At 62.3% G+C, this 84,553-nt stretch carries 67 protein-coding genes and 1 pseudogene; 35 read left to right on the forward strand and 33 right to left on the reverse strand.

Annotated features, from left to right (window positions below; translation table 11 throughout):
• Positions 1–164: 164 nt before the first annotated feature.
• The gene (locus QQJ96_RS05175) at positions 165–1,103 is read right to left on the reverse strand and encodes a LysR substrate-binding domain-containing protein (protein ID WP_284330897.1); all 939 of its coding nucleotides are present in this window, start codon (positions 1,101–1,103) and stop codon (positions 165–167) included.
• A 115-nt stretch (positions 1,104–1,218) separates the two neighbouring features.
• Between QQJ96_RS05175 and QQJ96_RS05180 the strand changes: the two genes are divergently transcribed.
• Genes QQJ96_RS05180 through araH form a run of 6 tightly spaced genes read left to right on the forward strand, consistent with a single transcriptional unit; the run spans position 1,219 to position 9,145 of the window.
• Entirely contained in the window at positions 1,219–2,970 is a 1,752-nt protein-coding gene (locus tag QQJ96_RS05180) for an IlvD/Edd family dehydratase (protein ID WP_284330898.1), read from the forward strand.
• Positions 2,971–2,980: 10 nt separating this feature from the next.
• On the forward strand, positions 2,981–4,570 hold the full coding sequence (locus tag QQJ96_RS05185) for an aldehyde dehydrogenase (NADP(+)) (protein WP_284330899.1): 1,590 nt from the start codon (positions 2,981–2,983) through the stop codon (positions 4,568–4,570).
• Positions 4,567–5,499, forward strand: coding sequence for a dihydrodipicolinate synthase family protein (locus QQJ96_RS05190; RefSeq protein ID WP_284330900.1), 933 nt, complete (start codon positions 4,567–4,569; stop codon positions 5,497–5,499). The genes QQJ96_RS05185 and QQJ96_RS05190 overlap by 4 nt, the downstream gene beginning before the upstream one ends.
• Positions 5,500–5,503: 4 nt before the next feature.
• Positions 5,504–6,604, forward strand: coding sequence for an arabinose ABC transporter substrate-binding protein (locus QQJ96_RS05195; protein ID WP_284330901.1), 1,101 nt, complete (start codon positions 5,504–5,506; stop codon positions 6,602–6,604).
• Positions 6,601–8,124 (forward strand): L-arabinose ABC transporter ATP-binding protein AraG, encoded by a 1,524-nt coding sequence (gene araG, locus QQJ96_RS05200; RefSeq protein ID WP_284330902.1) that lies wholly within the window; start codon positions 6,601–6,603, stop codon positions 8,122–8,124. Before QQJ96_RS05195 ends, araG begins: the two co-directional genes overlap by 4 nt.
• A gap of 25 nt (positions 8,125–8,149) precedes the next feature.
• A complete protein-coding gene (araH, locus tag QQJ96_RS05205; protein WP_284330903.1) occupies positions 8,150–9,145 on the forward strand; it encodes an L-arabinose ABC transporter permease AraH in 996 nt (331 codons plus the stop codon).
• Positions 9,146–9,407: 262 nt separating this feature from the next.
• On the opposite strand, the gene QQJ96_RS05210 is transcribed toward araH, so the two are convergent.
• Both QQJ96_RS05210 and QQJ96_RS05215 read right to left on the reverse strand, forming a co-directional pair.
• Positions 9,408–10,268 (reverse strand): alpha/beta fold hydrolase, encoded by an 861-nt coding sequence (locus QQJ96_RS05210; RefSeq protein ID WP_284330904.1) that lies wholly within the window; start codon positions 10,266–10,268, stop codon positions 9,408–9,410.
• A gap of 83 nt (positions 10,269–10,351) precedes the next feature.
• Positions 10,352–12,796, reverse strand: coding sequence for a mechanosensitive ion channel family protein (locus tag QQJ96_RS05215; RefSeq protein ID WP_284330905.1), 2,445 nt, complete (start codon positions 12,794–12,796; stop codon positions 10,352–10,354).
• 568 nt (positions 12,797–13,364) lie between these two features.
• Here QQJ96_RS05215 and glgA point away from each other — a divergent pair.
• The 9 genes from glgA (at position 13,365) to QQJ96_RS05260 (ending at position 29,215) form a co-directional block, all read left to right on the forward strand.
• Positions 13,365–14,969: a glycogen synthase GlgA gene (gene glgA / locus QQJ96_RS05220; RefSeq protein ID WP_284330906.1), complete on the forward strand. Its 1,605-nt coding sequence runs from the start codon at positions 13,365–13,367 to the stop codon at positions 14,967–14,969.
• 122 nt (positions 14,970–15,091) lie between these two features.
• A complete protein-coding gene (gene glgB, locus QQJ96_RS05225) occupies positions 15,092–17,299 on the forward strand; it encodes a 1,4-alpha-glucan branching protein GlgB (protein WP_404649148.1) in 2,208 nt (735 codons plus the stop codon).
• 116 nt (positions 17,300–17,415) lie between these two features.
• On the forward strand, positions 17,416–19,227 hold the full coding sequence (gene treZ, locus QQJ96_RS05230; RefSeq protein WP_284330908.1) for a malto-oligosyltrehalose trehalohydrolase: 1,812 nt from the start codon (positions 17,416–17,418) through the stop codon (positions 19,225–19,227).
• Positions 19,208–21,253 carry a 4-alpha-glucanotransferase gene (gene malQ, locus QQJ96_RS05235; protein ID WP_284330909.1) on the forward strand — a complete coding sequence of 682 codons (2,046 nt, stop codon included), beginning with the start codon at positions 19,208–19,210 and terminating at the stop codon, positions 21,251–21,253. Before treZ ends, malQ begins: the two co-directional genes overlap by 20 nt.
• A complete protein-coding gene (gene treY, locus QQJ96_RS05240) occupies positions 21,250–23,943 on the forward strand; it encodes a malto-oligosyltrehalose synthase (protein WP_284330910.1) in 2,694 nt (897 codons plus the stop codon). Before malQ ends, treY begins: the two co-directional genes overlap by 4 nt.
• A gap of 7 nt (positions 23,944–23,950) precedes the next feature.
• Positions 23,951–24,139, forward strand: a complete 189-nt coding sequence (locus tag QQJ96_RS05245) for a DUF2934 domain-containing protein (RefSeq protein WP_284330911.1) — start codon at positions 23,951–23,953, stop codon at positions 24,137–24,139.
• Between the two features lie 92 nt (positions 24,140–24,231).
• The gene (gene glgX, locus QQJ96_RS05250) at positions 24,232–26,373 is read left to right on the forward strand and encodes a glycogen debranching protein GlgX (RefSeq protein WP_284330912.1); all 2,142 of its coding nucleotides are present in this window, start codon (positions 24,232–24,234) and stop codon (positions 26,371–26,373) included.
• Positions 26,374–26,570: 197 nt separating this feature from the next.
• Positions 26,571–27,410, forward strand: a complete 840-nt coding sequence (locus QQJ96_RS05255; protein ID WP_284330913.1) for a YihY/virulence factor BrkB family protein — start codon at positions 26,571–26,573, stop codon at positions 27,408–27,410.
• Between the two features lie 191 nt (positions 27,411–27,601).
• The gene (locus tag QQJ96_RS05260) at positions 27,602–29,215 is read left to right on the forward strand and encodes a sensor histidine kinase (protein ID WP_284330914.1); all 1,614 of its coding nucleotides are present in this window, start codon (positions 27,602–27,604) and stop codon (positions 29,213–29,215) included.
• Between the two features lie 175 nt (positions 29,216–29,390).
• Here the strand turns inward: QQJ96_RS05260 and QQJ96_RS05265 are convergent, their stop codons facing one another.
• The gene (locus tag QQJ96_RS05265) at positions 29,391–29,564 is read right to left on the reverse strand and encodes a chemotaxis protein CheB (protein WP_284330915.1); all 174 of its coding nucleotides are present in this window, start codon (positions 29,562–29,564) and stop codon (positions 29,391–29,393) included.
• Between the two features lie 29 nt (positions 29,565–29,593).
• Positions 29,594–29,758: pseudogene (locus tag QQJ96_RS23570) on the reverse strand (chemotaxis protein CheB); the annotation flags it as partial.
• Between the two features lie 127 nt (positions 29,759–29,885).
• Here QQJ96_RS23570 and QQJ96_RS05270 point away from each other — a divergent pair.
• The gene (locus QQJ96_RS05270) at positions 29,886–30,257 is read left to right on the forward strand and encodes a response regulator (protein ID WP_284330916.1); all 372 of its coding nucleotides are present in this window, start codon (positions 29,886–29,888) and stop codon (positions 30,255–30,257) included.
• A 63-nt stretch (positions 30,258–30,320) separates the two neighbouring features.
• Here QQJ96_RS05270 and QQJ96_RS05275 read toward each other — a convergent pair whose 3' ends face one another.
• The 3 genes from QQJ96_RS05275 to QQJ96_RS05285 all read right to left on the reverse strand — a co-directional run bounded on the left by QQJ96_RS05275 (position 30,321) and on the right by QQJ96_RS05285 (position 31,391).
• Entirely contained in the window at positions 30,321–30,782 is a 462-nt protein-coding gene (locus tag QQJ96_RS05275; protein WP_284330917.1) for a PA2169 family four-helix-bundle protein, read from the reverse strand.
• A 46-nt stretch (positions 30,783–30,828) separates the two neighbouring features.
• Complete coding sequence (locus QQJ96_RS05280; protein ID WP_284330918.1) at positions 30,829–31,029, reverse strand: hypothetical protein; 201 nt, start codon at positions 31,027–31,029, stop codon at positions 30,829–30,831.
• A gap of 164 nt (positions 31,030–31,193) precedes the next feature.
• Positions 31,194–31,391, reverse strand: coding sequence for a KGG domain-containing protein (locus QQJ96_RS05285; protein ID WP_284330919.1), 198 nt, complete (start codon positions 31,389–31,391; stop codon positions 31,194–31,196).
• A 269-nt stretch (positions 31,392–31,660) separates the two neighbouring features.
• On the opposite strand from QQJ96_RS05285, the gene QQJ96_RS05290 reads away from it, so the two are divergent.
• The 3 genes from QQJ96_RS05290 to QQJ96_RS05300 all read left to right on the forward strand — a co-directional run bounded on the left by QQJ96_RS05290 (position 31,661) and on the right by QQJ96_RS05300 (position 33,260).
• Positions 31,661–32,302: a hypothetical protein gene (locus QQJ96_RS05290; RefSeq protein ID WP_284330920.1), complete on the forward strand. Its 642-nt coding sequence runs from the start codon at positions 31,661–31,663 to the stop codon at positions 32,300–32,302.
• A gap of 131 nt (positions 32,303–32,433) precedes the next feature.
• Positions 32,434–32,697, forward strand: a complete 264-nt coding sequence (locus QQJ96_RS05295; protein ID WP_284330921.1) for a stress-induced protein — start codon at positions 32,434–32,436, stop codon at positions 32,695–32,697.
• The gene (locus QQJ96_RS05300) at positions 32,688–33,260 is read left to right on the forward strand and encodes a DUF4142 domain-containing protein (RefSeq protein WP_284330922.1); all 573 of its coding nucleotides are present in this window, start codon (positions 32,688–32,690) and stop codon (positions 33,258–33,260) included. The genes QQJ96_RS05295 and QQJ96_RS05300 overlap by 10 nt, the downstream gene beginning before the upstream one ends.
• A gap of 252 nt (positions 33,261–33,512) precedes the next feature.
• On the opposite strand, the gene QQJ96_RS23575 is transcribed toward QQJ96_RS05300, so the two are convergent.
• Positions 33,513–33,653, reverse strand: a complete 141-nt coding sequence (locus tag QQJ96_RS23575) for a CBS domain-containing protein (RefSeq protein ID WP_425605329.1) — start codon at positions 33,651–33,653, stop codon at positions 33,513–33,515.
• Between the two features lie 541 nt (positions 33,654–34,194).
• Here QQJ96_RS23575 and QQJ96_RS05305 point away from each other — a divergent pair.
• On the forward strand, positions 34,195–36,120 hold the full coding sequence (locus QQJ96_RS05305) for a hybrid sensor histidine kinase/response regulator (RefSeq protein WP_284330923.1): 1,926 nt from the start codon (positions 34,195–34,197) through the stop codon (positions 36,118–36,120).
• 60 nt (positions 36,121–36,180) lie between these two features.
• Here QQJ96_RS05305 and QQJ96_RS05310 read toward each other — a convergent pair whose 3' ends face one another.
• Complete coding sequence (locus QQJ96_RS05310; protein WP_284330924.1) at positions 36,181–36,870, reverse strand: UdgX family uracil-DNA binding protein; 690 nt, start codon at positions 36,868–36,870, stop codon at positions 36,181–36,183.
• Between the two features lie 135 nt (positions 36,871–37,005).
• The gene (locus tag QQJ96_RS05315; protein WP_284330925.1) at positions 37,006–37,311 is read right to left on the reverse strand and encodes a KGG domain-containing protein; all 306 of its coding nucleotides are present in this window, start codon (positions 37,309–37,311) and stop codon (positions 37,006–37,008) included.
• 391 nt (positions 37,312–37,702) lie between these two features.
• Here QQJ96_RS05315 and QQJ96_RS05320 point away from each other — a divergent pair, with 391 nt between their 5' ends.
• Positions 37,703–38,149: a DUF2501 domain-containing protein gene (locus tag QQJ96_RS05320; protein ID WP_284330926.1), complete on the forward strand. Its 447-nt coding sequence runs from the start codon at positions 37,703–37,705 to the stop codon at positions 38,147–38,149.
• Between the two features lie 110 nt (positions 38,150–38,259).
• Here QQJ96_RS05320 and QQJ96_RS05325 read toward each other — a convergent pair whose 3' ends face one another.
• Positions 38,260–38,703 (reverse strand): SRPBCC family protein, encoded by a 444-nt coding sequence (locus QQJ96_RS05325; protein ID WP_284330927.1) that lies wholly within the window; start codon positions 38,701–38,703, stop codon positions 38,260–38,262.
• Between the two features lie 81 nt (positions 38,704–38,784).
• Positions 38,785–39,252 carry an Lrp/AsnC family transcriptional regulator gene (locus QQJ96_RS05330; RefSeq protein ID WP_284330928.1) on the reverse strand — a complete coding sequence of 156 codons (468 nt, stop codon included), beginning with the start codon at positions 39,250–39,252 and terminating at the stop codon, positions 38,785–38,787.
• Positions 39,253–39,376: 124 nt separating this feature from the next.
• On the opposite strand from QQJ96_RS05330, the gene QQJ96_RS05335 reads away from it, so the two are divergent.
• Entirely contained in the window at positions 39,377–40,330 is a 954-nt protein-coding gene (locus QQJ96_RS05335) for a threonine ammonia-lyase (protein WP_284330929.1), read from the forward strand.
• 34 nt (positions 40,331–40,364) lie between these two features.
• Positions 40,365–41,219 (forward strand): glutathione S-transferase family protein, encoded by an 855-nt coding sequence (locus QQJ96_RS05340; RefSeq protein ID WP_284330930.1) that lies wholly within the window; start codon positions 40,365–40,367, stop codon positions 41,217–41,219.
• A 15-nt stretch (positions 41,220–41,234) separates the two neighbouring features.
• Here the strand turns inward: QQJ96_RS05340 and QQJ96_RS05345 are convergent, their stop codons facing one another.
• On the reverse strand, positions 41,235–41,630 hold the full coding sequence (locus QQJ96_RS05345) for a DUF427 domain-containing protein (RefSeq protein ID WP_284330931.1): 396 nt from the start codon (positions 41,628–41,630) through the stop codon (positions 41,235–41,237).
• A 180-nt stretch (positions 41,631–41,810) separates the two neighbouring features.
• Entirely contained in the window at positions 41,811–44,009 is a 2,199-nt protein-coding gene (locus QQJ96_RS05350) for a penicillin acylase family protein (RefSeq protein ID WP_284330932.1), read from the reverse strand.
• A 161-nt stretch (positions 44,010–44,170) separates the two neighbouring features.
• Between QQJ96_RS05350 and QQJ96_RS05355 the strand changes: the two genes are divergently transcribed.
• Positions 44,171–45,127 carry a DMT family transporter gene (locus QQJ96_RS05355; protein WP_284330933.1) on the forward strand — a complete coding sequence of 319 codons (957 nt, stop codon included), beginning with the start codon at positions 44,171–44,173 and terminating at the stop codon, positions 45,125–45,127.
• Positions 45,128–45,160: 33 nt separating this feature from the next.
• On the opposite strand, the gene QQJ96_RS05360 is transcribed toward QQJ96_RS05355, so the two are convergent.
• The 4 genes from QQJ96_RS05360 to QQJ96_RS05375 all read right to left on the reverse strand — a co-directional run bounded on the left by QQJ96_RS05360 (position 45,161) and on the right by QQJ96_RS05375 (position 49,225).
• Positions 45,161–45,568 (reverse strand): GFA family protein, encoded by a 408-nt coding sequence (locus QQJ96_RS05360; protein WP_284330934.1) that lies wholly within the window; start codon positions 45,566–45,568, stop codon positions 45,161–45,163.
• A 64-nt stretch (positions 45,569–45,632) separates the two neighbouring features.
• Entirely contained in the window at positions 45,633–47,075 is a 1,443-nt protein-coding gene (locus tag QQJ96_RS05365; protein WP_284330935.1) for a GGDEF domain-containing protein, read from the reverse strand.
• Positions 47,076–47,275: 200 nt separating this feature from the next.
• A complete protein-coding gene (gene fghA / locus QQJ96_RS05370; RefSeq protein WP_284330936.1) occupies positions 47,276–48,106 on the reverse strand; it encodes an S-formylglutathione hydrolase in 831 nt (276 codons plus the stop codon).
• A gap of 9 nt (positions 48,107–48,115) precedes the next feature.
• The gene (locus tag QQJ96_RS05375) at positions 48,116–49,225 is read right to left on the reverse strand and encodes an S-(hydroxymethyl)glutathione dehydrogenase/class III alcohol dehydrogenase (RefSeq protein WP_284330937.1); all 1,110 of its coding nucleotides are present in this window, start codon (positions 49,223–49,225) and stop codon (positions 48,116–48,118) included.
• Between the two features lie 350 nt (positions 49,226–49,575).
• Between QQJ96_RS05375 and QQJ96_RS05380 the strand changes: the two genes are divergently transcribed.
• The 5 genes from QQJ96_RS05380 to QQJ96_RS05400 all read left to right on the forward strand — a co-directional run bounded on the left by QQJ96_RS05380 (position 49,576) and on the right by QQJ96_RS05400 (position 56,491).
• Entirely contained in the window at positions 49,576–50,913 is a 1,338-nt protein-coding gene (locus QQJ96_RS05380; RefSeq protein WP_284330938.1) for a hypothetical protein, read from the forward strand.
• Positions 50,914–51,050: 137 nt separating this feature from the next.
• On the forward strand, positions 51,051–52,775 hold the full coding sequence (locus tag QQJ96_RS05385; protein ID WP_284330939.1) for an aspartyl protease family protein: 1,725 nt from the start codon (positions 51,051–51,053) through the stop codon (positions 52,773–52,775).
• 162 nt (positions 52,776–52,937) lie between these two features.
• Positions 52,938–54,296, forward strand: a complete 1,359-nt coding sequence (locus QQJ96_RS05390) for an alkaline phosphatase family protein (protein ID WP_284330940.1) — start codon at positions 52,938–52,940, stop codon at positions 54,294–54,296.
• 171 nt (positions 54,297–54,467) lie between these two features.
• Positions 54,468–55,487, forward strand: coding sequence for a glycoside hydrolase family 16 protein (locus QQJ96_RS05395; RefSeq protein ID WP_284330941.1), 1,020 nt, complete (start codon positions 54,468–54,470; stop codon positions 55,485–55,487).
• 92 nt (positions 55,488–55,579) lie between these two features.
• Positions 55,580–56,491 (forward strand): M15 family metallopeptidase, encoded by a 912-nt coding sequence (locus QQJ96_RS05400; protein ID WP_284330942.1) that lies wholly within the window; start codon positions 55,580–55,582, stop codon positions 56,489–56,491.
• A 31-nt stretch (positions 56,492–56,522) separates the two neighbouring features.
• Here QQJ96_RS05400 and QQJ96_RS05405 read toward each other — a convergent pair whose 3' ends face one another.
• The 5 genes from QQJ96_RS05405 to QQJ96_RS05425 all read right to left on the reverse strand — a co-directional run bounded on the left by QQJ96_RS05405 (position 56,523) and on the right by QQJ96_RS05425 (position 63,174).
• Positions 56,523–56,885: a nuclear transport factor 2 family protein gene (locus QQJ96_RS05405; RefSeq protein ID WP_284330943.1), complete on the reverse strand. Its 363-nt coding sequence runs from the start codon at positions 56,883–56,885 to the stop codon at positions 56,523–56,525.
• A 10-nt stretch (positions 56,886–56,895) separates the two neighbouring features.
• Positions 56,896–58,944 (reverse strand): M13 family metallopeptidase, encoded by a 2,049-nt coding sequence (locus tag QQJ96_RS05410; protein ID WP_284330944.1) that lies wholly within the window; start codon positions 58,942–58,944, stop codon positions 56,896–56,898.
• A 158-nt stretch (positions 58,945–59,102) separates the two neighbouring features.
• Positions 59,103–60,407: a c-type cytochrome gene (locus QQJ96_RS05415; RefSeq protein ID WP_284330945.1), complete on the reverse strand. Its 1,305-nt coding sequence runs from the start codon at positions 60,405–60,407 to the stop codon at positions 59,103–59,105.
• The gene (locus QQJ96_RS05420; RefSeq protein WP_284330946.1) at positions 60,404–62,674 is read right to left on the reverse strand and encodes a xanthine dehydrogenase family protein molybdopterin-binding subunit; all 2,271 of its coding nucleotides are present in this window, start codon (positions 62,672–62,674) and stop codon (positions 60,404–60,406) included. Before QQJ96_RS05420 ends, QQJ96_RS05415 begins: the two co-directional genes overlap by 4 nt.
• The gene (locus QQJ96_RS05425; RefSeq protein ID WP_284330947.1) at positions 62,671–63,174 is read right to left on the reverse strand and encodes a (2Fe-2S)-binding protein; all 504 of its coding nucleotides are present in this window, start codon (positions 63,172–63,174) and stop codon (positions 62,671–62,673) included. Before QQJ96_RS05425 ends, QQJ96_RS05420 begins: the two co-directional genes overlap by 4 nt.
• 219 nt (positions 63,175–63,393) lie before the next feature.
• On the opposite strand from QQJ96_RS05425, the gene QQJ96_RS05430 reads away from it, so the two are divergent.
• The 3 genes from QQJ96_RS05430 (at position 63,394) to QQJ96_RS05440 (ending at position 66,762) form a co-directional block, all read left to right on the forward strand.
• Positions 63,394–64,485, forward strand: a complete 1,092-nt coding sequence (locus QQJ96_RS05430; protein ID WP_284330948.1) for an XdhC family protein — start codon at positions 63,394–63,396, stop codon at positions 64,483–64,485.
• Positions 64,486–64,501: 16 nt separating this feature from the next.
• Entirely contained in the window at positions 64,502–65,119 is a 618-nt protein-coding gene (locus tag QQJ96_RS05435; RefSeq protein WP_284330949.1) for a nucleotidyltransferase family protein, read from the forward strand.
• 215 nt (positions 65,120–65,334) lie between these two features.
• The gene (locus QQJ96_RS05440) at positions 65,335–66,762 is read left to right on the forward strand and encodes a hypothetical protein (RefSeq protein ID WP_284330950.1); all 1,428 of its coding nucleotides are present in this window, start codon (positions 65,335–65,337) and stop codon (positions 66,760–66,762) included.
• 75 nt (positions 66,763–66,837) lie between these two features.
• Here the strand turns inward: QQJ96_RS05440 and QQJ96_RS05445 are convergent, their stop codons facing one another.
• From QQJ96_RS05445 to QQJ96_RS05465, 5 genes are read right to left on the reverse strand one after another with little or no spacing between them, the layout of a single operon-like run.
• Positions 66,838–68,370: an efflux transporter outer membrane subunit gene (locus tag QQJ96_RS05445; RefSeq protein ID WP_284330951.1), complete on the reverse strand. Its 1,533-nt coding sequence runs from the start codon at positions 68,368–68,370 to the stop codon at positions 66,838–66,840.
• 7 nt (positions 68,371–68,377) lie between these two features.
• Positions 68,378–69,400, reverse strand: a complete 1,023-nt coding sequence (locus tag QQJ96_RS05450; protein ID WP_284330952.1) for an HlyD family secretion protein — start codon at positions 69,398–69,400, stop codon at positions 68,378–68,380.
• A 28-nt stretch (positions 69,401–69,428) separates the two neighbouring features.
• Positions 69,429–69,626, reverse strand: a complete 198-nt coding sequence (locus tag QQJ96_RS05455; protein WP_284330953.1) for a DUF1656 domain-containing protein — start codon at positions 69,624–69,626, stop codon at positions 69,429–69,431.
• Positions 69,616–71,742 (reverse strand): FUSC family protein, encoded by a 2,127-nt coding sequence (locus QQJ96_RS05460; protein WP_284330954.1) that lies wholly within the window; start codon positions 71,740–71,742, stop codon positions 69,616–69,618. The genes QQJ96_RS05455 and QQJ96_RS05460 overlap by 11 nt, the downstream gene beginning before the upstream one ends.
• A 17-nt stretch (positions 71,743–71,759) precedes the next feature.
• Complete coding sequence (locus tag QQJ96_RS05465; RefSeq protein ID WP_284330955.1) at positions 71,760–72,251, reverse strand: MarR family transcriptional regulator; 492 nt, start codon at positions 72,249–72,251, stop codon at positions 71,760–71,762.
• Between the two features lie 320 nt (positions 72,252–72,571).
• Between QQJ96_RS05465 and QQJ96_RS05470 the strand changes: the two genes are divergently transcribed.
• Positions 72,572–74,398 (forward strand): YncE family protein, encoded by a 1,827-nt coding sequence (locus QQJ96_RS05470; protein WP_284330956.1) that lies wholly within the window; start codon positions 72,572–72,574, stop codon positions 74,396–74,398.
• Between the two features lie 143 nt (positions 74,399–74,541).
• Positions 74,542–77,505, forward strand: a complete 2,964-nt coding sequence (locus QQJ96_RS05475) for a TonB-dependent receptor plug domain-containing protein (protein WP_284330957.1) — start codon at positions 74,542–74,544, stop codon at positions 77,503–77,505.
• 830 nt (positions 77,506–78,335) lie between these two features.
• On the opposite strand, the gene QQJ96_RS05480 is transcribed toward QQJ96_RS05475, so the two are convergent.
• Positions 78,336–79,745 (reverse strand): sensor histidine kinase, encoded by a 1,410-nt coding sequence (locus tag QQJ96_RS05480; protein WP_284330958.1) that lies wholly within the window; start codon positions 79,743–79,745, stop codon positions 78,336–78,338.
• Positions 79,742–80,401: a response regulator transcription factor gene (locus QQJ96_RS05485; protein WP_284330959.1), complete on the reverse strand. Its 660-nt coding sequence runs from the start codon at positions 80,399–80,401 to the stop codon at positions 79,742–79,744. Before QQJ96_RS05485 ends, QQJ96_RS05480 begins: the two co-directional genes overlap by 4 nt.
• Before the next feature lie 327 nt (positions 80,402–80,728).
• On the opposite strand from QQJ96_RS05485, the gene QQJ96_RS05490 reads away from it, so the two are divergent.
• A complete protein-coding gene (locus QQJ96_RS05490) occupies positions 80,729–82,129 on the forward strand; it encodes an MFS transporter (protein ID WP_284330960.1) in 1,401 nt (466 codons plus the stop codon).
• Between the two features lie 134 nt (positions 82,130–82,263).
• Here QQJ96_RS05490 and QQJ96_RS05495 read toward each other — a convergent pair whose 3' ends face one another.
• Positions 82,264–83,250, reverse strand: a complete 987-nt coding sequence (locus tag QQJ96_RS05495) for an LLM class flavin-dependent oxidoreductase (protein ID WP_284330961.1) — start codon at positions 83,248–83,250, stop codon at positions 82,264–82,266.
• Between the two features lie 79 nt (positions 83,251–83,329).
• Positions 83,330–84,352, reverse strand: coding sequence for a cupin-like domain-containing protein (locus QQJ96_RS05500; protein ID WP_284330962.1), 1,023 nt, complete (start codon positions 84,350–84,352; stop codon positions 83,330–83,332).
• Positions 84,353–84,553 lie beyond the last annotated feature (201 nt).

The following is an 84,553-nucleotide window of genomic DNA, read 5'->3' on the forward strand; positions in this document are numbered from 1 at the left end:
GCAAGTCGACTGATGAAGCCGGCCGGTTCGGCTAAAACGATGAGCATCACGATGCAAGTGATGTTTCAAAACTCGGCTTTTTAACCCGATATGCCCCATTTTTCGCTAGCACGTGAATGCGTCCCGACGTCGCCCGCCCGGCAGCATCCTCGGCCTGTGGAGTTTCAGTACACCTCCCGCGCCATGTGGCGTAGCGCTTGGACCATCAAACCCACCGCCGGCGAAAGCGCCTTTTCCTTGGAGCTAATCAGTCCGAAATCGTCCATCTTGCAGTCCATCGGCAGCGGCAGGATTTCCACCATGCCGTGCGCCGCGTAATACTGCGCCACGTCCTGGGCAAGCACGGCAATCATGTCGCTTTGTTCAAGCACGCGCGTGATGAAAAGAAGTGCCGACGTTTCGACAACGTTCGATGGCGGCGCCAGGCTCGCGCGCTGGAACATCAGCTCGAAGCGATGCCGCAACACGCTGCCGGCAGGCGGAACGATCCACGCACTGCCTTGTACATCGGACAAGCCAAGCGCCCTGCTCTTCAGCAGCGGATGCTCACGCCGGACCACCGCATGCACGGGCTCGCCAGCCAGGGACTCGTAGTGCAGTTGCAGCTTGTCGTGCTCGGGAAACAAGCGGCCGATTACCACGTCGAGCTTGTCCTGGGCCAGCCGCTCAAGCAGGACATTGCTGGTGTCGATTTCGACCCTGATGCGGATGCTCGGGTGCATGCTCTTGACCGCGGCGACAGCGGCCGGCAGCAGGCGCACACCCGGCGACGTAATGGCACCCACCGCCACCTGGCCCAGGCGCCCCGCCTTTAGCGCGATGAGTTCTTCCTGAGCCTGGTCAAGGCTGCCGAGCACCATGCGCGCATAGCGGATCAATGCCTCGCCATAGATGGTCGGCCGCATGCCGCGTGGCATGCGTTCGAACAAAGGCGTGGCCAGCATGTCTTCCAGCTCGCGCAACAGCTTCGATGCTGCCGGCTGCGTGATGCTGAGTGCCGCCGCCGCGCGGTGGATATTGCCCTCCTCCGCCAGCGCCACCACCAGCAACAATTGCCGTGTTTTCAGGCGCGTGCGGACGTACCAGGGGTTGGTGTCGATCATGGGCCAGGCCGGACACTGATATCGATATGGATATCAAATCAGTCTAATTTCTCATTGGTAGGTTATCAACCTTGTTTCTAGACTGGACTGGCCCTGTCCACCTGAAGACCAGTCCATGTCGGCAAGCAAACCCAGATTGCGGTCCCAGCAATGGTTCGGCAGCATGGACAAGAACGGCTTCATGTATCGAAGCTGGATGAAGAACCAGGGCATCCCCGATCACGAATTCGACGGCCGGCCGATCATCGGCATCTGCAACACCTGGTCGGAACTTACGCCCTGCAACGCGCATTTCCGCAAGCTGGCCGAACACGTCAAGCGCGGCATCTATGAAGCAGGCGGCTTTCCGGTCGAGTTCCCGGTGTTCTCCAACGGCGAATCGAACCTGCGGCCTACCGCCATGCTCACGCGCAACCTCGCCTCGATGGACGTCGAAGAGGCGATTCGTGGCAATCCCATCGACGCTGTCGTATTGCTGTGCGGCTGCGACAAGACCACGCCGGCGCTGTTGATGGGCGCGGCGAGCGTCGACGTGCCGACCCTCGTCGTAACCGGCGGCCCCATGCTCAACGGCAAGCTCGAAGGCAGGAACATCGGTTCGGGCACAGCCGTCTGGCGTCTGCACGAGGCGCTCAAGGCGGGCGAGATCGACCTGCATCATTTCCTCTCCGCCGAAGCGGGCATGTCCCGCTCGGCCGGCACCTGCAACACCATGGGCACCGCCTCCACCATGGCGTGCATGGCCGAATCGCTCGGCGTCTCCTTGCCGCACAACGCCGCGATTCCCGCGGTGGATGCGCGTCGCTATGTGCTTGCGCACATGTCGGGGATCCGTATCGTGCAGATGGCGCTGGAAGACTTGAAGCTGTCGAAAATCCTCACTCGCGAGGCTTTCGAGAATGCCATCTGCACCAATGCGGCGATCGGCGGTTCGACCAATGCGGTGATTCATCTCAAGGCGATTGCCGGACGCGTCGGCGTACCGCTCGAACTGGAGGACTGGACGCGCATCGGCCGCAACACCCCTACCCTCGTCGACCTGCAGCCCTCCGGCCGCTTCCTGATGGAGGAGTTCTATTACGCCGGCGGCCTGCCGGCGGTCCTGCGCCGGCTGCTCGAAGCCAACCGTCTGCCGCACCCGGATGCGTTGACGGTCAACGGCAAGTCGATCGGCGACAACGTGCGCGAAGCGCCGATCTACGACGACGAAGTGATCCGGCCCCTCGACCAGCCGTTGCTAGCCGATGGCGGCATCCGCATCCTGCGCGGCAATCTTGCGCCCAATGGCGCGGTGCTCAAACCGTCCGCGGCAACGCCCGAGTTGCTCCGCCATCGCGGGCGTGCCGTGGTGTTCGAGAACTTCGAGCACTACAAGACAGCCATTAACGACGAGGCGCTCGAAGTCGACAAAGATTCGATCCTGGTCATGAAAAACTGCGGTCCGCGCGGCTACCCCGGCATGGCCGAGGTCGGCAACATGGGGCTGCCGCCCAAACTGCTGCGCCAGGGCGTGAAGGACATGGTGCGCATTTCCGATGCGCGCATGAGCGGCACCGCGTACGGCACGGTGGTGCTGCACGTTGCGCCGGAGGCCGCGGCGGGCGGACCGCTCGCCGCGGTGCGCAGCGGTGACTGGATCGAACTCGATTGCGAAGCGGGCCGCCTGCACCTGGACGTCAGCGACGAAGAACTCGCGCGTCGTTTGCAGGAGCTCAACCCGGCCACCGCACCGGGCGTGGCAGAACAACAGAGTAAAGGGGGCTACGCCCGCCTTTATGTGGATCACGTGCTGCAGGCCGACCAAGGCTGTGATCTCGATTTCCTGGTGGGGAACCGTGGTGCGGCCGTGCCACGTCATTCGCATTGAGGCCTGAAGCATGACGATGCCGCTTACCGGCGAATTGCTGATCGCAGGCCGCGCACAACGCGGCGAAGGCGCGGCGTTCCATGCTTTCGACGCGACAAGCGGCGAACCCATAGCACCGCCGGTCTTTCATGCCGCATCGGTCGCCGATGTCGATCGCGCCTGTGAACTTGCGGATGAAGCCTTCGACGCGTATCGCGCTCTGCCCGCAGAACAACGCGCGCGCTTTCTTGATGACTGCGCGGCGCGCATTGAAGCACTGGGTGACCCGCTGATTGAACGGGCCATGACCGAGACCGGCCTGCCGCGTGCACGCCTGGAAGGTGAACGCGCGCGCACCGTCAATCAATGGCGCATGTTCGCGGCGCTGGTTCGAAGCGGCGACGCGCTCGATGCTCGCGTCGAGCCAGCGCTGCCCCACCGCCAGCCACCGCGTACCGACTTGCGTTTCTGGCGCATCGGCGTCGGACCGGTCGCCGTATTCGGCGCGAGCAATTTTCCGCTGGCGTTTTCCGTCGGCGGTGGCGATACGGCATCGGCTCTTGCTGCCGGCTGTCCTGTCGTGGTGAAGGCACATCCGGCACATCCGGGCACCTCAGAACTGGTGGGCCGCGCCGTCCAGCAAGCCGTTGCCGCAGCGAGCCTACCTGCGGGTGTGTTCGCATTGTTGTTCGACGCTGGTTATGACGCAGGCTGTGCGCTGGTCCAGCATCCAGCCATACGCGCGGTGGGTTTCACCGGTTCGCGTACGGGTGGATTGGCGCTGCTCAAACTCGCAGCGGCACGGCCCGAGCCGATTCCGGTCTACGCGGAAATGAGCAGCGTGAACCCCAACCTGCTGCTGCCAGGCGCACTGGCTGCGCGAGGCGAAACACTGGCACGCGAATTCACCGCATCGGCCACGCTCGGCTGCGGCCAATTCTGTACCAATCCGGGCCTGATGCTCGGCCTGACCGGCGCCACGTTCGATGCCTTCGCCGCCTATGCCGCGCGTGAATTCAGCGCCGTACCGGCTGGCGTTATGCTCACAGCCGGCATCCTGCATGCATACGAACGCGGCGTCGAACGTCTCTCGCAGCATCCGCAAGTGACGACGCTTGCACGCGGCGCAGCTGTATCAGGGCGCGCGCAGGCGGCGCTATGGCGGGTGCGTGCGAACAGCTTCCTTACAGATCCTTCGCTCGGCGAGGAAGTGTTTGGTCCGAGCAGCATGCTGGTCGAATGCGCCGACGAAGCGGAACTACGTGTAGTGCTGCGCAAACTCGAAGGCCAGCTCACCGTCACGCTGCACATGGACCCTGCCGACGCGGAACTGGCGCACTCACTGCTGCCGCTGATCGAGCGCAAGGCAGGCCGCTTGCTGGTGAACGGTTTTCCGACCGGCGTCGAAGTGTGCGATGCGATGGTGCATGGTGGTCCGTTCCCCGCGACCTCGGACAGCCGCAGCACGTCGGTAGGTACGGCTGCTATCGAACGCTTCCTGCGTCCGGTCTGCTACCAGAACTTTGCCGAAGATCTGCTGCCCGAGGCGCTGCGCGATGGCAATCCCCTGAACCTCCGGCGCCGCTTCGCGGGAAGACCGGAAACCAAGGAAACGGGATGATCGAAACGACTAACAAGCCTCGCTACCGCGGCATCTTCCCGGTCGTTCCAACCACCTTCACCGAAACCGGCGAACTGGACCTGGCCAGCCAGAAGCGCGCCGTCGATTTCATGATCGATGCCGGTTCCGACGGCCTGTGCATCCTGGCCAACTTCTCCGAACAGTTTGCCCTCTCGGACGACGAGCGCGAAACCATCACCCGCACCGTGCTCGACCATGTGGCAGGCAGGGTACCGGTGATCGTCACCACCACCCACTACGGCACCAGCGTCAGCGCTGCGCGTAGCCGCCGCGCACAGGACCAGGGCGCGTCGATGGTGATGCTGATGCCGCCCTATCACGGCGCCACCTTTCGCGTGCCGGAGCAGCAGATCTACGAATTCTATGCGCGCATATCGGACGCCATCGATATTCCGATCATGATCCAGGACGCGCCCGCGAGCGGTACCGTGCTCTCGGCGGCATTTCTGGCGCGTATGGCTCGCGAGATCGAACAGGTTGCCTACTTCAAGATCGAGACACCGGGCGCCGCCAACAAATTGCGCGAGCTGATCCGCCTGGCTGGCGACAAGGCGGAGGGTCCGTGGGATGGCGAGGAAGCCATCACGCTGTTCGCCGACCTCAATGCCGGCGCAACGGGCTCGATGACAGGCGGTGGCTATCCGGACGGCATTCGCCCGATCATTGAGGCGCACCGCCAAGGCCGCATCGACGAAGCGTTCGCGCACTATCAGCAGTGGCTGCCGCTGATCAATCACGAAAACCGCCAGGGCGGTATGCTTACCTGCAAGGCATTGATGAAGGAAGGCGGGGTGATCGCCTGCGAGCTGCCGCGTCATCCCCTGCCCGCCATGCATCCACATACGCGCGCCGAGCTGATCGATATCGCGCGCCGGCTCGATCCGCTCGTCCTGCGCTGGGATAAGTGATTTCATGACGGAAACCAACGCGTGCTACACCCTGGGCATCGTCGGCGTCGGCAAGATCGCCCGTGACCGGCAGCTTCGCGCCACCGCACCTTGGGGAGATTGGAACATGATCAGCAAGATCCACCGATGCGCCTTGCGTACTCTATTCGTGGCCATGGCCGCTCTCGGTATCGGCGCGTGCCACCACACCGAAGCCCCAACCAAGATCGGCTTTCTGGTGAAAATGCCGGAGCAGGCATGGTTTATCAACGAACAGAAGGCGGCCACCGAACTCGGCAAAAAGGAAAATTTCGCGGTGGTAGGCATCGGCACACCGGATGGCGAGAAAGTGCTTGCGGCGATCGACAACCTCGGTGCCCAAGGCGCGCAAGGCTTCGTGATCTGCCCGCCCGACGTGCGATTGGGGCCGGCGATTCGCGCACGCGCTAAGCAATACGACATGAAGGTGGTGACGGTGGACGACCGGCTGGTCGACGGCTCCGGCAAACCGCTGCAAGGCGTGCCGCACCTGGGCATGTCATCGTTCAAGATCGGCAACCAGGCCGGCCAGGCCATCGCCGATGAAATGAAAAGACGCGGCTGGAAAGCGGAGGAAGTGGGCGCGCTGCGCATCACCGACGATCAACTGCCTACCGCGAAGCAGCGTACCGATGGCGCCACCGAGACTTTGCTTGCCAATGGCTTCAAACAGGGCAACATCTTCGACGCGCCACAGCGGACCACCGACGACGAAGGCGGGTTCAATGCGGTCTCGCCCGTGCTCGCCCAGCACCCGGACATCAAGAAGTGGGTGATCTTTGCGCTCAACGAAGAAACGGTGCTGGGCGGCGTGCGCGCGACCGAGCAATTGCATATTCCGGCGGTAGATGTCATCGGCGTGGGCATCAATGGCGCCGGTGAAGCGTTCGCGGAGTTTCAGAAGAAGGAGGCGACCGGGTTCTACGGCACGATTGCGGTCAGCTCGACCAATCATGGCCGGCAAAGTGCGCAGAACCTGGTGGACTGGATTCGCACCGGCAAGGAGCCGCCGGCCGATACCCAGACGGCAGGCATGCTAATGACACGGGAGAACTGGCAGAAGGTGCGAGCCGAGCTGGGTATATGAGCCTCGTTGCAAACCGCCCCTCCCCTAGCGGAAGCCACGCCTACCTGGAACTCAACGGCATTACCGTGAGCTTCCCTGGCGTACGCGCGCTGGACGGCGTATCGCTGCAGGTACGTGCAGGCGAAGTGCATGGCTTGATGGGAGAAAACGGCGCCGGAAAATCCACGCTGTTGAAAGTGCTCTCGGGCGTGAACCAGCCGCAGGCGGGTTCGCTTCACCTCGAAGGGATTCCGCATCGCTTCATCAATACGCGCGCGGCGATCGATGCCGGCATCGCCATCATCTACCAGGAATTGCATCTGGTCCCCGAACTGACGGTGGCCGACAACCTGATGCTAGGGCAGTTGCCCAACCGCCTCGGCGTGCTTGATCAGCGCGCACTGATCCAACGCACCCTGGACGAACTCCAGCGCCTCGGCGAACACATCGACCCGCGCACACGGCTGAAGCATTTGTCGATCGGCCAGCGCCAGATGATAGAAATCGGCAAGGCACTGATGCGCAATGCGCGCGTGATCGCCTTCGACGAGCCGACCAGTTCGCTGTCCGCGCGTGAAACCGACAATCTGTTTCGCATCATCAAGGCGTTGCGTGACGAAGGCCGCGCGATTATCTACGTCACGCACCGCATGGAGGAAGTGGATGCGCTGTGCGATCGCGTCACCGTATTCCGCGACGGCAAGTGCATCGAGACCTTCGACTCAGTGGCCGGCCTGGATCGCCACCGGCTGATTACCGCGATGGTTGGCCGCCCCATCGCAGACGTCTACGGCTACCGCCCGCGCCCCGCCGGCGACCTGCTGCTGGAAGCAAAAGGACTGATGGGGCCAGGGCTGTCGGAGCCCGCTTCCTTCGCCGCGCGCCGCGGTGAGATCGTGGGCTTCTTCGGGCTGGTGGGCGCGGGACGTTCCGAGCTGATGAAGCTGATCTACGGCGCGGCGCGCACAAGTGCCGGCCACGTCGAACTCGGCGGCAAGCGCGTGCGCCTCAATAGCCCGCGCGACGCTGTGCGCGCGGGCATTGCGCTGTGCCCCGAAGATCGCAAGCAGGAAGGAATCGTCGCCATCGCGTCGGTGGCCGACAACCTCAATCTCAGCGCGCGCCGCCATTTCAGCCGCGCAGGTTTTCTGCTCGATACCAGGCGGGAACGTTCGCTGACGCAGGATTACATCCGGAAACTCGCCATCAAAACGCGCAGTGGCGATACCGCCATCGGCACGCTATCGGGCGGCAACCAGCAGAAAGTGATCCTGTCGCGCTGGCTGGCCGAGCGCATCGAGGTGTTTTTGATGGACGAGCCGACACGTGGTATTGACGTGGGCGCGCGCGCCGAGATCTACCACCTGCTTTACGGGCTGGCGGAAGCGGGACGGAGCGTGCTGATGGTGTCGAGCGATCTTGCCGAGGTTATAGGCGTCGCGGACCGCATCATCGTGATGCGCGAAGGACGCATCGTGGGCGACATACCGAAGGCCGAGGCCACACCCGACGAATTGATCAAAATGGCGCTGCCGCGCTGAAGACGAGTCAAAGATGAGCCGAGCCATGCAACCCGAAGAAACCCCTGCCACAGCGTCCGTATCGCCCGTCGCGCCTATCAGCGCACGCCTATGGGGCATGCTCGGCAAATCGGGCAGCGTGGTGGTATTCCTGCTGCTGTTCGTGGTGATGTCGGTGACGGTGCCCGACTTCCTCACTACCCGCAACATCCAGGGCCTACTGCTCTCCGTTACGCTGATTGGCTCGATCGCCGTCACCATGATGTTTGTGCTCGCGCTCGGCGAGGTCGATCTTTCGGTCGCCTCTATCGTGGCCTTCGCGGGCGTGGTGGCCGCTACCGTCATTACGGCTACACATAGCGTGTTCCTGGGCATCGCAGCAGGTGTCTTGGCAGGTGGCGCGGTGGGCTTGGTGAACGGCGTGCTGGTGGCACGCTTCAAGGTCAACTCGCTGATTGCCACGCTCGCCATGATGGAGGCCGTGCGTGGCCTTGCGTATATCACCTCGAACGGCGATGCCGCCATGATCACCGAGGAAAGCTTCTTTGGCCTTGGCAGCGGCTCGTTCCTCGGCATTTCTTATCCGATCTGGAGCAACATCGTCGGCTTCGTGGTGTTCGGCTTCCTGCTGAACAAGACCGTGTTCGGCAAACACGTGCTAGCTGTGGGAGGCAACAGCGAAGCCGCGCTGTTGGCCGGCCTGCCGGTCACGCGCATCAAGATCATGGTGTTCGTGCTGCAAGGGCTGGTGACCGGCTTTGCCGGCGTGATGCTCGCCTCACGCATGAGCCTTGGTGACCCGAAAACCTCGGTCGGCCTGGAATTGGGCGTCATCTCCGCCTGCGTACTGGGCGGCGTATCCCTCACCGGAGGCGTGGCGACGGTCTCCGGCGTGCTGGTCGGCGTGCTCATCATGGGTGCCGTACAGAACGTGATGAGCCTGATGAACGTGCCGACGTTCTATCAATACTTGATTCGCGGCGGCATCCTGCTGCTGGCGGTATTGTTCGATCAATATCGACGCAGCCGACGGCGCGTGTGACGGTGGAATGCTGACGCATCTGGCGCAGGTTGGGCTAGGGATGCCCTGATTCATTCCGCATTCGGTTCGAAGCAGGCGTAGGCTGGGATGAAATCCCAGCCTTCTTGCGGCTCCAGATGCTGGGATTTCGTCCCATCCTACACGCTTACATCGTTGCAGGCCTTCCGGACGTAATGCCGGGCACGCGGAATAGATCAGAGATCCTAGGCTTGCAGAACATTCGCTGTGTCATCGCATCCTTATCGCCGTGCAAGCTGTTTCCCTAAAACACCGGCGGTGGCAACGTCAGTGTTGGCGGCGTCCGCACCAGGCCGAGCAAATCCTCGCTCAACATCGCCCCATGCGTCGCGAACAAGCCATGCGTCCCTCCCTCGTAGGGCCGAAAAATGCTCCCCGGCAACAAATCCGACGTACGTTTCCCGTGCGCGGCAAATGGCGCGATGCGGTCTTCAGTGCCATGGATCACCAGCGCCGGCAAGTTGATCGCCGCGGCCATGTCACCAGTGAAATCCGTTTCGGCGAATGCGCGCACGCAGGCCAGCATAGCTATGCGCGTAGCCGGTACGGCCAAGGATTTGATCCACTCCACGGTCGCGCGGCTGCAGTTGCCCCCATCTAGCAAGCGCGCGACGAATTGCTCGATATAGGCAAAGCGGTCGGCGCGGATGCGTGTGGCGATATCGTCGAACTTCGCCTCGTCTTCGCCTTCCGGATGATCCTTGCTTCTGGACATGCCGGGCGTGATCGCGCTGACCAGGGCCAGGCGCGTGACGCGCTGGCCGAGATGGCGGCTCATGTATCGTACGGCTTCGCCGGCGCCCATGGAAAAGCCGACCAGGGTGACGTCGTGCAGGTCGAGGGTTTCCAGCACGGCTTTGAGGTCGTCGGCGAAACGGTTGAAGTTGTAACCGTCGACCGGTTTGGACGACTGGCCAAAGCCGCGGCGATCGTAGCTGATCACCCGGCATCCGCCGCTGGCCAACGCAAAGGCCTGTTCTTCCCACATCGCATGATCGAATGGGTAGCCATGCAGCAGTACGACGGGTGGGCCATAACCGGTGTCTTCGTAATACAGCTCGATCGGACGACCCAGGCTATCCGTTTCTACCTGCAACATGCTCATGGGACTCTCCTGCTTATCCTGTTAAACCTAACGTTGCGGCGATGAAGATGGTGTCGCCGCCGATAGCGCGCCTGCATCGGGGATCATCGAACCGAGGTCCTCGGCGATGGGGGCGTCTCCTGCGGGGGGAGCAGGTAGCTGGTGTTCGGATTGGCCATTTCGATGCCGATTTCGCGAAACCGCTGCACGATGCGTCGATTGAGTTCCCGCTGCACCCCCCAGCGCCCGCCGTCGGTGCATGCAATCTGCCCGGCGATGGTGACCTTCGATCCATCCATCGCATCCACGCCCCAGATTTCCAGATCCTTGCGGATCAGCTGGCGGAACGCCGGATCGGAGCGCAGCTCCTTGCCGATCCTGGCCAGCTCTTCGATCGCGCGATCGATGTCGGTGCTATAGGCGAGGCTGACCCTCATCGAGGCATTGCCGATGCCGCGATTGGTGTTGTTCACCGTGGTCACGGAACTGAAGGGAACGGTGTACAGCGAACCATCGCCGCCGCGCAGCCTCACCGTGCGTACGGACAGGTATTCCACTGTGCCGGAAACACCGGCCACGGTGACCCAGTCGCCCACTTGCATGGCGTTTTCCATCAACAGGAACATGCCGGTGATGAAGTCCTGCACCAGTTTTTGCGAGCCGAATCCCAAGGCCACACCGACAATGCTCGCACTGGCCAGCAGCGGTGTAGTGTTGATGCCGATCTCGTTCAAGGCGGTGAGCCCCACCACCAGCACCACGCCGATCAACAGGCTGGTGCGCATCATCGGCAACAGGGTACGCAAGCGTGCTGCGCGCATCCGGTCACCTTGCTCGGTCCATAAGTTGATCCGGCGCTCGATACTCAAGCTGGCGGCCTCCCAGATCGCGATGGCGATGACCGTCGCCACCAGGATCGTGAGCACGGCCGATGCAAGGCTGCGCCCGATCGCACCGTGCGTGAACCAACCGACTGCATCCAGCCCCCAGGCCTGCAACAGCGCAATGATGGTGAACACGGAGATGAAGAACGAGATCATCCGGCTGATGACCGGGTAGTAGCGCCTGGACAGCCTGCTGCGAGCGTCCTCGTCTGTCTCGCCGTCGCTGTCTCGATGCCGAAATGCCCGGCCTAGCGCGCCTTGCATGAGGATGGTGGCGATCCGCGCTGCGATCAGGACGCCGGCCGAAAGCCCGATGAAGTGAATGAGCTTGGGAAAACCATCCTCCACGCCCAGCGCCCATACCACCCACGCACCGATCACGAACACCACCGCGAACAGCGCCCAGACACGCGCCAGCCAATTGCGCGCGGCGGCGATCGGCCCGCTTGCGCCAGGCCTGGCCGCGATGGCGTGCGCCACGGGCCGGCGCAACTTCACGATAAGTATCACGGCGGCGATGTGCACGAACAACGAGATCAGCTTGATGAAGGCCATGCGACCCGCTTCGCCTCCACCCAATGCACCCAAGGCGTCGCCCAGTGCCATGCCGAATGCAGCGGTGATGACGATGCCGCGCATCCATGCCTGCAGCATCCTCGCGACCTGATCATTCACTCGTAGCACGCACATGCCACTCCCTTGCGGCGACACGAACAAGCGCAATACCGCCATGGTGATGCGCGCACTGACATAGGCATCGATGAAACTGCTTGCCACCTCATGCGCCCGCTCGTCACCGCCGGTAAGGCTGCGCAGCACCAGGCCGGCCACGACGAAGAACACCACCAGGGGCAACAGGTTGAGCAGCAGCCCGCCGAAGGCGAACAACAGATGATGCAGTGTGTTCACATAGCGCGCGGGCTTGGCATGCGCCGGTGTTCTTCCCGAATTGCCCGGAGGGCTGGTGCCGGTGTCCTTATCCGACACTGTCGGGCCGCCGCCGGCGTTCTGCTTGCCCACACGCACCGGCTCAACCTTGTCTACGCCATGATCGCTCGTGTGCAGCAAAGCGACATCGGGCGCCAGCGGCTGCACGCCTGCCTGGGATTTCGCCTCGGCAAGCTGTTCCGCCTCGGCGCTCTTTGTGGCCCCGGTTTGGCGTGTAGCGCGTTGTTCTTGCGCCTCGTGCGCCCGATCACGTTGCTCCACCGCATTGGCCTTGGCAACCAGCAGCTGCAGCGGGCGTTTCAGCAGGAAATGCAGCAGCCATTCGACCAGCAAACCCGCGGCAAACACTCCTGCCAAGTCCTCACCGATGCGCAGCAACACATGCCGATCGGCTTCGTTCGCGATATGGCCGCCCGAACGCAGGAACATCACGAACAAGACAACCAGTGCCTGCTTCGCTTGATCGAGCTGACGTCCCCATTCATCCGCCCATTGGCTGAGCTGGCGCAGACTGCGCGCGATCAGGCCATTGGCCTGCAAGGCAGCGACGGGCTTGGCGGCAGGCTTGGCCGCGGCCGGCGGCGCGGCCGATTTACCGACCGGATTGGACGAATGCGCATTGCCCGCCGTGGATTGCACGCAGGGTGGACTGGTGCTGCTGGAGGCCGCTGCCGGCGCCGAGGTATTCCATGCATCGAGCGGTGGCGTTATCGCCACGCACGCGAAGGCAAGCAGACTGATTAAAAGGATCTGCAGGGCTTTCCTGCCATCCCTTGGAACGACAATGCGCGATTCATTCACTGCGATGCATGTGTATCGCCACTTGCCGACATGCCTTTGCGCTTCCGTATCGTCCTTTCAGCGTAGGCCGATGCGCTACACGACAGTGCAGCGGCTCAATCCAGTTTGCATACGCTGCGAAGGACGCGACATGGTCGATGTCGAGTGCTTCGCGTAGCGCGTCTTGACTGGATGGTGGCCTTCGCCGGAATGACGAACGAGATAGGCGCCACCCGCAGTGGCGATACCTCCAATGGTCATCAGGCTCATCCAACCGTGCACTGCACTCCGTAAAGATTGCGTGCACGAAAAGTTGTCCAGACCTTGATCGCTCACAACACAGTGGAGATTGTGCGTGCGTGTTTGCGCCCTATCGTCTCGCCGCCTTCACTTTACCGCATCGCTGGCTGTACGCGAGTTTGATCCTTCGCGCCCTAACCTCAAGCATATGCACTGCAATCATTGGCGAATCGTCGCCTTGCAGGATTTTCGTGAGATCGATTGGATGACTATTGCAAAGCCCGTATCAAGGACTTATCCCTCGCATCGTCCGCTAAAACGTAAAACCGGCCTGCCACGGCGCAGGCCCGAACTGCCCGGCACCGTCGCGCGCACGGATCGCGGCGCCAATCGAGTGCTGTTCGTCACCACCGAAATGACCGACTTCGTCAAAGCCGGCGGGCTGGGCGACGTCTCCGCCGCCCTGCCTCGCGCGCTAGCCAGGTACCACGATGTACGCGTGCTGATACCCGGTTATCCGAAGGTGCTTGCCAAGCTCGACAAGTCCTTGCGGCTGGTCGGCAAGACGCGTAGCCATCACAAGCTCCCGGCTTGCGAAATCGCCGAGGCACGCCTGGACGACGGCCTCGGCGTGCTCGTGCTGTGCAATGCCGAGCTGTATGAGCGCGAAGGGTCCCCCTATACGGATGCGCGCGGCCACGAATGGCCTGATAACGACATCCGCTTCGCCACGCTTTCGCATGCTGCGGCCGAGATCGCGCTCAAGCACGCGCACATGAATTGGCGGCCGGAGCTGCTGCATCTCAACGACTGGCCGTGTGCGCTGGCCGCCTATTACATGGAAGACAAAAGCAACGCCGTGCCAACCGTGCTGACCATCCACAACCTGGCCTACCAGGGCGTGTTCCCCGCTTCGAGCGCAGCCGGCATTGGCTTGTCGGCGCGCAGGCGGATCGAGCACGATCGCCACGGGCGCTTGTCGTTTCTGCATGAAGGCCTCGCCAAGGCCACCTATCTGACCACCGTCAGCGCAAGCTACGCCAGGCAGATCACCGAGCCACTCTATGGCTGCGGCCTGGAAAAACTGTTGCGCAAGCGCGCCCTGGAAGAACGGCTGGTCGGCATCGTCAACGGCATCGACCAGAGCTGGGACCCGCAAAACGACCCTGCGCTAGTCAGCCCCTTCGCCATCGGAGAATGGAGCAAGCGCCACGACAACACCCAAAAGCTGCGCGAAGAGCTGGGCCTGCGCCAGCAGCATGGCCCGCTGTTCGCGGTGATTTCGCGCATGGTGCAACAGAAAGGCGTTGACCTGATTTGCCAGGCGGCGCCGCAGATCATCGCCGCGGGCGGCCAGCTGGCGCTGATCGGTCGTGGCGACCCGGCGATCGAAAGCGGCATTGCGCGACTGGCGCGCCGTTTTCCGGGGCGTGTGGCGGCGCACATAGGTTTCGAGGAAGGCCTGGCGCGGCGCATGTTCGCCGGCGCGGATTTCCTGCTGATGCCCTCGCGCTACGAACCGTGCGGCCTGAGCCAGATGTACGCACAGGCCTATGGCTGTCTGCCGATCGCCCATGCAACGGGCGGCCTCATCGATACCATCGAGGATGGCATCACGGGCCTGCTGTTCGGCGCTGCCTGCGTGTCCGAATTGCGCCTGTGCCTGCAGCGCGCCTTCCGCATCTATGCCGAACCGCTGCTGCTCAACGCCATGCGCGGCGCCGCGATGCTGGAAAAACGCAACTGGGATGAGCCGGGCCGGCATTACGCGACCTTGTACCGCCGTATGCTGCCGAGCAAGAACCTCCCGGAGATTTCCGCGCAAACGGCACCGCATCCGCATAAAGAGAATGCGTATGCCCATCTGTGATCACGCCGGAGCGCTCGACCAGCGAGCGTGCAAGAGCGGCCCTTCGGGCCGCGCCTGAGCGGACCGAAGCAGCCATGCCGGGCGAACTCTCCGAAGGCCGCAGTGTGAGGGTCGACAACGGTATGGCCGTTGCGGCGACGGCACTTCATTCCAAATGCATACCTGCCGAGGTCCTGCACGCCTTGAATGAAGGGCGTTGCGGGGAACCATTCAACTGGCTGGGGCCGCATCAGCATGGGGATCACTGGTACGTGGCCAGCGTGGCACATGGCGCCACCGCGGTAGACGTGGTCCTTGAGCCGCATGGCGAAAGCTGGCCGGCACAGCGGCTGCTTGGCGGCGTATTCGTCGCCCTGCTTCCGTACCGGCCGGAAAATTACCGGCTCAAGATCAAGTGGCCGGCCAGCATGCAGACGATCAGCGACCCTTACGCCTTCGGTCCCCTCCTCACCGAAAGCACACTGCACGCCTTCCATGCCGGCCAATTGAGTTATCCGAGCGATGTCCTGGGTGCGCACCCCATCTATGTCGGCGACACCAGCGGCGTGCATTTTGCCGTGTGGGCACCCAACGCAAGACGCGTTGCCGTCGTGGGCGATTTCAATCAGTGGGACGGCCGTCGCCATGTGATGCACCGGCATGACCACGAAGGTCTGTGGGAAATCTTCATACCAGGCGTGAGGGCCGGCGCGATCTACAAATTCGAGTTGCTCGACCGCCATGCGCACTTGCTGCCGCTGAAGGCCGACCCGTTCGCTCGGCAAACCGAACTGCCGCCGGCCACGGCCTCGGTGGTGGCGGCGCCCGGGTCGATGAACTGGCACGACGCTGCGTGGATGGCCCACCGTGCGTCGGTGGAGTCCGAGCGCATACCGGTTTCCATCTATGAAGTCCATGCCGCTTCGTGGCAATGGGACGATCACGGCCGGCCGCTCCCATGGGATGCGCTGGCCGCGCGACTGATCCCCTACGTGCAGGCACAGGGCTTCACGCATATCGAACTGATGCCCATCAGCGAATATCCGTTCGGCGGTTCGTGGGGCTATCAACCCATCGCCATGTACGCGCCCACGGCACGTTTGGGCAACCCGGAGGCGTTTGCCCGCTTCGTGGATTCCTGCCACGTGGCCGGCATCGGCGTGATCATCGATTGGGTAAGCGCGCATTTCCCGTCCGATGAACATGGCTTGCGCGACTTCGACGGCACCCAGCTGTACGAGCACAGCGATCCGCGCGAAGGCGTGCATCAGGACTGGGACACGCTGATCTACAACTACGGCCGCCATGAGGTGCGCCAGTACCTGCTCGGCAGCGCCCTGTATTGGATGCGCCATTTCCACGTGGATGGCCTGCGCGTGGACGCTGTAGCCAGCATGCTCTATCGCGACTACAGCCGCCCCGAGGGTGAGTGGATACCGAACAAGCACGGCGGTCGCGAGAACCTCGAAGCCATCGATTTCCTGGAATCGCTAAATGAAACCGTCGCACGCGAGCATTCCGGCGTGCTGGTGATCGCCGAGGAATCCACCGCCTGGCCGGGCGTCACTCGCCCCGTGGCGGAAGGTGGCCTGGGCTTCAGCTACAAATGGAATATGGGCTGGATGCACGACAGCCTCGGCTATATGCAGCGTGATCCCTTGTACCGCCGCTATCACCATCACGATCTCACCTTCGGCCTGGTCTACGCCTGGTCGGAAAAGTTCATGCTGCCGCTTTCGCATGACGAGGTAGTGCACGGCAAAGGCTCGCTGATCGCCCGCATGCCGGGCGATCGCTGGCAGCAGTTTGCCAACTTGCGCGCCTACTTCGGCTTCATGTGGACACATCCTGGCAAGAAACTGCTGTTCATGGGCGGCGAATTCGCGCAAGACCGCGAATGGCATCACGACCGCCCGCTGGACTGGTTCCTGCTGAGCGATCCGATGCATCGCGGTGTGCAGCAACTGGTGGCCGACCTCAACAGCCTGCTCGTGCACGAACCGGCCCTGCACCGCTGCGACCACGTTGCGGAGGGTTTTGAATGGGTCGTCGCCGACGACATGCACGCATCCGTGTATGCGTACCTGCGCCATGGGGGCGAAGGCGTTCCACCCATCCTGGCCGTATGCAATTTCACGCCGGAAGTCCGCCGCGATTATCGCGTCGGCGTACCCGAGGGAGGTCTATGGCGCGAACTGTGCAACACCGACAGCATGCATTACGGCGGGTCCAATCTTGGCAACGGCGGGCTGCTGCCGGCCGATTCGCTCGCCGCCCGCGGCCAGCCTTTTTCCTTGAATTTGCTGTTGCCGCCGTTGGCCACCCTGATATTGCGGCCAGAGAGGAGCTGACGAAAAACTTTTGTCGCGCCGGTTTTGAGTGCAAGCTGCAACGTCACGCGACGACTGACATGGCAAACGCTGGGGCTTGCACTCCAGCCTACCTTTGACTCCGTGATGCGCCGCATATGTCCGCTCCCCCCCTGATCCAGAAATCGCCCGCCACTTCCGGCCACTCCTGCACTTACGGCGCGCAAATCCTCGACGATGGCACTACGCGTTTCCGCGTCTGGGCACCCAGCGTGCAGCGTGTCGAACTGGTGATCGACGAACTGGCCTTCCTGATGGAACGCGATGGAGAAGGCAATCACACGCTGACCATCGAAGTCGATCCGGATACCCGCTATGTGTACCGCATCGGCGATCGCCAGGTGCCCGATCCGGCTTCCCGCGCGCAGCCCGACGGCGTGCTGAGCGCCAGCATGGTGGTCGATCCACGCGCTTACGTATGGAAAAGCAATCAATGGCACGGCATGCCCTGGCACCATGCCGTGATCTGCGAAGTCCACGTCGGCGCGATGGGCGGCTTCGATGGCTTGCGCCGGGCGCTGCCACGGCTGGCTGCCTGTGGCTATACGGCGATCGAACTGATGCCTGTCGCCGCGTTCCAGGGCGATCGCAATTGGGGTTACGACGGCGTGCTGCCCTACGCCCCCGAAGCTTCCTACGGCAGCATCCATGCGCTCAAGGCGATGGTTGACGAGGCGCACCAGCTGGGCCTGGCGGTGATCCTCGACGTGGTCTACAACCACTTCGGCCCGGTCGGCAACGAACTGCCGAACTACGCACCGGAATTCTTCCGCGCGGACGCGCAGACGCCGTGGGGGGCGGCGATCGATTTTCGCCGGCCGCAAGTAGCGCGCTTTTTCCTTGACAATGCGCTGATGTGGATCAACGAATACCGCTTCGACGGACTGCGTCTGGATGCGGTGCATGCAATCAAGCCAACAGCGTTCCTGGAAGAATTGGGCGCAGCGATCCGGCGCAACTGTCTACCGCGCGGACGCGAGGTATGGCTGGTCCTGGAAAACGAACACAATGGCGCAGGCCTGTTGCGCGGTGACTACACCGCGCAGTGGAATGACGATGCGCACAACGTGCTGCACGTGCTGCTGACCGGCGAGCAAGAAGGCTACTACGTCGATTTCGCCAAGCATCCCGGCGAGGACCTGGCCAAGGCGTTGAAGGAAGGTTTCGTGTTTCAGGGTCAGTCCGATCGCCGCGGCATCCCGCGCGGCGATCCCAGCCAGGATCTTCCTCCCACTTCGTTCGTATTGTTTTTGCAGAACCACGATCAGATCGGCAATCGCCCGCTGGGCGAGCGGCTGACCTGCCTTGTGAATGAGGCCGACCTGCGCGCAGCAATGGTACTGGTGGCCCTCAGCCCGATGATTCCACTGTTCTTCATGGGCGAGGAATGGGGCTGTCGCACGCCGTTCTATTATTTCACCGACTACCAGGGCGAGCTGGCGGAAAAAGTGCGCGAAGGCCGGCGTGAAGAGTTCGCGCACTTTGCCGGCTTCGCCGATCCCGAGCGGCGGCAGCGGATTCCTGATCCGAACGCGCTCGCCACCTATGCCGCATCCATACCGCGCCAGGAAGACAGCATGTCGGCCCAGGAGTGGGGGCACTGGTTCGCCGGCCTGCTGCAAATGCGCAAGCGGCATCTGGTCGAGCGCCTGGCAGGCAGCCGCGCGCTCAGCTGCGAAGTGCTGGGCAAGCAGGCGGTGCATGCGCGTTGGCGGCTGCGTAGTGGCCAGCATTGGGAAATCGCCTTGAATCTGTCGGAGCAGGACGTGTCGCTGCCGCGTGATTCGGCCAGCAGGATTCTATGGATCGAACCCCAGGACGTGATGGATGCACTCGACAGCGGTGTCCTCGCCGCACATACGGCAGTTGTATTGGTGAGGGACCCGGAAGGTGAGCGACTCCTCGCTTGAAACACTTGCGCGCGCCGCCGGCATTGGCGTCCAGTGGACCGATGCTTACGGGCAGGTGCGTGCTTTATCCGATGACACGCTGCACCACCTGCTCGGCGCTCTGCAGCTGCCTTCGGAGAATGTGGCAAGCCGTGAATCAAGCTTGCGACTGCTGAAAGAGCGCGCCCACGCCCTGCCAGCGCTGATCACCGCCGACGTGGACAGCATGTTCGACTTGCCGCCCGCGCTACGCGGCGCCGCATCCATCACGGCGTACGACGACGCCGGAAAGCCCCAGCCGCTGGCCTTGCCTGGCGAAGGCAAATGTCGAGCGCCCGCGCACCACGGCTATTACCAGCTCAGCGCGGGCTCGCAACAACTCACGCTGGCAGTCGCTCCGCGCCGATGCTTCAGCGTGGACGATAGCTTGGGGAAGGGACAACCCCGCGCATGGGGCTTGGGCGCACAGGTGTACTCCCTACGCCATCCAAACGACGGTGGCATTGGCGATAGCCGCGCCGTCGCGGAGTTGGCGGCAGCCATCGGCCATGCAGGTGGCGATGCGCTGGCGCTCAGCCCACTGCACGCGATGAGCCCGATCGCCGGACATTGCAGTCCGTATTCGCCATCCCATCGTGGTTTTCTCAACTGGCTGCACGCGGATGCCGCGCAAGTATTCGGCGCGTCCGCACTGCAAGAGGCCATCCAGCAAAGCGGCGTCGCATCGACCTGGCAGCAGGTGCAAGCAAGCAGGCTGGTTGACTGGCCCGTAGCTTATGCCTTGCGGCACAACGTGTTTCGCGTGCTGCACACGCATTTGACCGGCACTCATCCAACTTTGCGCGATCAGCTGGAGCACTTCAAAGCACAGGGCGGGGAGGCCTTGCGCCGGCATGCATGGCTCAGCGCCCGGCAATCCCAGGCAGCGCCAAGCGGCGAATCGACATCGTGGCAGGCATGGGCGGACGACTGGCGCGATGAGTCGGTGGCCCGCCGATTTGCGCAAGCGCATCCGGCTGAAGTGGAGTTCGAGATCTTCCTGCAGTGGCTGGCTGCGTGCAGCTGGGAAAAGACCGCAGCCCTTGCACGGGACGCCGGACAACGTATCGGCCTGATCTGGGATCTCGCCGTCGGCTTCGAAGCGGGTGGCAGCGAAGCCTGGGCATGGCGCGAGCACGTGCTGGACGGATTCGAACTGGGCGCGCCACCGGATGCGTTCAATCCTGGCGGGCAAAGCTGGGGCATTAGCTCGTACTCGCCGTGGGGATTGCAGGCCAGTGGCTTGCGCCCCTTCATCGAATTGTTGCGCGCCAACATGACGCGTGGCGGCGGTATCCGCATCGATCACATCATCGGCTTCCGGCATCTGTGGGTGCTGCCGGCAGGCCGGCCATCCTCCGAAGGCGGCTATATCCGCCAGCCGTTGGAGGATCTGCTGCGGATCGCTGCGCTGGAATCCTGGCGCCATCGTTGCATCGTGATCGGCGAGGACCTTGGCACTGTGCCGCAAGGTCTGCGCGACATGTTGGCAGCGCGTGGTGTGCTGGGACTGGATGTGCTGTTGTTTACGCGTGACGAGCACGGCGAGTTCCTGGCGCCGAAGCAGTGGCGCAAGCACGCGGTGGCTATGACCACCACGCACGATCTACCGCCGCTGGCGGCATGGCGTGAAGGGGTGGACCTGCGACATCTGGCACGCGCGCAGGGATGGCAAGACGATGAGCTGAAGCAGCGAATGCTGGAACGCGAGCAGGATCTGGCGCGACTGGATGCCGCCGTGGCCATGACCACGCGGGAAGCAGGCCCAGCTGCCGAAGGGAACGAGGAGCAGTATGCCCGCTACTTCCAATTCCTTGCGCAAACACCGTCGCCTTTGCTGCTCGTCCCACTCGAAGACGCCCTTGCCCGCAAGGAACAGCCCAACCTCCCCGGCACCATCGACACCCATCCCAATTGGCAGCATCGCCTGCCGAGCGACACTGTCGCATCGTTGCGGCCGGTATTGCAGTCCATCGACATCAAGCTGAAGCGAGCGATGTCCGCATGAACGAGCTGCGCGCCACGATACGCCTGCAACTGAACCGTGAGTTCGATTTTCTCGCCGCGGCCGAGCAAGTGCCGTACTTCGCGGCGCTCGGTCTGAGTCATGTTTACTTGTCGCCGATCGCCATGGCGCGTCCCGGTTCCACGCACGGCTACGACGTGATCAACCCCATGATCGTGAGCCCGGAACTCGGCGGCGAGCCGGCCCTGGCCAAGCTGGTGCAAACCCTGCATACCCATGGCATGGGCGCGATCGTAGACATCGTGCCCAACCACATGGCCGCCGACGTCGCCAATCCCTGGTGGAACGACGTGCTGGCGATGGGACGTGCCAGCCACTACGCCCATTACTTCGACATCGACTGGCACGCGCCGCATGCGGACGGCAAATTGTGGCTGCCCATGCTCAGCGTCCCGCTGGAGCAGGCGCTTGCGCATGGCGAGCCGCAGGTCGAACGGCACGTTGGCGGCACCACCATCGCACTGGGCGTGGCGGGCACGAAGCTGCCGATTTCCGAGCAAAGCCTGCGCCTGCTGTTCGACCTGGCCGGCCAGGTATTGCCGCGCTTCAAGACATCCAGCGACGCGATCGATGCCATCCGGCTGGCGATGCAGGACGAGCACCAGGGTGCGCGGATCGATCGCGCCATCACCCAACTGCATGCCGACCGGGCGCTGATGCGGCGCTTTCTCGATCTGCAACATTACCGCCTCGCCTGGTGGCGCAGCGGCAGCCAGGCGATCAATTACCGGCGCTTCTTCGACATCGACTCGCTGGCGGCGCTGGCGATGGAACGAGATGACGTGTTCGATGACGTGCACGCCCTGCCCTTGCGCCTGATCCGCGAAGGCATGATCGACGGCTTGCGCATCGACCACGTGGACGGACTCACCCAGCCGCGCGATTACCTGCGCAAGCTGCGACTGCGCGTCGATCGCGCCGCGCGCATCGATCCGCGCCAGCCGGCCAGGCACATCAGCCTGCATGTGGAGAAAATCCTGGCGCACGATGAAAGCCTGCGCGACGAATGGCCGGTAGACGGCAGCACCGGCTATGACTTCATGAACCAGGTGGGCGCGCTGCTGCACGCAGCCCAAGGCCAGGCGGAACTCGGCCAGGCGTGGGCGGCGTTGACCGGGCGCTCCAGACAGTTCGGCGATGAGGAACGCGCGGCACGGCGCAGCATGCTGCAAACCAGCCTCGCCACCGACCTGGTTCGCTGCGTACGCGCGTTCGAGCGCTATGTGACGGATACGCCGGAATACGGCGACCTGACACCCCTGGCACTAGCGCGCGCGTTGGGCGAGATCCTGGAACACATGCCGGTGTACCGCACCTATCTGGGCACCGGCACACCCAGCGATGAAGATCGCCACACGCTGGAGCATGTGTTCGAGCTGGCGATGAAGGACGGCGATCCCGATTTGATCGCCCATCGCGCCTACCTGCGCCAATACCTGCTGGAGACCAAGACACGTTGGCTGAACACGCTTTCGCAGCGACGCCATCTGCAGATCGCGCGCCGCCTGTTTGAACAACTGGCCACGACCTTGAATGCCAAGGCCGTGGAGGACACGGCGTTTTATCGCTACGGCGTACTGCTGTCGCGCAATGAGGTCGGCAGCGATCCGCGCATCCTGGCGATCGAACCGCGCCGCTTTCACGCCCTCATGCAGCAACGTGCCGAGCATTGGCCGCGCTCGATGCTCGCCACCGCCACGCATGATCACAAGCGTGGCGAGGACGTGCGCGCCAGGCTCGCCGTGCTGAGCGAACGCTCGCACTGGTTCGTGGACCAGGCAAGCCGCTGGCTGAGGGAACTGGAAGGCCCCAATCGCCCATCCCGCGGCGCGTTGTGGATGCTGCTGCAGACCTTGCTTGGGGCGTGGCCGCTGGATCTGCGCCATGACGATGAAAGCGGGTTGCACGCGTTCGCCGCGCGCATCGAGGCGTGGTTACTGAAGGCCGAACGCGAAGCAAAACTGCAAACGCGCTGGACCACGCCCAATCCCATCTATGAAGAGGCCTGCAAGGCCGCGGTAGGCGACATCCTCATCTCGCCACGCTATGCAGGGCTGCGCCGCGACATTCATGACGCCGCGCACAGCCTGGATGCGCCGGGCGCGCTGAACGGCCTGGTGGCAGTCACGCTTCGTCTCACTGTGCCCGGCGTACCCGACCTGTACCAGGGCACCGAATATTGGGATCAGTCCCTGGTGGATCCTGACAATCGCCGGCCGGTCGATTACTCGGCGCGCAAACTTGACCTCGACGACAACCTGCTGCCCGGCCCCATGCTAGCCAGCTATCGCAGCGGCCTGATCAAGCAGCAGGTGATCCATCGCCTGCTGCGAGCCCGTCGCCGCTGGCCGGAGATGTTCCTGCGCGCCACCTGCGAGCCGCTGGAGGTGACCGGCTGGCGCAACGAGCATGTCGTTGCGTTCTTGCGCCGCTACGAAAATCAGCGCTTGCTTGTCGCCGTGCCGCGGCTTTGCGCAGAAGGCATGGTGAACGAGGATCGCCCCATGGTGGAGGGGGCATTCTGGAGCGACACCGCGGTAGCCTGCCCCGCCGATGACGGTACCTGCACCTTTACTGATTTATTTACGCATCGGACGCACCAGGGCGGCCCGCAGGGCCTGTCCGCCCGCACCCTGTTTTCCGATTGGCCGGTGGCCGTCCTGATGTCTTGAGTCCCGCATGAAAGCCACACCCTCCTCCACCGACCGGCAAGCACGTATCCGCGAGATCGCCCACAGCATCTGGGAGTCGGAAGGCCGGCCAGCCGGCCAACAGATGCGGCATTGGCTGATGGCGGAGAAGCTGGTGCTGGCCGAAGAAAAGCATGCCTCACAGCGCGGGGAGGAGCAGAAAAAGCCGAAAAAATAAGCGCGTAAGCTGGGATCATGATCCCGGCTTGCTGGTGCTCCACGCATGCTGGGATTGCATCCCAGCCTACAACTTTCCAGCAGATGGACGTCATGACCAAATCCGCGCCATTGCGCCGCGTCAGCGGAACCACCTTCCATAGCGCCAGCCTGCGCGAGGGAATGCCGTTTCCGCTCGGCGCCACCTGGGACGGGCTGGGCGTGAACTTCGCGCTGTTTTCCGCCCACGCCAGCAAGGTGGAGCTTTGCCTGTTCGACGAAGAAGGCAATGAAACCGAACGCGTCACGCTGCCCGAATACACCGATGAAATCTGGCACGGCTATCTGCCGGACGCGCGTCCGGGACAGCTCTATGGCTACCGAGTGCACGGCCCTTATGAGCCCGCCGCTGGCCATCGCTTCAATCCGAACAAGTTGCTGCTGGACCCCTATGCCAAGCAGATCATCGGCGAACTGAACTGGCACGATGCCCTGTTCGGCTACACCATCGGCCATGCCGATGGCGACCTCAGTTTCGACGAGCGCGACAGCGCGCCCTACATGCCCAAATCGCGGGTGATCGATCCGGCGTTTACCTGGGGCACGCATTACTGGTCCGGCGTGCCGTGGGATCGCACGATCCTCTACGAAGCGCATGTGCGTGGCTACACCATGCGGCATCCGCAGGTAGACGAACTGTTGCGCGGCACCTTCGCTGGTTTCGCACAACAGCCGGTAGTGGACTACATCCGCTCGCTCGGCGTTACCTCGGTGGAGCTGATGCCGGTGCATGCCTTCGTCGACGACAAGCATCTGCTCGACATGGGCCTGCGCAACTACTGGGGCTACAACACCATCGGCTTCTTCGCCCCGCATCCACGCTACATGGCTAGCTCCAGCGTGGCGGAATTCAAGGAAATGGTGGCGCACCTGCATGACGCGGGTCTGGAGGTGATCCTGGACGTGGTCTACAACCACACCGCCGAAGGCAACCATCTGGGCCCTACGCTCTCCCTGCGCGGCATCGACAACGCCACCTATTACCGCTTGGCGGACGACCGTCGCTACTACGTCAACGACACCGGCACCGGCAACACCCTGGACCTGAGCCATCCGCGCGTCCTGCAGATGGTGATGGATTCCTTGCGCTATTGGGCCACCGAGATGCGTGTGGACGGCTTCCGCTTCGACCTGGCCACCATACTTGGGCGCGAATCGCACGGCTTCGACCAGGGCGGCGGCTTTCTCGATGCCTGCCGGCAGGATCCCATCCTAGGCCGCGTCAAGCTGATCGCCGAACCCTGGGACATCGGCCCCGGCGGCTACCAGGCGGGCAAATTCTCGCCCGGCTGGGCCGAATGGAACGATCGCTTCCGCGATGCGACGCGCGCGTTCTGGCGCGGCGACGAAGGCTGGCTACCCGACTTCGCCACCCGCCTCACCGGCTCGGCCGATCTGTTCGACCAACGCGGTCGCCGGCCGAACGCCTCCATCAACTTCGTCACCGCGCACGACGGCTTCACGCTGAACGACCTGGTCAGCTACAACCAAAAACACAACGAGGGCAATCGCGAAAACAACCATGACGGCACCGACAACAATCTGAGCTGGAACCACGGCGAGGAAGGTTATACCGACCATGCCGAAATTCTCGCCCTGCGCCAACGCCAGATGCGCAACATGCTGGCAACCGTACTGCTCTCGCAAGGCACGCCGATGATCCTGGCCGGCGACGAATTCGCGCGCACGCAAGGCGGCAACAACAACGCCTATTGCCAGGACAACAACGTCACCTGGCTCGACTGGCCCGCCGCCGGCGAACAGCGCGCCCTCACCGACTTCGTGCGCCGGCTCACCCGCCTGCGCCGCGACTATCCCCTGTTACGCCGCAGCCGCTTCATGCGCGGCCTGGTCGATGAGGAGTCGGGCGTGCGCGAAGTCACCTGGCTCACACCTGACGGACACCAATTCACCGAAGCGCGTTGGCACGTTCCCACGGAGCGCTGCCTCGCCATGCTGCTCGATGGACGCGCCAAACCCACCGGCCTACAACGTCCAGGTGTAGACACCACGCTGCTGCTTATCAATGGCCATTTCGAGAACGTGGACTTCGTCTTGCCGAATGACGCTGGGAAGCTGGAGTGGCGATTGCTGATCGGTACGGCGAAGGAGATGCCGGTGATAAAAGAAGGGCATGTGAGTTTACTGGCGAGGTCGCTGGCGTTATATAGAGCGCGGCCGGTTAAGACGCACTAACAAGCGCGTAGGCTGGGATGGCAATCCCAGCATCGGAATGCCGCGTGAAGCGCTGGGATTATCATCCCAGCCTACGCATTGTTGCCAGATGTCGCAAACATGGTGCATTGCCTGCGATAGGCGTTACGCAACGCATACACGCCTTGTCGCATGGTTACGCTCACCACTGCGCCTCCGCGCCCAGCGAAATGCTCCCATTGCGCGCCCCCCTCCACCACGCCGTCACCGGCGTCAGCGAAGACGAACTCTTCACGCGCGCCGCCGCCATCGCCTACTACTCCGCGCTGTCGATGGCGCCGCTGATCGTGCTCACGCTATGGATGCTTTCGCTACTGCGCGCCCAATGGCAGTTGCAGCTGAACGAGGCGCTGGCCGAGATGATGGGTGACAAGGCGGCGCAGGCCGTACTGCTGGTGGTGAACAACGCCAAATCACGGCCGACACTTGGCAATGTGGCCGGTGTTCTGGGCTTGATCGTGACGCTGTTCAGCGCTTCGGCCGTGTTCGCGCAATTGCAAGGCTCGCTCAACCGCAACTGGCGGGTGCAGGAATCTCCACGCAATGCCATCGGCCTGTGGCTCAAGGCACGTGCGCGTGCGTTTGCGCTGGTCATCGGCATCGCCTTCCTGCTGATCATTTCGTTCGCGGCGAGCGCCTTGATCCACTTGATGATTCCCTATGGCTCATCGGCATGGTCGATGGTGGAGTATGTCGTCTCGCTGCTCGTGTTCGTGCTGGCGTTCGGTGCCATGTACCGGGTATTGCCTGACGCACAGATCGACTGGTCGGATGCGGCCTGCGGCGCCTTGTTGACCACGCTGCTGTTCATACTCGGCAAGTTCGCCATCGAGCTGTACATCGGGCATGCCAGCATCGGCGGCGCGTACGGCCCCGCTGGCGCCGTCGTGGTGATGCTGACCTGGGTGTACTACGCATCGTTCGTGGTTTTGCTCGGGGCGGAGCTGACGCATGGCCTGGCCATGGCAAGGAACGCCCGGTCAAGGGAACACAGCGGTCGGCCGTCGGAAAGAATGTGAAGCCCGCACTAACGATACATGTGCGCTGGATTGAGACAGTAGCTGCCATAGTCTGACCGTCGTGGCAGTACATGCCAAGATATTTCCGGATACCCCGTCCTCCGTTGCTTGGCATGATTTGACGTGATGGCTGCCATCCCTGCAGCCCACTTCCGTAACCAAGAAGAATTACAAAATGAAAGCCCCCGTCCATGGCACCATCCATCTTATCGAGCAAGCAAAAGCCATTGTGCAACCCGATGCGGCGGGGGGTGGATTCAAGCCCCGCCGCGCCGACGACTTCGCCAGCCGCGTCCAAACCCATGCTGCGCGAAGGTGAACTTGTGGCGCCGCGCCGGCATTCCATCGTCACCGTGCTGCAAAGAACACCACGGGAGCGGTTCGAAGCACTGCCGGCTTACGACGTCGCGATTTCGTCGAGGCGGGATTTCATGCGTTTCCTGTCATTTGCCGCACTGCGCGAGCGCTGGCGCAACGCGTTGGCCACCCGACGCGTACCGGGTACAAGCACGGAACATACAACCCCGCTCCAGCGCGAAATACGCGAGCGCTTAGGGGTGCTGCCCAATTTCTTCCGGGCCGCTGCGGCAACCCCGGGCGTGGCTGAACAGCTGTGGATGCAGGCCAAGGCAGCGTACCTGGACAATCCCCTGCCCTCGCGGTTCAAGGAACGACTGTTCGTGCATCTGTCGCGCTTTTGCGAAGTACGCTACAGCGTCGTACGCCACGTCGGCTTCCTGCTGGGCAAAGGCTACCCCGCCGGGGACGCCAGCGCCGGTCACGAAACCATCGAGCAAGTGCTGGAACTGCTGAACCGCCCGCTACCTAGCGCCTCACGCCTGGAAGCCGTGTTTGCGCGCCTGGAAGGCTACCCGGAACCCAAGGGCATTCCCGCGCCGCGCAGCAGGGACGAGGAAGACCTGTTCGACGCGCTGACGGTCATGTTCGTAGTGCCCGCCCGATCGACCCAAGCGCGCGCCGCCGTGCAGTGCGCGCTCGGCGATGAAAGCTTCGAATACCTCATGGTTCTGCTCGGTTTTATTCGCCATACCCACCACTGGACCGAAACGCATCCCGACCTGGAATACGAAACGGACATGATCATGCTGATGGCGCAGCACCAGGAGCTGGCGCGGCGCCTGCTGGATACGGCCGATTCCGAGTGGGCGCATGCCGGCGACGCCGTGCGCGAAGCGCTTACCGGCCAGTTGCAGGTGCTCAATACCGAATTGCAGCATCGCACACGCAACCTGCTCAGTGTGATACGCGTGCTGTTCGATCGCACCTTGTCCAAGCACAACACGTTGGATAGCTTTGCGGAGGTGTTCGCGTCGCGGCTGGATGCGATCAACCGCGTGCAGATCTACCTGTCGCGGCTGGTGCAAGGCGACAAAGTCACCTTCGACGTGCTGCTGCGCAACGAACTGGCAGCACACGCCTTGTCGCTACAGCAGATCACGCTCGAAGGCCCGGAAGGCATACGCCTGCGCTCGTCCACTTTGCAGACTTTTGCGCTGGCCCTGCACGAGCTGGTGGTCAATGCGGTGAAATACGGCGCACTGTCCTGCCCCACTGCGCAACTGCTGGTGAGCTGGGAGGTGGAACGCGCCGAAGGACAGCCACCGATGCTGCACCTGCAATGGGAAGAAACCGGTGTGAGGGTGCTTGCAGACGACAATTCGCGGCCTGGCTATGGCCGAGAGTTGATCGAGCGCGCCTTGCCTTATCAGTTGAAGGCAAAGACGCACTACGAGCTGCAGCCGGAAGGAGTGCGGTGTTCGATTTCGGTACCGGTGCTGGAGTGAGCTGCGAACCGCCGCTACTGGACGGGGATGTCTATCCTGAGGCATCCCCACGCTTTTCGCCCAAGACCATTCTCAAAAATAGACAGTTGCGGCAGCTCTCATGCTTTTGCTGGTCATTTCGGCGCAGGGTGCCCGGATTGGCATCCTTGTCTACGTTGAATCCCACCCCGTTTGGCTACGTCACGCCGTCTGTCCCGTCCTTCAACGGCAACCGGATCGTGCAGCGCTTGATGGCCTCCAATCCGGCCACGCCGTCACCGAGCTTGCCCGATAGCAGCACACCAATGACACGCGGGCCATAGGCCACGGTAGCCGAACGAAACGGCGCGTCGATTGCCGGCCTAGACATGTTTTCCCGCGCCCCAGGCGGAGGATGCCCGCTTCGGTCAGCAGCAAATGGCTATCGGGTACAGCCAGGTAGATATGGCCCAACTGGATCGGCATGCCATCCACGGCCTGTCGCACCGGTAGATGGCTGACCCCGGATGTTACAGTTTTGAAAACGCCGGAGCTGCGGGCCGATACGTGCAGCGCCACGAAGACGGATACGCTAAGCTCTAAACGACTCCTTGGGGAGCCAGGCGCAACCTGTCTTGATCAAGGGTATACACGCTGCCTAAGCAAGAAGGCATGTAAATAGAGTGTTCTTGCATCGAGGGGAATACCGCACATGATTGCCGGGCCGCTGAGCGGAAAAACCGTCCTGATGGTGGAGGACGAATACCTGATCGCCGATGCGCTGTGCTCCGCCTTCGAAATGGAAGATGTGCGCGTAGTGGGGCCGTTTTCGAACGTCGCCAGCGCGATGGACGCCTTGGACAAAGGGGCCACGGCGGATGCGGCCGTGCTTGACGTGAACTTGAACGGCGAGCGCGTCTTTCCGCTGGCCGACCGGCTGATGGCCGACAACGTTCCGATCGTGCTCACCACCGGCTATGACGGCGATGCTATTCCACGCGACTATGCGCACCTGGAACGCCTACAGAAGCCGGTGCATCTGCGCGAGCTGTTCGGTTGCCTCAAAGGCCTGCTCGCCAAATAGGTCGTCGGCCCCACCGCAGGCGCCCCCCGGATATGGACGCCTGCGGCCTGTTTATTCCCCAGATCAGCCATGCATACGATGGAGCGAGTGCTTCAGGCGGCTCACCTCGTCATGTCCCGACCGTACGGACACATAGGCCTGTTGAACAGCCGCCAGCGATGAAGCGGAGAGCCCCGCTTGCTGGATGGCATCTTCGAATTTGCTGCGGATGCGATCTTCGCCGCGCTCTACTTCGTCGATCACGGCCAGGTCGCCGGATCGAGCCGCCGCGCTGCGCAGGTTCACGAACGCTCGATGCATGGAAGCCAGCAAGGATCCTTCGTCCTCCGGTTCACCGCCAAGTGCCTTCACTTGCGACTGCAGCGACGTGAACGCGGCGAGGCGCTCACGCGAACGGCGTTCGAAAACCGCCTTGATCTCGGGATTGCTCACGTCCTTGGCTGCCTCCTCGTAACCGTCGACACTGTCGATAGTCGCTTCTATCAGGCGGTTGAGAACGGCGATGTCTTCCTGGTTTGTGGCCATCCGTTCAGCCCTGGACTACCTACCGATGCCCTGCGATGAACAAGGTTCAACGGACCGGATGAAGGCGCGGCGGCAGGGGAATCCGCGCGACATTGCTCAACGGCAGCACCGAGCGCCCCGGACGGCTCATCGTCTGGATCTGCAGCAACAGCTTGGCGTTGCGCTCGATCAGGCGATGATTCTGCGCCAACAACTGCCCGCAGAGACGTTCCAGGTGCTGCAGGCGCTGCTCGGAAAGGGATGCCATGGCTGCTTCGCCTCCGTTGCTTGATGCCAATGACTATCCCCCTATCGAAGTGAAGCGGTCGTCTGTGATGAGGCTGCCGGGGCCGTACCCAGGCGGAAGCGAAACAAGCCCGGCACTTCCCCTGTGCCGGGCGCGTGGAATAGATCAGAGCATCCCTGGTGGTTTCAGGTGTTCTTGTGGCTCTGTTGGCCGGCCTTCACGTGCTGTTCGTGGGTTCCGCCGCTGCTCTGCCTGCCGGCTGCCACATGTTGTTCGTGAGTAGCATGATCACCGCCGCCGGCCTTCCCGCCTTTGCTGGCGATCTTGCGCTGCTTGGATTCGTCCATCGAAGCGAATCCGCGGTTGGTTTTCTCGTCTGCCATGGAATGACTCCAGTGAGGAACGCAAAGTCCGTCCTGCAACGGACTTGGTTCACTCTAGAAGTGCGCCGGTCAAATGGAGTTGAGATGGCCGTGAAAGCCATTTCGCATCGCTGACCAGCATGTCACGCATAATCAAAAAATTTCGATGGAATGCGCATGCACTCGCTTGCTTGCCTGCAGAAAACGCTCCCCTTTAAGAGGAAATGAACATGTCGGGGGTGCGTTTTGCGTTAGCCTGTCTGGGCATTTCATTAGATGGTGCATCAAACATGACCGAGGATCTTGCGCAAAACCCCGATTCGAAATCCACGCACGAACATCTTTCTCTGATTGATCTGCTCTTCGTACGCATGGCGTACGAACGCGCAACCATTGGCATATGCGAGCGCTTTATCGAGAAGGCGCGCCAAAGCCGGGATGCGGTGATTCGCGCGCTGGACCTGACTCGCCTGCAAGCGTTCTGCGGCACGCTCATCGAACATGTTCATCTGCTTACGCAGTCGCTGGACGTATTGGGCGACAAGGCCGATACCGAACACCTGGAAGAAAAACACCGGCATTCCCTGGTCCTTGCCAAGGCCGCCGAAAAGCAGGCCGGCGATCCGGAGGTGGCGGTGCTCCCTTCCATGCAGGCACTGCTCACTGTCGAGCAGTTCAACGAGGTGGCTTGGGGATTGTTGCTCGCACTGGTGAAGGATGCGGAGCTGCAACGCTTCGTGGTTCACTTCGAACAGGCATGCGCGCGCCATCGCGAGCAGCGCCTGGCGCTGCAGCAGGGGTATGAAGATGTAGCACTCGGTCTGGTTCGACGGCATCAGCTGGCCACAAAATCCGCCCATCCGCTGAAGAGCACGATCACCGGCCGGGCCGGCATGCTGTTTGGCGATCCACGTCGTTTGGGGCGCATTTAGCAACGCTTGCGCCCGCCTATGCTTGCGTCCCAAGCTCGCCCGTTCACTTCCCCTTTTCCCGACATTCACGCCCTTCGGAGGCGGGAGGTCCAACACTCAACACCCCCGTCATTCGCGCAATGAGTGCCTCTATGTCCGATCACGACGAAACCAAGGTTACTCCCCGGGGTTTTGCTGCCATGGATGAACGCCGGCGCCGCGAAGTAGCCAGTCTCGGTGGCCGTATCGCCCATGCAAGAGGGCGTGCCCATCGCTTCACACCCGAGGAGGCGCGCAAGGCCGGCCAGAAAGGCGGCAGTCAGATCAGCCGCAACCGCAAGCACATGGCCGAACTCGGCCGCCGCGGCAACGCACGCGAAGATGCCTCCGGCACCACCGAAGAAGCATGGACTTGACGCAGACCTCGTTCCTGCTCGGCATTCTTGCCCTTGCCGCGCTGGTGATCTACTACCAGCTCAAGGACAGCGCCCGCCATCCCGTACGCATCCACGGCAACATCAGCAAGGATGACCGGCGCTTCCTGCGCCTGGCGGTGACCGTATCGGCGACGGAAGTCACGCTGAGCCAGCTGGCCTTGAAGACTTCGGCCACCGCGCTGGTGCAATACATGGCCAAGCGCATCGTGGACGATTGCACCCAGGTGAACCGCCGGCTGGCGAGCCTGGCTTGGCGCTACCGCGTGAACGTATCGGCCGAACCGGGGCCAGAGGCGCAGCGCAAGGCCAAGCATTTGCGCGCGCTACGCGGCAGCGCGTTCGACCAGGCTTACGACGCGGTGATCCTGGAAGACCATCTGAAGGCGATTGTTTTGTTTGCCTCGGCCGCACGAAGCACGAATGCCGAGATCCGTGATTTGGCGGAAGCGACCTTACCTACGCTCGACCTGCATCTGAAAATGGCCGAAGAGCTGGATCCGCGTGCCGGCACCTCGCCAGCGCCGCCACTGCCGCCGATGTAGCGCAAGCAGGCAAGTCGAATCTACGCCATGCGCTTCTCGCCACCGGCCGCCAGCTTGGCGGCGGCCGCGGATCGTCGATCGGTGCCGGATCGGGATTCGGATCGATCAGCGGCGGATGGCCAGGTTGCGGAATCGGTGGTTCAGGCTGCGGTATCGGCGGCGAGGGGCTCGGCGGTTTGACCGGGTCCGGCGCCGGTGCGGGTTGCGGATGTACCCACAAGGGAAAAACGGGCATCTTTTCGATCCATGCACTCATGGCGGGACGCATTTCGTTTCATCCACCACCGGCGGCTGGCCGACATTGGCTTCCCGCATGATTCTGGCGACGCCTCGCAGGGAATCGCCCACCGCGCAACAGCGCGGACGAGGGGTCATGATCTCGCATGCTTGCATGATGGCTCTCCCATGACGCACGGGCAGGCGCACGTCGACGCAACACTTGGTGAAATCGACCGTGCACCCGGGTTGAAGCAGGATGCCCAGCGGTAGGCAAAAGCATTGCGCATGCCAAGCGAACAAACTTATCCACGTCTGTCATCGATCTGAAAGAGAACGTTTTCAGGTCGGATTCGTGAAAGAAAAATCAAAATTTGTCAGCTATACGGCCATTTTTGCCGAGATTTTCACGTCGTTATTACGTCAATGCCCGCATCTTGACCACGCGTAGCGGATGAGGCGGCTGGCGTCGATAAGACACAGGGGACGCCGGGCGGGTTATCGAGCCTTCGGCGAGGTGGCCATCCCGGTTGCGCCAGTTGCGGTTTGCATGGAATCACTGGCATGGAATCCATGCAGCGATCATGCCCAGGTTAGGCGTGCCGTCCGTTTTCGCGGTGCAAGTGCATGAGTAAAAACGCAGTGTTCGATGGATGCTTAACTGGTCCAAAGACATTGCACTGGCCGCCCGGCTTAAAGTGCTTTATCGAACCATGCCATGCCGTTAGCTTTACACCATGACAGCCCATCCCCAGCATTGCCTGCCGACCATGCCGTGTTCATTCTCGACCGGTGCGGTTATATCGTGGCAATGGACGCCGGGGAGACGCAGTTCGGCACTTTTCGCACTCAGGATCTGATCGGCAAGCACTACGCCAGCGCGTACTCAAACTCCGAGGAGAACGCGCTGCTGCAGGCCGCCCTGAATGCGAAAGACGCCGACCAGTCCGCTCGCCTGGAGACATGGTTGCAGCAACGGCACGGCCACCGCATTCGGGTGGAGGTATCCATGCACGCGCTGAAAGACAAGAACAGACAACCGCACGGCTTTGCCATGGTCATGCGCGATATTCATACGCATAAGCGCCTGCAAGACCGTTTGCGCGAATGCGAGCGGCGCTTCCGTCTGTTCGCTCAAGAGGTCACCGAGGCCGCCATCTGCATGCTCGACGAGTGGGGTACGGTACTGGACTGGAACGTCGGCGTTCAGCACCTTACCGGCTATTCGCCGCAAGCGATCATCGGCCACTCCTTTTCCACCCTCTTCAACGATGCCCAGCGCGCAAACGCTCTTCCCTCGCAATTGCTCGGCATGGCACGCGATGACGGCCGGGCATGCATGGAGTGCGAGCTGACGCGCGGCGATGAAAGCTTTCCGGGCGAAGTCGTGCTTGAAGCCGTGCACGACAGCGATGACGGCCTGCTTGGATTCGCCCTGATTATCCATGACCGAACCCGGCAACAAACGGCGGAGCGCCGTCTGCGCGAGGCGCGCGAGCAGATCGTGCACGCGCAGAAGATCGAGGCCATCGGCCATCTTACCGGCGGCATCGCTCACGATTTCAACAATGCACTGCAAGGCATCATCAGCTCGCTGGAGCTGGCGGCGCTGTGCCTGGATCGCCGCCACACCATCCAGGCCAAGCGGCACGTGATGGTTTCGCTGGATGCCGCCTTGCGTGCAGGACGCTTGACGCAACGGCTGCTTTCGCTGGCACGCAGGCAGACGTCGTCGAGCCAGCGAACCAGTATCGCCAAGGTGCTCGCCTCGATGCGCGAACTGCTGGGCCGCACCTTGGGCGACGACATCCTGCTGGACGTGTCGTTCGCCGATGACCTGCCTCAGCTTGCGTGTGACAGCGGGCAGCTGGAAAGCGCGCTGGTGAATCTCGCGGTCAATGCGCGGGACGCCATGGCCGGGCATGGCCATCTGGGCATCAGCTGCCGCGTCTGCAGTCCGGAGGACAGCAGCGTGCAGGTACCACTGGACCTCGCGCAGGGCGCCTATGTGGAAATCACCGTGACCGACGATGGCCCGGGCATGAGCGAGGAAACGCGCAGCCGCGTCTTCGAGCCGTTCTTCACCACCAAGCCGGAAGGACGCGGTACCGGCCTGGGGCTGTCGATGGTGTATGGCTTCGTCACGCAATACGGCGGCGCCGTGGACATCCGCAGCATGCCAGGTGCCGGTACCTCGGTGCTGCTCTACCTGCCTTGCGACAATGCGAATCTGGAAGCTGCCGCGCCGAAGAGCCACACGCCTGCGCCAAAACTGCACGGCTTCCGCATCCTGGTAGCGGAAGACAACGAAACCATCCGGCACTCGGTGGCGACACGGCTCAGGCAGCTGGGCTGCGAGGTGGCCGAGGCCGCTTGCGGCGGTGAAGCGCTGAAGGTGCTTGCCACCGCTGCATCGTGGGATCTGCTGCTGACGGACCTGGACCTGCCGACCGTGGACGGCAGCCAGCTGTGTTGCCAGGCGCGTAAGCATTTTCCCAAGCTGCGCGTGATCTTGATGACCGGTTACGCCGATTCGGAGTGGCTGGATGCCAACGAGCGCGACGGGACGATCGAGGTGCTGATCAAACCGTTCGACATGGGAGAGTTGCTGGCGAAGGCGCAAATGTTGTTGCAGGCGGCGTGAATCATCGCGAGCCGCCTTGCCCGCCAAGACGGGCATGGCGGCCATCGGCTTGTGTTGCCGTCAACCGGCCCTCCTCCCAACCATGAACACCGCATGCGTGTGCTCCGGGCCCGCCACAAAGGCACGCAAGTCATCCACCAATTGCTGATACCGGTGATCGTGCGTGTCGCGGTTGATCGATCGCAGCACGGAGGATGGATGCCAGGTCGCCATCGCATCCATGCCGCCGGGCAGCTTGAACCAGCGGCCGTGGCTCATGGTGAGCTGGAACGTCGTACCGAAAAACGCCTGTGCCGCCATCGCCCCCAGCGCCAAGATGCGCTGCGGGCGCACCTCGCGCAGCTCCGCCGCCAGCCACTCGCGGCAGATGGCCTGTTCCGCAGCGTTGGCGCGTTTGTGCAAGCGACGCTTGCTACGCGACTCGAATTTGAAGTGCTTGACGACGTTGGTGAGATACACGTCGTGACGATTGAGGCCGCTTTCCTTCAACGCGCGATCCAGCAGCACACCCGCCGGCCCGACGAAGGGTTCGCCCGCAGCGTCCTCCTGCAAGCCGGGCTGCTCGCCGACCAGCATCATGGTCGTGGGTGCAGGGCCTTGGCCGAACACCGTTTGCGTCGCATGCTTCCACAGCGGGCAGTCACGACAGCGCAAAGCCTGCTCTCGCAGTTCTTTCAACGATCCCGTCGGCGGTGGAAGGCTTGGTGGCCTGGCCAGCGGAGACTCCCACGCCGATCGCGTATGCGGCATTTCGGACAACCTCGCATTACCTGAACGAAGCTTCCGATACCGCTTATCGAAAAAACGTGCAGACGCTGTCAACAATCCCATCCATAAACGATTCATGTTGCGTGCGCACTGCACGCATGGATGTCGTCGGATGGTTTACCGATGCGGTTGGTGCGGGTTTTTGCCGCGCTCGGCGGAACCGCGACTACGCAGGCCGCCTTTCTTGCCAAGCTCCGCGTAGCCTTCGCGCCCCAGTTCCTGCCTGCGGGCTTCCCCTCCCTGTTTGCCGAGCGCGGAATAGCCTTCCGAACCGAGTTCTTCCTTGCGCGCGGCACCACCTTTCTTGCCGAGCGCCGAATAACCCTCCGGCCCCAATTGTTCTTTGCGAGCCTCACCGCCCTTGCGGCCAGCCTCGCGCACGGTCATGGCACCCTGCTCCGGGTTGCGCTGTTTTCTGCTCATGCCTTTACCTCTTGCACTGCTCTTGCCAAGTCCTGTCGCATTGAATCGAAGCGACTGTGCGAACAGGCAACATGCCATCGCTTGTGTGATGCTTGCGTGGTTCCGATACGCGACCTGCGTGTGAAAGCAAGCCGTACGTCACACTACGCAACCTGCTCGCTCACTCGCGTAGCAAGCGCCAGGGAGTGTGCCTGTCGGCACCAGCCCAAGCTTTTTCACACTCGTGAACGAGCAGTTGCCGTTTGTCTGCAGGGGTGCCAAGATCGCGCCGCCGTGAAGGCGTCACAGGGATCAGCGGGTATCTGTTCTGTTCCAGGCCTTAAGGAGCCGAGCAATTCACCCATCAAAAATATTGACATCGATTGTGCAACCTCAAGAAGGAAGGACACTCATGAAGACCCCAAAGAACGGTATCGCAACCCTGGTCACGGCCGCTGTGGCAGCCCTTGCCTTAGGCCTGGCTGGTGGCGCCGCATCAGCCCAAGACCTGGGCAATCTCGGTGGAAAGCTCGGCGGCATGCTTGGCGGCAGCAACGGCTCGATGAGTTCAGGCAGCATCGGCAACGTGGCCGGCCTGCTGCAGTACTGCGTCAAGAACAATTATCTGGGCGGCGACAGCGGCGCTTCGGGCCTCGCCGGCAAACTGCTAGGCAAGACCGATGGCGGCTCCGGCAATGCCGACTACCAGAGCGGCCTGGGCGGCATCCTGAAAAGCAGTAACGGCAAGAGCACCGATCTGTCCAACGTCGGCGGCGGCAACAGCGACCTGAAGTCCAAGATCACGACCAAGGCTTGCGACATCGTGTTGAAGCAGGGACAAAAGTTCATCGGTCACTGATTCGCCAGCATGCGGCGGTCATTCCCGCCAACCTGGGAATGACCGCGTAGGCTGGGATGACAATCCCAGCTTCCGCCCCGACATCTCAATGCTGGGATTGTCATCCCAGCCTACTGGATCTGCGCCTCGACGAGCTTCGCCAGCAACACAAGCGACTCCTGCCAGCCCAGGTAGCAAGCTTCGGCGGGAATGGCCTCGGGAATGCCTTCCTGCACCACGGTCAGCTCCGTGCCGCAAAACACGGCGCGCAGCGATACCGTCGTCTGCATCGTACCCGGCAGGTTCGGGTCGTCGAACACGCCCGTGTAGCGCAGTCGCTCGTTCGGCACCAGCTCCAGGTACTCGCCACCGAATGAATGACCATGGCCGGTGGTGAAGTTGGTGAACGCCATCTTGTATTGCCCACCCACCTTCGGCTCCAGCTTGTAGACGCGGCCGGTGAATCCGTTCGGCGGCAGCCACTTGGCCATGGCTTCGGCGTCGAGGAAGGCGCGGTAAACGCGCTCCGGGGTGGAACGCAGTATGCGATGCAGTCGAATGGTCTGGCTGGACATGGTTGGCTCTCGGCTTCAGAGGAAGGCCCTCTGCTCTGGATGACGAACGGCAACCGCAGGATTCGACACGTTGCGCCGGGCTTATTCGACCGGCACCAGCGTGCCCCTTTTGATCGTGCCCAATGCCACGCGTGTGTGATAGCGCCGGACGTTGGCGTTTTCGACCACCATGCGTTGCATCAATGCTTCGAATTGCTCGACATCGCGCGCCAGGACGATCAGCACGTAATCGCCCGCGCCAGTGACGTACCACGCCTCCTGGATCATCGGCTCGACGGTGACCCATTGCTTGAGGCTGGCCAACAGCTCGGGGCGTTCGCGCTCCACCTCCACTTCGACAATCATCGTCAGCGGCCGGCCGACGCTCTTGGGATCGACGACGGCCACTTCGGCTGTGATGACGCCATCCTCGCGCAGACGCGCAATGCGGCGCTGGATCGCCGACGCGGAGAGTCCGACCTCGGCGCCAATCAATTCGGCCGGCCGGCGCACGTCTTTTTGAAGCACGGCAAGGATGCGCCGGTCAAGCTTGTCCAGTTCAAGGGGCATATGCGCTCGGTCGAGGGGATTTGCGGGGAAAAAACCCGTCTGGCTGCCGACGGTCGCGGGCTGGCCGCGCGGACAAACCCTAGCATAAGTCGCCGCCGTCAATACTTGAGGACACGTGGAGCGTATGACTCTCGATTTCGATATAAGCAAGATGATCGATGCCCGTCAGCGCATCGACCCGGCCTTTCTGGGCTCGCCCGTACTCACCGATGCCGCGCTGGATGCAGCCATCGGTTGTAGCGTATTGGCCAAGGCCGAGCTGGCCAATCCGATCGGCTGCTTCAAAGGCCGTGGTGCGGATCTGTTCTGCTCCACGGCGTTACAAGCGCGCGAGTCAGTGGTCTGCGCTTCGGCCGGCAATTTCGGGCAGGGGCTGGCGTATGCAACGAACCGGCGTGGACATGCCTGCACTGTTTTCGCCGCGAGCCAAGCCAACCCGGTCAAGGTGGAAGCCATGCGCAGGCTGGGTGCGAACGTGCGTCTTGTCGGCGCAGACTTCGACGCAGCCAAGGCGGCTGCGCGCGATCATGCTGAGCAAACCGGGCAGCGCTGGGTGGAAGACGGCGCCGAAGCGGCCATTGCAGAAGGAGCCGGCACAATCGCGCTGGAACTGATCGAAGCAACGCCGTTCGATGTATTGGTCGTTCCACTTGGCAATGGTGCGCTGCTGGACGGGGTCGGTGAGGTAGTGCGCGCACTCGCTCCGCAGGCTTGCATCATCGCCGTGGTTGCGGCGAACGCCCCAGCCATGAAACTGTCGCTGGAAGCCGGACGAGCGGTGGCTACCGAGCATGCCGACACCATCGCCGATGGCATCGCTGTCCGTGTGCCGATTCCCTCCACGCTGGGCCGACTGCGCGCTTGTTGCGATGACGTCGTGGCGGTTTCGGAAGACAGCCTGTTCGAGGCCATGCGCTTGATCCATCGAACGCTTCGCGTGGTGGTCGAACCCGCAGCCGCAGCGGGCCTGGCCGCGATGCTCGCCGAACCGGAGCGCTATGCCGGGCTGCGCGTCGCCACCGTCCTCACCGGCGGAAATATCTCCCCTGCTCTGCGCGCACGCCTGCTTGCGGCGTAATTTCCGTCCCCCGATTTCCTCAGGGCAAATACTCATGAAACTGCTGTATCAGACGCATTCCCCTTATGCGCGCAAGGCGCTCGTCGCCGCGCATGAAATCGGCCTGGCCGACCGACTGGAAGTGATCCACCACGAAACCAGTCCGCTGCTGCGCAACGATGAAATATTCGCCCTCAATCCCTTGGGCAAGGTGCCCGTCCTGATTTGCGACGATGGCGCCGCGGTGTTCGATTCGAACGTGATCTGCGAATACCTGGACGGCTTGCACACCGGACGCAAGCTCATTCCCGTGGAGCCCGCGCATCGCTATCTCGCGCTACGCAATCAAGCGATTGCCACGGGCATGGCCGACGCGGGCATAGCCGTGCGCTGGGAAACCGAACGGCGGCCGGAAGCCGTGCGCTGGGCGCCGTTGCGCGAGGGGCAATTGCAAAAGATCGTCGCTGCCTGCGACTTCCTCGAACAGCATCTGGAAGAAGAGCCATCGCTCGATATCGGCAGCATTGCGCTGGCCACCACCCTCAGCTGGATCGAGTTCCGCGATGTCTATGCGTTTCAGGCATCACGTCCGCGGCTTTCGTCCTGGTACACCCGGTTCTGCGAACGCCAATCGATGCAGGCGACGGCCTTGCATGGCGACACCGTCGATACATCGCCTTCCGCCGATGCAGATGTCAGGCAGTCGCCGATGGCTGCAATCTGCGGCGACTGGTTGTCGCTGCGTGGTCACGTCATCCCGTCCCGCCTCGCTTGGCGGCCTGATGATATTTTGCGCCCGGTTCCCGCCAAACAAGACACGCATTGGCCATCCGGGTCCAGGATCGATCGGGCGCTCGCTTCGTTGCGCTTGTGCCTGGGGATTGGCGATGGTTTCTCTCGCAAGCAATGAAGCCGTCCACATCGATCAATCGGCCAGCTCGATGGTGTCGACCCGATCCGGATAAAAGGCCAGGTAATCCTTGATCGCCGCCACCGCGTCATGCGGGTTTTCGTACGACCATACGGCATTGCTCGCCCGCTCACCGCCCGCCGGAATGCTGTAGTAGGAGCAGTTGCCTTTGTACGGGCAATAGGTGACGTGGTCGCTGCGTTCCAGCTGGCCCATGTCGGCATCGGCGCGCGGGATGTAATACACGGCCGGATAGCTCGCCTCCTGCAAGGTCAGCGCCCGGCGCGTGTCGGCAATGGTATGGCCGCCTGCCTTCACCACGATGCGCTTGGGGTTGCCCGTGATGGTGATGGGGTGATCCGGCCCAGGCTGGATGACGGGGCGGGCGGACAACAGGTCAGACTGCGTCATGGTCGCGTATCCATTTAAGCGGTACTTCAACCTATATGGGCATCGCGCATTTATCCAAGGGCTGGCGTTAGCCCAATGCGTAGATGGTTCGTGACGATGCCAAAATCATTCGCGCCGAGGGTACGTGATCGTCAACATGAGCTACCACTAACGATTCCGCCTGCAAGCACACGCCGCAATTCATTGCGGGTGATACACCTTCTGCACATGTCCCTGCAATTCTTCTGGCCAGAAATACACCTGCCTTAGATTGCCGGTGGTATAGCGCTCCGCTTCGTCATTGAAATGCGCAGAATCGGGATGACCGCTTTCACCACCAGCGGTCACCGCACGCGCGTGCACCTTGTCGCCGAATTCCACCACCGCCACGAAGCTGTTGCCGCTGGTGCCGTAGTAGCGCTTGGTGCCCGGCCAGCGATGGGCGCCAAAGGAAGCGAGCGAACCCCAACGCGATGAGGTGAACGGCACCGGGATGCTGGGTTTGCTGTCGTCGAAATGCGGGGCGATATCGTCGTTGATGCGCTGGAAGCGGTTCACCTCGCCCCAGGGGATGCCCCAGCTGCCGAAGTCTTTCACCAGACGATCGGAAGCCTCGGCAAGTGCTTGCAAGCGCGCTTGCGCGCCGGCTTTTTCCGCCATGCGGTCATACACGGACAAGCCTTCGGCGTTATCGGCCTTGTCCATCTTGTCCCACAGAATATCGCCCCAGAACACCGCCAGCGTGGTGGGCATGGAGGCGATGCCCCAACGGTAGTCCCAGTTACGCAGCATGGCGATCTGGCCGGCGAGTTTGCGCTTGAGCGGGTCGCTGGCCGGCAGCGCGTCGTAATCGTGCACGAGAATGGGAATCTGGCGCGCAAACTCCGGCAAATAGGAATCGAACGCGAGGGTGAGCAGCGATTCCATGCTGAAACCCTGCTTGCCGGTCAGCAGCATGGTCGCATGCACGCCGCGCGGATTTTCGCCGACGGTATCCATATAACGTGGATAGTCTTCGCGTTTGGGGCTGTACGGACCGGCGGCGGAATACGGCCAGTCGTTGGTGTTCATGATCCAGCCGTTGGGCGGATTGATGAGATGCGGCAGTTCGTTCAGCGCGTGCAGGCCTTGCCAGTCGGTAGCCGGGTCGCTGCCGTCCACCGGCTTGGTGTAATCGAAACGATTGTCGCGCTTGGGGATGAATTGCGGATGCAGGTAGGCGATCTCGCCCTTGTCGTCCGCGAAGATGGTGTTGTTCGACGAGTTGGCCTTCAGGTCGGCCACTTTCATGTAGCTGGCGTAATCGCTGGCCTTGGTACGCAGCCAGCTTTGCTCAAGGGCCTGCAGCGGCTTGTTCATCAGGGCGATGGCGATCCACTTGCCATCCTGCTCGCGCACGATGGGACCATGATGGGTGGCGTAGACAGTGAACGTGCGCTCCGCCATCGAGCCGTCACCGCGACGATAAGGCACGCTGATCTTGCGCGTGGACACCGGGCGCAGTTCGCTGCCATAGCGGTAGAACAGCTTGCCGTCCTTGTGCTCGATGGTTTCGGCGAACTCATCCACGGCATCGGCCGTGGTGGAGGTATGCATCCAGCCGATATGCGGGTTGAAGCCCTGGTAGATGAAGAACTGGCCCCAGGTCACTGCCCCATAGGCATCGAGGCCCGCATCGCTCTCCATTTGCAGCTCGGAGCGGAAGTAGAACGAGGTATGCGGATTGATCAGCAACAGGGCATGACCGTTGGTGGTCAGCTTGGGCGCGATGGCGATGCCGTTGGAGCCGGAAGGCTCCACCCAGCTCGATGGCGTTTCGGCGACGGCCACCGCTGCGCCAGCGTGGCCGTAAAAAGCTTGCAACTGCTTGAGCGACACGCGCTCGATATCGCCGCCGATGCTACCTTCGCTGAAGCTCAACGCCATCCACGGCTCGAAGTGCTTGATGGCGCGCGGATGCACGTCGCGATGCGTGGCCAGGTAATCGTTCAAACCGTCGGCCCAGGCGTTCATCAACGCCTTCAGCCAGGCGGGACTGTGCGTGTATTGGCTTTGCAGTTGCGCCGAATCGATGAACAGCCGCTGGCGCAAATCGCTCCAGATGGCCGATTCGCCTTCGGCTTCAGCCAGGCGGCCCAGCGAATTGAGGTAATTGGTTTCGACGCGATTGAAATCGTCTTCGGCCTGCGCATAGGCCATCCCGAACACCGCATCGGCATCGGTCTTGCCATGCACGTGGGCGATGCCCCAGTCATCGCGGGTAATGGTGACGGCCTGCGCCTCGCTATGCCAGCGGGCTGTTTCATTGTCCGCATGCGCGGCGGCCGCAAGAGTGAGCGAAAGCGCCAGGGCTAGGGCACGGATGGGCCGCTTGGCAGCTTTAGCACCGCGGTTTCGCATGGCAAGGTGGCCTGTCCGATGGGAATCGGAACATGGTAACGATTGCGCGGGGCGGGAGTAAGCCGACCTTTGGCCCATGAGGGCTTAAATATGAGACAGGTCCGATAGATCCAGGCCTGCCTTCATCGTCCAATGCAGGTTGCAATTGCAGGGATCCGCACATGCCAGCCGCCAAAACCTCACCCGACTTTGCCGCCTATCTACTCCTGTTTGGGGTGGGCATCATCTGGGGTGGGCAGTTTCTCTTCAATGCCCAGGCGATCAACTATTTTTCGCCCGTCACGATTGCTGCCAGCCGCGTCCTGATCGGCGCACTGACGCTTACGGTTATCGCTTGGCTAGTGCCTGAAAAAGCGAAGTCGTCAGCCCAGCGTCCAGCGACAACCTGGCTGCTGTTGATCGCGGTAGCGCTGTTCGAAGCCGTGCTGCCGCTGTTCCTGATCGCATGGGGACAGCAGCATGTAGCCAGCAGCGTCACGGCGGTGATCGTCGGCAGCGTGCCGATCGTCACGCTGATCCTGTCCGTGCTGTTAGGCAGCCAGAAAAGCCGCTTCAGCGCTGCTTCCGGTGCAAGCGTGGCACTGGGATTCGTCGGCATCATCGTGCTGGTTCGCCCCGATGCCGGCGGCATCAGCCTGCAGAGCCTGATCTACCAGCTGGCCATTTTTGCCGGTGTGGTCAGCTTCGGGATGAGCCTGACCCTGTTTGAAAAACTTCCCCAGGGAACACCCATACGTTCCGCGCGGAACGTGCTGTCGCTGGCATCCGTTCCATTGGTCATAGCAGCCTGTCTTGAGGACAAGCCCTGGCTGCTCACCTGGAATTGGCACACGCTGATGCCAATACTGGTGTTGGGCGTGGTCAGTTCAGGCATTGCGTACTACATGTACGGACTATTGATCCAGCGTAGCGGCCCGGTCTTCACTTCCATTTCCAACTTTATCGTGCCGGTGGTTGGCGTACTGTTGGGTGTCCTGGTTCGCGACGAACCGTTTGGGAAAAAAGAGTGGCTGGCGCTGGCCTTGATTGTTGGCGCGCTGATCGTCAATGAACTCAAGGCCTTTTCCAAGCCTCGCTGGAATGCCGGCAAGGCCCCGCAATCGGAAAAAACTGGGTAGGCTGAGATGACAATCCCAGCTTACGATGCATCCCTAGTGTGGCGGCATCTTCTCGAACGCCGGCATGGCTTCGGCCAGGCGATGGAAAACCTGCTTGTCGCAGGTGTAGATCGCCATCTGCGGCTTACCGAACAGCGTGGGTTGATCCAGCGTGCCCACTTTCAGGATCACCAATGGCATGTCCGGGCGCCGCGTGACCAGATGGGTACCGCATTCCGGACAGAATTCTCGCGTGACCGGCTGTTCCAGGTCACTGCGCGAATAGGCCTTGATGGTTCCCTGGGTATAGCCGAACGTGTTGGCCGGCAACGCGAGAAACAGCTGCGGGGCACCGCCGCTGATGTATTGGCATTCGCGGCAATAACACTCGCCTTTCAGCACCGGCTCCCCTTCCGCCACATAACGCACCGCGCCGCAATAGCATCCACCCTCGAACTTCATGGTCGTCCCTCGATCCTGTAGTTTCGCAAGAGGCCGGAGTGTAACTTAGGCAAGCGCTCCAAACTCACGAAGAAGCATCGTCGAAAGAGTGCTGGAGTTTGGCTGAACGTGGCGGCGCGGCGACATTCCTGTCGCCCTCGCCGGACAGCACGTGCTCGACGCGCCAGCGCTCTCGCCGCCTGAGGCCGGCCTTTTCAATCAAGTCATGAAACGACTCGTCGGCATCCGGATCGCTGGTTGCCTCGCCGACACTGAAACGCGCCTTGTAGGAGCCTCCGGCGGCGTTCAAGGCTTCCATTGCTTCGCCAATGCGCATCAATGCGATCACGCCTCCGGTGTTCTCATCCTTGGTGATCACCACGAATTCATCGTTGCCGGTGCGAGCGACGATGTCCGCCGGATCGAAGCTCTCCCGCAACATGCGCGCCATGTCCTGGATCAAATGCGAACTTGCTTCCTGCCCGTAGGTATCACTGATTTCCTTGACGCCCTCGACCCTGAACACCAACAGCGTCAGCACGGTGCGGCTGCGCTGCGCCTCGCGGAAGGATTGCTCGCCCAGCCATTCGAAACCGCGGAAATTGAGCACCCCGGTCAGCTCGTCGTTCAGCGACAGCTCGCGCAATCCCTGCTCCAGATGATTGATGCGCCTGCCCATCAGCGCAACGAGCGCGGCCAGCGCCGCCGCCATCAGTGCGATGGTCAGACCTACCGCCACCTGAGGCGCAAGCCAACCCGCGCTCGCCATGGCGCTGCTGATCAGCATCAGCACGAACGGCAGCAGCAGCACCAAAGGCAGCACCTTGCGCGCCAGCTGGCTGCCGAGCCCTTGCCCGGATAGCGCCGAGAAATAACCCAGTTGCGTGCGCCAGCCGATCAGCGCAACCGCCAGCAGCAGCATGCACAGCAAAGTATGCGGCGACGTGCGCGTGGACATGCTTTGTCCGAACAACTGTACCGCGCCGTAGCAATAGCCGGAAAAAATAATCAGCGTGTGCAAGGCGAGCAGTAGCGTGAGCACGACTACCGTCACACCGGACAGCCGATGCGGTAGCGTGGCGATCAGCAGGCTCAGCGCCATCAACAGCAGATAGGCCGCCGTCTGCGTCGACATCAGTCCCGGCTTGTCGCTGGTCGGATCGGTCACGACCAGCGTGTCCAGGCCAGTGGAGCGTCCACTCAAATGCTCATACAGAGGTGCTACAGCCAGTAACAGGATCAACAGGGCCAGTGCGCGGCCGGACCACAAGCGCGATGGCGCCCGCCCGGAAGACAGCAGCAGAAGGCTTGCCGCACTCAACAGTATCCCGGCGGCGGTATCGAATTTCATCAGATACCAGCCATGCGGATAGCCCGGACGCAGATCTTTGAACATCCATGCCAGCAAGACCAGCAACGCGATCAGCGCAGCCACACAAAGACTGGCCATCTGCACAGCCGCCACCCGCTTCAAGAGAGAAGCAGAAGGCTGGCTCGTTGGCGGGGCAAGCAGGTCGTTTAGGTTCATGAGCGCGGCACGACAGTGGACTTGGACCAACTGAAACGCTCGAACGGACACGACCCTGGCGCCTCGCGCCATTCTCCCCTCCGGGTCGCGGGCCTAGCATACATCCGTGAAAGCGGATCCAAACAGCTGCTGGATCATGAAAAACCGCGTTACAACGTGAAGATTTTGTGTAGATGCGCGCCAGGGATAGTCATTCCTGCCTACCCCCGCAACGCCGCCGCGTGATAAGCCACATGCTCCCCAATGAAACTGGCCACGAAGTAGTAGCTGTGGTCATAGCCAGCACGCACGCGCAGCTCAAACGGATGCCCCGCCGCCTCTGCTGCCGCTTGCAACAGTTCCGGTTGCAGCTGGGTGTGCAGGAATTCATCCGCATCGCCCTGATCGACCAACAGCGGCAACTGTTCATTGGCGCTACTCACCAGTTCGGTAGCGTCATAAGCGCGCCAGGTTTCCCGATCGCTGCCTAGGTAGGCGCTGAACGCCTTTTCGCCCCAAGTCACGCGTGCCGGCGCCACGATCGGCGAAAACGCCGAAACACTGCAATAACGCCCGGGATTCTTCAACGCGATGGTCAACGCGCCATGCCCACCCATGGAGTGGCCGCTGATGGCGCGCTGCCGGGTTACCGGAAAATGCTGTTCGATCAACGCTGGCAGTTCGTGCGCAACGTAATCGTACATGCGGTAATGCTGTGACCACGGCGCCACGGTCGCATTGACGTAAAAACCGGCGCCCTGCCCCAGGTCATACGCAGCGTCGTTCGCCACATTTTCACCACGCGGGCTGGTATCGCACACCACGATCGCCACGCCATGCTCCGCGGCGTGACGCTGCGCGCCAGCCTTGGTGATGAAGTTCTGCTCGGTGCAGGTAAGCCCGGACAGCCAGTACAGCACCGGTACTCGTTGCGTTTGCGCCTGCGGCGGCAGATAGATGGCGAAACGCATCTCGCCGTCCACCGCTTTGGAGCGATGACGGTGAACTTCTTGCCAACCACCGCAACAGGCGTGACGTTCGATACGTTCCATGCCATCCCCTCAGAAGTGAATGACGGTACGGATCGACTTGCCTTCGTGCATCAGGTCGAAGGCCTGGTTGATCTGTTCCAACGGCAGGCGGTGCGTGATGAAAGGCTCCAGCCTGATTTCTCCACGCATGGCCTGTTGCACCATGCCTGGCAACTGGCTGCGTCCCTTGACGCCGCCGAAGGCACTGCCGCGCCATACGCGGCCCGTCACCAGCTGGAACGGACGCGTGCGAATTTCCTTGCCGGCGCCGGCCACGCCGATGATGATGCTCTCGCCCCAGCCCTTATGGCAGCACTCCAGCGCGGCGCGCATCACGTCCACGTTGCCGATGCATTCGAAGCTGTAGTCCACGCCGCCATCGGTCATCGCCACGATCACTTCCTGGATCGGCTGAGCATGATCCTTGGGATTGATGCAATCGGTTGCCCCCATTTCGCGCGCCAGCGCGAACTTGTCCGGGTTCAGATCCACCCCGATGATGCGCCCGGCCTTGGCCTGCACCGCGCCCTGGATCACCGCCAGGCCGATGCCGCCCAGGCCGAACACCGCCACCGTCGCACCCGCTTCCACCTTGGCGGTGTTATGGACCGCGCCGATACCGGTAGTGACGCCACAACCGAGCAGGCACACCTGGTCCAGCGGCGCCTGCGTGTCGATTTTCGCCAACGAAATTTCCGGCACCACGGTGTATTCGCTGAACGTGCTGGTACCCATGTAGTGGTAAATGGGTTTGCCCTGGTACGAGAAGCGCGTGGTGCCGTCCGGCATCAGGCCCTTGCCCTGCGTGGCGCGCACCGCCTGGCACAGGTTGGTCTTGCCGGAAAGACAGAACTTGCACTTGCCGCATTCGGCCGTGTACAGCGGAATGACGTGGTCGCCGGGCCGCAAGCCGGTGACGCCCTCGCCCACTTCCACCACGATGCCACCGCCTTCATGGCCCAGCACGGCCGGAAACACTCCCTCGGGGTCCTCGCCGGAAAGCGTGAAGGCATCCGTATGGCAAACGCCCGTGTGGGTGATCTTGACCAGCACTTCGCCGGCCTTGGGCGCGGCGACATCGATCTCGACTATTTCCAGCGGCTTGCCAGGGGCAAAGGCTACGGCGGCACGGGATTTCATGGGCAGGCTCCAGCAAGGCGACTCAAAGGCGTCGATTATCGTTTACGCGCGGCGGCGATCGGAATACACAAAGCTCCGGGCCCTATCAGCGCCACAAGCCGTGAGCGTAGGCTGGGATGACAATCCCAGCTTTCCATTCGACATCCCGATGCTGGGATTGCCATCCCAGCCTACGCTCCGCCAGACGGCATACAGTGTGGTGACAGGTGCATGGAATAGATCAGAGCATCCCTAGATGCCACCTGAGCGCAAAATGGCCGTACCGCGCCGCCGGAAAGTGGCTATTGGGACGCGGGCACCGGCCAGTCCATGATCGCAAGCGAGCCTTGACAGAGGTGAATCGCAACGCCATGACGATACGCCGCAGCACCGCCTTGGGATATGGAATGTGGCTGACCTGTGCCGCAGCAGCCGTCCACGCCCAATCGGCCGCGCAATGGCAGGCGCAGCAGGCCGCCGCGGGTGCGAAGGCCGACCGGATCATGGCCGAGGCCAGCCACCACAAAGGCCTGCTGGGCCAATACATGCGCATGCGCCAAGCCTATGCCGGCGATGATTCCCCCGCCTTCCGCCTGATCTTCGGGCAATACATCGCCTGGTACCTGAGCTTTCTCGGCGACTACCCGCTGGCCATGAAGAGCTTTTCCATTGCGCAACTGCCGCAGGCAAGCGACAAGCCATCGCCCTTGGAAAACGGCTATGCCGCCCGGCCTGCGCTGGATGCCATTCCCGACCTGGCCAAGAACTACCAGGTGGTACTACTCAACGAAGCGCACAATGTGGCGCTGACACGCAGCCTTACCGTGCCGCTGCTGAGCCGCCTGTATGCCCAGGGCTTCCGTTACTTTGCCGCCGAAACGCTTGCGCAAAGCGACACCAACCTGCAAACGCGCGGCTATCCCGTTGTCGACAGCGGCTTCTACACCCAGGAACCGGTGTATGGCGAAATGGTACGCACGGCGCTTAAGCTCGGTTTCAAGGTGATCGCATACGAAGCCACGTCCAATACCAGCAGTGCCGATGAGCGCGAGGCCGAACAGGCGCGTCATCTTTACGACAGTGTGTTCAAGCACGATCCCAACGCGCGGCTGGTCATCAATGCCGGCTACGAACACATCGTGAAATCGGGCGTCTATCTCGGCGGTGAATCGATGGCCGAACATTTGTACAAGCTTAGCGGTGCATCGATGCTCGCCGTCGACCAGACGGCGATGTACCCGCACCCCTCAAGCCAGAACGATCATCCGTATTACACGGCGGTGATGAAGCAGCTGCAGCCGCAGGCCCCCATCGTATTCGTCGATGCGCAGGGCAAACCATGGTCGCTGCGTTCGGCTTACGATGTCACCGTCTTCTTTCCGCCAGAGAAACTGGAACGCGGCCGGCCAACCTGGCTGAGCCTGGGTGGTCTGCGCCATCCACGCCTGGTAAGCGCGGATGGCTGCCGTGGCCATTACGCCTGCCTGGTCGAAGCGCGCTACAGCAACGAAGGAGCGGATGCGATTCCCGCCGACCGCATGCTGCTGGACTTGCCGCCAATGACTGTTTCCATTTCGGGTGTAGCGGCATACAGCAGCACGCAGGCCGTGCCCACGGGCAATCTCTATCTGCGGCCAGGCAGCTATCAATTGAGCTTTGTCGTGGGCGATGACAAAGTGCTGCACAAGCAAACGATCGAGGTACCGTAGCTTGCCCTGACTGCGTCCGTCGATGCCTACTCCCTTTTGCTCCCAGCCGGCACTCGACGACCCGGCGAACATTCTGCGACCATGCCCCGATGGAAGAGGGGAGAACGATGCGGATGCTGCGCTTTTGCTGTGCGTGCGTGGGTGTTTTGCTGGTAAGCCAGGCTTGGGGGAGCGCTTGCCATTTGGGGAAATACGGCACCTTGCCGGTGGAAATGCTTGGGGGGCAAGCCACCACCATGGTGAAAATCAACGGCACCCCTACGCGCCTTGCCCTGGACACCGGGGCCTTCTACAACATCATGTCAAAGGCTGCCGCCACTTCGCTGGGCTTGCGGACGCGAGCCCTGCCCGATGGCGTTCGCATCGGTGGCATCGGCGGCTCCTCGGACGCCAGCTACACCGACGTCAAGGAGTTTGGCGTCCTCGATTCGACGCTACACAAAGTTGACTTTATTGTAGGTGGTAGCGACGCCGGTCACGGCTTGCTGGGCGCCAACCTGCTCGATGCCGTCGACCTGGAACTGGACCTGGCCAATGGCAAGGCAACCCTGTTCGAAGAGGACCACTGCGATAAAACATCGCTGGCGTATTGGACCAAGGACGGTAACTACCGAATAGCCGATATCGAGCCGACCGACAACGCTAGCGACCGGCGTACTTTTTTGACCGTAACCATCAACGGCAAGAAGGTGCGTGCGCTGCTCGATTCGGGGGCTTCGTCGACCATTCTCACCCGCGATGCGGCCGAGCATATCGGCATCGATCTGAAGGCGCCGGAGGTCAAACAGGGCAACTCCACCTATGGCGTCGGCAGCAAGGTGATCAAGACCTGGATCGTACCTGTCGATACGTTCACGGTCGGAACCGAAACCATCGGGCACAGCCAGATGGAGGTGATTGACGGAAGCATTGGCGACCGCAATACGGACATGTTGCTGGGCGTGGACTTTATCCTTGCGCATCACATGTTCATCGCCAACAGCCAGAAGAAGGTTTATTTCACCTACAACGGCGGGCGCGTGTTTACGTTAGCCGCGGCGCAGGGCGACGACGAGCACGCTGACGCCGCTGCCGGCGACAGCGCCAAGACCGCGAATGATTACGCCTTGCGTGGCCAGGCGCACCTTTCCCGCGGCGAATCGAAAGCGGCCATGGCCGACCTGGATGAAGCGATTAGATTGGCCCCTGGCCAAGCCATTTACTACGCGGCCCGTGCCAGGGCGTTGATGGCTGAGAAGCAGCCCGCTGCCGCGCTCGCCGACCTGGACAAGTCCCTTGGCCTGGAGCCTAAAAACCCTGATGCCTTGCTGCTGCGTGCGGAGCTTCGCCTGGCGCACGAGGAGCGCACGGGAGCCGTTGCCGACGTGACGGCGGCCAGCGCCCTGGTGCCTGCAGGCTCAGCGCAAGCGCGCCGGATTGCCTCGCTGTACATTCAACTCGAACAACCAGCGAACGCCCTGCCCTACCTGGACGATTGGATACGCCTGCATGGCAATGACGCACTGCTTGGCTCCGCCCTCAACGAGCGCTGCTGGGCGCGCAGCCTGAGCAACCAGATGCTGGACGAGGCATTGAAGGATTGCCGCAAGGCGATCAGGCGTGACGGGGAAAACCCAGCCTATCTGGACAGCCTTGGCCTGGTTCAACTGCGGCTGGGACATTACCCGGACTCCATCAAGGCCTACGAGCAGGCCCTGGCGCAGCACCCGCATTCTGCCTGGTCGCGCTATGGCCTGGGCCTGGCGAAAATCCGCCAAGGCCAGACGGATGCAGGCCACGCCGACCTGGTTGCCGCGCATGCCATCGATCCGCAAATCGACGCACGCGCCGCCAAGTATGGGCTGGGGGCGACGGCGCCCTAGGCACAATGGCGCGCGTAGGCTGGGATGACAATCCCAGCATCGGGATGCCGTATGGATAGCTGGGATTAGCATCCCAGCCTATGCGCTCGGCCGCTTCGTGATCGAAGCACCTGCAAGGGGCATCCGATAGACTCAGGATGTTTTGCCCACCACCGGTGCTCCATGCGCAAACTGCTCGCCTTCATGCTTGCCTTCGCGTCCCTGGGCGCCGTCCACGCCCAGACATTCCACAACGACGGTACGGCCGCCACCCACGGCCCCATTGTCGTGCTCATCACCATCGACGGTTTTCCGGCGCGCGCACTGCGAGACCCGAAGCTACCCATGCCCACGCTGCGCAAGCTGATGCAGGAAGGCGTCTACGCGCAGGCCATGCAGCCAATCAATCCTGCCGTGACCTGGCCCAATCACACCACCCTGATCACTGGCGTGAACGCCAGCGAGCATCATGTAATGGCCAACGGCCTTATCACGTTTCCGCCGGACGGCAGCAAGCCGCAAGTGAAACCCTGGACGCCCAAAGATCAACTGGTACACGCCCGCACGCTATACGACGCGCTAGCGGAAAAAGGCATGAGCACGGGCCAGGTGGATTGGGTGGCAATCTACGATGCCAAGCATGTGCAATGGTCGTTTGCCGAACAGCCCGATGCGAATGGCTTGATTGCGCGGGACCTGATCGCGCAAGGTCTGGTCACGAAAGAGCAACTGGCGACGTTCGGCGACGACAGCACACCGGCGTGGCGGGATGAAATCTGGACCGATGCCGCCATCGATATCCTTACTCGCCACACTCCCAACCTGCTGCTGTTCCATCTGTTGCAAACCGATACGTTGCAACACGAATACGGCGCGCTCTCACCGGCCGCTTATGCTGCCTATGCTTATGCGGATACATGCATCGCAAATCTGATCGATGCAGCGCGCAAAGCGGGCTTGCTCGATCGCATCACGTTCGTGATCGCTTCCGATCACGGCTTTGCCGATTACACGCATCTCATCCATCCCAATGCCGAACTGGTGCGACAGGGTTTGCTCCACAGCGTGCAAGGCAGCTACCGGGGCGACGTATGGATTCAGCCGGAAGGTGGCGAAGCTTCGCTGTATATTCGCGACCGCTCCAAACGCGCCGCACTGGTACCCAAGCTCAAGGCCGACTTCGAAAAGCTGCCGGGCGTCGCCGCGGCCTATACCGCGAGCGATGCCAATCAGCTCGGCCTTCCCACACCCGGCTCCACCGACCAGGCACCCGATTTGTACCTTGCCGCCAAGGCCGGCTATTCCTTCACGGATGGCAGCAAGCAGCTGATCACGGACGTCAATCCAGCCCGCGGCGGACACGGCTATCTCAACAGCGAAGCAGACATGCAAGCGCTTTTCATTGCTGCTGGAGCCCACGTACGGCACGGCGCGGCACTGGGCGTAATCAGCAACTTGCGCGTCGCTCCCACCATCGCCAAACTATTGCAGGTGTCATTGCCAGCAGCCACACAAGCGCCTCTCAGCGAAATATTGCAATGATTGCTCCACGCTGAGACTTGCGCGGCAGATTTGCTTTTCAAAGCAAGACACATTAAGAACGTGTGCAGGGGACGTCCTTTCCCCGTGTTTTTTTGTCCGCCTGCCCGGCCTCGCCGGGTCGGCACAGTAGAGAGCGTGCCGCAGGACGGACGTTGCTCATCCCGGTAGTTTATGCAGATCAAGAAAATCTCCTCCGCCGTCACCACCCTTGCTGCAGCATGCGTGCTTGGCGCGGGTTTCATGGGCTTCAGCCGCGACGCGCGAGCCATCGACCTTCCCACTCCGCCCGGCTGGCAGTTGCAGTGGGGTGACAACTTCGCCGGTCCGGCCGGCTCCCTGCCCTCGACGGCCAACTGGCGCATCGACACCGGCCATGGCTATCCGAACGGTCCGGTGAACTGGGGCACCTCGGAAATCGAGAACTTCGCAGCCGATCCGTCCAACCTGCGCCTGGATGGCCAGGGCCATCTGCTGATCACGCCGCAGCGTGACGCCAGCGGCCAATGGACGTCCGGACGCATCGAGACCATTCGCGACGACTTCAACGCGCCCGACGGCGGCGCGTTGCGCATGGAGGCGCGCATCCAGATGCCGGATGTGACCGGATCGCGTGCACTCGGCTATTGGCCTGCATTTTGGGCGCTGGGCAGCAACTACCGCACCACCATGGCCTGGCCCAAGTCCGGCGAGTTCGACATCATGGAGAGCGTCAACGGCCTCGACGCTGCCTGGGGCATCCTGCATTGCGGCATCAATCCCGGCGGCCCGTGCGGTGAACCGATCGGCATCGGCGCCCGCCTGCCCTGCCCGCATGAAGCCTGCACCGCCGGCCCGCATACTTTCACATTCGAGTGGGATCGCAGCGTCACACCGGAGCGCATGCGCTGGTTCGTCGACGGCCAGCTGATCAATCAAGTGGCGGAAAACCAGCTTTCGGCCGAGACCTGGCGCGAACTCACCCAGCAGCACGGCTACTTCCTGCTATTGGACGTAGCGATGGGCGGTGGCTTCTCGTTCGTAATGGCCGGCTGGAAACCCACGCCCACACCGGAGACCGAGCCGGGCCACTCCATGGTGGTGGATTACGTGGCAGTGTGGACCAAGCCCAGCACCGGCAAGAAGATGCCGGCACCGGCGGAAATGGCAGCCGATGCGGCGAAGCCGGGACAGAAGCCTTCGTCCAAGAGCTGACGTAGGCTGGGATGGCAATCCCAGCATCGCGATCTTGTCAGCACGGAAATGCTGGGATTGACATCCCAGCCTACCTAACACGGAGGTTTGAGATGCGACGCCTGATCAACACAGCGTTGTTCATGATGGTCGCGGGAGGTGTGCAGGCTGGCACCAGCGCAAGTCTGCCGACCGTCGAACCGCTTTCCCCACTCGATTGCCAAGCGATGGCGCAGCACAACACTTTGCGACCGGACAATCCCGTCGCCTGCCAACGCCTGCGCTCCGTGCATTTCAGCTACCACTCTGATGCAGGGATCAAAAAGGACGGAACACTGGTGGTGCTCGACGTAATCGCCCCGCAAGTGGCTCAATTGATGCAGCAGCTTGTCGACCAAGGCTTCTACATCAACAAGGCCAGGCCCATGGAGGCCTACGAAGGCGACGACCTCGCCTCCATGAACGACAACAACAGTTCCGCATTCAATGGCCGCCGAACGGCGACCAGCAGCAACTGGTCGCTGCACGCCTATGGCGTCGCCATTGACATCAACCCGCTGCAAAACCCCGCCATCTATGCCAACCAGCGTGAAGACGCCGAGGGCAATGTCGTGCCCGGACAGCCGGGCATGGCCTTGGTTCGCCCAACCGCATCCTCCAGCGGCAGCAACAACTATCTCAATCGCAACGTCTATCGGGCAAGACCGGACCAGGACGGCTATTACCGCCCCGGCATGGCCGAATCGGTGGCCGACCTGTTCGCGTACCACGGTCTTCTGACTTGGGGCGGAGACTGGAACGATCCGCTCGATTACCAGCACTTCGAAGTAGGTCCACGCTCTTTCATCGAACGCCTGTATGCGGCTGATCCTGCCCAAAGCGCCGATCCTGTCAAAGGACGTCGGCTATTTGCTCGCTACGTGGAAGCCTTCAGGTCGTGTCTTGCCTCACAACAGAACCATTTATCACACGCTTCGCAACGGCGAGCGTTCTGCGCAAGGGAAACGATCAGCCAGTTTTTGTAGGCTGGGATGAGAATCCCAGCCTATCCGCGTTTCATCCGGGGATCAGCGTGCCTTGGTGAAAAACCATCTGCCAAGTCTCGCCCCGCTTCTGCCATAGCGAGCTGCGCAAGCTGAGCACCGGTGGTTGCGAGCATCGCCTCACCCGATAGGTCAGCAGTGCAACGTCCGCTGCCAACATGCGCGTTTCGAATTGCGACGCTGCCAGTTTTAGCGGCGATTCCGCTTGCAGCAACGCGATGATGTCTGCCTTGGTGAATACGCGGCCGGAGCTGCCGAATTCGATAAAATCGTCCGCCAGCAGGCGCGCAACGGCGTCTGAATGCCGGATCTCCGGCTGCAGCAGGTCCAGCTCCCACTGCACCAGACTTTGTTCAAGGGACAGCTGATCGTCCATCCGCACCTGCCTACCAGATCTTTACGCGCTGATCCGGCGACAGGTACAGCTTCTCGCCCGGTTTCGCTTCGAACGCCGGATACCAGCCATCGAGATTGCGTACCGCCTGCGCTCGGATGCTTTCGGGCGCATGCACATCAGTGGCCAGCTGCTGGCGCAGCGCGGCATCGCGGACTTTGGAACGCCAGCTTTGCGCATACGCGATGAAGAAGCGCTGGTCGCCGCTGAGGCCATCGATCACCGGCGCCGGCTTGCCGTGCAAGGAGCGGTGATAAGCCGCGTAGGCGATAGCCAGGCCGGCAACATCGGCGATGTTCTCGCCCAAGGTCTGCTGTCCGTTGACGTACAAACCCGGCAGCGCCTCGTAATGGTTGTACTGTTCGGCGAGTTTCTGGGTATCGGCATGGAAGTGCGCCGCATCCTGCGCTGTCCACCAGTTCGCCAGCCGGCCTTGCGCATCGAAATCGGCGCCAAGGTTGTCGAAGCTGTGGCTGATTTCGTGACCTATCGTCGCGCCGGTGGCGCCATAGTTGGCGGCATCGTCGGCAGCGGGGTCGTAGAACGGCGGCTGCAGGATGGCAGCGGGGAAATTCAGCGCGTTCTGCAGCGGCAGGTTCACCGCATCCACCGTTTGCGGCGTCATCCACCATTCACCGCGATCGACCGGCTGATGCAGCTTGGCCAGCTGGTAGCGATAGTTTTCGTCGACAGCGCGCCGATGATTGCCCAGCGCATCGTCGGCGCGAATTGCCAGCTCGCTGTAGTTGCGCCAGGTATCCGGATAGCCCACGCCCACCCGCAGGGTAGACAGTTTTTCTTTCGCCTTGGCGCGCGTAGCCGGTGTCATCCAGGCGAGCGTGTCGAGCCGTTCGTCGAAGGTGGCGATCAGGCTCTTCACCATCGCCTGTACCTTGGTCTTCGACGAGGCCGGGAAATAGCGCTTCACGTAGACTTGGCCTACCGCATCGCCCAAATCCCCACTAGTGGCATCCACCGCGCGCTTCCAGCGTTCCGCCTGCTTGGGCGTGCCCCGCAAGGTGGTGCCATAGAAATCGAAATGCAGCTGGGCGTAAGCCTTGGGCAACAACGGCGCAGCCTTGTCGATCGCGTGATAGCGCAGCAATGCCTTCCACGTATCGATCGGCTCGCTTGCCACCAGGGCGGCGAGACCGGTCGTGCCAGCCGGTTGCCAAACACCGAAACGCTGCTGGTCGCCAAGCTTTGCCGCATTGAAATAGATCTTCCAATTCAGCCCCGGCGCTTTCTGCGCGAAGTTGGCCAGGGTCCACACCTGGTTAGCCTTGTGAATGTCTTCGCTGTCGAGCAGGCTTTCCTGGGCCTGCGCGATCCTGGTTTCCAAGCCCATGATGGCTTTGGCTTGCGCTTGCGCATCCGTTGTAGCAGCCAGCTTGAGCAAGGCGGTCACGTACGCCAGATACTTCGTTCGTGCCTCCGCCATTTCGGCATCCTGCGACAAGTAATAATCACGGCTGGGCATCGCCAAACCGCCCTGCAGCAGATACGGCATGTTGTGTGCGGGGTCTTCCAAGCCTTGTGCCACGAACAAACCGAACAAATGCTCGGTATGGAAATGGGTGGCATTGACGGGATCGACATCGGCCCGCAGTTCGCCACCGAGCACGCGGGCCAGATCGTCGCGCGTCTTGATCGCATCGATCCCATCCAGCTCGGCCTTCAAGGGTGACAAGCCGTGCTGTTCGATCGCCGTCTCGTTCATGAAAGCGGCGTAGTAATCGGCAATCTTGCGTTCGTTGGAAGCCGCCGCCGGATGCGTGCTCGCCATGTTGCGGATCAGGTCCGCCGTGCGCTGCTCGGTAAGCTCTTCCAAAGCTTCGGTGGGACCGGTGCTGGAGCGATCGGCGGGAATATCGGTGTGCTTTACCCAGGTGCCGTTGGCATAGCTGAAAAAGTCGTCGCCTGGCTTGACGGCGTGGTCCATGCCGGCCAGATCGATGCCGCTCTGCTGGGTGGGGGCGGCGATTAGCGCTGATGCGGTGCCAAGCAGAGTGAATGCAAGAATGCGGTGCAGCGAATGCATGGTAACAACTCCCTTTACGCGGATGAGCGGGAGCATAGCCTTGTATGGGCTGATCTTGCAGGTGACATTTGGGCTAGCGGTAGCGCGTAGGCTGGGATGACAATCCCAGCATCGGGATGCCATGAAAGAAAGCTGGGATTAGCATCCCAGCCTACGCGCTACAACTGTTTGCGCCGCTCCGCCACGTCATCCGGCGTCACCGTGCCCTGCTTGTTGCCGAAGTGCCCGATCACGTAATTGCTGAGCGCTGCGATCTCAGTGTTCGAATAGGCATTGCCAAAGCCCGGCATGAACACGTTGGCACCCTCGCCGCGCAGGCTGGAACCATGCAATAGAACCTGCGTGATGTTGCTGCCATGCACATCATTCACACCGCGTGCGCCGAGCAGGGAAGCATACGGCGTCTGCTGACCCTTGCCATTCCATTGGTGGCAACTGGCGCAAGCACCCTCGAACAGCTTCAAGCCTTGCGCATCCGCCTGCGCATCTCCGGAGGAGGCGTAGTCACTGGAAGCCAGGGCCGGCGCAGGCTTCGCATCGACGGCAATCGGATCCTTCCCAGCGAGTGCAGGCGCGCTGCGCAGGTAAGCAACCAATGCGCCGGTATCGGGCGGCTGCAGGAAACGCAGGCTGTTTTCCACCGCCTCGGCCATCGGGCCGGAGGCGGAGCCATGGCCATCGGCATGGCCGGTGGAGAAGTAGCTGGCGATATCGCCATCGCTCCAGGCACCGATGCCGTGCACCGGATCGGAAGTGATGTTGTACGCGCGCCAGCCTTGCAGCACTTCGCCGGAAAATTCCTGGCTGTGATCCAGCGCGAAAGCGGCATTTCTGGGCGTGTGGCATTCGGCGCAATGGCCCAAGGCGGTAGCAAGGTATTTGCCGCTGTTCCATTGTGCCGATTGTGCCGCATCGGGCTGGAAGCGTTGGCTCTTGAAAAACGCCGCGTTCCAGAAACCGATCGCCCAGCGCTGGTTGTACGGAAAGGAAAGATCGTTCAGCCGGTTGGGCTGCGAGATCTTTGGCAGGCTGAAGAGATAGGCCTTGATCGCGAGCACGTCGCTGCGGCTCAGCAGCGTATAGGAACTGTAGGGAAACGCCGGATACAGATGCTCACCACCCTTGCCGATGCCGTCATGCAAAGCACGCACGAAATCATCGTCGCTCCAACTGCCGATGCCGGTGGCTGCATCCGCCGTGATGTTGGACGAGTAGATGGTGCCGAACGGCAGGCGGAACGGCACACCGCCGGCAAAGGCTTTGCCCGAGCCAGGCACGCTATGGCAGGCGGCGCAGTCCGCCGCCTTGGTGAGGTATTCACCACGCGCAAGCACGTTCGCCGTGGGCGGGGCACCAGCGATGGCCGGCGCAGTGCCCGTGGAACTGTCGGAGCGATTCAAATACAGATAGGCGCCGGCGCCGATCAGCACCAAGATCACCAACACCAGGAGAAAACGTTTCATGCGATCTCCCTCCCCGCGGTCGCGGCGGCCGAAGCCACGGACTTCAGCGCCGCAGGGTTTTGCACCAGCAGATCGCGATCCACGGGAAGTTGGTAGAGCCGCACGCCGGTAGCGGCAAAGATCGCATTGGCAAGCGCGGGGGCGGCAATTGCCGTGCCCACTTCACCCAGGCCGCCCGGTGGTTCGGCGTTGACCACACGGTGCACCTCCACCACCGGCGCCTCGTTGATGCGCAGCACGCGGTAGTCGTTGAAATTGCCCTGCTCGACCGCGCCGTGCTTGATGGTGAGCCCGCTGTACAGTGCGGCACTGAGCCCGAACAGCACGCCGCCCTGCACCTGCGCCTCGATGGAACTGGTGTTGACGGCGATACCAACGTCGATGGCCGCGACCACCTTGCGCAGGCGTACCTCGCCCTGCGGAGTGACTTCCGTTTCCACGATCACGCATACATGGCTGCCGAACGGCTCGCCCAGTGCGATGCCGCGTCCTACTCGCTGGGGCAACGGCTGGGCGCCCCAGCCGATTTTTTCCGCCGCCAGATTCAATACGCCCAGCGCACGTGCATTCTTCTGCAACAGAGAACGGCGAAATTCGAGCGGATCCTTGTTCGCGTGATGGGCCAGTTCGTCGAGGAAACTTTCCACCACGAACAGATTGTGCGTAGGCCCCACGCCACGCCACCAGCCGACAATGATGCCAGGCGGCATGTCATGCCGTATCCACTCCACCCGCGCCTTGGGAATGTCGTAGGGAAGCTGCACCACGCATTCCACCGCATCGCTGTCCAGACCGTCCTTGCCCATCGCACCCGGTGCGAAACGCGCCAGCACGGAGCCGCCGCTGGTGCGATAGCCAAACCACAGCGGCCGGCCGTTGGCGTCGACCACGGCGGAGATTACGTCGTGGTACATCGGCCGCATATGGTCCTGGCGAATGTCTTCCTCGCGCGTCCACACCACTTTCAGCGGATACGGCACCTGTTTGGCCAGGGTCACCGCCTGCTCCACCCAGTCGGTTTCCAGCCGACGCCCAAAGCCGCCGCCCAGGTACTGGTTGTGCAGCAGGATTTTTTCTTCAGGCAGGCCGGTGATCTTCGCCGCTTGCTGCGCGGCGCGCATCGGCACCTGCGTGCCGGTCCAGATCTCGCATTGATCGTGGCTGACGTGCACGGTGCAATTCATGGGTTCCATTGTCGCGTGCGCAAGCATCGGCGACTGGTATTCCGATTGCACCAACGTGCCCTGCGGCCGCTCGCCGTCATCGCGCGCCACAATACCTTTGCCGTTGCGTGCACTATCGGCGATAGCATCCTGCAATTGGCGCGTGGTGAGGTTGGCGTTCTCGCCCCGGTTCCACTCGATCACCAGCGCGTCCATGCCTTTCTTCGCGGCCCAGAAGTGCTCGCCCACCACGGCGACGGCATTATCCAGGCGCAATACGTCCACCACCCCCGGCAGCTTGCGCGTGGCCTGGTCATCGATAGAAGCAAGCTTGCCGTTGAACGTGGGGCATGCCATCACGGTGGCGACCTTCATGCCCGGCACGCGCACGTCGATGCCGAATTGCGTGGCGCCTTTCACCTTGTCCGACGCGTCCACGCGCCTGATCGGCTTGCCGATCAGCTTGAAATCCTTGGGGTCGGTAAGCACAACCTTATCCGGCATGGGCAGCCGGCCCGCCGTGTCGGCCAGTTTATTGAAGCTGGCACTGCGCCCCGATGGCGGGTGATGCACTACACCACGGTCTACCACACAGGTAGCGGGGTCCACGTGCCACTGTACGGCCGCCGCGCTCACCAGCATGCTGCGCGCTACCGCGCCGGCTTCGCGCAGCACCGACCAGGTGGCACGCGTGCTGGTGGAGCCGCCGGTAATCTGCCCGCCCAACGCGGGAATACCGTACAGCTCGTCGCTGGGTGGCGAATGTTCAAGCTTGATCTGATCCAGGCCCACGCCGAGTTCTTCGGCCAGCAACATGCAGCAGCCGGTATAGATGCCCTGCCCCATTTCCACGCTGGGCATCACCAGCCGTACTGGGCCTTCGCTGTCGACGCGGATGAAAGCATTGGGCGCAAAGGGCGGATTGCCGTCGGCCATCGCCGCCGCGGTGTCGCCGGGCTGCCGGCGGGCGCTCATCATCGCCGAGGCCGCGCCGGTACCGCCCAGCCACAGGAACGCGATCGCCAAACCGCTGGATTGCAGCATCCGGCGACGTTGCAGGTCGACAGCCTGTTCCGGCTCTTGCGGGAAGGATTCGTTGCTCATGACGCTGCTCCCTCCGGCGTGCTGTCGATCGTCTGCAGGACCTCGGCCTTGCCGGTAGCAGCCTGCTTGATGGCCGCACGAATGCGCACATAGGTGGCGCAGCGGCAGAGGTTGCCGGCCATCGCCGTGTCGATGTCCTGATCGGTGGGATTGGGGGTATGCGCCAGTAGCGCCGCCGCCGTCATGATCTGGCCGGACTGGCAATAACCGCATTGCACCACGTCCACCTCCAGCCATGCCTGCTGGATCTTCTGCCCGCTGGGCGTATTGCCCACCGCCTCGATGGTGGTGATGGCGCGGCTGCCGATCGCCCCTACCGGAAGCACGCAGGAGCGCACCGCCTGGCCGTCCAGATGCACGGTGCAGGCACCGCATTGCGCCATGCCGCAGCCGAACTTCGTGCCGGTCAGGCCGATGACGTCGCGCAGCACCCACAGCAACGGCATGTCATCGGGTACATCGACCGGGTACGACTGGCCGTTGACGGACAAGGACAGCATGCAAGCCTCCGTACTGCGTCAGGAGCCGCGTGGTGCCTGAATCGCCGGCGCTTGCCTAAAACTCGCGCGCTTTCAGTCACGCAACTGGGAACCACCCATTCAACACAGCCGACGTGATAATGGCGTGCCGGCACCCAAACCACGGGATGGCATCGAACGGCAAAGCCGTGACACCATCAGCGCCATCGATTCTGCGCCTTTTGTCCATCCACAGCAAAGATGAATTCGGCCCACGAGCTATCCACCCTGATTGCAGCGTTACGCGATCTGCACACCCAGGCCGCACCGAAAGCCGCGCTTGCCACGCTCACTCGCACACGTGGCTCCACCTTTCGCCGCCCCGGCACCCGCATGCTGGTATTGGGCGATGGCCAGGTGGTATGCGAGCTGTCCGGTGGCTGCCCGCAACGCGACATCGTGGCACGCGCGATGGAGGTCATGGACAGCGGCGAGCCACGGCTGGTCGGTTACAACGCGGAATCGGGCCTGGATGTATTGATCGAGATGGGCTGCGGCGGCGAACTGGAAGTGCTGGTCGAGCCGCTGCTGGCGATCCGCGATACGGATTTCATCGACACGCTCTCGCGCTGTCTCGACGAACGGCGCACGCTGCATATGGCTACGTTGTTCGCGTTGGACCGCAATACGGTCATGCCACGAAGGCTGGTATGGAATGGAAATGGGGTTGCGTACGACGCCATCGGTGATGCGTCGACCGTGCAGGCCATCATGTCGCATGCGTCCAGATCGCCTACAAGGCGCGCGACCACGCTTAGCATTCCATCGATAGGCGGCATGGCCGACGTATTGATGGAGGCCATTGCACCGCCTCACGCCCTGGTGGTGATCGGCAGCAGTGCCGCGGCGCGCGCCTTGCTGCCGCTGGCAAGCGCGCTGGGATGGCGCACCACGCTGGTCGACCACGATCCCGCCCGCCTCCGCGCCGGCGATCTTCCCGCAAGCTTGCATACCGCATGCGCTACACCTCAGCAGCTCAAGGATGCGATCACACTCGATGCCCACAGTTCGGTAGTAGTGATGACGCACAATCTCGAACAGGACATCGCCTACCTCGCCGCCTTGCGCAACGCGCCGGTGGCGTACATTGGCGCGCTTGGTTCACGCGAACGCGTTGCGCGCATGCGCAACAGTCCGGCGCTCGGCGGATTGCACGTGCATGCGCCGGCCGGCCTGGACATCGGCTCGGAAACGCCGGAGGAAATCGCGCTGGCGATCGCCGCGGAAATCATGGCGGTGGTCAACGGCCGCGGCGGCGGGCATCTGCGCGACAACGATGGCGCCATCCATTAGCTGCAACGGTGAATCCATGCACGCAGATACCCCCGTTATCCTGTTGCTTGCCGCTGGCGAGGGCAGCCGCTTCGGCGGCGCCAAGCAGCTGGCGCCGATTGCCGGCGAGCCGATGGTGCGGCGCGTGGCGCGCATGTTGCTGGAGACGGACATGCCGCTGGGCGTAGTCACCGGCGCCTACGCCGACGAGGTCGAAGCGGTGCTCGACGATCTGCCGCTCACCCTGATCCGTTGCGAAGACTGGCGACTGGGCATGGGCCATTCGCTGGCCGCGGGCGTGCACGCCTTGATGCATGCGTTTGCGCAGGCTACGGCCGTGCTCGTCTGCCTGGCCGATCAGCCTATGCGGGATAGCGAATCGGTGCGCGCCATGCTTCGGCGTCATCAGCAGGCGCCGGACCGCGTTCTTGCCACCAGCCTGCACGGCACACTAGGGCCGCCAGCGCTGTTTCCTCGCGACTGCTTCAAGACTTTGGCCAGCCTGTCCGGCCAGCACGGCGCGCGCGCGATACTGCAGCAGGAAGCGCAGCGCATGGAGCTATTCGAGTCGGAAGGCCTTGGGGACGTCGATACGGCCGAAGACCTGCGGCGCTTGCAAGCATTGCTGGACAATACGCCCCATCCAACGCCATAGACGCCTTTCCGCATCGGATGCCGGATTTGCAGGGAAAACAACTGGCCTTTTAGCCATAAATGCGTAAAGTCGGCCCCAGGATTCGAACCTGCGCGGCTGCTTGCTGCCTTGCAGCACATCAGCGCACGGCAAGGGTAACGAAGCCTGGTTAACCGCCGGGTTGGGTACGCACTCCGTCAATTCCATTGCGGGAGGTTGCGGTCATGAGCTACGCCATGAAACGACATGCCCTGTTTCTAAGCCTTGCCGCGCTGAACCTGGCCGTTGCCGCTCCCGCCTTCGCGCAAAAGAACGACCAGCGCGATGCCCAGATCAAGGCGCTGAAAGCCCTGGTGGAAAAGCAGCAGCAGCAACTCGATCAGCAGCAGCAAGATCTGAAGCAGATGCATGACGCGCTGACCCAATTGCAGAACCAGCAGACGCAGCAGCAAACGCAGATCCAGCAGACCCAACAGGTCCAGGCGCAGCAGGCAAAAACCATGGCGGCGGTGCCCGCCAAACCGATCTTCAGCAGCGCGCCGGGCGTTTCGGTGGCCTTGCATGGTTTCATCGACGCGACCGCGTTTTCTCAGAGCAGGAACTTCACTTTCGGTAACGGCCAGAACGCCGAATACCCGATACCGGGCGCGCCCGGCAGGCTTAGCGGCGTGGATGTCCGCAATACGCGTTTCTGGCTGGACTTCAGCGGCGCGAAAGTGGCCGGCGACTGGACCGGCGGAGGACGCCTTGAATTGGATTTTTTCGGCGGCAACAACGGCACCGGCCCCTACTCACAGCAACAGCCCCTGCCCCGCCTGCGCCAAGCCTACATGACACTGACCAATCCGCTGACCGGCAGCAACTTCCAGATCGGCCAGATGTGGGATCTGATGTTTCCGCTGGATGACCTGCCCACTTCGCTCAGCCACATCGCCTTTCCGCTGGGCTACGGCACCGGCATCATCGGCTGGCGCTTGCCGGGCATCATCTTCTCGCAGGATCTCAACCATGGCTCCACGGGCCCGCTGTGGCGCCTGGATGTCGGCGCCTTCGAGGGCACCTGGAGCGGTCCGGGCAACCCGGTGAACTACATCAGTGCGGCCAATGCCGGCTTTCGACCCCAGCTAGAGGCAAAACTGCACCTGGAGCAGCCCAAAGACTGGCTGCTGTTCGCCGCCGCGCACTGGAGCCAGATCAACCTGGCCGGCGTGGGCAACAGCGCGCCAACACCGATCAAACGCGAGTTCTCCAGCACCGCGTTCGAACTGGGCGGCCAATGGACACCCGACCCATGGGTATTCAGGAGCGTGGTCTATACCGGCCGCGGCATCGGACAGATCTTTGGCGATCTTTCGCAATTTGGCGACATCAAGGACACCGGCGGCTACGTGATGGGCGGCTACAAGTTCAACCCGAACTGGAGCAGCAATCTGTTCTATGCCCTGAGCAAGCCCAACGCCAACGAGGTGGTCCGCTGGCTGGGTAATGGCGCTACCGGCCTGCTGAAAAATCGTCAGGCGGCGGCGAACCTGATCTACAGCGTGGGCGATTACTCGTTCGCCCTGGAATGGATCCACTCCATGCTCGACTCCACCACCAACGGCAAGACGCGCACGCGCACCAGCGGCAATCAGGTGAACGTGAGCGCGTATTACAAGTTCTGAGGCGATCGACGCCTTCGGCCGAGAAATCCAGCTCCCTCCCCTGCCTGGCAGGGGAGGGAGCTGATCGCGCAAGCGTCAACGCGTCACTGTAGCCGCATAACCACCACCCAGCGCATCGATCAAGCGGATCGAAAGATCCGCCTGCTGGCTCTGCAACAGCGCCAGCCGCTGATCGGCAAGCAACAGCTGCTGGCGGCTCGCCAGTGGTGTCAGCGGCCCGCTGACGCCGCCCTTGTACGCCGACAAGGCATCGCGCCAGCTTTTCTCGGCATCCTGTTTCGCACGCTGCTCCAGCGCGATCTGCATGCGCACCGAAGCCAGGGCGGAAACCAGATCCGACACTTCATTCACCGCGCCGATCAGCAGGCCGTTGTAGTGCGCCACTGCCTGGTCGTAACGCGCGTCGGCACCGGCAAGATTGGCGCGCAGCCGGCCGCCGTCGAAGATCGGCAGACTCAAGGCCGGTCCCACCGAATAGGTCCGCGCCGGTAGCTGGAACACATTGCTGCTGCCGCCGACGGCGACGAAACCAGCCATGGCGCTAAGGCTGATGTTGGGCAGGAATTGTGTCTTGGCCGCCTTGATGTCCTTGGACGCTGCCTCGACCTGCCAGCGTGCTGCAACCAGGTCGGCGCGACGACCGAGCAGGTCCACTTGCAATTGATCCGGCAATGCAACGAGGCCGGGATCGAGCAGATGCGGCCGCGCGATGCTTAAGCCACGATCCGGCCCCTGCCCGAGCAGGACCGAAAGGCTGCTGCGCGCGGCATCGATGCCGCGATCAGCTTGCGCTTTCTGCTGTTCGGCGCTGGCCGCCTGGGAATCGGCAAAGGCTTCCTGCTGCGACGTGCCCAGCCCCCCCGCCACCAATCGGCGCGTCAGCGCCAGTGTCTGCGAGGCACGCTGCAGCTCGCCGTCCGCAACATCCCTTTGCGCAAACGCGTACCCCAATTGCACGTAGGCGCGGGCGACATTCACCGATAGCTGGATGCGTGCCGCATACGCTTCGATTTCCACCGCGCGGCTGCGTCCGAGCGCGGCTTCCCACGCATCGCGCTTGCCGCCCCATAGATCCAGGTCCCACGAGAAATTCGCCGTAACCGACTTGCCCCAGGCAAAATGACCCAGCACGTACGGAGGATAGATCGGATCTTTCAATGACAAGCGGGTGCCCTGGGCGCCGGCTTCCAGATCCGCTGCTGGCAGGCGCGCCGCGTCGGCGCTGTCAGCCACCGCCTGGGCCTGCCGTGCGCGCGCCTCGGCTTCATCGAGGCTGGGATTGTGCTTGAGCGCCTCATCGATCAGCGTGCTCAACTGCGGATCGCCGAAGCTCACCCACCAATCCTGCGATGGCCAAGCCGTGGCGCTCAGTGGCACGCCGGCCAGGCTTCGCGCGCTTTTCAGGCTACGCGCATCGACTGTCTTGCCGGTGGGATGCAAGCCGCCCGGCGTGGCGCAACCTGCAAGCGCTATACACAGCGCCAACGTCGCCAAGGTCGGCCAGCTCGTAGGCTGGGATGATAATCCCAGCTTTCCATGCCGCATTGCGATGCTGGGATTGCCATCCCAGCCTACGCGATTGGAACAGATCAGAGCGTTTTTGGACATGGCCGTATCACCGCGACTCGGCCAGCGCATCGCCATGCCCACCGGGCTGCACGATCAGCGTAGCGGTCTGCCCCGCCACCAACACCGTGCCGGCAGGCATGTGCTCGGTATCGATGCGTACGCGTACCGGTACGCGTTGCGCCAGTCGCACCCAGTTGAAAGTGGGATTGATGTTGGCGAGCAGATCGTTGCCGGTGGGATCGACGGCGCCGGCAATGCCGCGCGCCACGCCCTCGACGGTGCCACGCAAATGCACGCCACCGCTCATCAAACGAATGTCGACCGGATCGCCCTCGCGCAACTGCGGCAGCTTGGTTTCCTCGAAATAGCCATCCACCCAGAACGAATGGCTGTCGATCAACGCCAGGCGCGGCGCACCGGCGCTGGCGTAATCACCCACGCGCACCAGCAGGTTGGTGACGTAGCCATCCACCGGTGCGCGCACCTCCGTGCGTTGCAGATTGAGTTCCGCCGTTGCCAGCGCTGCTTGCGCCTGCTTCACCGCAGCCTGGGCTTGCTGCTGTGCGGCGATCGCCTGCTCAATGCCTGCACGCGCCTTGTCCCAGGTGGCACGTGCGGCATCCGCGGTCGCGCTGGCATTGGCGATGTCTTCGCTGGATACCACGTCGCGCAGGCTCTGCCGACGCCTGGACTGTGCTTCGTACATGGCGAAGTTCGCCTTGCTCTGCGTGGTACCGGCCTTGGCGGCGTCGATGTTGGCCTGGGCCGCGGCCACCGAGGCCAGGGCTGCGGCGAGATTGGCCTTGGCCTGTTCCTCGGCATCTTCGTAACGGGCACGATCGATGACGAACAGCAGCTCGCCCTTCTTCACCTGTTTGTTGTCGATCACGTTCACCGCCGTGACCAGTCCGGATACATCCGGCGCGATGCGCACGACGTTGGCGCGGATGCGTCCGTCGCGGGTCCAGGGCGAGTACATGTAATGCCGCCACATGCTATAGCCGATCAGTATGGCGAGCAGCACGAGGACGGCGGTGATGGCGATGCGGAGGTAGAGAGTGTTTTTCATAGAGGTAGGAGTGGACGCCTTGCGCCCTTCAGATCGTCAACCAGGCGAGTCCGCCGAAAATGCACACGAAGAAGGCCAGGCGCAGTAGCGCCGGATGCCATACGTAGCGGTACAGGCCATAACGGCCGACCACCCAATCGAACAGCAGCATTAGCGCCACGGCCAGCAGGAACCAGGGCAGCAGTCCGGGAACCAGCGCGCCGCCGATGGCAATTTCACGAGGCATGGGCAACTCCTTGCGAGCGGGGTTGAGCTTGCATATAAGCGCCAAGCACGGATTGTTCGTCCAGCATGGCCAGGCGCAATAGGTGCAAGTGGTTGAGCAGCGGCGACATGGCTTCGTCGCCTTCGATCATCGCCATGGTGGCGGCAAGCGCATCGCGCGCCTGCGCATAAGTGACCGTATCAGGATACTCATAAAGTTGCGCGATCGCATCGATACTGCGTTCGATCGCTTCGCGCACTTCTTCCGGCAGCGGACGGCCGGACATCTCGTTGCGCAGCTCAAGCAAGGTGCGCCCCACTTCGTGCACGGATAGCGTCCAGGCCACCAAGCTGCGCGAAGCCTCGCTGCCACGTTCGGTCTGCTCCACGATCTGGCCGAACAGGTCGTGGTTGACGCTCTCGAAGCGCGCAGGCAAGCCCGCCAGCGGTGCGGTGGCCGCGAGACGTACCTGACGGCGCAAGCGCTCCAGCTGACGGCGACGTAAGCCCACGCTGCCAATGGCCGGCGGCAGCAGCGCGAAGGCCGCTCCCGCCGCGGCCAGTCCGACCAGTTGGGCCAGCGTGTCGTTCCAGAAAAACACCACGTCGTAATTCATCTCGTTACGCGCGGCGAGGGTCAAGGTAAAACCCATGCAGTAGCCCACGCCAGCGCGAACGGTGACCGGCCACCCTATCATCGCCATGCCGATCATCAGGAACGGCGCGGAGCCAGCCACCAGCAACCCAAAACCATCCATCAACGGCAGCACGAAGAACTGGCAGGCGAAACTCGCGCAGATGCCGAAAAAAAAGCCCACGGAGGTATGGCGTATCCATTGCAAAGGATTGGGCGTCGCGGCGAACAGGCCAGCGAATACCGTCGCCAGCAACATCGCCGACGCACCCGATGGCCAGGCCGAAAGGATCCAGACCAGGCTCAAGACGCCCATGGTGAGCGCGGTGCGCAACATCGTCAGGCCCGCGCCCAGAAAATCATTGCTGCGCTCGAAACGCACGCGCTCTCCGGCCGCACCGAAAAGCCTCGGCGCCTGCAGCGCCGAGGCCGTTTCGACGTAGGCATGAAGTTCATCGACAAATCGATCGACCAGGGTGGCACCAGTGTCGAAATCGAGCATGTCGTAGGCGGACGTCATTTGCGCCCGCAGCTTCGCCTTGCGTTCCCTGATCGCCTGCCGCGCGCCAGCCAGCCGCGGCAACAATACCCGTGCAGCCGCGCCCGCTTCGATCGGCGCATCAAGCGCGCCAGCCAGCGGACGGTACGCTTCGATCAACGCGTTCGCAGCGGTTTCGTGCCCCCGCCGCTTCAGGCGATTAATCAGGTGGTGGAGGGTCTGCAGCGTAGTGGAAGTTGCCATGAAGCGCTGATTGAGCAGCAGCATGTGGCCGCTGCGCGCACGCGCTTCCGGGTCCTCGAAGATCACCGAGCTGCGCAGGTCTTCCACGGTAACCGCGTCGCGGACGAAGCGCAGGTGCGCGTTCTCGATGTCCTCACGCGCCACTTTGCCGCACACCAGCCGCTGCACGAATTCGATGAAGTTGGCGAACTGGGCGCGGCACAGGCGGCGCAGATCGTCACGGATGCGGTTGGGAAACACCAGGTCGCTCACTGCGGCCGAAACCGCAATGCCGAGCAGCACTTCGCTTAGGCGCCATACTGCCGAGTTGAACACTTCCAGCGGGTTGTCGATCACCGGCAATGCCACGATTGCCGCCGTATAGCCGGCCAGTACGAACGCATAGGCTTTGAAATTGCGGTACAGCGCGGCGCCACCGGCGCATACGCCAACCCACAAAGAAAGCGCGCCGAGGAACAGCACGCGCTCTTGCGGGAACAAGGCCACGATCAGGAACCCCGCCAGCGCTCCGACCAGCGTGCCGATGGCGCGGTAGAAGCTCTTGGCCAGCACCATGCCGGCCTGGCGGTTGACGACGATGACAGTGGTGAGCATCGCCGTGCCGGGCTGCGGCAGCGCCAGGCGCATCGCCAGCCAGCCGGTGATGTAGAAAGCAAGCAGCGACTTGAGCACGAACAGCCAGGTGGCGGTCTCCTCGCGCAGGGTCGTCGCGAAGACCTCGCGCATGCCGGGCGTGCCGGCCTGGACATCGGTTGCGGACATGACGTGACAGCCTCTGCTCAGTCTGCCAATCCACCCAGAAATTTCTTCAACAGCTTTTCGAGCTGAACCTGCTCGGAAACCGTGACGTGGCGTCCCTGCTTCGCCAACAACGAGCAGATATCCGGAAGCAGGTTTTCCAGCAGTGCCTCTCCCGGCGGCGTCAAGCTGAGTTCGATCTTGCGGCGATCATCGACGCTGGCGCTACGTTCGATCAAGCCTTTGTCGCATAGCTCGTTGGTCAAGCGGGTGATGTTGGCGGATTTCTCGCCCGCCGCATCGGCCAGCTCCGACGGCGACATCGTACCGCTGGCCGAACCGTACAGCATCATCAGCAGATTGTATTCCGGATGATTGATGCCGTACGGCTTGAGCGCGAGATTCGCGCTGTCATGCAGTTGCTTGTGAACGTGCTTGATCAGGCGCACCAGGGTGGCGGGGCGGCGCGGGAAATCGGGGTAACGCCGGCAGGTGACGGCGAGGCGCTGTTCGGTGAGAGCGAAGTCGGCCATCGGGTGGCAGCTCCAGGGCATGTAGTACAGTTATATATAATATATAAATGTACCATTCAGAAGTAAAGGGACTCCGCGCGTAGGCTGGGATGCCAATCCCAGCATCGGCACGCCGCCTGGAGAGCTGGGATTGGCATCCCAGCCTACGCGCCTATCTCCAAAGCCCCCACTCTGATGGTCATGACAGCCACAACCTTAATCCTTCTTAAGACGCCTTACAGGGAGTCGTCAGGTTGAAGGTTTATGTCTATGCCCAGCTCCGGTCAGCATGACGGACCATCCAAAAACCAGACCCTGCCCACAACACGGAATACTAGGCCATGCTTCGTCGCGCTCTTGCTGTTGCGATCGCTCTCTCGGCATTTCCTCTCTACGCGCAGACCGCGCCCAAGATCTACGCGCAGGAGCTGGTCGATCAGACCATCGCGGCGCATCCGGACATCGTGGTGATGGCGGTCCATGCCGTCCCGCCCAAGCAGAAGGACAATGTCATCATCGCCTCCAATATCGGCCGCATCGGCAAGAAGGCCGACTCGGACGACATGGGGGTAGTCACCACCGGCAAGCCGCTGGTGGAGGTCAACCAGGCCGGCGATCGCCTGGAAATCGAAATGCCCTTGTTCGACACCACCGGCGATACGCTCGGCGCACTCAGCATCGTCTACCCGTACCACCATGGCGACGACAAGCAGGCCTTGCAGCAGCGGGCCGAGCAGATTCGCGATCAACTCGCCCGGCGCATTTCCAACCAGGGCAACCTGACCCAGCCCTATCGATACGACTCCGGCACCCCCACCCACACCCTCGCCCAGCAACTGGTCGACCAAGCCATGGCGGCGCACCCGGATGTGATCATCCTGGCCATGCACGCCACTCCGCCGGGCAGCAAGACCAATGTGATCGTCGGTTCCAGCATCGGGCGCATCGGCAAGGCCGCCGACGACGACGATATGCGCGCGATCCAAACCGGCATCCCCAACCTTGAAGTCAACGGCAGCCGCTTCGAAGTCGAAACCCGCCTGCTGGACGCCGCCAAGCAGACCATCGGCGCGATCGGCATCGTGTTCCGCTACAAGCCCGGCGACGACAAGAAGGCGCTTGAGCAGCACGCCTATGCGATCCGCGACGAGCTGGCCGCCAAGATTCCCTCGTTGGCCAAGCTGATGGCGCCGCCGGCCGGAGCGGACCCGGCCGCAGCGGCCACCCTGATCGGTCGCAGCACCGCATGGAAGCCGCAGTACTCGGGCGATTTCGATCACTTCGGCGTCGATACCAAGCGCAATAAGCTGCTACTGGCGGCCGAAGATCACGGCACGCTGGAAGTGTTCAATCTCGCTACCGGTGCGCATGAGCGGACGCTCACCAGCTTCAGCACCCCCCACGCGATTCTCTACCTGCCGGAAAAGGACCGGCTGATCGTGACCGACAGCGGCAAGGGCGGCACGCGCGTGCTGGATGCCGCCACCTACAAGGTGCTCGGCTACATCGACCTGGCGCCCGGCGCCGATTCGATGGAATACGACCAGGGTACGCATTTGCTCTACATCGTAAGCGGTGGCAAAGACGTCGACATGAAGGAGTGCTACCTCAACGAAGTCGATCCTTATTCGGGCAAGGTTTATCGCAAGCTGCGCTTCGATTCCGACCACGTCGAGGCGGTGCGGGCGGAAGAGCACGGCAATCGTCTGTTCGTCAACGTGGCCGACAAGAACGAAGTCGACGTGGTGGACAAGAAAACCCTCAAGGTGACCGCGCGCTGGCCGCTGACCGGTGCGCAGACCAACCTGAGCATGGCGCTGGACGAGGCGGATCATCGACTGTTCGTGGGCACACGCAATCCCAGCAAGCTGATCGTGCTCGATACCGAAACCGGCAAGACCGTGGCCAGTCTTGACGCGCCTGCGACCTCGGACGGCATGTTCTACGACGGCGTGCACAAGCGCATCTACATTCCCGGCGGCGACGGCTATCTCGGCGTGTTTCAACAGAACGACGCCGATCACTATACGCAACTGGCGCGAGTGGCCAGTACGAAAGGTGCCAAGTCGGGCATGTTGTGGGCGCCGCTCGATCGCGTCTACCTGGCCGCCTCGCCCGGTGATAACAACAAGGGGGGAGAAATCCTATGGTTTGCGCTCCACCCGTAAGGACGAGCCGATCAAACACACATGTACGGGTCTTACAAGCAACAACGGTCGGCAGTCATGCATCCGTTGCAAAACGCAAAGGGATACTCATGACAGCCTGTTGAGTCCATCGCTGACGTGTCATCCGGGGAGGGATAGACGTTATGCAGAGTTTGACCGTAAAACCATTGTTCGGCGCCTTGCTTATGGCAATGGGCACCACCTGCGCAGCAGGCGTTTCCACTAATTTGTACGCTGGCGATACAGCGCAGCAAAGTCCTGGCACGGCTCAAGGCACGACAAAGAAAGCAGACCAGCCGGAAAAACCGGCCACCCTGGCCACCGTGGTGGTCACCGGCTCCAACCTGCCCGTCGCTCCCGATGAGGTGGTGGTGCCGGTGGTCTCCGTCGACAACGATGCGATCAAGGCGGCGGGCGTCAACGCCAACGTACTCGATCTGTTGCGCAAGGTGGTGCCCTCTTTCGCTGGACGCAGCAATACCGGCACCAGCAATGCAAACAACAACAACCAGAACACGGCAGGCGGCTCCCAGCTGCAGTTGCGCAACCTCGATACCCTTGTGCTGGTCGACGGCCGCCGCGTAGCGACCAGCGGCATTAACGGCATCGGCGGCAAGAGCTTCGTCGACGTGAACCAGATTCCGATCTCGGCGATCGACCACATCGAAGTGTTGACCGATGGCGCTTCGGCCATCTACGGCTCCGACGCAATCGGCGGCGTGGTCAACATCATCCTGAAAAAGGACTACCAGGGCGCGGAGGTTGGCGTGCGCTACGGTGCCGCCAGCGGCAACTACCGCGAGAAATCCGGATACTTCGTCGCCGGCACAACGCTGCATGGTGTCCATATCACCGTCACCGGCAGCGAATCCAAGACCGACCCGCTGTATCAGGATGCACGCAGCTTCACCAGTCCGCTGTACGGGCGCATCTCCAATATCCCCGGCACGGTCGGCGCCAATGGCCATCTACCCGGCGCGATCCTAGCCTCGGGACTGAACTCCCCGGCGCAGGACAATCCGACCGGTACACAGGCCATCGCCCCCAGCATCAATAGCCTCATCGCCAACGGCACTTATCTTGCCACCACACCCACCGCGGTGGCAGACGGCTTCGACGTCTCTCGCTACCAGACGCTGCTGGAGCGACAGGATCAAAAAGGCCTGAGCGCCAATCTCTCGGCCGATCTGCTGGACGATCACAAACTCACCGCGTTCGGCAACGTGCTGTATTCGCGTACCAAGAGCTTTACCCAGTGGCTGCCCGTCCGTACCACCACCTCGCTGCCGGCGGGCGCTCCCTACAACCCGCTAACCACCGCGTTCAACCAGATCGTCTTCGGCTACCTCCCCCGTCCCCAGCAATTCGTCAACCAGGCGGAAGGCTTGCGGGTGGTGGCCGGCTTGCGCGGTGACATCAACAGCAACTGGAATTGGGAAAGCACCATCGACCACAGCCAGAGCAAGCTGGAACAGGACCAGTTCAACCTGATCTATGCCCCCAATATGGCTGCTGCGGTGGCCGGTGGCTATGACGCCCAGGGCAATCCCGTCGCGGGCGGGGCCTACAGTCGCGTGCAAGCGGGCTACTCCAGCAGCGGACCGTTCGTGATCCAGCCCGCGCTCAATCCTTTGGCTGTCACCTCGGGCATCAACCCCGCCATGCTGGCCAACCTGTATGGCACGGAAGTGATTCATGCCAAAAGTACGCTGGATGCCTTCGACGCCAAGCTGGTGGGCAAGGCCTTCCACTTGCCGGCGGGCACCATCGGCGTCGCTTTCGGGGTCGAGGCGCGGCGCGAATCCCTCTCCGCCTATACCGACGCCAATGGCCGCAATACCGGCCCCACCGCGCACAACTGGATCGGTGGCACTTCGGCCGATCCGTTCTCCAGGTCACGCGACGTCGACAGCGCCTACAGTGAAGTGCGCGTGCCTATCACCAGCTCCAGCTGGTCGGCGCCGGGCTTCCACGCCTTCGACTTGATCGCCGCTGCGCGTTACGAGCATTACAGCGACGCCGGCAATTCGCTGGTACCCAAGTTCGGCTTCCGCTGGCAGCCGGTCGACAATCAGGTCACCTTGCGTGGTTCGTTCTCGCGCTCGTATACCGCACCGACGTTGTATGCCTTGTACGGTCCCACCGATACGCGTCTGGTGGGCAGCGGCGTCATCCAATCGGTCTTCGGTCTGCCCGGGCTGCAGTTCAACGGCGAAGACGGCAACAATCCGCGCCTGAAGCCGAGCACCGCCGTCACCCGTTCGATGGGCATCACCTTCGCGCCGCAAGCCGTTCCCGGCCTGACCGCCTCGCTCGATTATTCCTCGGTGGACCAGCACGGCTACCCGGGCGGCATCGGCTTTACCAACATCCTGCAAAGCGTGAATCAGCTTGGCGCGGCATCGCCATTCTCCGCCAACCTGGCGCTGGGCAATTTCCCCGGCCAGCCCGGCGCCACGGCCTTCACCGCACCGGGTCAGGTAGACGCCTATCTGCGTTCCGGTGGCAATCCTCTGAACTTGTACGCCATCGACCGCTTTACCAACCTGGGCGGCCTACATGTACGTTCGGCGAACATGACGGTGGATTATTACGTCGTGACCGACCACGCCGGAACGTTCACGGTCTCCACCAACGGCGCGATGTTCTTCAAGTATCAGTTCCAGGCGTTGCCCGGCCAGCCGTTCTATAACTATGCCGGATTCGCCACCAACAACGGCACCGGCGTGCAGGGAACGATCCCGCGCTTCAGTTTCTACACCACTGCCGACTGGCAATACGGCAACTGGGATCTCACCCTCGGCAACCACTACATCTCGTCGGTGACGGACATCGGCCCTGGCGGCCTCGTTTATGCGCAAAGCACCACGCTCAAGCCGATTCCCGTCAGCAGTTACACCACCTGGGATTTGCGCCTGGGCTATTCGGTTGACCGCTCGGCGCCGAACGCCATCATCAAGGGATGGTCGGCGGCGCTAGGTATCAACAACATCGCCAACCGCATGCCGCCGCTCGCACCGCAAGCGTTCACCGACAACAACGCCGACGTGGCGACGTATTCGCCGATCGGACGGCTGATCTATGGCACTGCCACGCTCAAGTTCTAGGCTTTGACCGCGTCGAGGCGGGCGATTCACGCCACACCGCCATACCCCAGAGCCTCGGGGTGAATCGCCCGTCTCGCGCACCTTCGTAGGTTGGGATCGTCATCCTGAGATATCCCGCGTTTTGTCGCCGACCGCTGCATTGGCTGCGGCGCGTCCTTGATCGCACTGTTGTTGCATGTCGCCATCGTGCAGCATTGCCTGCGGCGCTTTCGGTCGCAAGCGCCCGAGTCACTTCTCTTTGCTGGCCCAAAGAGAAGTAACCAAGAGAAATGGCCTGAAGAGCTCTTGGCGCTGCGTGGTTACAAGCCCGAACGTTCACGCCTTGCTTTGATCGATGACTCGCCAAGCTTTTACGGCGCCGCTATACCGCGAGGCGTCGAAGCGCGGAGGGCTTAAAGCCAGGCGGCAAGCGTGTAGGCTGGGATGACAATCCTAGCATCGGGATACCCTGTGGAAAGCTGGGATTAGCATCCCAGCCTACGCGCCCTTTACTTCCTCAGCGTCTGGACGCGTTGCGGTATAGCCGCTCCGTAGAACCCGGGGCGACCAACCACCTGTCTAGCCATACGCGTTCAGGTTTTTACCCGCCCCATGCCACGAGCCTTTTAGGCCATTTCTCTTGGTTACTTCTCTTTACTACGGGCTTCCTGCCCTCCGCCCTTCGGGCCAGCTAACGCTGTTCGCCCGCGTTCCTGACGCGGGCGTGGGCCAGCAAAGAGAAGTGACTCGGGCCCTTTAGGGTCCGAAAGCGCCGCAGGCAATGCAGCACGTTCGCGACATGCAACAACAATGCGACCCAATGCGTGCATGTCACGCAATGCTGGGGCAGCCTACGAGCTGCCGAGCAGAGGCTGGATCACGGCGTGTGAGGGTTCGAGCATCGGTGGCGCCAGCGGAAGCTCGAAACTCACACGCAAGCCGGGTCCATCCGTACGCGGCTGCGCGCGAATGCTGCCGCCATGCAACTCGATAATGCTGCGACAGATCGTCAGCCCGAGGCCGCTGCCCTGATCTTCCCCCGCCTGCACATTGAAACGCACGAAGCGGTCGAAAACGCGCTCGCACTGTTCTTCCGTCAGGCCCGGCCCCTGATCCGCGATGCTGACGCACCAGCCACTGCTGTCGACGGTGGATTGCATGACGATCATGCCATTCGGCGGCGATACGCGCAGCGCATTGGTCAGCAAGTTGAAAATCACCTGGCGCAGCCATTTCTCTTCCATCGCCACCAGGCCGTCGCCATGCTGCACGCTGTGCAGGCGCCGGCCGCGATGCTCCGCGAGCACGCGCAGATCCGGTTCGATGCTGCGCAGGAAATGCGCCGGATGCTGGCTGACGAGGTTCAGCTTGACACCGTTCACTTCGGCCCGCGATATGAACAGCAACTCGTCGATCATCTGGTTGATGCGCGCCAGCTCGTCGAGCTGCACCAGCACGGCATCTTCGTGCCGTCGCTCAAGCCTGCCCTCGACCAGTAGCCGCTCGGCGTGCAGGCGTACCAGTGACAGCGGGGTCTTCAGTTCATGCGATACCTCTTCGGAAAACTGGCGAGCCTGCTTGAACGAAGCTTCCAGGCGATCGAACATCTGGTTGAGCAGGCGTACCAGGTCGAACAGTTCATCCTTGCCGCTGGGCACGGCAATACGCTCGGCCAGGTTGTCCGAGCGTATCCGATTGGCTGTTTCGCCGATCAGCCGCACCGGACGGAGAATCATGCGGCTGGTGGCGATGCCGATCAAGCCACTGGTCAACAGCATGATCACCAGCAAGGCCACGCTTACTTCCACATACGCGGTCAAACCCTGCCGCATCTGCCGCGTGGGCGTGCCGATAGTGACGTCGAACGGCGGCATGATGAATTCGCCGACGCGCAGCTCCCCTACTCCCGGCACGAACGTGTTGTACACGTGCTTGCCCGGCACGTCGGGAATCGGCTTGCCGTCCAGATTGTTGGAGTAGAACAGAATGTCGTGCGGCGGCTCGTCGATGTTGATGTAGAACAGCACCGAGGCGTAGTTGGTGGTTTCGCGAATACGTTGGTCCACGATCTGCGGCGTCAACGCGCTGTAGTCCGTACCCAGGCGCGCACGAATCTGCTCGAACTCGGTCTTGTTGAGCAGATCCAGGTCGCGCTGGATATAGCTTTCAAGCAAAAGGTAGCCGACCACGAACAGGACCGCCAAGGTGATCGTGGCACTCAGCGCGAACCACAGGCTCAGGCGTGCCCGCAGCGACTTCATACCAGTTGGTAGCCTATCCCGCGCAGGGTCTTGAACAGCGCCGCGCCAGTGCCGCTCTCGAGTTTGGTGCGCAGCCGGCTCATGTAGACATCCAGCAGGTTGTCCTCGACCAGGCCGGGCCAGATGCGCTCGGAGATATAGGAGCGCGTCAAGGTGCGCCCGGCATTCTGCATGAAGATCTCAAGCAGGGCGAATTCCCGGCTGGTCAACTCCACCGGCTGGCCGCGCAGGCGCACGGTACGGCTCAGCAAATCGAGCTTGATGCCCTTGTGTTCGAGCATCGTCTGCTTGACGGCGCTCTGCCTGCGCATCAGCGAGCGCACGTGCGCCAGCAGCTCCTCGAAACTGAAAGGCTTGGGCAGGTAATCGTCGGCGCCAAGGTTCAGGCCGGTGATGCGATCGTCCACCGTGTCGCGCGCGCTCAGGATCAGCACCGGTTCGTTGAAGCCGCAGCGGCGCCATTCGCACAACAGTTCCAGCCCGTCGCCGTCCGGCAGGCCGAGATCGAGAATGATCACGTCGAAGTTGTCCTCCGCCAGCGCATCGCGCGCTGCCGTGCAGCTCTGTGCCCATTCGGCGGTATAGGAGCGTTCGCTGAAACCGCGCTTCAAGAACTGACCCAGCTTGAACTGGTCTTCGACGATCAAAACCTTCATTTACATGAGCCGCCCTGACCTGACGGCTTTCGAGTCTACGCCAAATGTCAGCGCTGACTTGACGCACCGCACAAGCCTATCCACGCGTTACGCAACGCAATCTTTCGATGCTTGCTTCCTTAAAAAATTTTAAGCAAGGTTTCATGGCCAAGTCAGGAAACCGACTTATGGTGAGCACGCAAAAAGAATGTGCAACGCATAAGCTATGCGCTTTTGATCGACTAGAAATCTGGCCACCAGGGCCAATCAGGGGATCGATGTCCGCCAGCGCCAGTTGTCGCCGAGGTGGCTGTCGACCCGCACCTTCCACTCCCAAGTCCAGCAACGATGTCTGAAACCGAATCCGCCAAGATTGCCGCTCGCCTAGACCGACTGCCCTCGTCGCGCACGCTATGGAAAATCATCGTGCTGCTTTCCCTCGGCGGGCTGTTCGAGTTCTACGACCTGTTCTTCACCGGCTACGTCGCACCCGGCATGGCGCAATCGGGGTTGTTCACACCGGCGTCGCTAGGCGTGTTCGCCGGCCTCGCCGGCATCAAGGTGGCGGGGTTCGGCACCTTCGTGTTCAGCACCTTTGCCGGTCTTTGGGTGGGCGTGGTGCTGTTCGGCCAGCTTGCCGATCGCTATGGCCGGCGGCCGGTATTCACCGGTTCGCTGGTTTGGTACGCATTGAGCACCGTCATCATGGCGTTCCAGCACACGGGAGAGATGCTCAATTTGTGGCGCTTGATCGCGGGCATCGGCTTTGGCGTGCAACTGGTCACCATCGACGCCTATATTTCCGAACTCACGCCGGCGGCGCTGCGCGGGCGCGCCTTCTCGATCAACCAGTTCGTATCGTTTTGCATCGTGCCGGTGGTGGCGCTGCTCGCCTGGCTGCTGGTGCCCGTTACGCCGCTCGGCCTGGACGGTTGGCGCTGGGTCGTGCTGATCGGCTCGGCCGGGGCGGTGGTCGCGTGGTTCCTGGTACAACAAGTGCCCGAGAGTCCACGCTGGCTGGCGCTACGCGGACGCGTCCAGGAGGCCGATGCCATCACGGCCGGCATCGAACGCCGTGTAGAGGCCGAGACTGGCGCGTCGCTACCGGCTCCGCATGTGGAGCCCGTGCAGGACGATGGCGAAGGCCGTTTCGCGGAAATCTTTTCGCAGCGCTACTGGCGCCGCACGCTGATGCTATCGGTGTTCAACATGGCGCAGGTGATCGGTTTCTACGGCTTTGCGGCGTGGGTCCCGACTTTGCTGATCGCGCGCGGCATCAACGTCACGCACAGCCTGGAATATTCCTTCATCATCGCCATTGCCAATCCGTTCGGTCCGCTGCTGGGAAGCTTTTTCGCCGACCTGCTCGAAAGAAAAACCCAGATCGTGCTTGGCCTGATCGTGATGGGCGTGTCGATGCTCGCATTCGCACGCACCAACGCGCCCGCCATGCTGATCGTGCTCGGCGTGGTGTTCACGCTGGCGGCGAACATCATGTCCTACGCGTATCACAACTATCAGGCCGAGCTATATCCCACCCGCATCCGCGCCCGCGCCGTGGGCTTCGTCTATTCATGGAGCCGCATCGCGGCCGCCTTCGCGGGCCTGGGCATCGGCTACTTCCTCCACCTAGGGGGTGCGTTGGCTGTCGCCTCGTTCATCGCGATCGCGATGGTGGTGGGCATTGTGGCCATTGGGGTGTTCGGGCCGTCGACGAAGGGCGTGGCGCTGGAGCACATCAGTCATTGATCGGCGTGTCGCTGTGCTTCGCACTCGCGAGAGGCGTAGGCTGGGATGCCAATCCCAGCTTTCCACGTGGCGTCCCGATGCTGGGATTGTCATCCCAGCCTACGCGCTGAGGCGGTTATGCCGTCCACGAAAACCTACACGGTTTCACGCGCCTGCATCACCATCTCAAATGACCGCTTGCGCGCAGCATGATCAAACACATTGGTGGTGACCATCAATTCATCCGGACGATGACGCTCAATGAAGGCAGCCAAGCCTTCACGCACCGCCTGCTGCGCGCCCACCACCGCACACGCCAAGGCACGCTCCACCATCAGTTTCTCGGTGGGCGTCCAATACGCTTCGATATCGTCGATGGGCGGCGGGATCAGGCCCGGGCGTCCGCGTCGCAGATTGACGAAGCTTTGCTGTTGCGTCGTGAACAGGCGCCTTGCTTCGGTATCTGTCTCGCTGGCCACCACGTTCACGCTGAGCATGGCGTAAGGCTGGTCGAGGCGCGCCGAGGGCCTGAAGCCTCTGCGGTACAGCATCAGCGCCTCGTCCATGGCGTCCGGCGCGAAGTGCGAGGCGAAAGCGAACGGCAAGCCGAGTTCAGCGGCCAGCTGGGCACTGAAGAGGCTTGATCCCAGCAGCCACACCGGCACGTCGATGCCGGCACCGGGCACGGCACGCACGGCCTGGCCGGATGCGGACGATTCAAAATAGGCGAGCAGTTCATGCACGTCGTCCGGAAAAGTTTCCGCCGCTTCGTAGTAGCGGCGCAGTGCGCGCGCAGTGGCCTGGTCCGTGCCGGGTGCGCGTCCCAATCCCAGGTCGATGCGCCCCGGATACAGCGAAGCCAGCGTGCCGAATTGTTCGGCCACCTGCAGCGGTGCGTGATTGGGCAGCATGATGCCACCGGCCCCAACCCTTATCTTCGAGGTTCCGCCGGCGACATGGCCGATCAGCACCGCGGTGGCCGCGCTGGCGATGCCCGGCATGTTGTGGTGTTCGGCCAGCCAATAGCGCATATAGCCGAGTTGTTCGGCCCTGCGCGCGAGATCCAAAGTATTGGCGAAGGCCTGCGCCGGTGTGCTGCCTTCTGTAACAGGGGCAAGGTCGAGTACGGAGAACGGGATCATGCGGGAGCCTCGGGAGTCAGGCTCTCGATGTGGGGCTGGTTATCGGTAATGCCAGCCTACGAAAATGCCAGCCTACGAACTAGAACACCTGCTGCTGCGGATACTCCGCGGTGAAGTCGTTATCCCACAGGAAGTTGGTGAACGACACCGTTACCGAGATATCCAAGCCTTCCACGAAATGCCAGCAACCCACCGGCAGAAACAGTACTTCACCAGGGTGAAGGGTGCAGGAAAGCACCTGCACTGCGTCCATGCGCGGATAGCGTTGCAGGTCGATCTGCCGGCCATCCACGTGCGTGAAGCAGTGCTCATGGTTGTAGACGTGCGCGATCTCGCTGGCCGGCATCAGCAGGATGCGTTTGCGGCCGAGCACCTGCGCCATGAAATTGTTGGTTAGGTCGTGATGGAACGGGGTGATGGTGCCGGCTGGGCCGAACCACAGGAATCCCTGGCTTGCGCCCTGGTTGCTCAAGTACTCGGGAATCTGCACGATGTCCTGCCATAGCTCGTCCAGCGCGGCGCGGTTCTTCCCTTCGTTGTAGGCCGTCATGTAGAAATCATTGCTGCGCTCGGCGTTGCGCACCATCTCGACGTAATCGCCGAACAGCATCGTCTTGCGGTGCGCCGTCTTGCGCAGTTCGTATTGCGCATCCGCATCGCGCCCGAACTGGATTTCCACTTCACGATCGCCGCAGCGCTGCTTGAAATAGTCCAGGCTCCACTTCCTTCTCGCGGGCCAGCCTTCCATCCTGCCGGTGATGATTACCGGGCGGCCAGCGGTGTAGTACGCCTCCAGGAACTCCTCGCGCGAAAGCTGGTGCCGGCGCGGCACTTCCGCCGGGCGCAGGCGATTCATGCGGCGCTGCGTCTCCAGCACCCAATCGTGTTTCGCCAGGCGATTGCGCAAGCGCTGTGCGCCGGCCAGGTACGGACTGGCGATGGCCTGCTGCAGCTCCTCAACGGCCTCCTCGTGCGGAATGCCGGCACGCAGCATCTGTTCGTAGATGCCCTGCGGCGCGCCATCCAACAACAGATTCTCCGCAATCCATCGGCGCCACTCGTTGTCGACGTGGACCACCGGCCTCAACTCGACGTTCGCCATGACATCCCCTCATGCGTTACCAACCAGCCTTGCACGGTGAGCCTAGCGCAGGCCCGCCCGCCGCAATGCAATTGTGTCGGCGAAATGACAACGATGTCTAGCCCTTATCCCCATGGCGGCATCAGCCCCCTCCCCTGCTTGCACCTGATTAGCGTCGAGTCTCAGCTGGTGATTTAGACAGGGGAGATCCTGGCGGCGTTC

Origin of the sequence: Dyella flagellata (assembly GCF_030160275.1) — a bacterium.
Taxonomy (GTDB): Bacteria; Pseudomonadota; Gammaproteobacteria; order Xanthomonadales; family Rhodanobacteraceae; genus Dyella_B; species Dyella_B flagellata.

What these genes read in the sequence shown, in the direction of transcription:
- QQJ96_RS05175 (WP_284330897.1), bottom strand. Translation starts at nt 1,103, where the DNA reads ATGATCGACACCAACCCCTGGTACGTCCGCACGCGCCTGAAAACACGG.
- QQJ96_RS05180 (WP_284330898.1), top strand. Translation starts at nt 1,219, where the DNA reads ATGTCGGCAAGCAAACCCAGATTGCGGTCCCAGCAATGGTTCGGCAGC.
- QQJ96_RS05185 (WP_284330899.1), top strand. Translation starts at nt 2,981, where the DNA reads ATGACGATGCCGCTTACCGGCGAATTGCTGATCGCAGGCCGCGCACAA.
- QQJ96_RS05190 (WP_284330900.1), top strand. Translation starts at nt 4,567, where the DNA reads ATGATCGAAACGACTAACAAGCCTCGCTACCGCGGCATCTTCCCGGTC.
- QQJ96_RS05195 (WP_284330901.1), top strand. Translation starts at nt 5,504, where the DNA reads ATGACGGAAACCAACGCGTGCTACACCCTGGGCATCGTCGGCGTCGGC.
- araG (WP_284330902.1), top strand. Translation starts at nt 6,601, where the DNA reads ATGAGCCTCGTTGCAAACCGCCCCTCCCCTAGCGGAAGCCACGCCTAC.
- araH (WP_284330903.1), top strand. Translation starts at nt 8,150, where the DNA reads ATGCAACCCGAAGAAACCCCTGCCACAGCGTCCGTATCGCCCGTCGCG.
- QQJ96_RS05210 (WP_284330904.1), bottom strand. Translation starts at nt 10,268, where the DNA reads ATGAGCATGTTGCAGGTAGAAACGGATAGCCTGGGTCGTCCGATCGAG.
- glgA (WP_284330906.1), top strand. Translation starts at nt 13,365, where the DNA reads ATGACTATTGCAAAGCCCGTATCAAGGACTTATCCCTCGCATCGTCCG.
- glgB (WP_404649148.1), top strand. Translation starts at nt 15,092, where the DNA reads ATGGCCGTTGCGGCGACGGCACTTCATTCCAAATGCATACCTGCCGAG.
- treZ (WP_284330908.1), top strand. Translation starts at nt 17,416, where the DNA reads ATGTCCGCTCCCCCCCTGATCCAGAAATCGCCCGCCACTTCCGGCCAC.
- treY (WP_284330910.1), top strand. Translation starts at nt 21,250, where the DNA reads ATGAACGAGCTGCGCGCCACGATACGCCTGCAACTGAACCGTGAGTTC.
- QQJ96_RS05245 (WP_284330911.1), top strand. Translation starts at nt 23,951, where the DNA reads ATGAAAGCCACACCCTCCTCCACCGACCGGCAAGCACGTATCCGCGAG.
- glgX (WP_284330912.1), top strand. Translation starts at nt 24,232, where the DNA reads ATGACCAAATCCGCGCCATTGCGCCGCGTCAGCGGAACCACCTTCCAT.
- QQJ96_RS05260 (WP_284330914.1), top strand. Translation starts at nt 27,602, where the DNA reads ATGGCACCATCCATCTTATCGAGCAAGCAAAAGCCATTGTGCAACCCG.
- QQJ96_RS05265 (WP_284330915.1), bottom strand. Translation starts at nt 29,564, where the DNA reads ATGTCTAGGCCGGCAATCGACGCGCCGTTTCGTTCGGCTACCGTGGCC.
- QQJ96_RS05270 (WP_284330916.1), top strand. Translation starts at nt 29,886, where the DNA reads ATGATTGCCGGGCCGCTGAGCGGAAAAACCGTCCTGATGGTGGAGGAC.
- QQJ96_RS05275 (WP_284330917.1), bottom strand. Translation starts at nt 30,782, where the DNA reads ATGGCCACAAACCAGGAAGACATCGCCGTTCTCAACCGCCTGATAGAA.
- QQJ96_RS05280 (WP_284330918.1), bottom strand. Translation starts at nt 31,029, where the DNA reads ATGGCATCCCTTTCCGAGCAGCGCCTGCAGCACCTGGAACGTCTCTGC.
- QQJ96_RS05285 (WP_284330919.1), bottom strand. Translation starts at nt 31,391, where the DNA reads ATGGCAGACGAGAAAACCAACCGCGGATTCGCTTCGATGGACGAATCC.
- QQJ96_RS05290 (WP_284330920.1), top strand. Translation starts at nt 31,661, where the DNA reads ATGACCGAGGATCTTGCGCAAAACCCCGATTCGAAATCCACGCACGAA.
- QQJ96_RS05295 (WP_284330921.1), top strand. Translation starts at nt 32,434, where the DNA reads ATGTCCGATCACGACGAAACCAAGGTTACTCCCCGGGGTTTTGCTGCC.
- QQJ96_RS05300 (WP_284330922.1), top strand. Translation starts at nt 32,688, where the DNA reads ATGGACTTGACGCAGACCTCGTTCCTGCTCGGCATTCTTGCCCTTGCC.
- QQJ96_RS23575 (WP_425605329.1), bottom strand. Translation starts at nt 33,653, where the DNA reads ATGCAAGCATGCGAGATCATGACCCCTCGTCCGCGCTGTTGCGCGGTG.
- QQJ96_RS05305 (WP_284330923.1), top strand. Translation starts at nt 34,195, where the DNA reads ATGCCGTTAGCTTTACACCATGACAGCCCATCCCCAGCATTGCCTGCC.
- QQJ96_RS05310 (WP_284330924.1), bottom strand. Translation starts at nt 36,870, where the DNA reads ATGCCGCATACGCGATCGGCGTGGGAGTCTCCGCTGGCCAGGCCACCA.
- QQJ96_RS05315 (WP_284330925.1), bottom strand. Translation starts at nt 37,311, where the DNA reads ATGAGCAGAAAACAGCGCAACCCGGAGCAGGGTGCCATGACCGTGCGC.
- QQJ96_RS05320 (WP_284330926.1), top strand. Translation starts at nt 37,703, where the DNA reads ATGAAGACCCCAAAGAACGGTATCGCAACCCTGGTCACGGCCGCTGTG.
- QQJ96_RS05325 (WP_284330927.1), bottom strand. Translation starts at nt 38,703, where the DNA reads ATGTCCAGCCAGACCATTCGACTGCATCGCATACTGCGTTCCACCCCG.
- QQJ96_RS05330 (WP_284330928.1), bottom strand. Translation starts at nt 39,252, where the DNA reads ATGCCCCTTGAACTGGACAAGCTTGACCGGCGCATCCTTGCCGTGCTT.
- QQJ96_RS05335 (WP_284330929.1), top strand. Translation starts at nt 39,377, where the DNA reads ATGACTCTCGATTTCGATATAAGCAAGATGATCGATGCCCGTCAGCGC.
- QQJ96_RS05340 (WP_284330930.1), top strand. Translation starts at nt 40,365, where the DNA reads ATGAAACTGCTGTATCAGACGCATTCCCCTTATGCGCGCAAGGCGCTC.
- QQJ96_RS05345 (WP_284330931.1), bottom strand. Translation starts at nt 41,630, where the DNA reads ATGACGCAGTCTGACCTGTTGTCCGCCCGCCCCGTCATCCAGCCTGGG.
- QQJ96_RS05350 (WP_284330932.1), bottom strand. Translation starts at nt 44,009, where the DNA reads ATGCGAAACCGCGGTGCTAAAGCTGCCAAGCGGCCCATCCGTGCCCTA.
- QQJ96_RS05355 (WP_284330933.1), top strand. Translation starts at nt 44,171, where the DNA reads ATGCCAGCCGCCAAAACCTCACCCGACTTTGCCGCCTATCTACTCCTG.
- QQJ96_RS05360 (WP_284330934.1), bottom strand. Translation starts at nt 45,568, where the DNA reads ATGAAGTTCGAGGGTGGATGCTATTGCGGCGCGGTGCGTTATGTGGCG.
- QQJ96_RS05365 (WP_284330935.1), bottom strand. Translation starts at nt 47,075, where the DNA reads ATGAACCTAAACGACCTGCTTGCCCCGCCAACGAGCCAGCCTTCTGCT.
- fghA (WP_284330936.1), bottom strand. Translation starts at nt 48,106, where the DNA reads ATGGAACGTATCGAACGTCACGCCTGTTGCGGTGGTTGGCAAGAAGTT.
- QQJ96_RS05375 (WP_284330937.1), bottom strand. Translation starts at nt 49,225, where the DNA reads ATGAAATCCCGTGCCGCCGTAGCCTTTGCCCCTGGCAAGCCGCTGGAA.
- QQJ96_RS05380 (WP_284330938.1), top strand. Translation starts at nt 49,576, where the DNA reads ATGACGATACGCCGCAGCACCGCCTTGGGATATGGAATGTGGCTGACC.
- QQJ96_RS05390 (WP_284330940.1), top strand. Translation starts at nt 52,938, where the DNA reads ATGCGCAAACTGCTCGCCTTCATGCTTGCCTTCGCGTCCCTGGGCGCC.
- QQJ96_RS05395 (WP_284330941.1), top strand. Translation starts at nt 54,468, where the DNA reads ATGCAGATCAAGAAAATCTCCTCCGCCGTCACCACCCTTGCTGCAGCA.
- QQJ96_RS05400 (WP_284330942.1), top strand. Translation starts at nt 55,580, where the DNA reads ATGCGACGCCTGATCAACACAGCGTTGTTCATGATGGTCGCGGGAGGT.
- QQJ96_RS05405 (WP_284330943.1), bottom strand. Translation starts at nt 56,885, where the DNA reads ATGGACGATCAGCTGTCCCTTGAACAAAGTCTGGTGCAGTGGGAGCTG.
- QQJ96_RS05410 (WP_284330944.1), bottom strand. Translation starts at nt 58,944, where the DNA reads ATGCATTCGCTGCACCGCATTCTTGCATTCACTCTGCTTGGCACCGCA.
- QQJ96_RS05415 (WP_284330945.1), bottom strand. Translation starts at nt 60,407, where the DNA reads ATGAAACGTTTTCTCCTGGTGTTGGTGATCTTGGTGCTGATCGGCGCC.
- QQJ96_RS05420 (WP_284330946.1), bottom strand. Translation starts at nt 62,674, where the DNA reads ATGAGCAACGAATCCTTCCCGCAAGAGCCGGAACAGGCTGTCGACCTG.
- QQJ96_RS05425 (WP_284330947.1), bottom strand. Translation starts at nt 63,174, where the DNA reads ATGCTGTCCTTGTCCGTCAACGGCCAGTCGTACCCGGTCGATGTACCC.
- QQJ96_RS05430 (WP_284330948.1), top strand. Translation starts at nt 63,394, where the DNA reads ATGAATTCGGCCCACGAGCTATCCACCCTGATTGCAGCGTTACGCGAT.
- QQJ96_RS05435 (WP_284330949.1), top strand. Translation starts at nt 64,502, where the DNA reads ATGCACGCAGATACCCCCGTTATCCTGTTGCTTGCCGCTGGCGAGGGC.
- QQJ96_RS05440 (WP_284330950.1), top strand. Translation starts at nt 65,335, where the DNA reads ATGAAACGACATGCCCTGTTTCTAAGCCTTGCCGCGCTGAACCTGGCC.
- QQJ96_RS05445 (WP_284330951.1), bottom strand. Translation starts at nt 68,370, where the DNA reads ATGTCCAAAAACGCTCTGATCTGTTCCAATCGCGTAGGCTGGGATGGC.
- QQJ96_RS05450 (WP_284330952.1), bottom strand. Translation starts at nt 69,400, where the DNA reads ATGAAAAACACTCTCTACCTCCGCATCGCCATCACCGCCGTCCTCGTG.
- QQJ96_RS05455 (WP_284330953.1), bottom strand. Translation starts at nt 69,626, where the DNA reads ATGCCTCGTGAAATTGCCATCGGCGGCGCGCTGGTTCCCGGACTGCTG.
- QQJ96_RS05460 (WP_284330954.1), bottom strand. Translation starts at nt 71,742, where the DNA reads ATGTCCGCAACCGATGTCCAGGCCGGCACGCCCGGCATGCGCGAGGTC.
- QQJ96_RS05465 (WP_284330955.1), bottom strand. Translation starts at nt 72,251, where the DNA reads ATGGCCGACTTCGCTCTCACCGAACAGCGCCTCGCCGTCACCTGCCGG.
- QQJ96_RS05470 (WP_284330956.1), top strand. Translation starts at nt 72,572, where the DNA reads ATGCTTCGTCGCGCTCTTGCTGTTGCGATCGCTCTCTCGGCATTTCCT.
- QQJ96_RS05475 (WP_284330957.1), top strand. Translation starts at nt 74,542, where the DNA reads ATGCAGAGTTTGACCGTAAAACCATTGTTCGGCGCCTTGCTTATGGCA.
- QQJ96_RS05480 (WP_284330958.1), bottom strand. Translation starts at nt 79,745, where the DNA reads ATGAAGTCGCTGCGGGCACGCCTGAGCCTGTGGTTCGCGCTGAGTGCC.
- QQJ96_RS05485 (WP_284330959.1), bottom strand. Translation starts at nt 80,401, where the DNA reads ATGAAGGTTTTGATCGTCGAAGACCAGTTCAAGCTGGGTCAGTTCTTG.
- QQJ96_RS05490 (WP_284330960.1), top strand. Translation starts at nt 80,729, where the DNA reads ATGTCTGAAACCGAATCCGCCAAGATTGCCGCTCGCCTAGACCGACTG.
- QQJ96_RS05495 (WP_284330961.1), bottom strand. Translation starts at nt 83,250, where the DNA reads ATGATCCCGTTCTCCGTACTCGACCTTGCCCCTGTTACAGAAGGCAGC.
- QQJ96_RS05500 (WP_284330962.1), bottom strand. Translation starts at nt 84,352, where the DNA reads ATGGCGAACGTCGAGTTGAGGCCGGTGGTCCACGTCGACAACGAGTGG.